General features: G+C 60.0%; 104 protein-coding genes and 1 riboswitch (2 of these 105 running past the window's edge). Of the genes, 49 read left to right on the forward strand and 55 right to left on the reverse strand.

The genetic code is table 11. The annotated features are described in order from the left end of the window. The 4 genes in view from ACQY1L_RS18755 to ACQY1L_RS18770 are tightly spaced (at most 12 nt apart) and all read left to right on the forward strand, a layout consistent with a single transcriptional unit that may run on beyond the window. On the forward strand, window positions 1–1,435 hold the 3' portion of the coding sequence (locus tag ACQY1L_RS18755) for an HAD-IIB family hydrolase (protein ID WP_430245508.1). It extends 632 nt beyond the left edge of the window; 1,435 of the gene's 2,067 nt are visible here — the last part of the coding sequence; its start codon lies beyond the left edge, outside the window; its stop codon occupies window positions 1,433–1,435. Continuing rightward, window positions 1,417–2,283, forward strand: coding sequence for a galactosyltransferase-related protein (locus ACQY1L_RS18760; protein WP_430245510.1), 867 nt, complete (start codon window positions 1,417–1,419; stop codon window positions 2,281–2,283). The genes ACQY1L_RS18755 and ACQY1L_RS18760 overlap by 19 nt, the downstream gene beginning before the upstream one ends. 12 nt (window positions 2,284–2,295) lie before the next feature. Further along, window positions 2,296–3,432: a glycosyltransferase gene (locus ACQY1L_RS18765; protein WP_209899180.1), complete on the forward strand. Its 1,137-nt coding sequence runs from the start codon at window positions 2,296–2,298 to the stop codon at window positions 3,430–3,432. A 2-nt stretch (window positions 3,433–3,434) separates the two neighbouring features. Next, window positions 3,435–4,082: a hypothetical protein gene (locus ACQY1L_RS18770; protein ID WP_430245512.1), complete on the forward strand. Its 648-nt coding sequence runs from the start codon at window positions 3,435–3,437 to the stop codon at window positions 4,080–4,082. A 49-nt stretch (window positions 4,083–4,131) separates the two neighbouring features. Here the strand turns inward: ACQY1L_RS18770 and ACQY1L_RS18775 are convergent, their stop codons facing one another. From ACQY1L_RS18775 to ACQY1L_RS18785, 3 genes are all read right to left on the reverse strand, one after another. Beyond that, a complete protein-coding gene (locus ACQY1L_RS18775) occupies window positions 4,132–5,928 on the reverse strand; it encodes a PAS domain-containing protein (RefSeq protein WP_430245514.1) in 1,797 nt (598 codons plus the stop codon). 137 nt (window positions 5,929–6,065) lie between these two features. After that, window positions 6,066–6,473, reverse strand: a complete 408-nt coding sequence (locus ACQY1L_RS18780) for a response regulator (RefSeq protein ID WP_430245516.1) — start codon at window positions 6,471–6,473, stop codon at window positions 6,066–6,068. A gap of 13 nt (window positions 6,474–6,486) precedes the next feature. Then, complete coding sequence (locus ACQY1L_RS18785) at window positions 6,487–7,596, reverse strand: PAS domain-containing protein (protein ID WP_192078508.1); 1,110 nt, start codon at window positions 7,594–7,596, stop codon at window positions 6,487–6,489. Window positions 7,597–7,973: 377 nt separating this feature from the next. Here ACQY1L_RS18785 and ACQY1L_RS18790 point away from each other — a divergent pair, with 377 nt between their 5' ends. Both ACQY1L_RS18790 and ACQY1L_RS18795 read left to right on the forward strand, forming a co-directional pair. Further along, window positions 7,974–8,276 (forward strand): hypothetical protein, encoded by a 303-nt coding sequence (locus ACQY1L_RS18790; protein ID WP_430245518.1) that lies wholly within the window; start codon window positions 7,974–7,976, stop codon window positions 8,274–8,276. 465 nt (window positions 8,277–8,741) lie between these two features. Then, window positions 8,742–9,563 (forward strand): DUF1206 domain-containing protein, encoded by an 822-nt coding sequence (locus ACQY1L_RS18795; RefSeq protein ID WP_062459479.1) that lies wholly within the window; start codon window positions 8,742–8,744, stop codon window positions 9,561–9,563. A gap of 157 nt (window positions 9,564–9,720) precedes the next feature. Here ACQY1L_RS18795 and ACQY1L_RS18800 read toward each other — a convergent pair whose 3' ends face one another. Together ACQY1L_RS18800 and ACQY1L_RS18805 are read right to left on the reverse strand one after the other, a co-directional pair. Continuing rightward, window positions 9,721–11,814 (reverse strand): catalase, encoded by a 2,094-nt coding sequence (locus tag ACQY1L_RS18800; RefSeq protein WP_192078506.1) that lies wholly within the window; start codon window positions 11,812–11,814, stop codon window positions 9,721–9,723. A 247-nt stretch (window positions 11,815–12,061) separates the two neighbouring features. After that, the gene (locus tag ACQY1L_RS18805; protein ID WP_430245521.1) at window positions 12,062–12,346 is read right to left on the reverse strand and encodes a hypothetical protein; all 285 of its coding nucleotides are present in this window, start codon (window positions 12,344–12,346) and stop codon (window positions 12,062–12,064) included. Window positions 12,347–12,566: 220 nt separating this feature from the next. Here ACQY1L_RS18805 and ACQY1L_RS18810 point away from each other — a divergent pair, with 220 nt between their 5' ends. From ACQY1L_RS18810 to ACQY1L_RS18830, 5 genes are all read left to right on the forward strand, one after another. Beyond that, entirely contained in the window at window positions 12,567–13,766 is a 1,200-nt protein-coding gene (locus ACQY1L_RS18810) for an efflux RND transporter periplasmic adaptor subunit (RefSeq protein ID WP_113111521.1), read from the forward strand. Between the two features lie 12 nt (window positions 13,767–13,778). Beyond that, complete coding sequence (locus ACQY1L_RS18815; RefSeq protein ID WP_209899193.1) at window positions 13,779–16,913, forward strand: efflux RND transporter permease subunit; 3,135 nt, start codon at window positions 13,779–13,781, stop codon at window positions 16,911–16,913. Between the two features lie 26 nt (window positions 16,914–16,939). Next, window positions 16,940–17,551, forward strand: coding sequence for a TetR family transcriptional regulator (locus ACQY1L_RS18820; RefSeq protein WP_062459490.1), 612 nt, complete (start codon window positions 16,940–16,942; stop codon window positions 17,549–17,551). Between the two features lie 83 nt (window positions 17,552–17,634). Next, a complete protein-coding gene (locus ACQY1L_RS18825) occupies window positions 17,635–18,102 on the forward strand; it encodes an RNase H family protein (RefSeq protein ID WP_174197902.1) in 468 nt (155 codons plus the stop codon). A 189-nt stretch (window positions 18,103–18,291) separates the two neighbouring features. Further along, the gene (locus ACQY1L_RS18830; protein ID WP_430262107.1) at window positions 18,292–19,047 is read left to right on the forward strand and encodes an outer membrane protein; all 756 of its coding nucleotides are present in this window, start codon (window positions 18,292–18,294) and stop codon (window positions 19,045–19,047) included. A gap of 54 nt (window positions 19,048–19,101) precedes the next feature. On the opposite strand, the gene ACQY1L_RS18835 is transcribed toward ACQY1L_RS18830, so the two are convergent. The 5 genes from ACQY1L_RS18835 to ACQY1L_RS18855 all read right to left on the reverse strand — a co-directional run bounded on the left by ACQY1L_RS18835 (window position 19,102) and on the right by ACQY1L_RS18855 (window position 21,722). Continuing rightward, the gene (locus ACQY1L_RS18835) at window positions 19,102–19,239 is read right to left on the reverse strand and encodes a hypothetical protein (RefSeq protein ID WP_430245526.1); all 138 of its coding nucleotides are present in this window, start codon (window positions 19,237–19,239) and stop codon (window positions 19,102–19,104) included. A 184-nt stretch (window positions 19,240–19,423) separates the two neighbouring features. Further along, complete coding sequence (locus ACQY1L_RS18840; protein WP_156461776.1) at window positions 19,424–19,591, reverse strand: hypothetical protein; 168 nt, start codon at window positions 19,589–19,591, stop codon at window positions 19,424–19,426. 14 nt (window positions 19,592–19,605) lie between these two features. Then, entirely contained in the window at window positions 19,606–19,776 is a 171-nt protein-coding gene (locus tag ACQY1L_RS18845; RefSeq protein WP_156461775.1) for a hypothetical protein, read from the reverse strand. A 183-nt stretch (window positions 19,777–19,959) separates the two neighbouring features. Then, complete coding sequence (locus ACQY1L_RS18850; RefSeq protein ID WP_430245528.1) at window positions 19,960–21,036, reverse strand: catalase family protein; 1,077 nt, start codon at window positions 21,034–21,036, stop codon at window positions 19,960–19,962. Window positions 21,037–21,152: 116 nt separating this feature from the next. Continuing rightward, window positions 21,153–21,722 (reverse strand): type 1 glutamine amidotransferase domain-containing protein, encoded by a 570-nt coding sequence (locus ACQY1L_RS18855; RefSeq protein ID WP_062459496.1) that lies wholly within the window; start codon window positions 21,720–21,722, stop codon window positions 21,153–21,155. 498 nt (window positions 21,723–22,220) lie between these two features. Here ACQY1L_RS18855 and ACQY1L_RS18860 point away from each other — a divergent pair, with 498 nt between their 5' ends. Continuing rightward, window positions 22,221–23,918, forward strand: a complete 1,698-nt coding sequence (locus ACQY1L_RS18860; RefSeq protein ID WP_430262109.1) for an FAD/NAD(P)-binding protein — start codon at window positions 22,221–22,223, stop codon at window positions 23,916–23,918. A gap of 447 nt (window positions 23,919–24,365) precedes the next feature. Here the strand turns inward: ACQY1L_RS18860 and ACQY1L_RS18865 are convergent, their stop codons facing one another. From ACQY1L_RS18865 to ACQY1L_RS18880, 4 genes are all read right to left on the reverse strand, one after another. Continuing rightward, window positions 24,366–24,614 (reverse strand): hypothetical protein, encoded by a 249-nt coding sequence (locus ACQY1L_RS18865; RefSeq protein WP_430245532.1) that lies wholly within the window; start codon window positions 24,612–24,614, stop codon window positions 24,366–24,368. Window positions 24,615–24,662: 48 nt separating this feature from the next. Next, window positions 24,663–25,181, reverse strand: coding sequence for a YidB family protein (locus ACQY1L_RS18870; RefSeq protein WP_113111516.1), 519 nt, complete (start codon window positions 25,179–25,181; stop codon window positions 24,663–24,665). A 247-nt stretch (window positions 25,182–25,428) separates the two neighbouring features. Continuing rightward, window positions 25,429–25,866: a BA14K family protein gene (locus tag ACQY1L_RS18875; RefSeq protein WP_062459505.1), complete on the reverse strand. Its 438-nt coding sequence runs from the start codon at window positions 25,864–25,866 to the stop codon at window positions 25,429–25,431. 112 nt (window positions 25,867–25,978) lie between these two features. Continuing rightward, window positions 25,979–27,277 carry a Gfo/Idh/MocA family protein gene (locus tag ACQY1L_RS18880; RefSeq protein WP_430245534.1) on the reverse strand — a complete coding sequence of 433 codons (1,299 nt, stop codon included), beginning with the start codon at window positions 27,275–27,277 and terminating at the stop codon, window positions 25,979–25,981. A gap of 249 nt (window positions 27,278–27,526) precedes the next feature. On the opposite strand from ACQY1L_RS18880, the gene zwf reads away from it, so the two are divergent. The 11 genes from zwf to ACQY1L_RS18935 all read left to right on the forward strand — a co-directional run bounded on the left by zwf (window position 27,527) and on the right by ACQY1L_RS18935 (window position 41,457). Continuing rightward, window positions 27,527–29,038: a glucose-6-phosphate dehydrogenase gene (gene zwf / locus ACQY1L_RS18885; RefSeq protein WP_430245535.1), complete on the forward strand. Its 1,512-nt coding sequence runs from the start codon at window positions 27,527–27,529 to the stop codon at window positions 29,036–29,038. 349 nt (window positions 29,039–29,387) lie between these two features. Then, entirely contained in the window at window positions 29,388–30,359 is a 972-nt protein-coding gene (gene pip, locus ACQY1L_RS18890) for a prolyl aminopeptidase (protein WP_430245537.1), read from the forward strand. After that, entirely contained in the window at window positions 30,356–32,164 is a 1,809-nt protein-coding gene (locus ACQY1L_RS18895; RefSeq protein ID WP_430245539.1) for a S9 family peptidase, read from the forward strand. Before pip ends, ACQY1L_RS18895 begins: the two co-directional genes overlap by 4 nt. Window positions 32,165–32,190: 26 nt before the next feature. Continuing rightward, window positions 32,191–33,621: a M20 family metallopeptidase gene (locus ACQY1L_RS18900; RefSeq protein WP_430245542.1), complete on the forward strand. Its 1,431-nt coding sequence runs from the start codon at window positions 32,191–32,193 to the stop codon at window positions 33,619–33,621. Window positions 33,622–33,697: 76 nt separating this feature from the next. After that, entirely contained in the window at window positions 33,698–35,314 is a 1,617-nt protein-coding gene (locus ACQY1L_RS18905; protein WP_199864876.1) for an ABC transporter substrate-binding protein, read from the forward strand. Between the two features lie 20 nt (window positions 35,315–35,334). Continuing rightward, complete coding sequence (locus ACQY1L_RS18910; protein ID WP_430246078.1) at window positions 35,335–36,402, forward strand: ABC transporter permease; 1,068 nt, start codon at window positions 35,335–35,337, stop codon at window positions 36,400–36,402. 7 nt (window positions 36,403–36,409) lie between these two features. Further along, on the forward strand, window positions 36,410–37,354 hold the full coding sequence (gene nikC / locus ACQY1L_RS18915) for a nickel transporter permease (RefSeq protein WP_430245546.1): 945 nt from the start codon (window positions 36,410–36,412) through the stop codon (window positions 37,352–37,354). Next, window positions 37,347–38,213, forward strand: a complete 867-nt coding sequence (locus ACQY1L_RS18920) for an ABC transporter ATP-binding protein (RefSeq protein ID WP_062578130.1) — start codon at window positions 37,347–37,349, stop codon at window positions 38,211–38,213. The genes nikC and ACQY1L_RS18920 overlap by 8 nt, the downstream gene beginning before the upstream one ends. After that, complete coding sequence (locus ACQY1L_RS18925) at window positions 38,210–38,995, forward strand: ABC transporter ATP-binding protein (RefSeq protein ID WP_430245548.1); 786 nt, start codon at window positions 38,210–38,212, stop codon at window positions 38,993–38,995. The genes ACQY1L_RS18920 and ACQY1L_RS18925 overlap by 4 nt, the downstream gene beginning before the upstream one ends. Further along, a complete protein-coding gene (locus ACQY1L_RS18930) occupies window positions 38,992–40,002 on the forward strand; it encodes a serine hydrolase domain-containing protein (protein ID WP_430245550.1) in 1,011 nt (336 codons plus the stop codon). The genes ACQY1L_RS18925 and ACQY1L_RS18930 overlap by 4 nt, the downstream gene beginning before the upstream one ends. Window positions 40,003–40,098: 96 nt before the next feature. Further along, on the forward strand, window positions 40,099–41,457 hold the full coding sequence (locus tag ACQY1L_RS18935; protein WP_430245551.1) for an MmgE/PrpD family protein: 1,359 nt from the start codon (window positions 40,099–40,101) through the stop codon (window positions 41,455–41,457). A 6-nt stretch (window positions 41,458–41,463) separates the two neighbouring features. Here ACQY1L_RS18935 and ACQY1L_RS18940 read toward each other — a convergent pair whose 3' ends face one another. The 7 genes from ACQY1L_RS18940 to ACQY1L_RS18970 all read right to left on the reverse strand — a co-directional run bounded on the left by ACQY1L_RS18940 (window position 41,464) and on the right by ACQY1L_RS18970 (window position 48,661). Further along, a complete protein-coding gene (locus ACQY1L_RS18940) occupies window positions 41,464–42,393 on the reverse strand; it encodes a LysR family transcriptional regulator (RefSeq protein WP_062578122.1) in 930 nt (309 codons plus the stop codon). A 286-nt stretch (window positions 42,394–42,679) separates the two neighbouring features. Next, window positions 42,680–43,435, reverse strand: a complete 756-nt coding sequence (locus tag ACQY1L_RS18945) for an SDR family NAD(P)-dependent oxidoreductase (protein WP_430245553.1) — start codon at window positions 43,433–43,435, stop codon at window positions 42,680–42,682. Next, the gene (locus tag ACQY1L_RS18950) at window positions 43,428–44,312 is read right to left on the reverse strand and encodes a polysaccharide deacetylase family protein (RefSeq protein WP_430245555.1); all 885 of its coding nucleotides are present in this window, start codon (window positions 44,310–44,312) and stop codon (window positions 43,428–43,430) included. Before ACQY1L_RS18950 ends, ACQY1L_RS18945 begins: the two co-directional genes overlap by 8 nt. A 19-nt stretch (window positions 44,313–44,331) precedes the next feature. Beyond that, window positions 44,332–46,056, reverse strand: coding sequence for a dipeptide ABC transporter ATP-binding protein (locus ACQY1L_RS18955; protein WP_430245557.1), 1,725 nt, complete (start codon window positions 46,054–46,056; stop codon window positions 44,332–44,334). After that, window positions 46,053–46,928 carry an ABC transporter permease gene (locus ACQY1L_RS18960; protein ID WP_062459221.1) on the reverse strand — a complete coding sequence of 292 codons (876 nt, stop codon included), beginning with the start codon at window positions 46,926–46,928 and terminating at the stop codon, window positions 46,053–46,055. The genes ACQY1L_RS18955 and ACQY1L_RS18960 overlap by 4 nt, the downstream gene beginning before the upstream one ends. Next, window positions 46,928–47,899 (reverse strand): ABC transporter permease, encoded by a 972-nt coding sequence (locus tag ACQY1L_RS18965; protein WP_430245559.1) that lies wholly within the window; start codon window positions 47,897–47,899, stop codon window positions 46,928–46,930. Before ACQY1L_RS18965 ends, ACQY1L_RS18960 begins: the two co-directional genes overlap by 1 nt. Window positions 47,900–47,959: 60 nt before the next feature. Next, entirely contained in the window at window positions 47,960–48,661 is a 702-nt protein-coding gene (locus ACQY1L_RS18970) for a creatininase family protein (protein WP_092663160.1), read from the reverse strand. A gap of 207 nt (window positions 48,662–48,868) precedes the next feature. On the opposite strand from ACQY1L_RS18970, the gene ACQY1L_RS18975 reads away from it, so the two are divergent. The 3 genes from ACQY1L_RS18975 (at window position 48,869) to ACQY1L_RS18985 (ending at window position 52,046) form a co-directional block, all read left to right on the forward strand. Next, a complete protein-coding gene (locus ACQY1L_RS18975; RefSeq protein WP_244508848.1) occupies window positions 48,869–49,432 on the forward strand; it encodes a MarR family winged helix-turn-helix transcriptional regulator in 564 nt (187 codons plus the stop codon). Further along, window positions 49,429–51,021 carry an ABC transporter substrate-binding protein gene (locus tag ACQY1L_RS18980; RefSeq protein ID WP_430245562.1) on the forward strand — a complete coding sequence of 531 codons (1,593 nt, stop codon included), beginning with the start codon at window positions 49,429–49,431 and terminating at the stop codon, window positions 51,019–51,021. Before ACQY1L_RS18975 ends, ACQY1L_RS18980 begins: the two co-directional genes overlap by 4 nt. Before the next feature lie 77 nt (window positions 51,022–51,098). Beyond that, window positions 51,099–52,046, forward strand: a complete 948-nt coding sequence (locus ACQY1L_RS18985) for an isoaspartyl peptidase/L-asparaginase family protein (RefSeq protein WP_430245564.1) — start codon at window positions 51,099–51,101, stop codon at window positions 52,044–52,046. 47 nt (window positions 52,047–52,093) lie between these two features. On the opposite strand, the gene ACQY1L_RS18990 is transcribed toward ACQY1L_RS18985, so the two are convergent. The 11 genes from ACQY1L_RS18990 to ACQY1L_RS19040 all read right to left on the reverse strand — a co-directional run bounded on the left by ACQY1L_RS18990 (window position 52,094) and on the right by ACQY1L_RS19040 (window position 64,613). After that, window positions 52,094–52,948 (reverse strand): D-amino-acid transaminase, encoded by an 855-nt coding sequence (locus ACQY1L_RS18990; protein ID WP_430245566.1) that lies wholly within the window; start codon window positions 52,946–52,948, stop codon window positions 52,094–52,096. A 27-nt stretch (window positions 52,949–52,975) separates the two neighbouring features. Further along, a complete protein-coding gene (locus ACQY1L_RS18995) occupies window positions 52,976–53,890 on the reverse strand; it encodes a LysR family transcriptional regulator (protein WP_430245567.1) in 915 nt (304 codons plus the stop codon). Between the two features lie 5 nt (window positions 53,891–53,895). Next, entirely contained in the window at window positions 53,896–54,555 is a 660-nt protein-coding gene (locus tag ACQY1L_RS19000; protein WP_430245569.1) for an aspartate/glutamate racemase family protein, read from the reverse strand. Then, window positions 54,552–56,012 carry a dihydropyrimidinase gene (hydA, locus tag ACQY1L_RS19005; RefSeq protein WP_430245571.1) on the reverse strand — a complete coding sequence of 487 codons (1,461 nt, stop codon included), beginning with the start codon at window positions 56,010–56,012 and terminating at the stop codon, window positions 54,552–54,554. Before hydA ends, ACQY1L_RS19000 begins: the two co-directional genes overlap by 4 nt. Window positions 56,013–56,024: 12 nt before the next feature. Continuing rightward, window positions 56,025–56,951, reverse strand: a complete 927-nt coding sequence (locus tag ACQY1L_RS19010; RefSeq protein WP_430245573.1) for an N-carbamoyl-D-amino-acid hydrolase — start codon at window positions 56,949–56,951, stop codon at window positions 56,025–56,027. 22 nt (window positions 56,952–56,973) lie between these two features. After that, window positions 56,974–57,639, reverse strand: a complete 666-nt coding sequence (locus tag ACQY1L_RS19015; RefSeq protein WP_430245575.1) for an amino acid ABC transporter permease — start codon at window positions 57,637–57,639, stop codon at window positions 56,974–56,976. Window positions 57,640–57,648: 9 nt separating this feature from the next. Next, entirely contained in the window at window positions 57,649–58,323 is a 675-nt protein-coding gene (locus tag ACQY1L_RS19020; RefSeq protein ID WP_430245577.1) for an amino acid ABC transporter permease, read from the reverse strand. A 5-nt stretch (window positions 58,324–58,328) separates the two neighbouring features. Continuing rightward, window positions 58,329–59,072: an amino acid ABC transporter ATP-binding protein gene (locus ACQY1L_RS19025; RefSeq protein ID WP_430245580.1), complete on the reverse strand. Its 744-nt coding sequence runs from the start codon at window positions 59,070–59,072 to the stop codon at window positions 58,329–58,331. A gap of 146 nt (window positions 59,073–59,218) precedes the next feature. Further along, a complete protein-coding gene (locus ACQY1L_RS19030) occupies window positions 59,219–60,070 on the reverse strand; it encodes a transporter substrate-binding domain-containing protein (RefSeq protein ID WP_062459536.1) in 852 nt (283 codons plus the stop codon). Window positions 60,071–60,249: 179 nt separating this feature from the next. Beyond that, entirely contained in the window at window positions 60,250–61,305 is a 1,056-nt protein-coding gene (locus tag ACQY1L_RS19035; RefSeq protein WP_113166070.1) for a sensor histidine kinase, read from the reverse strand. Between the two features lie 305 nt (window positions 61,306–61,610). Next, window positions 61,611–64,613, reverse strand: a complete 3,003-nt coding sequence (locus ACQY1L_RS19040; protein WP_430245583.1) for a DEAD/DEAH box helicase — start codon at window positions 64,611–64,613, stop codon at window positions 61,611–61,613. 493 nt (window positions 64,614–65,106) lie between these two features. On the opposite strand from ACQY1L_RS19040, the gene ACQY1L_RS19045 reads away from it, so the two are divergent. The 3 genes from ACQY1L_RS19045 to ACQY1L_RS19055 all read left to right on the forward strand — a co-directional run bounded on the left by ACQY1L_RS19045 (window position 65,107) and on the right by ACQY1L_RS19055 (window position 67,720). Continuing rightward, window positions 65,107–65,511 carry a gamma-glutamylcyclotransferase family protein gene (locus ACQY1L_RS19045; RefSeq protein WP_062459546.1) on the forward strand — a complete coding sequence of 135 codons (405 nt, stop codon included), beginning with the start codon at window positions 65,107–65,109 and terminating at the stop codon, window positions 65,509–65,511. Window positions 65,512–65,535: 24 nt separating this feature from the next. Beyond that, on the forward strand, window positions 65,536–65,805 hold the full coding sequence (locus ACQY1L_RS19050; RefSeq protein ID WP_062459549.1) for a hypothetical protein: 270 nt from the start codon (window positions 65,536–65,538) through the stop codon (window positions 65,803–65,805). A 121-nt stretch (window positions 65,806–65,926) separates the two neighbouring features. Beyond that, a complete protein-coding gene (locus ACQY1L_RS19055; protein WP_430245585.1) occupies window positions 65,927–67,720 on the forward strand; it encodes a YbhB/YbcL family Raf kinase inhibitor-like protein in 1,794 nt (597 codons plus the stop codon). Window positions 67,721–67,794: 74 nt separating this feature from the next. On the opposite strand, the gene ACQY1L_RS19060 is transcribed toward ACQY1L_RS19055, so the two are convergent. Together ACQY1L_RS19060 and ACQY1L_RS19065 are read right to left on the reverse strand one after the other, a co-directional pair. Continuing rightward, window positions 67,795–68,232 carry a BLUF domain-containing protein gene (locus ACQY1L_RS19060; RefSeq protein ID WP_062459555.1) on the reverse strand — a complete coding sequence of 146 codons (438 nt, stop codon included), beginning with the start codon at window positions 68,230–68,232 and terminating at the stop codon, window positions 67,795–67,797. Window positions 68,233–68,245: 13 nt separating this feature from the next. Next, entirely contained in the window at window positions 68,246–69,862 is a 1,617-nt protein-coding gene (locus tag ACQY1L_RS19065; protein ID WP_430245588.1) for a putative bifunctional diguanylate cyclase/phosphodiesterase, read from the reverse strand. Between the two features lie 344 nt (window positions 69,863–70,206). Here ACQY1L_RS19065 and ACQY1L_RS19070 point away from each other — a divergent pair, with 344 nt between their 5' ends. Next, on the forward strand, window positions 70,207–72,024 hold the full coding sequence (locus ACQY1L_RS19070) for a methyl-accepting chemotaxis protein (RefSeq protein WP_430245590.1): 1,818 nt from the start codon (window positions 70,207–70,209) through the stop codon (window positions 72,022–72,024). A gap of 162 nt (window positions 72,025–72,186) precedes the next feature. Here the strand turns inward: ACQY1L_RS19070 and ACQY1L_RS19075 are convergent, their stop codons facing one another. Further along, window positions 72,187–72,942, reverse strand: coding sequence for a GntR family transcriptional regulator (locus tag ACQY1L_RS19075; protein ID WP_062578077.1), 756 nt, complete (start codon window positions 72,940–72,942; stop codon window positions 72,187–72,189). A 162-nt stretch (window positions 72,943–73,104) separates the two neighbouring features. Between ACQY1L_RS19075 and ACQY1L_RS19080 the strand changes: the two genes are divergently transcribed. The 6 genes from ACQY1L_RS19080 to ACQY1L_RS19105 are packed head-to-tail and all read left to right on the forward strand — an operon-like array spanning window position 73,105 to window position 80,681. Further along, window positions 73,105–74,370, forward strand: coding sequence for a M20 family metallopeptidase (locus tag ACQY1L_RS19080; RefSeq protein WP_430245592.1), 1,266 nt, complete (start codon window positions 73,105–73,107; stop codon window positions 74,368–74,370). 40 nt (window positions 74,371–74,410) lie between these two features. Beyond that, complete coding sequence (locus ACQY1L_RS19085) at window positions 74,411–75,961, forward strand: ABC transporter substrate-binding protein (RefSeq protein ID WP_174197668.1); 1,551 nt, start codon at window positions 74,411–74,413, stop codon at window positions 75,959–75,961. Between the two features lie 58 nt (window positions 75,962–76,019). Then, entirely contained in the window at window positions 76,020–76,967 is a 948-nt protein-coding gene (locus ACQY1L_RS19090; protein WP_092663122.1) for an ABC transporter permease, read from the forward strand. Next, window positions 76,960–77,784, forward strand: a complete 825-nt coding sequence (locus tag ACQY1L_RS19095; RefSeq protein WP_430245594.1) for an ABC transporter permease — start codon at window positions 76,960–76,962, stop codon at window positions 77,782–77,784. The genes ACQY1L_RS19090 and ACQY1L_RS19095 overlap by 8 nt, the downstream gene beginning before the upstream one ends. 10 nt (window positions 77,785–77,794) lie before the next feature. After that, a complete protein-coding gene (gene nikE / locus ACQY1L_RS19100) occupies window positions 77,795–79,438 on the forward strand; it encodes a nickel ABC transporter ATP-binding protein NikE (protein WP_430245596.1) in 1,644 nt (547 codons plus the stop codon). A 22-nt stretch (window positions 79,439–79,460) separates the two neighbouring features. Further along, window positions 79,461–80,681: a M20 family metallopeptidase gene (locus tag ACQY1L_RS19105; protein ID WP_430245598.1), complete on the forward strand. Its 1,221-nt coding sequence runs from the start codon at window positions 79,461–79,463 to the stop codon at window positions 80,679–80,681. A gap of 163 nt (window positions 80,682–80,844) precedes the next feature. Here ACQY1L_RS19105 and ACQY1L_RS19110 read toward each other — a convergent pair whose 3' ends face one another. From ACQY1L_RS19110 to ACQY1L_RS19145, 8 genes are read right to left on the reverse strand one after another with little or no spacing between them, the layout of a single operon-like run. Next, window positions 80,845–81,798: an aliphatic sulfonate ABC transporter substrate-binding protein gene (locus tag ACQY1L_RS19110; protein WP_430245600.1), complete on the reverse strand. Its 954-nt coding sequence runs from the start codon at window positions 81,796–81,798 to the stop codon at window positions 80,845–80,847. 33 nt (window positions 81,799–81,831) lie between these two features. After that, entirely contained in the window at window positions 81,832–82,536 is a 705-nt protein-coding gene (locus ACQY1L_RS19115) for an ABC transporter ATP-binding protein (protein WP_430245601.1), read from the reverse strand. Next, window positions 82,533–83,327 carry an ABC transporter permease subunit gene (locus ACQY1L_RS19120; RefSeq protein ID WP_430249783.1) on the reverse strand — a complete coding sequence of 265 codons (795 nt, stop codon included), beginning with the start codon at window positions 83,325–83,327 and terminating at the stop codon, window positions 82,533–82,535. The genes ACQY1L_RS19115 and ACQY1L_RS19120 overlap by 4 nt, the downstream gene beginning before the upstream one ends. Then, window positions 83,324–84,124 (reverse strand): bifunctional hydroxymethylpyrimidine kinase/phosphomethylpyrimidine kinase, encoded by an 801-nt coding sequence (gene thiD / locus ACQY1L_RS19125; RefSeq protein ID WP_113111491.1) that lies wholly within the window; start codon window positions 84,122–84,124, stop codon window positions 83,324–83,326. Before thiD ends, ACQY1L_RS19120 begins: the two co-directional genes overlap by 4 nt. Then, on the reverse strand, window positions 84,121–84,780 hold the full coding sequence (gene thiE / locus ACQY1L_RS19130) for a thiamine phosphate synthase (protein ID WP_430245604.1): 660 nt from the start codon (window positions 84,778–84,780) through the stop codon (window positions 84,121–84,123). The genes thiD and thiE overlap by 4 nt, the downstream gene beginning before the upstream one ends. Continuing rightward, window positions 84,770–85,510, reverse strand: coding sequence for a hydroxyethylthiazole kinase (locus ACQY1L_RS19135; protein WP_430245607.1), 741 nt, complete (start codon window positions 85,508–85,510; stop codon window positions 84,770–84,772). The genes thiE and ACQY1L_RS19135 overlap by 11 nt, the downstream gene beginning before the upstream one ends. Next, window positions 85,510–86,454 (reverse strand): ABC transporter substrate-binding protein, encoded by a 945-nt coding sequence (locus ACQY1L_RS19140; RefSeq protein ID WP_430245609.1) that lies wholly within the window; start codon window positions 86,452–86,454, stop codon window positions 85,510–85,512. The genes ACQY1L_RS19135 and ACQY1L_RS19140 overlap by 1 nt, the downstream gene beginning before the upstream one ends. A gap of 16 nt (window positions 86,455–86,470) precedes the next feature. Continuing rightward, complete coding sequence (locus ACQY1L_RS19145) at window positions 86,471–87,235, reverse strand: ABC transporter permease (protein WP_430245611.1); 765 nt, start codon at window positions 87,233–87,235, stop codon at window positions 86,471–86,473. A 133-nt stretch (window positions 87,236–87,368) separates the two neighbouring features. Further along, window positions 87,369–87,471, reverse strand: a riboswitch (TPP riboswitch). Window positions 87,472–87,631: 160 nt separating this feature from the next. On the opposite strand from ACQY1L_RS19145, the gene ACQY1L_RS19150 reads away from it, so the two are divergent. After that, window positions 87,632–87,877, forward strand: a complete 246-nt coding sequence (locus ACQY1L_RS19150) for a DUF2934 domain-containing protein (protein ID WP_062459613.1) — start codon at window positions 87,632–87,634, stop codon at window positions 87,875–87,877. 106 nt (window positions 87,878–87,983) lie between these two features. Here ACQY1L_RS19150 and ACQY1L_RS19155 read toward each other — a convergent pair whose 3' ends face one another. From ACQY1L_RS19155 to ACQY1L_RS19190, 8 genes are all read right to left on the reverse strand, one after another. Next, a complete protein-coding gene (locus ACQY1L_RS19155; RefSeq protein WP_430245613.1) occupies window positions 87,984–90,527 on the reverse strand; it encodes an EAL domain-containing protein in 2,544 nt (847 codons plus the stop codon). Between the two features lie 232 nt (window positions 90,528–90,759). Then, window positions 90,760–91,344, reverse strand: coding sequence for an SCO family protein (locus tag ACQY1L_RS19160; protein WP_430245615.1), 585 nt, complete (start codon window positions 91,342–91,344; stop codon window positions 90,760–90,762). After that, window positions 91,344–91,841 (reverse strand): copper chaperone PCu(A)C, encoded by a 498-nt coding sequence (locus tag ACQY1L_RS19165; protein ID WP_430245617.1) that lies wholly within the window; start codon window positions 91,839–91,841, stop codon window positions 91,344–91,346. Before ACQY1L_RS19165 ends, ACQY1L_RS19160 begins: the two co-directional genes overlap by 1 nt. Window positions 91,842–91,884: 43 nt before the next feature. Then, window positions 91,885–92,280 (reverse strand): hypothetical protein, encoded by a 396-nt coding sequence (locus tag ACQY1L_RS19170; protein ID WP_430262112.1) that lies wholly within the window; start codon window positions 92,278–92,280, stop codon window positions 91,885–91,887. Between the two features lie 144 nt (window positions 92,281–92,424). Continuing rightward, window positions 92,425–93,489, reverse strand: coding sequence for an ABC transporter ATP-binding protein (locus tag ACQY1L_RS19175; protein ID WP_062459626.1), 1,065 nt, complete (start codon window positions 93,487–93,489; stop codon window positions 92,425–92,427). A gap of 17 nt (window positions 93,490–93,506) precedes the next feature. After that, the gene (locus tag ACQY1L_RS19180; RefSeq protein ID WP_062578048.1) at window positions 93,507–94,355 is read right to left on the reverse strand and encodes a carbohydrate ABC transporter permease; all 849 of its coding nucleotides are present in this window, start codon (window positions 94,353–94,355) and stop codon (window positions 93,507–93,509) included. Beyond that, window positions 94,348–95,247, reverse strand: coding sequence for a carbohydrate ABC transporter permease (locus ACQY1L_RS19185; RefSeq protein WP_092663466.1), 900 nt, complete (start codon window positions 95,245–95,247; stop codon window positions 94,348–94,350). Before ACQY1L_RS19185 ends, ACQY1L_RS19180 begins: the two co-directional genes overlap by 8 nt. 112 nt (window positions 95,248–95,359) lie before the next feature. Continuing rightward, window positions 95,360–96,667, reverse strand: a complete 1,308-nt coding sequence (locus tag ACQY1L_RS19190) for an ABC transporter substrate-binding protein (RefSeq protein WP_430245621.1) — start codon at window positions 96,665–96,667, stop codon at window positions 95,360–95,362. 206 nt (window positions 96,668–96,873) lie between these two features. Here ACQY1L_RS19190 and ACQY1L_RS19195 point away from each other — a divergent pair, with 206 nt between their 5' ends. The 11 genes from ACQY1L_RS19195 to ACQY1L_RS19245 all read left to right on the forward strand — a co-directional run bounded on the left by ACQY1L_RS19195 (window position 96,874) and on the right by ACQY1L_RS19245 (window position 108,134). Beyond that, a complete protein-coding gene (locus ACQY1L_RS19195) occupies window positions 96,874–98,079 on the forward strand; it encodes an ROK family protein (RefSeq protein WP_430245623.1) in 1,206 nt (401 codons plus the stop codon). A gap of 39 nt (window positions 98,080–98,118) precedes the next feature. After that, window positions 98,119–99,219 carry a Gfo/Idh/MocA family protein gene (locus ACQY1L_RS19200; RefSeq protein WP_184655397.1) on the forward strand — a complete coding sequence of 367 codons (1,101 nt, stop codon included), beginning with the start codon at window positions 98,119–98,121 and terminating at the stop codon, window positions 99,217–99,219. 22 nt (window positions 99,220–99,241) lie between these two features. Next, the gene (locus tag ACQY1L_RS19205) at window positions 99,242–99,883 is read left to right on the forward strand and encodes a ThuA domain-containing protein (protein WP_062459644.1); all 642 of its coding nucleotides are present in this window, start codon (window positions 99,242–99,244) and stop codon (window positions 99,881–99,883) included. Window positions 99,884–99,936: 53 nt separating this feature from the next. Beyond that, window positions 99,937–101,088, forward strand: a complete 1,152-nt coding sequence (locus ACQY1L_RS19210) for a mandelate racemase/muconate lactonizing enzyme family protein (protein WP_430245625.1) — start codon at window positions 99,937–99,939, stop codon at window positions 101,086–101,088. A gap of 148 nt (window positions 101,089–101,236) precedes the next feature. Further along, window positions 101,237–101,548, forward strand: coding sequence for a PepSY domain-containing protein (locus ACQY1L_RS19215; protein ID WP_430245627.1), 312 nt, complete (start codon window positions 101,237–101,239; stop codon window positions 101,546–101,548). Window positions 101,549–101,594: 46 nt separating this feature from the next. Beyond that, the gene (locus tag ACQY1L_RS19220; RefSeq protein ID WP_092663077.1) at window positions 101,595–102,206 is read left to right on the forward strand and encodes a general stress protein; all 612 of its coding nucleotides are present in this window, start codon (window positions 101,595–101,597) and stop codon (window positions 102,204–102,206) included. A 174-nt stretch (window positions 102,207–102,380) separates the two neighbouring features. Beyond that, window positions 102,381–103,175 carry an exodeoxyribonuclease III gene (xth, locus tag ACQY1L_RS19225; RefSeq protein ID WP_430245629.1) on the forward strand — a complete coding sequence of 265 codons (795 nt, stop codon included), beginning with the start codon at window positions 102,381–102,383 and terminating at the stop codon, window positions 103,173–103,175. Then, a complete protein-coding gene (locus ACQY1L_RS19230) occupies window positions 103,175–103,384 on the forward strand; it encodes a hypothetical protein (protein WP_113165411.1) in 210 nt (69 codons plus the stop codon). The genes xth and ACQY1L_RS19230 overlap by 1 nt, the downstream gene beginning before the upstream one ends. Before the next feature lie 95 nt (window positions 103,385–103,479). Next, complete coding sequence (locus ACQY1L_RS19235; RefSeq protein ID WP_062459663.1) at window positions 103,480–104,373, forward strand: NAD-dependent epimerase/dehydratase family protein; 894 nt, start codon at window positions 103,480–103,482, stop codon at window positions 104,371–104,373. A 214-nt stretch (window positions 104,374–104,587) separates the two neighbouring features. Further along, window positions 104,588–106,120 carry an acyl-CoA carboxylase subunit beta gene (locus ACQY1L_RS19240; protein WP_062459666.1) on the forward strand — a complete coding sequence of 511 codons (1,533 nt, stop codon included), beginning with the start codon at window positions 104,588–104,590 and terminating at the stop codon, window positions 106,118–106,120. Window positions 106,121–106,130: 10 nt separating this feature from the next. After that, window positions 106,131–108,134: an acetyl-CoA carboxylase biotin carboxylase subunit gene (locus ACQY1L_RS19245; RefSeq protein WP_430245632.1), complete on the forward strand. Its 2,004-nt coding sequence runs from the start codon at window positions 106,131–106,133 to the stop codon at window positions 108,132–108,134. Between the two features lie 56 nt (window positions 108,135–108,190). On the opposite strand, the gene ACQY1L_RS19250 is transcribed toward ACQY1L_RS19245, so the two are convergent. From ACQY1L_RS19250 to ACQY1L_RS19265, 4 genes are read right to left on the reverse strand one after another with little or no spacing between them, the layout of a single operon-like run. Beyond that, window positions 108,191–109,081 carry a lytic transglycosylase domain-containing protein gene (locus ACQY1L_RS19250; protein WP_062578028.1) on the reverse strand — a complete coding sequence of 297 codons (891 nt, stop codon included), beginning with the start codon at window positions 109,079–109,081 and terminating at the stop codon, window positions 108,191–108,193. A gap of 55 nt (window positions 109,082–109,136) precedes the next feature. Then, the gene (locus ACQY1L_RS19255; RefSeq protein ID WP_062578026.1) at window positions 109,137–109,679 is read right to left on the reverse strand and encodes a metallophosphoesterase family protein; all 543 of its coding nucleotides are present in this window, start codon (window positions 109,677–109,679) and stop codon (window positions 109,137–109,139) included. 58 nt (window positions 109,680–109,737) lie between these two features. Continuing rightward, on the reverse strand, window positions 109,738–112,902 hold the full coding sequence (locus ACQY1L_RS19260; RefSeq protein WP_430245635.1) for an efflux RND transporter permease subunit: 3,165 nt from the start codon (window positions 112,900–112,902) through the stop codon (window positions 109,738–109,740). Continuing rightward, window positions 112,899–114,098 (reverse strand): efflux RND transporter periplasmic adaptor subunit, encoded by a 1,200-nt coding sequence (locus ACQY1L_RS19265; RefSeq protein ID WP_210311827.1) that lies wholly within the window; start codon window positions 114,096–114,098, stop codon window positions 112,899–112,901. Before ACQY1L_RS19265 ends, ACQY1L_RS19260 begins: the two co-directional genes overlap by 4 nt. A gap of 587 nt (window positions 114,099–114,685) precedes the next feature. On the opposite strand from ACQY1L_RS19265, the gene recQ reads away from it, so the two are divergent. Further along, window positions 114,686–115,343, forward strand: the start of a protein-coding gene (gene recQ / locus ACQY1L_RS19270; RefSeq protein WP_430245973.1) for a DNA helicase RecQ. It continues 1,157 nt past the right edge of the window; only the first 658 of its 1,815 coding nucleotides appear in the window; the start codon lies at window positions 114,686–114,688; its stop codon lies off the right edge, out of view.

Below are 115,343 nucleotides of genomic sequence, written 5' to 3' on the forward strand. Positions count from 1 at the left end.
TGCTTTTCAGGGCGCCCAGTCATCGGAAACTGTCGAGGTCCAGCTTTCCCGTTTTCTCGCTGAACCGGAAAAGCCTGTCTTGCTTGCCATCGCGCGCCCGGTCACCAAGAAGAACCTGATCGGGCTTGTACGGGCCTATGGAAAGTCGCCAGCGCTCCAGGAAGCTGCAAACCTTGTGATCCTCGCCGGCAACCGCTGCGAAATCGACGAGCTCGAACCGGATCTCGCGGACAACCTGCGCGAAATCCTTCATCTCGTCGATACATACGATCTGTACGGCAAGATCGCCTATCCGAAGATGCATCGACCGGATCTGGTGCCAGCCTATTATGCCTATGCTCGCGATCGCGGTGGCATTTTCGTCAATCCGGCACTCAACGAACCGTTCGGATTGACGCTCCTGGAAGCCTCGGCCGTTGGTCTGCCTTTGATCGCGACAGACAGCGGCGGCCCCAATGATATCGTCGAGACCTGCGGCAACGGTGTCTTGATAGACCCGCGCGACGAGGACGGTCTTGCTTCCGCCGCGCTGAAAATCCTGGGCTGCTCGGAAACGTGGCAGACTTACTCCAAGGCCGGCGAACGTGCTGTCGCCTGTTATGACTGGGCACGACATACCGAACGGTATCACGGCCTGCTCTCGGAGCTGATCGACAAGCCCGCAGCCAAGACGGAAAAGCCCTCGCAGCTACTGATCAGCGACATCGACAACACTCTGGTGGGATCGGTTCCGCATCTTCATGCCTTTGGCAATTGGCGGCGACAGCAGAGTGGATTGTCTTTCGGGGTCGCGACCGGTCGTTCCTTCCACAGCGCCATGGCCATTCTCGAACAGGAGGATGTGCCAAGGCCGGAAGTCATGATCACCTCGGTCGGATCCGAGATCTATCACCTGAGCGAGAACGGCGTCTCCTACGAGTATGACCGGCATTGGGCCGAGCGCATCGCCGAGAACTGGGACCGAAGCGGCATCGAGAGAGTTCTGCGCAAGGCAGGCTTCCTCACCCCGCAGGCGTCACTCGAACAGCGCGATTTCAAGCTCAGCTATTTCAGTGACGGCTCGAGCGGCGTCGTGGCACGCATCAAGGAACTGCTGGAAAAGGCAGGTTTGCGCGCGTCGGTGATCCACAGCCATCGACGGTACCTCGACGTCCTGCCGCTCAAGGCATCGAAGGGTACGGCCGTTGACTACGTCCGTCGTGGTGCTGGACTGTCTGAAAACATGGTGTTCGTCGCCGGCGATTCCGGCAACGATATCGAGATGCTTCAGGCCATCCCGCAGTCGATCATCGTCGCCAACTACTCGGATGGACTGGCCACGCTTCCTGCACTCAGCCATTCCTATATCGCCTCAGAAACCCATGCGGCAGGCATAATCGAAGGTGTTCTCCACTTCCGCAGACAGGCGGAGGCTGAATGTCTCTCAGTGTCCTGACCCTGGTTCGTGGCCGCGAGCGACATCTCGCCAACCTGATGCGCAGCCTTGGGGAGCAGTCGTGCCTTCCGACGGAACTCGTGATCGCCTGGATGCAGCCGGAGCCTTTCGAGGATCTGCCGAGCCTGCCGTTTCCGGTCAAGCACGTGTTCGTCGAGGGAGAGGACTTGCCGCTTGCTAAGGCGCGGAACGCGGCGGCAAACGCGGCGTCGGGGGACACACTCATGTTTCTCGATGTTGACTGCATCGCGTCGCCAACGGTTGTTGAATCCTACTCTGCCGCCTTGAACGAGCATGACGGGATCTGTCTGAGCGAAGTTCTGTATCTGCCTGCCGAAGTGACCGACTTCCGGGGAGACTACGGTGTGCTCGACGAGCTCGGCAAACCGCATGTCTCCAAGCCTCGGTTTCCTGAATTCGGCCGTGTCGAGCAGGAACCGGATGGCGGCCAGCTTTGGGGCCTGTCCTTCGCGCTGCGAAAACGCACGTGGCAAGCGATCGGCGGTATGGATGAGCGCTTCGTCGGTTATGGCGGGGAAGAAACCGACTTCGCCGCATCGGCAGAGCAGGCCGGAGTGAAGACCTACCGGGTGGGTGGCGCGCGCGTCTACCACCAGCATCACCCGGTCCTCATACCGCCTCTGCACAACTTCGACCCGATCCTTCGCAATGCCCGCCTCTTTCAGGAAAAGCATGGCCGCTGGTGCATGGGCTACTGGCTTGGCCAGTTCCGCGCGGCGGGGCTGATCCGATGGGAGGAGGTTGGCGATGCGCTGGACGTCCTGCGCTTTCCGGACCCGACTGAAATTGAGGCCGCGCGACAGCCCGGTACCGTTCTGTATTCATAGGAATCATCGAGTATGAAAAAGCCAATCGCGTTTTTCGCCCATCATCAGGGCCGCGGACATGCCAACCGTATTATGGCCATTGCCGAGCATTTCAGCCAGGACAGGCAGGTCTCTGTTCTGACGGCCGGGCCGGACTATTTCGAGTCCGTAAGCTCAAGCGTCGAGGTCGTCGCGCTGCCGAACATGATCGGCGAAACGGTCCCGACCGCGCGGCTGTTCGATGAGCCTACACCATCGGTCATGCACTGCGTTCCCTTGGGCCTGCCGTCGATGCGGAAAACGATGCGCACCATCGTCGAGCATCTCGACGACCGCGATATTGGTCTGTTTGTCGTGGACGTGTCGTCGGAGATCGGAATGTTGGGTCGGATCTGCTCCACCCCAACAGTTCAGATGCGCCTCCACGGCGACCGCAACGACGTCGGTCATATCGGATCCTACGAAGCGATGGTCGGCATTCTGGCGCCGTTCGACGAGCGTATGGAGCAGCAGGACTATCCGCGCCATCTTCGCGACAAGACGTTCTATACGGGTGGTCTTTGCACCACCCGCGATCAGGTTCTGTCCCGTGCAGAGGCACGCCAGAGACTTGGGCTGCCCTCGGATCAGAAGATCGTGCTGGTCATGACAGGTGGCGGCGGCAGCGGCACGCCCTATGCGCCGCTGACGATTGCCGCACGGGCCGTCCCGGATGCGCTGTGGCTCGTCGCCGGTCCTGTTCTGCGGGAAGGCCATGAGACGGATTTCCCCAATTTGAAGGAACTCGGCTGGGTCGACAACGTCACGGACCATATCGCAGCGGCCGATATCGTTGTGGCCTCCGCTGGCGACAACACGGTTCATGAGATTGCGCGTGCGGCCCGGAAATTCGTGGTGATGCCCGAATGGCGGTATTTTTCCGAACAGCATCGCAAGGCATCCGAGCTCGTCCGACTTGGCGCAGCGGTTTCCGCTCCATACTGGCCGGGAGATTACGAGGGATGGCGGGGGCTTCTGCAGCGTGCCGAAGAGCTCGACACGGAAGCACTTGCAACTCTGCACGAGCCGGCCGCTGCGGCCAGGGCCGCAAACTGGCTGGAAGAGCTCTGCGACCAGCTCTGGATGGGTGGTGCGCAGCGTATTGCAAGCCCGTTGCTCAAGGTCGTCTGATCATGGTCACGTTGACGACCGTCCTGCGCTCCGGGGGGCGCTACGAGCCGATCTGGGTGGAACGCCTTGCCCGCGGGGCGAGGCGGCATATTGCCGGCCTTGATCGCATCGTCTGTGTCACGGATTTCAATGAGGCAATGGACGGTGTCGAGACCGTCAAATTTCGCCATGACTGGCCGAAGTGGTGGTCGAAATTCGAGGCTTTCCGTCCCGAGCTCTCCGACGATGTCAACATACTCTGCGACCTGGACACGATCTTCATGTCCTCGGCCAGCGAGCTTGCATCAAAAGGCGATGCCGTTGTGATGGAGGATCATTTCCTGAAGTCTCGAGCGTCGACCGCGTTGATGCGCTGGAACAAAGACGATTTCTCGTTTCTGTACGAGCGGTTCAAACGCGATCCGGATCACTGGATTGCGCCGGGCAGTTGCGGTGCCGTTCCCAACTCCGTGCACGGCGACCAGGTCGTGGTCGACCATTTCCTACGCGACCAGCAACCGTTCCCGGGCTTCATCCAAAACGAGTATCCTGATCTACTCGATTTCTACGATCCGGTTCGCAAGAACAGCGGACCGGTACTGATCTTCATTGGGGATTCCAAGCCCGACAACGCGACGGCCGACGTCAAGGACGCATGGCTGAACAGCTAGCACAGTTGGGAAGTGCTAACTGCTGCCGATAGCAATTGGATGCTTCACCTCAGACTGTGAGCACGGCCCCGATTTGAGCCATTGACGCATCCATCTTCAGCACAAGTCCTGTGGGATTATATGCGACATCAACAGATCCCATCGAGCCCAGGCTCGACTTGATCAGTTTTGATCCGAAACCCTTGTGCTCTGGAACGGCGACTATGGGTCCGTCCACTTCGATCCAACTAAACTGAAGCCTGTTCTCGCCACCCTGTGGCACGACAGACCACTCGATATCGATATGGCCAACCTCGTTGGAAAGCGCACCGTATTTGACGGCGTTGGTCATCAGCTCGTGCAGTACAAGGCCGAAGGACATGGCAGCCTGGGGTCCGAGCATGACGGTCGTCCCACGAACCTTGATGCGGTCGCTATCCTGCATCCCGATATTGCAGACAGTGTTGGCCACCACATCGCGCAATTCTGCTCCGCGCCAATCCTCTTGCGTCAGCATGTCATGCGCTTTGGAAAGAGCGGAGAGGCGCGACTGGATCTTGTCGCGCGCATCGTCCACCGTCTGGGCGTTGCGCAAAGACTGGGTGGTGATGGCCTGCACCACGGCAAGCGTGTTTTTGACCCGGTGCGCGAGTTCGTGCATCAGCAGCTTTTGCGTTTCTTCGGCCTGCTTACGCTCGGTTATTTCGACAGATGCACCCGAAAAACGCACGGGCTCGCCGGAAGAGTCGCGGATGAGACGGCCCTTTGCGTGGACCCAGCGAACACCGCCACCTGGCTGGATGATGCGGTATTCGTTATCGAAGGTCGACTGTCCTTCGAACAACCGCCCCAGTTCCGCTTCGAACGCTGGCATGTCGTCGGGATGGAAATTCCGGGTGTATTCCTCAAGCGGCGCGCCAGCGGCTGCGCGACCCGGTTCTACCGTATAGATCTCGGCGAAGTTGGGGTCGGCATAGATCAGGTTCGTCTTCAGATCCCAATCCCAGATGCCGACCATTGTCGATGCGCCGAGAGCAAGCTGCAGGCGCTCTTCGCTTCGTGAAAGCTTGTCCTGCATGGATTTGAGCTCGGTGATATCGAGCGATACGCCGCACATCGCGACGGCCTGCCCCCGGTCATCGTGGACGAGCTGGCCACGCGCGAGCACCCAGGCCACAACACCGTCGGGACGGATGACGCGGTACTGGACATCGTAGTCCGAGCTTCCTGCCAGGGTTTCCTCCACCGCGGCTTGCATGCGGGGCAAGTCGTCGGGATGGATAGCGCTCTGCAGATCGTCATAGCTGAGGGACTGGTCCATGTGACGACCGAAGTTTTCCCGGCACACGTCAGAGGTCTGGAGTGCCATCGTCGCGAGGTCGAGCTCCCAATACCCGAGGCTTCCAGCCTCGAGAGTTTCCTTCATCCGGCGCTCGGAGCGAATGGCTGCCTGTTCCGCCTTTTTCGTTCCTGTGATGTCGCGGGAGATGGACAGGATCCGATCGGGCTTGCCGTCTCCTCCAAGGATTGGGGAAACTTTCACTTCCCACCACCGCGAGTTTCCTTTGGCCGTTTCCGCCGTCCCGACAAAGCTACAGCTCCGTCCGGAGCGCGCAGCCTCAAGCGCTTCGCGCGCTGCCGCGTTCCCGTCGTCTTTCCAGAAATCAGGCCACGGACAGTTGCGGATGGCTTCGAAATCGTCGATTTCCATGACGCGCATGCCGCCAGCGCTCATGAACGTAATGTTGCCGGCGAGGTCGATAACCTTGATACAGTCGTCGCTCGCGGACAGGATTTCCGCCATGAGAGCAACGTCCATCGTGTTTGCCAATGCGACTTCGTGCGGTCGCTGGGATACCGTGTTCATTGTGTATCCGATCGCAAGCGTATGGATATCCGTGTCGAAGTCATTGTCGGCCGTTTCTGAACTGCGAGTGCAAGGTAGCCGCGAGACGGCAGTGGGCGAATGTTGCGGGGAGTTCCCGGTAGTTCAATCAGTCTGCGTTACGGTGCAGGCGGCGCGACGATAATGCTGGGTGGAACAATCAACCCGATGTCGCCGCGCAGAAGTCGCGCGATGTATTCGAGAGCATTCTTCAAGCCGTTCATCGTATACGGCTTCTCGATTACACCGATTGCACCCACGAAATCTTCCGGAATGCGCTTCAGGTTTCCTGTGATGAATACGTACGGGATCCCCCGGTCGGCAAGGTGCCGCCCGACCTCGAGTCCGGTCGGGCCATCGGTCAGATGCACATCGACAAAGGCAAATTCCGGTATCTGGCCTTCCAGAATGGCCAGCGCCTTTTTCCGGTTCATGGCCTGACCGATTACAGAATGGCCCGCCGCCTCGACTTCTTCTTCGAGCTCAAGCGCCAGAAGGGCCTCGTCTTCAACGATCATGATTTTCAAGCTATGCTCCATATCAGCTATCTAGCGGCAAGATGATGCGAACAGTGGTTCGCCGACCCTCTACCTCACGTTCGATCTCGGCCTCGACCTGACGGCAGCACGTCTCCAGCATCAGCCGTCCGAATTCGTTATCCTCTTCGTCGACGTCAACCGGATCGGCCGTATCGCGGACTTCGATGATGAAATGCCCGTTTGGACGATTGACCACGAGGTGGATCTCTCCACCGCCCACGCTCAATCCGCGTCGGACCGCATCGCCAATGAGTTCATTGACGATCAGAGACAGTGGGGAGGCCTTGGCGGCGGGCACAAGAACCGGTGACAGATCCATGGTGATCCGGATATCGTCGCGCCCGAGCGATCCCACAAGGTCGACAACGTGATCGCGGGCAAAGTCGGCGACATCGAAGCGACCGACGTCGTTCGACATGAAGAGCTTGCGTTGCACCGTGCTGAGGGCCTCGACACGGTTGAGAACCGACAAAAGCGTATGCCGGACCGTTTCGTCCCGTGTTTTCCTGGCCTTGAGTTTCACGATCGAAGCGATGGTCAGCAGGTTGTTCTTGACGCGGTGGTCGACCTCGTGTACGAGGGTCGTCTTTGCATCGAGGGCCTGGGTGAGTTCTGCTGTTCGGGCAGCGACCTCCGCCTCGGCTCTCCGACGCGCCGAAGCGGACTGCATCTCCAACGTCTTGTCATCTGTGAAATCAAGCTGCGACGCGAAGTAGTAGAGCGGATCGCCCTGATCGTCGAACACAGGGCTGATGAAAAGAGCGTTCCAGAACGTCGAGCCGTCTTTCCGGTGGTTGACGATATCGATCGCGATCGACCTCTGATCCCTGATTGCTTCCCTTATCTTCTGAACTGACGCTGGGTCGGTCTCGGGTCCTTGCAGGAAACGACAGTTGCGTCCCACCAGTTCGTCCGCCGGATATCCGGTCAGGTCACTAAAGGCCTTGTTGGAAAAGATGATCGGATTGTCGTACTGGCGCGGATCCGTGATGATCATCGGCATCCGGGTTGCTTTGAATGCTGCGGAGAAGGGATCCTTGGAAGAATGCTCTGCAAGAAGCTTGTCCCCGGCGTCCTGTGCCCCCCTTTTCGCCGAGATCGAGTCGTTCATGAGCATGCCTAATTTACAATTTTCTTTCCAACGCGTGCTCTTGGCTAAATGTTCCGCGCGGTAAAGCCACACGACGGTTTGGGTGCTTTGTGTCACGCGGCCGCTTCAGACGCCGCATCTAAACAGCGCACAGATCTTGATCGTCGTGCAGGATATCACCGGGACAACACCAAAGACCGATGCAGTGGGAAACAAGCACTCGGCTGACAACCATCTCATATGATCGGTTCGCGCCGATATCCCTGAGCGCCTCTCGCTTGCTGATCGTGCGCTTTTCAGTAAGTGTAAATAACTGTAAATAAACGTAAATGTCAGATCCCTGATAGGAACCGCAACGAGCTTTTGCTGTTGTTCGCTTGCTATCAAACGAGCTGACATTGAAATACTCTGCATACCTCGCGACAGGATTGGTCGGCATACTCGTGCTGACCGGGATCTCCACTGCCAATGCCCAGATGATGGGGGCGAAGCCGCTTTCCAGGGGTGACGTTCAGCTTGTCCAGAAGCAACAGGGCAAACAGCATATGCTCAAGGGCCACCGCGGTATGAAGGAACGCCGTCAGGGCTACCGGCGCCACAGCGACGGATACTGGTACCCGCCCGCAGCATTCGCGTCTGAGGCTCCAAAGAAAAAACCAGGCCGATCCAACAACGCTCCGTCACCGGTCAGAAAATTCTAGGAGAGAACGCGACTCATGGGCACTCATCCTCGAGCCGTCAACGAGGTAGTGCCGCGTATTGTGCATAGCTGCACTGCAACATGCCGCCTTCCTACATTCGGATAAATGGAATATCCAGTCTTCCAACGAAGCAATGCACCTCCTCCCGCAGAGCTTCGTGTTCCAGGCGACCCACTCCTCCCAATGGGCGTCTGGCAGAACAGCGGCACTCCTCCTCCCAGCCGTTGTTCGATCTTTTCGAAAAGCCTGCCGCACCTCCTCCCGCGGCAGGCTTTTTCGTTTTGGGCGAGCCATAAGGCGCGCTCGACCGGCCTGCGCTTTGGCGCTGCAGCTTGCGCTTTGTGGCAAACAGGGATGTGAACGAAGGCGATGCGGTTCTTCTTTGAGGTTCACCTGTAGTTTTCGACAACCTTATGCCGTACCGAGCGTTTCGATCCTTTACCGACGTCGTCCAGGGAGAAGCGCGTGCCGCAGGAATTTCGTTTTGAGATGCTAGCTAAGTTCGGCTATGCCGCGCGAGGTGTCGTTTTTCTTCTGGTTGCGGCGTTGGCGCTGTTTTCGAGCTTCGGCGGCGGTCGTCCCGAAAGCAAGTCGGCCATATCGTCGTTGCTGGATCAACCGTTCGGCAAGGTGTGGGTCGGGATAATCGGCATCGGGCTTTTCTGTTTTGTGGCCTGGCGGCTTGCCCAGGCTCTGGCCGACAGTGACGGACATGGCAGCGATGCCAAAGGAATGGTCATTCGAGCAAGCCTTCTCGGCAGCGCCGTGACCTATGTCGGTCTCGGGATCTACGCAATCGGGCTTTCGGTCTTTTCGGGCGGCGGAGGCGGTGGTTCTGGAGAGAAGGGCCTGGCGACATGGATCATGTCCCAACCTTTCGGCTCCTACCTCGCCATCATCGCCGGCATTGGACTGTTCGCAGGAGGTGTCGTTACCATGATAAAGGGCCTGACGCGGAAATTCGAGAAGTATATCAGCATCCCGAGCAACGCCAGCTGGCTCACTTATGTCTGTGTATACGGTCTCGTCGCCCGCGGTGTCGTCTTTGCCGTTGTCGGCATCCTGTTTGCCTATGCCGGCTTCAAGGTCGATCCTGATCAAGCTGGCGGCATGGCTGACGCGATGGACTGGTTGAGCGAGCTGCCGGGCGGTGCGACCATCTTCATCGTCATCGCAGCCGGGCTCGCAGCGTTCGGTATCTATAACCTTGTCGCCGCAAGATACCGGACAGTCCGTGGCCCCTCCATGGCAGACGTCAAGCGCACTGTCAGCCGGCCCTTCAACTAGCCGATCGGGACCGTTGACTGGGATCCTGAACTCAGCTGGTCATCGAAATCGCGACCATCATAAACGCGTGAGGGGGTGGGAACGGTCCGTTCCCACCCCCTCATTTGCTATATCCGGCATGCCACGAAAGCAGTGACACGCAGGGCTATTTATTGCGTTAGGCGAGCATGCGCACCTTGGGTTCGCGATCCCAGTACCGCTTTGCAGCGGCCTTCAGGAAGCCGTCCATCCCGACAACACCGTCATCGGTTTCGACGCCGGCTTTCTGCAGCAGTGGCTGGGCCTCGTTCGTATGGCCGATAGCCTTGAGGTGGCCGAACGCATCCATCACCCACTGGACCGCTGCTGCTTCTCGGGTCAGCATGTCGCTGCCTTCCTTCGAGAGGAGAACCGCGACCGCGTCGAAGAGCTGTGACGGCGAACCGGCGAGCTGACCATCGGCTTTCGTTACGTTGCCGTCGGAAAGTTTTGCCTTTCCGATCTTAGGCGCAACGACGAATGCGGTGGCGCCAGCCTGGCTGATGGCGTTCTTCAGATCACTCAATGCCTTCGCATCGGTGCCATCAGCAATAAGGATGCCGATCTTTCGACCCTTGACCGTCTCGACCATGTTCTTCTGGATCGACAGGGCTGGCGACGGATCGAGATCGACCGGTTCCCGTGCAGCCGGATTGGCAGCCGGAAGGTCGATTCCAAGACCATCGGCGACCCGCTGCGCCAACTCCTCGTCAACGTTCAGAAGATTGCCAAGAACGCGCGGCGGAACGTGATCGAACTCGACCTTGGAAAGCTCGAACACGAAAGACGACGCGATATGCGCCTGCTCGGACGCTGTCTGAGACTTCCAGAACATCCGTGCCTGGCTGTAATGGTCGGCAAAAAGCTCGGCGCGGACCCGCAGCTTGTCGCCCTGTTCCTGATCACCTGTCGCCCGTTCGAACGACCGGAAGCCAGTTGCGGGACACTCGCGAGGGCCGCCTTCTTCTCCAGCCATTGAGAGGCTGTTGGGTTCGTAATTGGCACGACCCTTCGGAACGCTCATCTGCATCATGCCGTCACGCTGGAAGTTCTGCATGGGGCACTTCGGCGCGTTGATCGGCAGCTGATGGAAATTGGCCGTGCCGAGACGCGATTTCTGGGTATCCAGATAGGAGAACAACCGGCCTTGCAAAAGCGGATCGTTGGAGAAGTCGATTCCCGGGACGACGTTCGACGGCAGGAAAGCCACCTGTTCCGTTTCGGCGAAGAAGTTATCGGGGTTGCGATCAAGCACAAGCCGACCGACGATCTTGACCGGCAAAATCTCTTCCGGGATGATCTTGGTGGAGTCGAGCACGTCGTAGGGGAGCTTGCTTGCGAATTCCTCGTCGAAAAGCTGAACGCCGAGCTCCCATTCCGGAAAATCACCACTGTCGATGGCTTCCCAGAGATCGCGACGGTGGTAGTCGTTGTCGGCGGCCTGAAGCTTGAGCGCCTCATCCCAGATCGTCGACTGAACGCCGAGCTTCGGCTTCCAGTGGAACTTCACGAAGGTCGACTTGCCCTCTTCGTTGACGAAGCGGAACGTATGAATGCCAAAGCCCTGCATCATGCGCAGCGAGCGCGGAATGCCACGGTCCGACATGGCCCATAGAAGCATATGGGTGGTCTCAGGCATCAGCGACGCGAAATCCCAGAAGGTACCGTGCGCGCTGCCGGCCTGCGGATAGGCGCGGTCAGCTTCCATTTTCACCGAGTGAATGAGATCGGGAAACTTGATTGCATCCTGGATAAAGAAGACCGGAATGTTGTTGCCGACCAGATCCCAGTTGCCTTCCTGCGTGTAGAATTTGACGGCGAAGCCGCGAACGTCGCGAGGGGTATCGACAGAGCCAGCGCCGCCTGCAACGGTCGAGAAGCGGACGAAAACCGGAACCTTGTCCCCTACACGCTGAAACACGTCGGCTTTTGTCACGTCACTGAGGGATTCCGTGAGCTCGAAGTAACCGTGTGCGGCAGAGCCTCTGGCATGCACGATGCGCTCAGGGATGCGTTCGTGGTCGAAATGAAAGATTTTCTCGCGGAGAACGAAGTCCTCAAGCAGGCTCGGACCGCGATTGCCGGATTTCAGACTGTTCTGATTGTCGGAGATCCGAACGCCGTGGTTTGTCGTCAGGTGGGCCTGAGCAGGATGCGAGCCATCGGACGGAACATGCTGGTGGGTCTCGCCGCCTTCACCGCGGTCCGTATCATATGTCGTCGGGTCAGCCATTGGATGGTCCTTTGCTCGAATTCAATCCAGCAACAGATATGCCCGCGCGACGCTGCGGCAAGCGCCCGTCGGAGAGATTATCCAAGGGATTGCTTTCAAAGCTGCAGGTCAGGCACCGGCGTTGGCTGTGGGCAGAGCTCCCGAGAGTGGTCAGTAAAGGTGTCTCGTAGTCCGCTGTGCCTGCATTCGTGTCCGGACCGGCGTTCAAGGAGGCGCTGCGGTGAGGCCAGTCGGCTGGGAGAGATGCCTAACCCGCGCAAAACTTTCCCGATTGCTCTCGTAGCAAAGCAAGCCCTTGCTCTGTCACGAGGTTCATCCTCGGGTTGCCGCGGCGCCCCGCGAACAGGTCCGGATACTGGGATGACGTGACAAGTCTCACTTCCGTTCGCGGCAGCTTCTGCAGGTGAACACTTGCACCCTTACGCGCAATATCGACGCCCAGCGCACGAAGCGCGTCAGGTGCCGCGATCCAAAGAGTGCCGCTGATGTTCAGCATCCGAATGGTGTGTCCATGGCAGGTAACGGTGTTCATTGCCCGTCCTCAGCCGTCGCGACGTCAGCCAGGCCGTCGCTCGAAATCGCAACGACGACGGCTTTCGCCGGAGAAACAGGTGTATCTTCAACCGCTCCGAAAAATCCTGACAGCATCCGTAAATCCTTCGTGAACCACCGATTATGTGCATTGCACAAAACTAGACGGCGGTTATATACGTGCCCGACTGTATGTAAACTATCCTTGTGCGGAGCACTCGATGCCTAAGGCGTTGCGATCTATCCTGACCATTACCTGCCTCCTCGCCCTCGTCGGGTGCCAGAAGGAAGAAGCCGCAGCACCTCCGGCGCCGCCGCCATCGCCCGTTGGAGTGGTGACGGTACAGCCCGAGACCTTGCCGATCACCAGCGATCTGCCCGGACGTATCGCTCCGACCCGTCTCGCCGAGGTGCGCCCGCGTATCTCCGGGATTATCGTCGAGCGCGTCTTCGAACAGGGCTCCATCGTCAAGGCGGGCGACGTGCTTTACCGCATCGACCCGGCACCGTTCCAGGTTCAGGTCGACAGCGCACAGGCCACGCTTCGGAGTGCGCAGGCAGCGCAGATGCAGGCTCGCCAGACCGCCGATCGTCAGACCCAGCTCAGCAAATCGAACGTCGCCACTCGCCAGGACCTCGATACCGCGATCTCTGCACTGGCGCAGGCGGACGCTCAAGTCGCCGTCGCCCAGGCCGGCCTTGCCCAGGCCGAGCTCAGCCTGCAATACGCCAATGTCACGGCACCAATCAGCGGCCGCATCGGCCGTGCGCTGATCACGGAAGGCGCCCTGGTCAGCTCGACTGGCTCTGAAAACCTCGCGACCATCCAGCAGCTCGACCCGATCTATGCGGACTTCACCCAGCCGGCCGCCGATCTGATCCGCCTGCGCAAGGCGCTGCAGGACGGCAAGCTGATGACGGGACCGAACGAGGCGAACGCCTATCTCATGCTCGACGACGGCACCAAATACCCGGAAACGGGCCGTTTGCTGTTTTCGGAAGCAGCGGTCGATGAAACCACTGGGCAGGTGACCCTGCGCGGTGAATTCCCCAATACCAATGGGGATCTCCTCCCGGGCATGTATGTCCGCGTGCAGATCGAGGAAGGTCTGGAGCGCGACGCCTTCGCCGTGCCGCAGCAGGCCCTGCAGCGCGATTCCGGCGGCCAGGCGAGCGTGCTCGTGGTCGGCGCCGAAGACAAGGTCGAGCAGCGCCGCGTCACCGTCGGTCGTGCGCTTGGCGAACGCTGGGTCATCTCGCAGGGCCTCAAGGCCGGCGACCGCGTGATTGCGGAGGGGTTCCAGAAGACGGCTCCCGGCGCCACCGTTAAGCCTGAGCCCTGGTCCGCGGACAAGCCGGCGACGGAGCAGTCGGCGCAAGGCGACGCCAATGCGGCTCCTGCAGAGCCGGCGAAGAAGTAAGGACCAGGTTACATGGCAAGTTTCTTCATCGACCGGCCGATCTTCGCCTGGGTCGTCGCAATCTTCATCATGCTCGCAGGCGTGCTGACAATTCCGATGCTGCCGATCGCGCAGTATCCGAATGTCGCGCCGCCGCAGATCACCGTCTCCACCAACTATCCCGGCGCTTCGCCAGACGATATCTACCAAGGCGTGACGCGTCCGATCGAAGAAGAACTGAACGGCGTTCCCGGGCTGATCTATTTCGAATCGACGTCTGAATCGTCGGGCCGCGTGTCCATCAACGTCACCTTCGCACCCGGTACGAATATCGGCGAAGCGCAGGTCGAGGTGCAGAACCGCATCGCCCGCGCCGAACCCCGCCTGCCGGGCGCCGTCACATCGCAGGGCGTGCGCGTCGAGCAGGCAGGCACATCGTTCCTCATGGTCGTGTCGCTGACCTCCACGGACGGCAATACTGACGTCATTGGTCTCGGCGACTATCTGAACCGCAACGTGCTTGGCGAGATCCGCCGCGTGCCCGGCGTCGGCAGTGCTCAGTTGTTCGCCACCCAGCGCTCCATGCGGATCTGGATGGATCCCGACAAGATGGTCGGCCTCAAGCTGACGGCCTCCGATGTTACGGCTGCGATCAGCGCCCAGAACGCGCAGGTCGCCGCCGGTCGTATCGGCGCGACGCCGAACCCGATCGGCCAGCAGATTTCCGCAACCATCAACGTCCAGGGCCAGCTGACCAATCCCGAAGCGTTCGGAGCGATCGTTTTGCGTGCCAATCCCGATGGTTCGTCGGTGCGGTTGCGCGATGTCGCCCGCATCGAGGTCGGCGGCGAAAGCTACAACTTCTCCAGCCGCCTCAACGGCAAGCCAAGCGCTGCCATCGGCGTCCAGCTGTCGCCAACCGCCAATGCACTCGATACGGCGAAAGGCGTGCGTGCGGTCATGACAGAGCTGCAGCAGTATTTCCCGTCCGGCATCGAATACGAGATCCCGTACGATACCAGCCCGTTCGTGGAAGTCTCGATCGAGAAGGTCATCCATACGCTGATCGAGGCGATGATCCTCGTCTTCGTGGTGATGTACGTCTTCCTTCAGAACATCCGCTACACGCTGATCCCGACACTGGTCGTCCCGGTGGCGCTGCTTGGCACCTGTGCGGTGATGTATGTCTCCGGCTTCTCCATCAATGTGCTCACCATGTTTGCGATGGTGCTCGCGATCGGCATTCTCGTCGACGACGCCATCGTCGTCGTCGAAAACGTCGAGCGCATCATGGCGCAGGAAAAGCTGTCGCCGAAGGAAGCGACCCGCAAGGCGATGGGCCAGATTTCGGGCGCCATCATCGGCATCACGCTCGTCCTGAGTGCGGTGTTCATCCCGATGGCCTTCTTCCCCGGTGCGGTCGGCATCATCTATCAGCAGTTCTCGCTGACCATGGTGGTCTCGATCCTGTTCTCGGGTTTCCTTGCCCTGTCGCTCACGCCCGCACTGTGCGGTTCGTTCCTCAAGCCGATCAAAGGCGATCACCACGAGAAAAAGGGCGTCTTCGGCATTTTCAACCGCGGTTTCGACAAGGCTTCGCATGGCTATTCCCGCACGGTCGGTGGCATCATCAAGCGATCCGGTCGCTTCATGGTCATCTACGTCGCGCTTCTCGTCGGCCTCGGCTGGGCCTATCTGCAGCTGCCTAGCTCGTTCCTGCCCAACGAAGACCAAGGCTTCCTGATCGTCGACGTTCAGGCACCGGCCGAGGCAAGCACCGACCGCACCACCGAGGTCGTCGCGCAGATCGAAAAGATCGCGCTCAGTGAAAAGGCCGTCGAGCGCATTATCGCCATCAACGGCTATTCCTTCTCCGGCAGCGGCCAGAATGCCGCGCTCGCCTTCATCACCCTGAAGGACTGGTCGGATCGCGGTCCCGAGGATTCGGCTGATGCGATCGCAAAGAGGATCAACGGCCAGATCTTCGGCATCCGCGATGCGATCGCGTTCTCGCTGTCGCCGCCGCCGATCCAGGGTCTCGGCAACTCGTCCGGCTTTACCTTCCGATTGCAGGATCGTGCCGGCAACGGCCAGACGGCACTTGGCGCGGCGCGCGACCAGTTGATGGCCGCAATTGCCAAGAGCCCGGTTCTCGCAGGCGTTCGCATCGAAGGCATGCCGGATGCGGCGCAGGTGAACCTCCTCATCGACCGTGAGAAAGCCAACACGTTCGGCGTCACATTCGGCGACATCAACTCGACGATCACCGCAAACCTCGGCTCGTCCTATGTGAACGACTTCCCGAATGCGGGACGCATGCAGCGCGTGCAGGTTCAGGCCGACGGCAAGCAGCGCATGAAGACAGAAGACCTGCTGCGGCTCAACGTCCGCAACGCCAATGGCGGCATGGTGCCGATGGCCTCATTCGCGTCGGTCGAATGGGTCCGGGGCCCGTCGCAGGTTGTTGGCTATAACGGCTACCCGTCGATCCGCATCGCTGGCCAGGCAGCACCGGGCTTCTCCTCCGGTGACGCCATCACCGAGATGGAACGGCTTGCCGGCGAACTGCCGAACGGTTTCGGTTACGAATGGACCGGCCAGTCGCTGCAGGAAATCCAGTCGGGGTCGCAGGCACCCGCCCTGATCGCGCTCAGCGTGCTCTTCGTGTTCCTGCTGCTGGCAGCCTTGTACGAAAGCTGGTCGATCCCGATCTCGGTCATGCTCGTCGTGCCGCTCGGGGTCATCGGTTCGGTTGCGGCCGTCATGCTTCGGGGAATGTCGAATGACGTCTACTTCCTCGTGGGTCTGATCGCCATTATCGGTCTGTCGGCGAAGAACGCCATTCTGATCATCGAGTTCGCCAAGGACCTCCGCGCCGAAGGCCGCTCCACGTTTGATGCGACGGTCGAGGCAGCGCATCTGCGCTTCCGCCCGATCCTGATGACGTCGCTTGCGTTCACCCTCGGCGTCGTTCCGATGGCAATTGCCACCGGTGCCAGTGCTGCCAGTCAGAATGCGATCGGCACCGGCGTGCTCGGCGGGATGATCTCGGCGACCTTGCTGGCCATCTTCTTCGTTCCCGTGTTCTTCGTCTTCGTGATGAAAGTCTTCCGCGTGAAGGAGCCGAACCACGAAGCAGAAAAGGCAGCTCCCAAAGCGGCGGAGTAGGGGAGAGCGGGAAGAGGAGGACAAGGATGAGACGAACGAAAGCCGAAGCGGCCGAGACGCGCTGTGCCGTCCTGACCGCAGCCGAGCAGCTTTTTTTCGAGAAAGGCGTCGCCAACAGTACTCTGGACGAAATCGCGGCTGCCGCTGGTGTCACACGTGGAGCGGTCTACTGGCACTTTGCCAGCAAGAGCGACCTGTTCCTCCAACTCTACAACGCGGCGCAGCTTCCCCGGGTCGACATGAGCGACGCTGCCGGCTCGGGTTGCGAGGATACTGATCCGATCTCGGCGGTGGAAACCATTGCTCTCGACTGGTTTGGGATGCTCGCAAGCGACGTCCAGCGTCAGCGGCTCCTCACGATCCTTCTGAGAACGAACTTCGAACATGAGTTCGAACCTGTCCTGCAGGAGATGGACGCCCTCAGCGCTGAGCACACGAAAAACATGGAGCGCATCTTTGCCAAGGCTGAAGACAAGGGACAGCTGTCACCCTTGTGGACTCCTGCCGCGTGCAGCCGCGCCGTGCACTGGCAGATGAAGGGTATCTGTTGGGAGTGGCTGCTGTTTGGCCGGAAGTTCGACCTCGTCATCCTGGGCGGAGACAGCGTCCGAAAGCTGTTCGCGACCTTCAGGCGCTGATCGTGATGGATGGGGAGAAATCGGCAGGCTCGGTCAAGCAAGTGGACATTGTCGCCGGATCTGTCGATGCTATGCTTTCCCCGATGACCGATATCTTCCAGGTCTATACCGACGGCTCGTTCGACGCCGCTTCCCGATCTGGGGGCTGGGCGATCGTCGCTTTCAAAGGCGACGTGCAGATCCATGTCGCCTCGGGGACGACCATCGGCAGCTCGAACAATACGTTCGAGGTGCTGTCTGTCATGCGGGCGGCGTCTTGGCTTGAAGCCGAAGCGACGGGAATGGCTGCGGTGATCTGGACCGATTCCGCCCATGTCGTCGAAGGGTGTCGTCGATGGCGGTTCATCTGGCGCGGCAACGGCTGGAAGCGGGTAAGATCAAACCCGCACGAACGTCGTCGGCCAATCCCGGATGCAGATGTCTGGCGCGAACTGGACGCTTTCCTCGAGCGCAACCCGCTTGTCACAATTCAATTGTGCAAAGGGCATTCCGGAATCTCCGGAAATGAACAGGCCGATGCGGCAGCGAGATCAGCCTTGGGTCTGGGATAAGGCACGTTGCCGGCTCCCAAGCGCAAAAGACCTGCTGAACTTGACAGAAGTCATGTGGCGGACTTGCAACTGTGATTGTGCAGTCGCTACTGCAAGATCATCTTTATTAGCTCTTTCCGTTAGCAAACAGCGCGACTCTGATAGTGGATTGAATCACCGATCAGGCATCGGACCACTAAAGGATATGTCATGAACACTCTCTCAAAAGCCCTGGCCACCGTTCTCCTCGCCTCGGCAATCGCAGTCCCGGTGTCTGCCGCAGATCTCGCGCCCATGGAAACTCCGCTTGCCGCACCGGCGACGTCTGGTTTTTACTTTGGTTCGCTGAGCTCCGTAAACTTCCTTGACGATACAGGCTTTGATTTCGGCGCCGCGTCGGTGTCCACCGAGTATGACGTCGGCTACTACAGCGCACTGCGCGCCGGCTATAACTTCGGATCGATGGGCTTCGTTTCGCCGCGCCTCGAGCTTGAACTTGGTTATGGCAGCGCGTCTGTCGACGAACACAGCGTTTCCGGATTTGGCGGCGTTAGTGGTATCGACTCCTACGGCGACGCTCGCTCGTTCCAGGGCTATGTCAATGGCTATCTCGATATCCCGCTTGCAGCTGAAGGCGCAGTCAGCGCGATCACGCCTTACGTCGGCGGCGGTGCAGGTTTCATGAACCTGGAACTGCGCAAGCAGGGCGTCAGCGGAACCGGTACCGGCACGCTGATGGATGATGCCGACACCCAGTTCGCCTACCACCTTGATGCCGGCGTTGGCATCAATCTGCAGGCTATCGGTCTGTTCACGAACACGTCGCTGTTCGACAACACGACGTTCGATATCGGGTATCGTTTCACAGCTGCCGACGATTTCAACTTCGAGGCCCGCGACGGATCCACGTCGAGCACCGACTTCCGCAGCCATGCTGTGACATTCGGCCTGCGTCGCCAGTTTTGATCTGAGGGTCTGGCCGGTTTCGCGACCGGCCAGACCTATTCTGCTTGAGACGTTTCAGATCTCGCCCTCGGGCTTTTCGCCCTTGGCGTCTTCAAGGCCTTTTTCGGCCTTCTTCAGCAAATCCTCACGGTCCTTGTCGGCATTCTCGCTCGTGCGATCCGCATCGCTTCCGGTCCTTTTGTCGTCACTCATTTTATTCTCCTTCTGGTCAGAGATTCACGATGGCCAGATGGTCCAGAACATAATTCCGACCACCACGATGAACGACAGTGGCAGCGCCAGGAACCGCAGCATGCCAGTGCCTGTGTTGTCCCGGCCCAGCCAGGCGAACCACCAGTCCGGGCCTTGATTTCCGCTCTGTGACATCAGCGCCCTTTCACTTGGTTGTGCCGTATCCGGGCGTAGCCGTTTTCTCCGAGGCGTCTTTGCGTTCCTGCTCCGGAGTACGCGTCGTGTCGACGCTTTCCTTGAAGCGCTGGTGCCCATCATTTTCGATCAGCGTTTTGTCGGCGTCCTCGGTAACCGGTGGGTTCTTCACGGTCATTCCTTCCAGTCCTGTCACGACGAGCTCATGAGCCCGTAGATGACGATTGCGATATACAGGCTGAAGGCGCCGAGCACGTATATGCCAAGCACGACGATCACTCCGCGCCCTAACAGTCCCTTCTTCTTTCGGACTTCAGGCGGGTCTCTCATTTTGTCGATACTGGGTTCATCTTCGGGCTTCATCGCATTTCCTTTCATTCAAGGAGGCGAACAGTCCGCGAGCCGCATAGTTCCGGCCGTTTCGAGGCGCAGCGGAATGTGAGGACAATCCGTGCGGCCTATCCACCAGTGCCGTCTTCTTTTGAAATTTAAACGTAAATTTCGGCGAGACGTCGATCTCGCCGAAATCCGGTGTTTGACCTGCGGTTATTGCTGCGGTTCGTGGAACGGACAGCCGTTGAACTTGGCTCTGAAATCGGCAGAGTGGCGGTAGGTTTCGTTACGTGCCCGGTTGATGCCGCCGAGAGGCTGGTGATCTGCAAGGCCGGTCCAGACGCTGAACCGCATTTCCTCGTCGACCTTCTGCACCTTGGCGTCGCTCCAGCTATCCTGCGGAGCGGCGCTCAAAGTGGCAACGGTCACGAACGGAGCTTCGTCTTCCTTCCATTCTACGGTCGGGTCCTCGATCGGTTGCGCTTCGATATCGCGACAGAGCTGGACCTGGAATTCCCAAAGGCCTCGCGTTTCCTGCATTTCCGCCTGTACCGTCTCACGGATGGCGTTCTCGCGGACGCTGGCATCGATTTCGGTTCCGGTGCGCTTGGTCAGATCCGGTGAGATCGGCTTCACGCGGAACTTCGCGACGTAGTCACCATAGCGGAACGGCGTGACACTGAAATAGGTCTCGCCGAGCGGATCGACATTCGGCGCGCCGCCGAGCGACTGAATGGTGGGGCTCGTCACGCCGACGGCTTCGAGGCCCTTGTTGACGGTCTGAAGCACGCTGGACATCACGGTCTTTGTGCCTTCCAGCTTGTCCGTGGTCTTGGCAAGGAGCTTGAGGCTGGAGAGAAATTTCTTCGGATCCGGCGTCTGGAAGATCGGGCCGTTGACCATCACGAAGTCCTGGTTATTGCCGTCCGCGCCAGGCAGGCGAGTACCCTCGACGCCGACAACCTTGATCGCCAACCCGCGTGGAAGAGCGACAGCGTCGGGCAAGATGTCGCCTGCGTTTGTGGAAAGACGCATGTAGACCGGATGTTCGCCCGGTTTGGCAAACAGACCTTGCGCGAACTCGGGCGGCAGCCCGTCCTTGACGGTCATTGTACCCTCAAGAATGCCGTGTGCTTTGGCGTGCACGGACCGAACGGCATGGCCGTAATCCTCGGCAGTCTTTTCAAGAATGATGTCGAACTGATCGATTAGACCCGAGATCGTCTCGCGCTCATCAGGTTTGACTGTTTCGAGGTCTGAGGAATAACGGACGGGCGTGGCTGCAATCATCTGGCGCTCCTTCAAAATCGAAAAACGCCAGAATAGTGCTCCTGGTTCCAGCGCAAGCTAATATCCTCGCCGGCTGAGGATGCGGCCCATCGGGGAGCCGCATCCTGAGTAGTCACTCAGGCGCTACGGGCCTGCTGTGGGTGTTTGCCCTCTTCGAATTCCTCGACGATCTTCGCACAGAAAGCCGGCAAATCCTTCGGGGTGCGGCTCGTCACGAGCCCCTTGTCGACAACAACTTCCTTGTCGACCCAGATGCCACCAGCGTTCTCAATGTCCTTGCGAACTGTCGGATACGATGTCACCGTCCGGCCATTCAGGACGTCTGCTTCGACGAGAAGCCACGGTGCGTGACAGATGACGCCCACGGGTTTTGCCTGCTGGAAGAATGCGTGCACGAAGGCGATCGTCGCCTTGTCGGCTCTCAGCTTGTCGGCGCCCACGCATCCGCCCGGAATGACGAGGCCGTCGAACTCGTCAGCCGAGACATCACTGACCGTCTTGTCAACGGTATAGCTGCTCCCGGCGTCGAGGTCGTTGTTGTTCGTCTGGGCCTCGCCGCTTTCAAGGCCGATGACAGTGACCGTGGCACCGGCTGCCTCGACCGCGTCTTTCGGCTGCTTGAACTCGGGCTCTTCAGTGCCGCGCGGAGCGATAAGAATGGCGATTTTTTTGCCTTGAAGGGTCATCGTGTTTCCTCACTTTTCTTGATGTGGAGGAGCGTTAATGACGGTTGGCATGAAAAGTTTCATCCAGCCGAACACTTCGACTTGTCACCTTGCTCTGCCGCCAGTCGAAGTTTCCGGAGGCGCTCGCTTTTTTCCTCCCGACGTCGCCGTTCGTCATCTGCAGTCTCGCGCGCAACGGCATTGGTGTGCTCGAAGGCGGCCGCGCGTTCGCCCATGGTCAGCGTTCTCCTGATCCTTGAAACCATCGTATCCATCTCTGTGATTGCTTCCCCGATACATGGGACTCGTTGAGCGCCCCATCAACATGTTGCGCCTGTACGGTAGCGGACCGACACGACACGAAGGCACGCGGGACATCGCAGATCGCGGAGGAATCCCCATATCAGCAAGGTGAAACCCGGCTCGTTGCTGTTTGCTCAGTCTGGACAGATGGGGAACATCTTTCGATGTCGGTTGTTCTCTCAATGTGCGCCGCTTTCCGCGGGGCAGGAGATTTAGATGCGTAAACGCGTAGCCATTATTGGATCGGGTCCGACAGCCATATTCGCACTGCAGGACCTCGTGAAATGCAGCGCCTCCCTGGATATCGCAATTTTCGAGCGAACCGACGTCGCCGGCAAGGGAACACCCTACCAGCGGGGCATCAACGACCTCGCGATGCTGTCGAATATACCGAGCATCGAGGTGCCGGCTCTGCCGGTGATGCTCCACGACTGGCTGGCACTCCAGTCCGACGAGTACCTGAACGAGATCGGTGTTGCTCGCTCGGAAATCACAGACCGTGCATTCTATCCGCGTGTCGTGGTTGGCGATTATTTCAGATCTCAGTTCGACGCGATCATCGACGCATCGCGGGCCTCCAGGCATACGATCGACGTGTTTGAGAACGCAGCCGTTGACGACGTTCAGCCTGTCGGTGATCATTTCAAATTGTGCCTGAGCCCTGAACACGGCGGCGCAGAGGCGCTGTTCGATTACGTCGTCATTGCGACAGGACATAGCTTTCCGTCCGAACCTGAGACGTCGCCCGGCTTCTTTGAGGCGCCATGGCCCGCAACCGCATTGCAGAGCATCCCGAGCGGCAAGATCGGAATTTTGGGGACTTCGCTGAGTGCGATCGATGCCGTCATGACGGTCGCGACCAAGTTCGGTGAATTCACCAAAAGCAAGGGTGGCGAACTGAAGTACTCCGTCAACGCGGACGGCCGGGCTCTTGATATCGTGATGATGTCGCGCAAGGGTCTTCTTCCCGAAGCCGATTTCTATTTTCCGATCCCCTATCTTGAGCCGAAGATCTGCACGCAGCAGGCGGTCGATGACCGCATCGCGCTTGGCAGCAGCGGACTGCTCGATGACATTTTCGAGCTGTTTCGCCAGGAACTTGCTGTTGCCGATCCGGACTATTCCAAGGCCATCGGTCTAGACGGCTTGACCGTCGACACGTTCGCCGTTGCGTATTACGGGGTTCGCGACAAAGAAGACCCTTTCGAGTGGGCGGCGTCCAACCTTGCCGAAGCCAAGCGGAACTATGCCCAGAAGCATACTGTTCCGTGGCGCTACGCCATTCTCATTACCCATGAGATCATCGAGACGGCGGTTGGCTTTATGAACGCTGACGACCTTTGCCGGTTCAACCGGAACTTCAAGAGCATTTTCGCCGACGACTATGCGACCGTTCCGCACCTGTCGATCGAGCGACTACTTGCGCTTCATCGGAGCGGTTGTCTTGGTATCGTTGCCCTTGGCGATGACTCGGAGATCGTGAAAGAAGGTCTTGAACGGGGCGCTACCGTCGAAATCGGCGGTACCACCATGCGCTTCGATACGTTTATCGACGCCACGGGCCAGAAAACTCTGTCGGCGACCGACCTGCCATTCCCATCCCTTATCGAACGAGGGCTGATATCCGAGGCAAAGACGATGACAGCCATTGGCAATCACCGCCGTACGGGCGGGATTGACGTGGACGACCAGTGCCGACCGCTGATCGCGGGCGTGCGACCGGTGAGGCGACTGTACGTTCCGGCTGTCTCATATCTTCTCCACAAACGTCCGTTCATCCAGGGCATCACAAGTGCTGCCGAACTCGGACAGATCGTTGCAGCATCCATCATTGCCGAGGTGACAAGACCGGTCCGCAGCCGCCGCGTCAGGTCATCCGCTCGTGCACAGGCGCCGGCTGAGATCGCAGCGTAGGATCTGCGTGCTGGTGAGCGTTGGTCGACTGAAGTGATAATCCCGCCTCTCGAGTCGGGATTTCAATGCCTGCTCACCTCGACCATAACGCGGTTCTCGCTGACGGTGTGGGGTTTTTGATTATGCCAACTGAAACCACTCTACCTATACGGCAGCGGAGAGGCACGCCTACAACCTTTAGCGATGACGAACCGAAGCATCATAGCAGCACGATCGAGCCGACCGGCGTCAGCGTGGCCGGCAATCTCTCGGCTGTGACCCGGACCTGCGGATCACGAGCAGCAGGGCTCCCCTGAGATGCGTGTCGGACGAGAAACCTTCAGGACTGACCGAAGGGGAACGCAACGAAGCCTCTGTCTCATCCTGAGAGCAGAGGCTTGTTTCTTGAGATGGAAGTCGGATCGTCGAAGAAAACCAGGCCCTCAAACGCTGAGCTTATTCTCTGCTTCAACCCGCCGTGGCGTTTCGAATGGCATCGATGACAGTTGCGAGAACGTTTTGACCTTCGTCGGTAATCTTCGCTCTTTTTCCGTCGATGCGGATGAGGCCGCCGTCTTCGAGTTCTGCCTGGCCCTTCGAGCTTGCGTGATGACCAGCACCATCGTCCAGAACGACTTCCTTTACGGGGTCACCGCTGAGGAGTTGATGATAGGCCGCAAACACCAGGATGGAACGCGCATCGTCTGAAAGTTTCATAGGGATCTACCGTTTTGCTTGAGGATGAAGGGATGGTGCCCCTTCCAATCACACTGTCGATGTTGGGTCGTCTGCGGGGACCTTGCCATCCGGGGTCAGCTCATCGACCGCGCGGGGAAGATCCTTGCTCAGCCGCGCAAGTATCTCATCTCGCGACAGTCCTGTTTTCGCTGCCAGTTCATCGAGAACTTCGGGTCCGATCGCTTCGGCAAGCTGATCCCCATCGATATCCTCGTTGGATCCGGGCTTGACCCAAGATTCGGCCTTCTGACCATATCCGTTCTGCTGGAAGGTTTTCAGGAGGTCACCCAGACCACCACTCAAGACACCGCCGGACGCAAGTCCTCCCAGAATTCCGCCAAGGCCGCCTGCTTCCTTGCCGCCCGTAAGCTTGCCGAGCAGATCCTCAAGACCACTTGTCTGCCGGGGACTGTTCTCCGGAGCGGTGTTCGCTCCAGCCGATTGGGTCTTGTTCACGCCCCGTAGGAGCTCCGCGATTTTGTCCCTGTTCTGAAATCCAGCAACGGCGAGTACGCCGAGCAGTGCTTTCAATTGACCGCTTGCCATGGTGTTCTCCTCGATTTCGCAGCCATAGCCGGGATGGCGTTAAGGCTTCATGCAAAGCAAACGACCAGTCGGCTGCGAGGTTCCTGCACGGGAACCCGTTGGCCGAACATTTGCTGCGGGGGGAGGGTTAGGGATAACTTCTAAGGTGAGGTGAGGTGACGCGGCCACCAATCCACTGGTGTGGTCCAAAAAACGAAAAACCCCGCCATTGCTGGCGGGGTCAGTCATTTACGCACCGGTGAAGATGTTAGCGGCAAACCCGGCGTGGGCCCGAGTTCGGCTGGTAGGTGTTGTCCGAAGCGCGGTACGAGCGGTAACGCGCTGCGCAGCTGCTGCTGCCGTTGCGGTTCTGCGAAGCGATCGCACCACCGATGAGGGCACCTGCAGCCAATCCGCCGATGATGGCGCCGGTGTTGTTGCGACGACGGTTGTCGTAGCGACGGTCATGGCGGCGGTGGTTGCTGTAACGGTTGCGGCGATCATAGCGGTCACGACGATCATAGCGATTGTTGTATCGACGCTCGCCACGGGGGACGTAACGGCGGTTGTCGTTGCGGTACTGAACCTGCTGGACGTCAGCCGCCGGTGCAGCCGCGGTAATCGCTGCCTTCGGCATGGCCTGCGCGGGCACGTATCCGGTAAACGCGGTCATGATCGAAATGATTATAATTGCGAGCTTTTTCATCTGTCTCTTTCATTGTTGTAAAACGGAGATAGGGCGAATCTCCCGTATGGGTAGAGCGCTGGTTGAACTTGTGAACACGTCCACGACACAAGCGCTTGCGCAAACACCGGCGTCAGAGTTCGACCGCAGCTGGTGGTCCGCGGAAGGCGTCGAGTCGGTCTGGGGCATGGAGCCTCACGGGCGCTCCCGATCGCGCTGACTCGTAGATTGCTTCCATCACAACATGATCCTGCACACCTTCCTCGCCGGGCGTTCGTGGCTTGCGGTCCTCGATGATGCAGGTCGCCATGTGGTCGATCTCGGCTGCGAACTGGTTGTTGAGCGCGATCTCGACCTTCTTCTGCACGGACTTTTCGCCGTCCAGTTCGGTGACAGTCAGGCTCTGGCCGTCGTATTTGTAGGCGTTCGCCATATCCACGGTGGCCTTTTCGAAATTGAGGCGCTGATGCTTGTCGTCTCGCGCGCCATAGCTGGTGAAGCAGTTGGCGATGAAATTGGATGGGAAGCGCAAGGTGAACGAGACCGTTTCCTCGACCTCGGCATAGCGAGGGTCACCTTCGGGGCTGTATTGCGTCGCCATGACTTCGACCGGTTCCTCACCTGTGAGGAAGCGTGCGGTGTTCAGGCAGTAAAGCCCAATGTCAGGGAGTGATCCGCCACCGGCAAGAGCCTTCTTGTGCCGCCATTGCTCGGCACCGTTTTCGGCAACCGTCTGAACGTTGATCGCGGACATGCCGACAAGGCGGCCATAGGCTTTGCTGCGGACTTTTTCGGCGAGGTAGAGATTGGCGGCTTCGTACTGGATGCGGTAGGCCACCATCAGCTTGACGTTCTGCTCTTCGCAAACCTTGACCATTTCCTGCCCGTCCGCCGAGCTGATCGACATGGGCTTCTCGCAAAGGACATGCTTGCCTGCCCGCGCTGCCCGTTCGACATATTCGCGATGCATGCTGTTGGGCAGAACGATGTAGACGGCCTTGATGTCGGGATTGGCCTTGATGGCATCGAAACTCTCGTAATCGTAACAGGCATCCTCAGCGATGCCGTATTGCCGGGCGACGGCCGATAGCTTCTCCGGCGTTCCGGACACGAGTGCCACGAGTTTCGATTTTTTCGTTTCGCCAAAGGCGGGAAGTATTTCTTCGAGGCTGAGACGACCGAGAGCTACGACCGCAAAGCCGACCCTATCTTCCGGAGGAAGCGGCGCTGACGGGTTTCCGCTCGGGGTCTCATCGGGCCCGCGCCATTCCGGGAACTTGACCTTGCCGTCCTCGACCATGCCGGTGTCCACCTGCGTCGGTGCGGGGTAGCTCTGAGCGCCGGCAACCGTCGTGGACAACACCACCCCCGTTGCGCCTGCGGCTCCAAGTTTCAGAAGATTGCGTCTGTTGAAAGCGCTTGCCTGATCCATGCCGGTCTCCAAATTGCTCGCCGCCTCACAAACAACGCCGTTTCGCCGATGTTCCTTTGCATTTTGCGTTTGTCGGATGCGGAAGGTGGCTTGGGTATGCGGGTCCGGTGTGAGTATTCGTCGGCGCGTGGATGCCAAGTCGTCGCGGCGCCGACCCTTCTCGCAACTCGCCTCTATTTCCCTTTCGAGAATTGCTGGTTGCACCGAGAAGCCTATATCCCCGTGAGGACCTCATGGAAGGAGCTATGCGTGATCCCGAAAAAAGCACCGCCCGTTACTCTCGTCATCTTCGGCGCCACCGGCGACCTGACGCGTCGCCTGCTCATTCCGGCGATCATCAACCTGACACGCAGCGGCCTGGTCGGAGACGATCTCGCTATCCTCGGCGTCGGGATCGATGAAGGCGACGACGAATTTCTGCGCGGTCGGCTCGATGAGTTCCTCACCCATCTCAGCCCAGACGGCGAAGAGCCTACCCGCAAAGACGACGCCTGGTTCAGTCTGCGATCCCGCATTTCCTATATGAGCGGCGATTTCACCAGGGATGATATCTATCAGGCGATTGAAACGCGGCTTGGATCGTCGGCAAATGCTGCTTTCTACCTCGCCGTCCCGCCCGTTCTGTTCGGACCGATCGTCGAGAAGCTGGCAGTACATGGCCTGATGCAGGAAACCGAGACATGCTTCCGGCGCGTCGCGATCGAGAAACCCTTCGGGACCGATCTCGCCTCGGCGAAGGCTCTCAATACCCGTATATTGTCGAATGTCGAGGAAACCCAGGTCTACCGGCTGGATCATTTTCTCGGCAAGGAGACTGTGCAGAACCTGATGACGGCCCGTTTTGCCAACATGATCATCGAGGGCCTGTGGAGCAACACCTATATCGACCATGTTCAGATCACGGCGGCGGAGGTTGTCGATGTCGGCAGTCGCGGCAAGTTCTACGATGCGACAGGTGCTCTCCGCGACATGGTTCCGAACCACCTGTTCCAGTTGCTGGCCATGATCGCGATGGAACCGCCGAACAGTTTCGATGCCGAGGCTATTAGAAACGAGAAGGGCAAGGTGCTGAAAGCGCTGCGTGTCTATTCGGCTGAAGAGGCTGCCGCAAACAGCGTGCGCGGCGCCTATGGTTCGGGCGATCTCGGCGGCAAGTCGTTGTCAGCCTACCGGGACACCAAGGATGTCGCGCCCGACAGTCGGACCGAAACCTATGTGGCCCTCAAGCTTTATGCCGACACCTGGCGCTGGGCCGGTGTACCGTTCTACTTGAGGACGGGTAAGGCTTTGACCGCCCGCGACACTGAAATCGTCATCACGTTCAACAAGGTCCCATTTGCCCAGTTTCGCGAAACGGACGTGACGCGTCGTCTGCCGCCCAACCGGCTCGTCATCCAGGTTCAGCCGGATGAAGGGATGAGCATGGAAATCTCGATCAAACGCCCCGGCCAATCCGTCGAGACAGTGCCGGTGACACTGGATTTCCGCTATTCCGACAGGTTCGACATCGGCAACACGACGGGCTACGAATCCCTGATCTACGACCTGTTCATCGGCGATCAGGCGCTGTTTCAACGCGCCGACAGCATCGAATCCGGATGGGCTGCCGTCCAGCCTTTCCTGGACGCCTGGGCAGAAGACGGCTCGGTTCCAGAACCCTACGCCCCCGGCAGCATGGGCCCAGCCTCAGCCGATGACCTTATCCGCAAAGACGGTCGTGAGTGGCATGAACTCGGGGTGGTGCTGCATCAGAGGAAGTGAAGCGGTGATTTTGTGTGAAGACCGTCGGTGTCTCGAAGCCCGACTGGTTTTTGTTTTCCACAGGTCTTCGAAATTTTTCGAAGTTATCAAATGCCGTGCGCGATGAACCCATCCTGTTGATACGATGAGTGGCGGGTAGCGGCCGAGGCAGCCACAACGGGACCAATTCCGTTAGTGCTCGCAGTTGAAGGACACCTTCTCACGAAGCTTACGCGGTCAAACTATTCCGCTATGGAATGGCCCATCACCAATTTTCATTGGACGTGTCTGCCACTCCGCGACATCATGATTAAATCTTATACATGCATAAAATTTATGCATATTCGACGTTGTCGTGGTGCTTATCGAAATGCCTCAAAGCCAACAGCCCCTTACCTATCTCGTGCAAGCTGACGAAATGCACGTCCTGCATGTCGAGGAATTCGGGAGCAAAGACGGTGTTCCGGTCGTCATCCTGCATGGAGGGCCAGGTGCCGGCATCTCGCCACAGCAGATCAAGACATTCGATGCCTCTGCGTTCCGCATCATCACCTTCGATCAGCGGGGCGCAGGGAAATCTACCCCTCATGCCGAGCTTACCGCAAACACGACCGATGCGCTGATCGAAGATATTGAGGGTGTCCGCACGGCGCTCGGTATCGAACGGTGGGTGGTCGCCGGCGGTTCCTGGGGCAGCTGCCTGGCACTTGCCTATGGACAGGCGTATCCGCAACGGTGCCTCGGCTTTCGCCTGCACGGAATTTTCCTGGCCGGCCCGGACGATATCGAGTGGTGGTTTAACGGTGTCCGCTCGATCTTTCCCGAGGAATGGGAGGAGTTCGCGGACTTCATTCCGGAAAACGAACGCGGTGACCTGCAATCGGCATACCACCGCCGCCTGACGAGCGGAAACCCGCAGGTAGAAGCCGCCGCCGCACTGAGCCTCCGCGGCTTTTCAGCGAAGACGCAGACGTTCCTGCCGGATCCTGCCCATGTCGCCGCGCTAATGGATCCCAAGGCGGCCCTCGCCGTCGCCCGCATCTTCACCCACTACTGCGTCAACGGTGCGTTTCTGAAGCCGGGGCAGCTGCTCGTCGATATCGACCGCATCCGGCATCTTCCCTGCCAGATCGTGCATGGCCGCTACGACACGGTGACGCCGATGCTTTCAGCGTGGCGGCTGCATCGAGCCTGGCCCGAAGCCGGCTTCACCATCGTTACGGAAGCCAACCACCAGTCGACCAAAGGCCCGCTTTTCGACGAGCTCAAGGCCGCATCCGAGAGGCTGTCGCACCAGCTGGCCGACAACCGAGACCTCAATCTGGAGCATAACCATCGATGACGAGAACGATCGACGCATCCGCGATCCTGCCATTCATCGGGATCGGCTCCGTCAAATCGCCGGCGGTATCACCTGATGGGCAGTGGCTTGCATACCTATCGGACGCCACCGGGTTTCACCAGATCTGGATCCGTCCATTTGCGGGAGGGCAGGCACGTCAGCTGACTGAAATGCCGGAACCCATCGGGGCTTTTGCCTTCAACCCGAAGGGACCGCAAATCCTCTTCACAATGGATTGTGGCGGCGATGAGCGTCATCAGCTCTGGCTGCTCACGGACCTGACGGCAGAGCCTGTTGCGCTGACATCCGCCACGACCGTGGTGCATCTTTGGGGAGCCTGGTCGCCTGAGGGAACGCGTATTGCGTATACTTCCAACGCTCGTTCACCCTATGACATGGACGTCCACGTCACCGACATCGCGAGCCGCGAAACGAAGGTTGTCCATGTCGGCAGTGGCATGCGAGAAGTTCTTGCGTTTATGCCGGATGGCCAGTCGCTCCTGGTGCGAGAATCGCTGCGCTCCGGCAATGACCAGGACATCTATCGTCTAGATATGGCCACCGGTTCTCTTGCGCCACTGATGCCTCATGACGGCAAGGCGCGCTATCTTTCCGCCCGGCTTTTTAAGGATGGCACCGGTGGTTTGACGATCAGCGATCAGAATCGCGACTTCATGGCCATCTCGAGGTTTTCGGCCGAAGGCGGCGAGACCACGCCTGTGCTGGAGTTCTCAGGCTGCGATATCGAGGCGATGGCGCTGTCTCCCGGTCAGGACCGCATCGCTTTCCTAGTCAGCGAGGATGGCTGGAGCCGGATCGGCATCGCAGATCGCGATGGTGGCAATTCAATCCGTTTCGACCACCAACCCAGCGGCGTCATTACCTCTGTCGCCTTTACGCCAGATGGTCAGTCGCTCGTCTTCCCCCTGGAAAGTGCGTCGAAGCCCTCATCTCTCTGGAAGGTCGACCTCGCGACTGGCCAGTTCGAACAACTCGTCGCGCCACATACGAACGGCTTCGATGGCGGCGACTTTGTCGAACCGGTTGTCGAGCGCTTTGAGAGCTTCGATGGTCGCTTGATCCCGGCATGCGTCTACGTTCCGGCATCGCCGCCTCCGTTGCTGGGATACCCCGTGCTGTTCATCGTGCATGGCGGCCCGGAAATGCAGTGGCGTCCGGATTTTCGCGCCGACGTGCAGTTCTTGCTGAGCCAGGGCGTCATGGTCGTTGCGCCAAACGTTCGCGGCAGCACCGGTTATGGCCGCTCCTTCCATCAACTCGACGATCGCGAAAACCGGATGGATACCGTGTCCGATCTGCGGGCGATCAGGCTGGCGATCGGTGCCCGTGACGACGTCGATGACGATCGCATCGGCGTGTTCGGCCGCTCCTATGGCGGGTTCATGGTCCTTTCGGCGTTGACGGAAGATCCGGACCTCTGGTCGCTCGGCGTGGATTTTTACGGCGTCGGAAACTTCCTCACCCATCTGCGCGCAACCGGCCCCTGGGGACGGCAGCAGCGGGTTGCCGAGTATGGTGATCCGGCTGTCATGCGCGAAGCACTGGAGCGGTTCTCGCCGATCAACCGCATCGACCGCATGAAGGCACCCTTACTGATCGTCCATGCCAACCGCGATCCGCGCGTCCCGATGGGCCAAAGCGAAGACGTCTATTCCTGCCTGAGCGGCCTCGGACATGACTGCGACTATCGGCGGATCGACCATGAAGGGCATGGTTTCGCCCGGCTGGAGAACCGCCGCACCGTGTTTTCCGCGTTTGCCCGTTTTCTACAAAAACACCTTTAACAGCAGCCTTCTTGGAGAGTTTTGATATGCAGAACAGCGAGCCGATCTGGGATCTCGTCGACGAACACAAGGCGGAATTCGAAGCGCTCAGCGACCGCGTCTGGGGAATGCCTGAAATCGCCTATACCGAATATGCGTCTGTTGCCGAGCACGCAGCCATGCTGCGCGAGCAGGGATTCCGGGTCACCGAGAATGTCGCTGGCATTCCGACGGCCGTGATGGGCGAAGCGGGGGAGGGTGGACCGATCATCGCCATCCTCGGCGAATACGATGCGCTTCCGGGCCTCAGCCAGGAAGCAGGGATCGCCGAGCCGAAACCCCTGCCGGGTAACGGTCACGGCCATGGCTGCGGTCACAATCTCCTCGGCTCTGCCGCCATGCTTGCCGCGACGGCGATCAAGGATTGGCTGGAGAAATCCGGCACGCCGGGCCGTGTCCGGTATTACGGCTGCCCGGCTGAAGAAGGTGGTGCGGCAAAGTCCTTCATGGCACGCGAAGGTGCTTTCGATGGCGTCGACGCGGCGATCACCTGGCACCCGAGTGCCTTCACCGAAGTCGCCCGCGCGCAGTCGCTTGCCAATACGCGCATGGATTTCCGCTTTACCGGCCGCGCCTCGCACGCCGCCGCAGCACCTCACCTCGGCCGATCGGCGCTCGATGCCGTCGAACTGATGAATGTCGGCGTCAACTACCTGCGCGAACACGTGCCGGAATCCAGCCGTATCCACTATGCCATGCTCGATTCCGGCGGCATCGCGCCGAACGTCGTGCAGGCGAAGTCAGCCGTGCGTTACGCCATCCGGTCCCGTGACCTCAAGGGCATGCTCGACCTCAACGAACGCGTGAAGCGCGTGGCACATGGTGCGGCGATGATGACCGACACGACGGTCGAAATCTCCATCATGAGCGCGGTCTCCAATCTGCTCGGCAACCGGCCGCTGGAAGAGGCGATGCAGCGCATTCTCGAACGGCTTGGCCCTGTGCCTTTCGACGCCGCCGACAAGGCGTTTGCCGCTGAAATCCAGGCGACGTTGAGCGATGATGATATCGACAACGCCTATCTGCGCACCGGCCTGCCGCGCCGCGAGGAAACGCCGCTTTGTGATTTCATCGTGCCGCTCGATGTCCAAGGCGAGCCGATGATCGGTTCTACCGATGTCGGCGATGTCAGCTGGATCATGCCGACCGTCCAAGCCCATACGGCGACGATTGCCATCGGCACGCCGGGTCATTCCTGGCAGGTGACGGCGCAGGGCAAGACGCCGGCCGCGCACAAGGGCATGACCCATGCCGCCAAGATGATGGCCGGCACGGCGATCGATCTTCTGGAAGACGCGGAACTGCTGGCAGCCGCCAAGGCCGACCATCAGGCGCGCCTGGGCAAGACGGCATACGTCTGCCCGATCCCGGAAGACGTCAATCCGCCGCTTCAGCCACGCCCGAAAGAGGCTGCCTGAGATCCAACTGCCGGGGGCGGAAAAGCCCTCGGCCTGAAATCAGCGTTCAAGATTCAAAAACAGGGGAACTGAAAGCATGATGACGAAACACTTTGCCAAGCATAAGAGGGCGATTGCCGCCACTGCCGCTGCATTGCTCACCTCGATTGCTCTGCCTGCCCACGCTGCGACGCCGGCTTCGGCACTTGTCATGGCATGGAATGTCGATGCGATCAGCACTTTCGATCCGGCTCAGGTCGGCGAGGTCGTCACCAACGAGCTTCTGCAGAACACGTGCGACTCGCTTGTCGACTTCGATCCCAAGGATGAATCCAAGGTCATGCCGCTGCTTGCGAAAAGCTGGGACGTGTCTGAGGATCGCAAGCAGATCACCTTCCACCTCAATGAAGGCATGAAGTTCCCGAGCGGCGAAGCCGCCACTGCGAAGGAGCTCGCCTGGTCAATGCAGCGCGTCGTGATGCTGGGTTACGGCAACGCCGCGACGCTGACCGAATACGGCTTCACCAAGGACACGGTGAAGGACCGTATCGTTGCCAAGGATGACAACACGCTTGTCCTGACGCTCGACAACCCCTATCCGACCAACCTCATCCTGCAGGCGATCGGTGCGAACCGCGTTTCGGCGCTGCTGGATCAGGCGACGCTGACCAAGAACGAAGTCAACGGCGATTTCGGCAACAAGTATCTTGCCACCAACACCGCCTGCGTCGGGCCTTACAAACTCGTGCAATGGAATGCCGGTGAATCTATCGTACTCCAAGCCAACGACGATTATTACGGCAAGGCGGCCAAGCTCAAGCGCGTGCTCATTCGCCACGTCGCCGAGCCGGGCACCCAGCGCCTGCTGCTCCAGAAGGGTGACGTCGATATCGCCCGTGACCTGTCGCCGGACGATCTGGCCGATCTCGACGGCAAGCCCGGCCTGAAGGTCGAACGTGTCCTGAAGCCGCAGCTGTTTTTCTGGACTTTCAATGCGCTCGATCCGGTTTTCAAGGACGAGAAGGTGCGCCTCGCGATGCGGTACCTGATCGACTATGACGGCCTTGGCAAGTCGGTGATGAAATATCTCGGCGTGCCGCGTGCAAGCTTTGCACAGCTCGGCGCCACCGGTGCGCTCGATGCCGAACAAGGCCAGCCCTTCAAGCTCGATATCGAAAAGGCCAAGGCGCTTCTGACTGAAGCCGGCTATCCCAATGGCTTCGAGGCAAACGTGCTGATCGGCACGCTGCCGCACTCGGCGCCGATCGCGCAGAGCATCCAGCAGAACGCCTCCAAGGTCGGGGTTAAACTGAACCTTGAGCGCATGGCCAATTCTCAGTTGTTTGCCCGTATTCGTGGCCGCGAATTCCAGACTGGAATGCTCGCCTGGCAGACCAGTGTACCGGATGCGCACGGCAACGCCTCGCGCCTGATCTACAATCCGGACAACCGCCCGGAAGCCAAGCTGACGCAGATTCCGGCCTGGCGCTCAGCCTACCAGAACGAAGACTTCAACAAGCGGATCAAGGAGGCGCTTCTCGAAGGCGATCCGGAAAAGCGCAACCAGATCTACTACCAGCTGCAGAAGGACACGATGCAGCAGGGGCCGTCGGCGATCATGTTCCAGATGTATAACATCCTCGGCATCAGCGATAAGGTTCAGAACTGGACCTGGAACGGTTTCCGCGTCTACTACGATATGGCCTCCAAGTAAGGCGGGCCACCATGGCGGACATCACCCACTCGGTTCCCCGCAGCGATGCGGGGAACGGTACGAAGCCCAATCCGGTTCTCGTCGTGCTCAGCATTCTGGGAAAGACGCTGCTGCCGGTCTTCGTCACCCTTTTCGGCCTCGCGGCTCTGACATTTTTCATCGGCAGAATGCTGCCGATCGATCCGGTTGCCTCCATCCTCGGCGATAACGCCACGCAGGAGGCTTATGAGAAGATGTCGGCGGCGCTCGGCATGGACAAACCGCTCTGGTATCAGTTCGGGGTCTATCTCAAGGGCATCGTGGTCCTCGATTTCGGCGACGCGCTGACCACGGGTAAGCCCGTGATCGACGATATCGCACGCGTCTTCCCGGCAACGATCGAGCTTGCCACGCTGTCGATCATCCTCGGGACAGGCCTCGGGATCCCGGCTGGTGTCCTGTCTGCCATGTACCGCAATTCCTGGCTCGACAACGTCATCCGCTTCACCGGTCTGATCGGTTACTCAGCACCGAACTTCTGGCTCGGCCTTATGGGATTGGTGCTGTTTTACGCCACGCTCGGCTGGATTGGTGGGCCGGGTCGTATCGATTTCATCTACGAATTCGATATCGAGCCGATAACGGGCTTCTACCTGATCGACACGGCACTCGTTGGCAATTGGGAAGTGTTTCGCAATGTCTTCGGCCACATCATCCTGCCGGCTTCGATCCTCGGCTTTGGCGCGCTTGCCTATATCAGCCGCATGACGCGCAGCTTCATGATCGAGCAGCTCAGCCAAGAATATATCGTCACCGCGCGTGTCAAAGGCCTTTCCTGGGCGAGAACCGTCTGGATCCATGCCTTCCGCAATGTCGCGGTTCAGGTCATGACCGTCGTTGCGCTCTCCTACGCCTTCCTGCTCGAGGGTGCGGTGCTGACGGAAACGGTGTTCGCCTGGCCAGGCTTCGGCCGCTACCTCACCAACGCACTTCTCGTCGGTGATATGAATGCCGTGGTTGGTTGCTCGCTTCTCGTCGGTGTCATCTTCGTGACGCTCAACCTGATTTGCGATCTTCTCTATCGCGTCTTCGACCCCAGAACCCGCTGAGGCCGCCATGACTGACAAAGCCATCACCCCTTCGACCGCGCTGCCCGCCAATGCCCGAACGGGACTTGGCGCCTGGCTGCGCGCACCGGTTCCGACCTCGCCCTCGCATGCCCGCATGCAGCAACTGTGGCTGCAATGGCGGCGGTTGCGCGCCAACGGTTCCGCCCTGTTCGGATTGTGCGTTATCGTCTTCCTGCTGATCGCAGCGACGTTTGCACCGCTTCTCGCAACGCACGACATTTACGATCAGAACCTCGCGGGACGCTTGCTCGCTCCATCCGCGCAGCATTGGCTGGGAACGGACGAACTCGGCCGCGACGTCTACAGCCGGCTTTTGTTCGGCGCCCGCATCACCCTCTATATCGCGCTTTTGACCACTGTCATCGTCGCACCAATCGGGCTTATCGTCGGCACCACCGCGGGCTATCTCGGCGGATGGGTGGATACGGTCCTGATGCGCATCGTCGATGTGTTTCTCGCTTTCCCCAACCTCATCCTCGCACTTGCCTTCGTCGCGGCGCTTGGTCCAGGCATCGAGAATGCGATCATCGCCATCTCGCTTGCCTCATGGCCGCCGATTGCCCGCCTTGCCCGCGCCGAAACGCTAACCGTTCGGCACTCGGATTATATCGCCGCCGTACGCCTTCAGGGCGCGTCCAGTCTCCGCATCATCTTCAGCCATATCATGCCGATGTGCATTCCTTCGGTTGTGGTGCGCGTCACCCTCAACATGGCCGCGATCATCCTGACGGCCGCGGGCCTCGGCTTTCTCGGTCTCGGCGCCCAGCCACCGAGCCCGGAATGGGGCACGATGCTGTCATCCGGCCGCGAATTCGTGATGACCAGCTGGTGGATCGCCGCCATTCCCGGCACCGCCATCCTCATCACCAGCCTTGCCTTCAACCTGTTGGGCGATGGCCTGCGCGACGTATTGGATCCCCGCAATGGATAAGCCGCTGATCGACGTCAAGGATCTGACGATCCGCTTCGAGACCCCGCAACGCAGCTTCGATGCGGTGCGCGGGCTGTCCTTCACCATCGGCCGTGAAAAGGTCGGCATCGTCGGCGAGTCCGGATCCGGCAAGTCGCAGACCGGTCGCGCCCTTCTGAAGCTGACGCCCAAGGTTGCTAAGATCACCGCCAGTCATATGCGCTTCAAGGATACCGATCTGCTTGCAGCCAGCGAAAGGGACATGCGAAAGATCCGTGGCAACCGCATTTCGATGATCCTGCAGGACCCGAAATATTCGCTGAACCCGTTGATGCGCATCGGCCAGCAGATCGTCGAAGCCTATCGCCTTCATCACAATTCCCCGAGAGCGGAAGCGAAGGCCAAGGCGCTTGCCATGCTCGAATCCGTGCAGATCCGGGATCCGGAACGCGTCTTCAAGCTCTATCCGCATGAAGTGTCCGGCGGCATGGGCCAGCGCGTCATGATTGCCATGATGCTGATCCCCGAGCCGGACCTGATCATCGCCGACGAACCGACCTCCGCCCTCGACGTCACGGTGCGCCGTCAGGTGCTTACCATTCTCGATGAACTGGTGACACGCCGCGGTACCGGGCTGATGTTCATCAGCCACGACCTCAATCTCGTGGCAGATTTCTGCGATCGCGTCCTCGTCATGTATGCCGGTCGCATCATGGAAGACCTGCCGGCGAAGGACCTGCACAAGGCGCAGCATCCCTACACGCAGGCCCTGCTCAAGAGCCTGCCGCGGCTCGATGTAGAAGCCGACGAACTGACGGTGCCGGTGCGAGATCCCGACTGGCTCGACGGTCCTGTTTATCGCAACGGAGTTTTGGCATGATCGCAGCAAGACCCCTTATCGAGGCGATCGGTCTCTCCATCAGCTTCGGCCCGCACCATGCGCGCAGCCGCGTTGTCGACGACGTGTCGTTCCGGATCGCAAAAGGCGACGCCTATGGCCTGATCGGTGAGTCCGGCTGCGGCAAGTCGACCATTCTGAGGGCATTGTCGGGCCTCAACAGCGATTACCACGGCGCTTTGACGCTTGCCGATCGCGAGCTGCCGAAAAAGCGCAGCAAGGATTTCTTCCGCCGCGCCCAGATGGTTTTTCAGGATCCCTATGGCTCGCTGCATCCGCGCAAGATCGTAGAGAAGGTTTTGTCGGAACCGTTGCGCATCCATGGCTTCGATCGCCAGTCCGAACGCATCGCTGAGACGCTCGATGCCGTTGGGCTTGGTGCGTCCTTCCGGTATCGCTATCCACACGAACTTTCGGGTGGCCAGCGCCAGCGTGTGGCGATCGCGCGGGCGCTGATCGTCGAACCGGACATCCTGCTGCTCGATGAACCGACTTCCGCGCTCGACGTATCGGTGCAGGCGGAAATCCTCAATCTCCTGAAGCGTCTGCGGACGGAGCGAAACCTTACCTATCTGATGGTCAGCCACGACCTCGCCGTCATCGCTCATATCTGCGAGCGCGCCGGCATGATGTACAAGGGGCGTATCCTCGAGGAGCTGACGTCGCAGCAGATCCGGCAGTCCGAAGCGAAGGAAGACTATACGCGGGAGTTCCTTCAGGCGAGTGTCGAGGCCGTTGCCCGCTCTCCGGAGGTGGCGGCATGAGCGCTGCCCCATCCGTTGCCAATCCCGGAAGAGACTGGGAATGGCACGGGAGCGAGACCGAGGCTGGAGTTGACGGCAACGGTCTCGACGCGCTGCGTGCCTTTGCGGCGACCCAGGCGACCGACATGCTTCTCGTTGTCAGGCAGGGTAAGGTGGTGCTGTCGCTCGGTGAACCGGATCGAAAATTCCTCTGCCATTCGATGCGCAAGAGCTTTCTCGCAGCCCTGATCGGCTTTGAGGTCGAGGAGGGGCGGATCGATCTTTCTGCGACGCTCGAACATCTCGGCATCAACGATCGCGAAGGGCTGAGCGACATAGAAAGGCAGGCAACGGTCTATGACCTCCTGACGGCACGCTCCGGCATCTATCACCCTGCCGGATACGAGACGCCCTGGATGCGGCGCATCAAGGAACCTCGCCACTCGCACGCGCCGGGCACGTTCTGGTGCTACAACAATTGGGATTTCAACGCCCTCGGCACGATCTTCGAGACGTTGACGGGCGAAACCGTGCATCAGGCATTCGCGCGACGGATCGCTGGACCGATCGGCATGCAGGATTTCACCCATGCAGGCGATGAGCCGGATGGCTGGCACGAGAGCTTCGATATCAGCGAGCACCGGGCCTATCCGTTTCGCATGTCGAGCAGAGATCTCGCACGCTTCGGGCAGCTGTTTCTGCAGCGGGGCCTCTGGAGCGGTACCTCGGTTCTGCCCTCCGGTTGGGCACAGCAATGCGTTATGCCCTATTCGCATGCCGGCACGCATGGTGGTTATGGCTATATGTGGTGGCTGGAGCGGGAAGGCGTCTTCCTGCCGAGCGTTGTGACGCCGAGAGGGAGTTATGCGGCAATGGGTGCCGGCGGGCATTATTGCATCGTCATCCCGGCACTCGACATGGTGGTCGTCCATCGCGTCGACACCGAAATCCAAGGGCGTGAGGTCACGCGTTTCGGCATGGGGAAATTGTTGCGTTTGCTCCTCGCGGCCATGAACGATACGTCCTGATATCCTCCCCACACCGCCCCAAGATACCTCGTCCTGAAACGCGCTCCTCGGCGCGGCAAGGACTGCTTTTTCATTTTCAGCAACGGGCCTTCGAACATGACCGTCATCGAAACCATAGCGAACTGGTGCTGGGCACCACCGACCAGCAGCGATACGGCCCGCCGTCTGGCGCGAGAAGCGATCGCCGATACCGTTGCCTGCCTTTACGCTGGTCGCAACGACATGAGCACGCGTGCCGTTGCCAGCGCGTTCGGCCGGCAAGCAGACGGAGAGGCAGCGCTCGTCACCGGTGGGCGGCAGTCGCCATCCGTCGCGGCTTTGGTCAATGGGACAGCGGCACACGCACTCGATTACGACGACAACTTCCGCCCGGGCATGAGCCACGCGTCGGCAGTCATCTTGCCGGCACTGCTGGCGGTTGCTAATCGCGCGAGCGCGAGTGGCCGCATGCTGGTGGATGCCTATCTCGTTGCACTACAGGCGCAGGCATTCGTGGGGAGCGGTGTCGCAGGTTCCCACTACACCGCCGGATGGCACGGGACCTCGACAGTCGGCAGTATCGGCACGGCTGCCGGCGTCGCGACGCTGCTGGGGCTCGATGCCGGCGGCATCGCCCGGTCCCTGTCGCTTGGCGCCAGCATGGCGTCTGGCACAAAGGGCCAGTTCGGCACGCCGGTCAAACCGTTCCACGCGGGCATGGCGGCCCGTAATGCCGTGGAGGCGGCGTTGCTCGCGGCGCAGGGACTACGCGGCCGCCTCGATATTCTTGAAGGCGAGCAGGGCTTCCTCGAAATGTTCGGTGGTATCGGTCCCGTCGGCTACGACATCGATCATATCGCCCAGACTCGGGCGCACACGATCCAAACGATAGGCGTGATGCCGAAAATGCACCCATGCTGCGGTTCCACCCACATGATCGTCGATGCAGCCCTCGACCTGATGCAGATGGAGCAATTCGATATCGACGCGATCGTCTCGGCCGAATGCCATGTCGGAATCGCAAACTATCGAAACCTTGCCTATCCGGAGCCGAGGGACGAGATGCAGGCGCGGTTTTCCATGCAGTATTGCCTAACCCTCGCGCTTCGCAGGAAGACGCTTGTCCTGTCGGATTTCACGCCTGCCGCGATCGAGAGTTTTGCAAGCGATCCGCTGCTAACGAAGATCTCCATGACACATTACAGCGCTGAGGAAGAGGCTGCCGCCAAATCCAATCTGCCGCACAGGCTGACAATAACGCTTTCTGATGGAAGGATTCTGGAAACGCAACGCGCAGCGGCCCGCGGCGGCCTCGCCAATCCTTTCCAGGATGATGCGCGTCGCGCAAAGATCAGCAATTGCCTCGATGATATGGAGGATGTCGAGCTCATCCAGACCAAGCTGAACCAGTTGGACGACCAACCCGACCTGCATTTCCTGGATGTGCTTTTCGATGGCCGTGCCGCTGCTGCTTGAGGCAGTTTACGGCAGGGCAACCCGGTCGGCGAGCATGCCGACCTCTTCCGCACGGCTCCAGAACCGGCCGACGCTTTTGCATCTCAGCCGGAAGGAGCGGTAGAGCCTAATCTCCACGATCATGTCATAGGCGGAGTCGGCAGCTCTCACGAGTTGCTTGTTCTTGAGCTCGTTGACGGCAAGGCTTTCGGGTATCCACGCAACCCCGTGGCCCGCGACGGCCATTGCTTTCAGGGCAGCAGACATGGCGTTCTCGTAAACGGTGTTGAGCTGGAAAGGTGCTCTTTCAAAGATCGCTTGTGGCAGTGCCTGCGCGAAGAAGGAACTATCCCGGTAGCTGAGATAATTCACCGGCGCCCCGCCGATCGTGAGTGGGTGGATCGGCTGCCCTGCCTCGTCCGGGGCGGAAATGGCAATCACGCGTTCCGAGCCCAGCGTCAGATAGGGGTGCTCCGCGAGATCGCGGATCGCCGGCACGCTTTCATGCGCATAGGTCAGAAGGAAATCGCATTCGTTGCGGAGCAGCTTGGAGACATTTCCGGAAAATGAGGAATAGGCTTCCGAAAACCGCGTCCGGAACGGCTCCCCCAGTGCCTCGACCTTCTCCATCCAGAGCGGGAAGAATGTTAGGACCAGAGTACTCATCGTTGCGAAGGAAATTACTTCTTCAGGAGCGCTGTGAGTTCGCAGCGTATCCTCGCGCAGCGAGGAAATTGTATCGACTGCCTTGCGAGCCCGCGGCAGAAAGCTTTCGCCGGCCGGTGTAAGCCGCACCGGATAGGTCGAGCGATCGACCAGCGTCAGTCCCGCCCATTGCTCAAGCTGCATGATGCGGCGGCTGAGGGCTGACTGTGTGATATTCCTGTCCTTGGCTGCGGCCGTAAAGTTCAAGAAATGGCCGAGAGACAGGAAGTCCTCTAACCATCTGACTTCCATAGAAAACCTCTGTATTGCTTTCGAAACAAACCATTACACGGCGCCTCGCGACCGGCAAGCGGTTACATTCGGCGATCAAGGCCACCTCCGCTATCTGCTGTGTCGATCAAGTGCTGACAGGTTGACAGTTGATTGAAGGTAGACGCCGTCATTCGATGTTCGATGCGATAGCGGAACTTTAAGGGCCTCTGCCCAGCTTTTTGCAGGGCGGATGATGGTCGATCCTGCGACCAGAAACAATCACCACCCTACTGGCCAGTCGAGCCGCCGCTACGCGGTGTCTACCTCACCGTACCCACTGCATCCCGTCGATCTGGATGTCTTGTCCGGTGAGGAAGTTCGGCTCCGATGTCGCGAGGAAGGTGACCACGCTTGCCACATCCTGTGGCGTGCCGACGCGCTTCATAGCAATGCCGGCGGCGAGTTGGGCTTCTCGGGCGTCGATCATGGCGTTCGAGCGTTCCGTCTTGATCACACCCGGGCAGATGGCGTTGACGACGATTTCGGGGGCGAGTTCCTTGGCGAGCGCCCGGGTCATGCCGAGAATACCGGCCTTGGCTGATGTATAGGCGAATTTGCTGACAGCGCTGGTCACGCCACCGGTATGGGCGTTCATCGACGACATATTGATGATCCGGCCGCCGCCGTTGCGGCGCATAAGGGGTACGGTCGGCTGGATATAGTTGAAGGCACCCTTGAGATTGATATCGATCGTGGTGTCGAACTCGTCTTCGGTGATCTCCTCGATGCCCTTTGGCATCGGCTTTCCAGCATTGTTGAACAGCACGTCGATACGGCCCCAGTGCGCATCGACTTCGGCGACGATCTCAGCGGCGCGTCGGTGGTCGCGCACGTCGGCGACGAAGGTCAGTGCCTGGCGGCCGAGATCGGCAATTTCGCCGGCGGTGCGAGCCAGATCGTCCTCGATCAGGTCGACTAGCACGATATCGAAACCGTGCTTTGCCAGATCCAGCGCGCAGGCGCGACCGATGCCGCGTCCGCCACCGGTGACGAGAGCCACTTTGCGTGTCGTGTCAGCCATCGGCATTCTCCTTGGCAAAGCGGGCAATGTCGGCATGGGTGCCGAACCATACGTCGTCGTGCTGCTTGATGTGCCGGATCAGCTCTTCGAGGATGAAGATGCGCGAGCGGTAACCGGAGACATGCGGATGCATGGTCAGGAGAAACAGGCCGCCTTCCTGGTAGGCACGGTCGAATTCACGCTTGAAGATGTCGAGAACGGCCGGCGGCGGCGTGTAGGGGCGGTGGGCGCTAAACCGGTTCATGTTGAAATAGACGGCATCATCGCGGATCCACTCGACTGGCAGCTCGACCATGCCGGTAGGTACGCCATTCTCGACCAGCTCATAGGGATCGTCGTCGGCCATCAAGGATGAATCGTAGAGTAGACCCAGTTCGCGTTCGATCTCCAGCGTCACGGCGGAAAAATCCCAGGACGGCGTGCGCATGCCGACGGCACGTATGCCGGTGATCTTTTCCAGCGTGTCGGCGGCGCGCAAATGCAGTTCGCGTTCCTTCTCCGGCGGGACCTTGGTGTTCACCTCGTGGATCCAGCCATGCAGGCCGATCTCGTGGCCCTCGGCGATGACTCGTTTCTGCTCGTCCGGATGAAGGAGGGCTGCAACGGCCGGCACGAAGAATGTGGCGGGCACGTCGGCAGCCTTCAGCGTTTCCAAGATGCGCGGTACACCGCGGCGATTGCCATATTGGCCCCATGACAGGCGACCGATGGATTCGCCGCCGTCACGCAATTCGTTGGTCTCATGGTCACTATCGAAAGAGAGTGCGACGGCGCAGCGGGCGCCATTCTTCCAGGTCTTCGGCTTCAGCGAACGGCCGGCCCGCACCTTGTCGACCTTGCCGCGCCAGGTCGCTTCGTCCCATTCCCAGGGTTCCATATCCCGTCCTCCGTTTAAGTCATTCGGCTGCCTGCGGCAGCACCGGTACGGCCGCCAGCAGTCGCTGCGTGTAGGCATGCTGCGGATCGGCATAGATTGCGCCGGCGTCGCCCTCCTCGACGATGCGGCCCTGGTACATGATGGCAACGCGGTCGCAGAGGTGGCGCACCACCGACAGGTCGTGGCTGATGAAGACCAGCGACAGGTCGAGTTCGGCGCGAAGGCGGATCAGAAGGTTGATGATCTGCGCCTGGATCGACACGTCCAGCGAGGCGACCGGCTCGTCGCAGACGATCACGTCCGGCTGCATGGCGAGCGCTCGGGCAATGGCGATGCGTTGTCGCTGGCCGCCGGAAAACTGGTGCGGAAAGCGGTTGGAAAAGCTCGGATCGAGACCGACGGCCGCCAGCCATTGCCCGACATAAAGCGCCGCTTCGGCACGGCTTACCAGCCGGTGGGCAAGCGGCCCCTCGGCGATGATGTCGCCGATGCGCATGCGGCCGTTGAGCGAGGCAAACGGATCCTGGAAGATCGTCTGGATGCGGGTCGTGATCTTTTTTGGCGCGCGGCCGGTGCTCATGACGGGCTGGCCGTTCAAGCGGATCGTGCCCGATGTCGGCACGGTGATGCCGGCTGCCATACGACCGAGCGTCGATTTACCGGATCCGGATTCGCCGACGAGGCCCAGAACTTCGCCACGCTTGACCGTCAGCGAGACACCGGCGACGGCGTGGACGACATTGAGCGGCTGTGACAGACCGGACTTGATCGCGAGGTTCCTGAACAACCCGGCCGGCTTTTCGAAGCGTTTCACGACATCGTCGATGACCAGATAGGGACTTCCGAGGGGCGGCAGGTTGGCGGTTGCCGATTTGCGCGGCGGTGGTGCCGCGTCTGCGATACCGCTGCCGCGCAACAGAAGTTCGCCGGGTTTGGCGCGCGAGGGCAGGGCGTCGAGCAGCGCGCGCGTATAGTCGTGCTGCGGTTTCGTCAGCACGCCGAGTGCCGGGCCGATCTCGACGATGTTGCCGGATTTCATGACCGCGACGCGGTCGGCGATCGAGGAAACGATAGCCAGGTCGTGGCTGATCCAGATCAGCGCCGTGCCGAGCTCGGAGACAAGCTCCTTCATTTCGGCGAGGATTTCCGCCTGGATCGACACGTCAAGTGCCGTCGTCGGTTCGTCGCAGATGATCAGTTTCGGTCGGTGCAGAAGTGCTATTGCAATCGCCACACGCTGGCGCATGCCGCCGGAAAATTGATGTGGGAAGAAATCCACCTTGCGTTCCGGATCGCTGATGCGAACTTGGCGCAGCGCCTTGATCGCGCGCTCACGGGCATCGGCGCTGCCGATGTTCTCTTGGGCTTCCAGCGCGAGCTTGATCTGCGTGCCGATGCTCAGCACCGGGTTGAGTGTCATCATAGGGTCCTGGAAGACCATCGAAATGGTCTTGCCGCGGATGGCGCGCAGCTCATGGGATGGCAGGCCCACCAGTTCGCGGCCTTCGAGTTTGATCGATCCCTCGACGATGCGGCCTGGTTCGTCGATCAGGCCGATGATGGAAAAGCCGGTGATCGATTTGCCCGAGCCGGATTCGCCGACGAGCCCCAGCACTTCTCCCGGCGCGATGGAGAAGGAGACTCCATCGACAGCCTTGACCTCGCCGCGTCCGCTCGGGAACCAGGTCTTGAGGTTGGTGACTTCGAGAAGCGGCGTCGCCGGTGTTGTCACTGGATCGGTCATCGGCGGAGCCTCGGGTTGAGCTGGTCGCGGATCTGGTCGCCGACGAGGTTGAGTGAGACGATGAAGATGATCAGCGCCAGGCCGGGATAGATCGAGATCCAGTAACGACCAGAGAGCAGATACTGGAAACCGTTGGCAATCAGCATGCCGAGCGACGGCTCGGTCGGCGGAAGGCCTACGCCGAGGAAGGACAGCGTTGCTTCAAGCGAAATCGCGCTGGCGATCTGCACGGTGGCGACCACGATCAGTGGTGGCAGCGAGTTGGGCAGGATATGCCGCAGCACCACACGCCAGGGTGACAGCGGGATGGACAGCGCCGCCTCGACATAATCCTTCTGCCGTTCGGCCGCCGCCGCACCATGGGCGGTCCGGGCAAAATAGGCGTATTGGGCAAAGATCAGCGCGAGGATCAGCTGGTAGCGACCCTGGCCGAGAATGGCGGCGATGACGAAGGCGAGCAGAATGGCCGGGAACGACAGCTGCAGGTCGACGATGCGCATGACAAGGCTTTCGAAGCGACCGCCGATATAAGCGGCGGCACAGCCGACCACGGCACCGATGACGAACGCGGTGCCGCTGGCGATGATGCCCATCTGCAGCGAGATCCGCAGTCCGTAGATGATGGCGGACAGAAGGTCGCGGCCTTGCGAGTCCGTTCCAAGCCAGTGGGTGTAGCCGCCGGTCCCGACATAGCCCGGCGGGCGCCGTGCGTCTCGCAGCACCAGATGCGCGAGGTCGTAAGGATCCTGAGGCGTCACCAGCGGCGCAATCAGGGCGATGAACACGATGACAAACACGAACACCGCAGCGCCGGTGGCGACCTTGTTGCGGCGGAATTCATTGAGAAAACGGGAGAGTGGAGTGTCGCGCATCAGGCACGCCCCTTTCTCAAGCGTGGATCGAGCAGCGCATAGGTGAGATCGACCACGAAATTGATGACAATGAACAGGAGGGCGACAAACATCAGGTAGGCGACCATGACCGGACGATCGAGCGAGGTGATGCTGTCGATGATCAGCTTGCCGAGGCCGGGCCAGGAAAAGATCGTTTCGGTGACGACGGCAAACGCAAGCGTCGAGCCGAGTTCGAGGCCGAACACGGTGACCAGCGGAATGGAGATCAGCCGCAGCACATGCCGGCTCAGCAGCGTGAACTCCGAAAGCCCGGCAGCGCGGGCGAATTTCACCGTGTCGCTCAGCATCAGTTCGCGAGTGCCGGCGCGGGCAAGACGGATCATCAGCGAGAACTTGAACAGTGAGAGGTTCAACGCCGGCAAGATCATGTGGGAAAGGCCATCACCGGTCAGGAAACTGAAGTCGACGCCGAACAGGCTGGCGGTCTCGCCGCGTCCGCCGGCCGGCATGCAGCCGCATTGCACGGCAAACACCATGATCAGCATCAGGCCGAACCAGAAGGTGGGGACGGAAAAGCCGAGGATGGAAAGTGCCATGATGGCACGCGAGATCGGGTTGTGCGGCTTGTATCCGGCATACATGCCGATCGGAATGCCGACGAGGCTGGCAAACAGCACGGCGGCCAGCGTCAGTTCGAGCGTTGCAGGCAGCCGGGTCAAGATCAGTTCGCTGACCGGCATGTTGTAGACAAAGGAGCGGCCGAAATCGCCGTGCAGGATACGCCCGACAAAGGTGAAATACTGCTGCCACAGCGGCTGGTCGAGACCGTATTGAGCGATGACGGCGGCGCGGATGTCTTGCGTCGCGTCCGGCGAGATCAGCACGTCGATCGGGTTGCCGACAGCATAGACGCCGCAGAATACCAGTGCCGACATGGCAAGGACCACGATCAGCGCCTGCCACAGCCTTTGCAGGATGAAACCAAACATTCGTTCCCTGTTCTCCCGTCTCGTGCGGGGTTCGAAAATGCGTCGTGCGTCAGGCGGCGGTCAGTGCCAGTCGCCTTCCAGCAGCGCGCGGGTTTCGGAAACGGCGACCTCCCAGATCGCAGCCATGTCTTCATCGGGGCGTTGGTAGAGACCGTGATAATTGCCGTCGCCGAGCAGTTCACGCTTCTGCGCAGCGCCGACGCGTGCAAGCGCTGCGTAGTCGATCTGTGGCTTGGCAGTCGTCGGCTGACGCGCGTCGGTGGTGCGCGTCCAGGGGAAATTCTCCATCCATGACGCGTGCGATGCGGCGGGGTCGGTCTGCTGCACCTTGGCGAGCGTCTGGGGCGCCCGCCACCAGTCGTGGAATTTGACCGATGCGTCGGGGTGGGCATTCAGCCATTCGGAAATCACCACCGTTGCCGGCGTGTTGCCGCCATGTCCGTTGACGATCAGGATACGCCTGAAACCGGAGCGGTAGATGCTGTCGAGCAGATCTTCGATGACGCCAATATAGGTGGCGAGCGATAGCGTCAGCGTTCCCGGAAACGTTGCGAACGAGGAGGCAAGGCCATAAGGCACGACCGGAAAGACCGGGATGCCGAGCGGCTCGGCAGCATCGACCGAGACCTTTTCAGCCAGGATCATATCGGTCGCGAGACTGAGATAGGCGTGCTGCTCGACGCTGCCGATCGGTAAAATACAGCGATCATCTTTTGCGACGCGCTCCTCAACCTGCATCCAGTTCATGTCGGCAATCTTCAATTCGCTACCCTCGTTCTCAAACTTCGTGCAACTGCGCAAAGAACGTTCTGTTTTTCGCACGGACGCACAATATTTGTGCTTTCCGATGCTTTGTGTCGCATGAAGCAAAGTTCCATACGGGACTAAAAAAAGAAATTGACAGCCATTTAAACGATCGTCAAGTTCCATACGGGACTAAACCTCACGAAGCTCGAAAGCGACCGAAGAGTGCGACAGACGCGTGGACCGACACTGGAGACTCTGCTGCGAGAGGGCGGAAAAGCCGCCGCCGGCACGCATGGCGTCGAGGATCTGGTGTCCGTGAAACTCTGGCGGAACCCGTGCTGGTTGTCGTTCCGGTTCAACTTTCTGGCGCTGCAGTTCAACGAGCCGATCTACCGACTGATCGAAAAGGAACACGGCCTGGCGCGGCCGGAATTCGTCGTCATCTATTCGCTCGGCCTGTCCGACGGACTGACGGCGAGCGCGATCTGCAATTCCTCGGGCTTTCCGAAGAACACGATCAGCCGGGCGATCCAGAAGCTGATCGACAAGAACATCGTCCGTCGCGAAATCGACCAGGCGGACCTGAGAAGTTTTGTCCTCTACATCACCGAGGAGGGCAGACGCATCGTCGATCAGGCCATGCAGCCGATGGTGGAGCGCGAGATGGCCATGATCTCGTCGCTGACGCCGGCCGAACAGCTGATGTTGTCGGAACTGCTCGCCAAGGTCGTCGTCGATTCACCCAACTGGCCACCAATGACAACAATAGAGGAGAACGAAGAATGACGGCTTCCAAGACATTCCGCACCATCGTGCTCGCCACCGGCTTGCTCGGCGGCGTTTCGGGCGCTGCCCTTGCTGCCGACCTCACCATCGGCGTGCGCGCCGGTCCGCTGTCGATCGATCCCGATTTTACCGCCGCCGGCACTCACGCCGAGGCGATGAAGCACATCTACGACTCGCTGATCAAGTCGGGCAACAATCTGGAACTCGAGCCGGGCCTTGCCACCAGCTGGACCGCGATCGACGACACGACCTGGGAATTCAAGCTGCGCCCGAACGTCAAATTCCATGACGGTTCGGACTTCACCGCCGAGGACGTCAAGTTCTCGATCGAGCGTATTCCGAAAGTCGCCGGCCCGAACCCGACAACCATCTACGTCCGCCGCGTCAAGGGCGTAGAAATCGTCGATCCGCTGACGATCCGCGTCAAGACCGACGGACCGGCGCCAACCCTGCCCAACGATTTCATCCGTCTGTTCGTGGTGTCGCACATCGCTGCCAAGGATTATTCCGACAGCGCGGAAAAGGCCTCGGAAGGTTTCAATTCCGGCAAGGCCGCGATCGGGACCGGTCCTTACAAGTTCGTGTCCTGGACGCCGAAGGAGCAGCTGGTTCTTCAGAGCTTCGACGGTTACTGGGGCGGCAAGGAGCCGTGGGACAAGGTGATCCGCAAGGAGCTTCCCAACGACGCCGCCCGCGTTGCACAGCTGAAGGCCGGCCAGGTCGATCTGATCGCCCGTATTCCCGCATCCGACGTGCCGACGCTGGAAACGGATTCAAAGCTGACGATCGTTCGCCAGGACAGCGTCTACCTGTTCAACATGGCTTTCGACTTCCGCGAAAAGTCGCCGCAGGTGAGCGCCAAGAACGGTTCGCCGCTGCCGAAGAACCCCTTCATCGATCCCCGTGTGCGTGAAGCCTTCGATCTTGCGATCGATCGCGAAACCATCACCGAAATCGCCATGGAGGGCATGGGTGCCGTCCAGACGCAGTTGGTGACCCCGAATATCTTCGGCTACAATCCCGACATCAAGCCTACGCCCTACGATGTCGACAAGGCAAAGAAGCTGCTTGCCGACGCCGGTTATCCCGATGGTTTCAAGGTGACGTTTTCCTTCACCAACGACCGCCTTCCGGGAGACAAGGACACCGGCACGACGATCGCCCAGATGCTGACCGCGATCGGCATCCAGGTGGAAGCCAATGCACAGCCGGGCGCCGTCTATTTCCCGGCCAACACGCGCGGCGATTATTCGCTGACCATGTCCGGCTGGGGCACGCTGACGGGTGAGGCGAACTACACGCTGTCATCGCTGGTCCATACCAACGATCCGACCAAGAAGCTCGGCGCCTTCAACATCCGCGGTTACTCCAACCCTGAGATGGACAAGCTGATCGAGGCGGCCGGTGTCGAGATGGATGCAGGCAAGCGCGAACAGTACCTGAAGGACGCCAACGCGCTCGTCGCTGCCGATCGCCCCAATCTGTCGATCGCTTCGATCGTATCCGCTTGGGGCATGAAGAAGACCATCACCATCGTGCCGCGTTCGGACGAAGACACACTGGCCATGAACATCAGGCCTGCGAAATAGCCTCCACGCCAACCGGAGGTAAACTTGGCCGGGCAGTTCTGCTGCCCGGCTTTTTTATTCATGGGAAGGAGAAGATCATGGGCAAGATTGCACTGGCGATCCATGGCGGCTGCGGCGTGATGGCAAAGCTCGGCCTCAGCGAAGCGGAATGGGAAGCGGCGCGCGTCGATCTCGGTCATGCGTTAAAAGCCGGATGGGCGGTGCTGAACACCGGCGGCTCGGCGCTTGATGCCGTGCAGGCGTCGGTCGTGGTGCTGGAAGACAGCCCGCATTTCAATGCCGGCTATGGCGCAGCCCTCAATGCCGCCGGCGAGCACGAACTCGACGCCTCGATCATGGACGGCGCGACGCTCGAAGCAGGCGCCGTGACGCTGGTGCGGCGCATCCGCAATCCCGTCAAGGCGGCGCGGCGGGTAATGGAAAAGGGCGAAGCCGTGCTGATGGGCGGCCACGCGGCCGACGAGTTCGCGAAGGTCGAGGGGCTGGACGTCGTTGAACCCAATTATTTCACCACCGAGAAACGCGTGAAAGCGCTGGCTGCGATGAAGGCGCATGCGGCGGCCGGCACGGCTGCAGCGGCGAGCGAATCCGAAAAGCACGGCACGGTGGGTGCCGTCGCGCTTGATAGTGCCGGACATCTAGCGGCCGCAACCTCCACCGGCGGCTACAACAACAAGCCTGTCGGTCGTATCGGCGATACCCCGATCGTCGGCGCCGGCACCTATGCCCGCGACGGTCTCTGCGCTGTGTCGGGCACCGGCAAGGGCGAGTTCTTCATCCGCTATGCCGTCGGCCATGAAGTCGCAAGCCGCATCGGCTATCTCGACGAGACGGTGGAGCAGGCGGCGTCGAAGGTGATCATGGAAGACTTGAAGCCGCACGCTATCGGTGCCGGACTTGTGGCCGTCGGAGCCGACGGAACGATCGCCACACCTTACAACACCGACGGCATGTTTCGCGGCTGGGTCACGCCTGACGGCGAATTCTTCGTCGCTACCCACGACGTGGTGTTCAGGATCTCCTGACGCGACGAAGAGGTTGCTGAGGCCGCTGTACGGCGGCCTCGCGGCGCTCAGATCGCGCTGGCGATCTTGTCGGCGATGTAGAGTTCGCGCAGCTTGAGCGTCAGAGCCCCCGGCTTGCCGTCGCCCACAGGTGCGCCGTCGATACGCGTGACGGGCATTACGAAGTTGGTGGCCGAGGTGATGAAGGCTTCCGCGGCATTCATCGCTTCATCGGGCGTGAAGGCGCGCTCGTCATAGGGAATGCCGGCTTTCTCCGCGAGATCAAGCACGCTTGCGCGCGTGATGCCGTGCAGGATTGCGTTCGACAGCGGGCGGGTGATCAGCCTGCCACTCTTGTCGATGATATGGGCGGTCGCCGAGCTTGCCTCCGTGACGAAGCCGTCCTCTACAAGCCAGGCGTCATCGGCGCCTTTGTCCATCGCCTGCACTTTGGCCATCGATGGATAGAGCAACTGCACCGTCTTGATATCGCGGCGCTCCCAGCGCCAGTCGGGCAGCAGAGCGACGGACAGGCCGGTCGCTAGCTTGGGGTTTTCGATCACAGATTTTGCCTGGGTAAAGAGAACCAGCGTCGGCAAAGGATCCTTCGGGAAGGCGAAGTCGCGATCGGCGGGGCCGCGCGACAGCTGGAGGTAGATCAGGCCTTCCTTGAGTGCATTGCGGCGGATGATCTCGCGATGAACCTCCAGAAGTTCGCTGGCCGAAATCGGCAGGTCCAGACCCAGTTCCCCGATCGAGCGCTTCAGGCGGGAGGCATGGCCCTCGTATTCGAGAAGCTTGCCGTCAATGACGCCGGTCACTTCGTAGATGGCGTCTGCGAATAGAAAGCCGCGGTCAAAGACGGAGACCTTTGCATCGGCTTCGGGCAGCCATTCGCCATTCAAATAAACGATACGGGACAAGACAATCTCCTTCAGTATGTCGGGAATTCAAAACACATCGCCGGCGGCTCGCTTGAGTTCGGCGATGAAACCGTGCAGCAGGCGCGAGCGCGGTATGCCCTTGCGGGTAATCAGGACGGCCGCGACTTCGCGGGGTGGCTGGAAGGGCAGTTGCACCAACCCCTGCAATGACTGGTGGGCTGCACTATAGGGATCGACAACCGCTGCCCCGACGCCAGCTCCGGCCAGAACCGCAGCCGTTGCGCAATAGCGCACCTCGACCCGCGGCTCGTAATCGATGCCCTCGCGATCGAAGGCATCGCGCAGCATCTGGCCCATGCGCGATTCCGCTTCGAGGCCGATAAAACCGTGTTCGGACAAATCACTGACCGTCACCTCCTGCCGACTAGCGACCGGGTGGTCCTTCGGCACGAGCGCGACCATATGGGTGCGCGACAGGATCTCTACGTTCACAGACGGATGCCGTTCCAGCGCGATCGCAAGACCGACGTCGGCGGCGCCGCTTTGCACAGCTTCGATGACGTGTTCGAGCCGGCGAACATCGTAGGCGACAGACACATCCGGACGGTCCTTCAGGAACCGTGCGAGCGCCACCGGTGCGACCGTATTGCCAAGCGGCGGCGTCGACATGACGCGCAGCCGTCCCGATTTGCCGTGCCTGATGGAGCGGGCGCGGGCGGAAAAGCTGCGCAACATGCTGAAGACGGGACGCACCTCTTCGAACAGAAGCGTGGCTTCCTCGGTCGGCTCAAGCCGCCGGTGCAGGCGCTCGAACAGCGTTATCCCGAGCTGGTTTTCCAGCTGGCGGATGCCGTTCGAAACGGCGGGCTGGGAAATGCCCAGCTGCTCGGCTGCCTCCACGGTCGTTTCGCAGCGCATCATGGCCCCGAAGATTTCAAGGAGGCGCAGCGAGATATCCGGTTTCTGCTCGGTTTCGGTCATGGCGTTCAGGTGAGGACTGCGCCAAGCGCCATCGCGACGGCGGCCTGGGTCGGATCGATCACGCGCACGCCGAGCTCCTCTTCCAGTCTGCGGCGGTGGCCGGACATGCCGGCACAGCCAAGCACGATCGCACCGGCGCCCATCTGGCGCAATTTCGAACCGGCTTTCACGAGCGCCGCGTAGCTTTCCTCCCCGTGGCCGCTGTCGGCGACGCTGATCGCGCCTTCAAGCGCGACCTCGCCGGCAAGCCTGCCATCGACGCCGAGGCGGCGAAGGTTGCGCATGTGACGGGGGATCGAACCTTCGGCGACTGCGATGACGCCGAAGAGATCCGCAAGCGCCAGCGCGCTCAGCACGCCCGCATCCTGGATGCCGTAGACCGGCTTTTTGGTGATCGACCGGGCAAGGTCCAGCCCGGGCTGCGAATAGCAGGCGAGCACATAGGCTGATGCATCCGGTCGGGTTTCTATCAGGTCGGCGGTGCGCAGTGACGCTTCATCCACATGGCGCTGGCTGACGACGCCGGGCGGACCCTCATCGATCGTGACGCATTCGATGACGGGACCACCCGGAAACTGCATCGGGGAGAGCGCCACGCGCAGGCCTTCGGTGACGCTTTCCGAACTGTTCGGGTTGATGACGAGGATCGGGCCGACTTTTCTCATGGGGCGATCTCCACGCCGAAGTTCTGCGCCGGATCGAATTCCTTGGCGCGGTAGCCGGGCTTGCCCGTCAGGTCGACAGGGCTGCGGGCAATGAAACGGCCACGACCACGGTCCGCCTTCAACTCGCCGTTCTCGACGATGACATCACCGCGGTTCATGGTGAGGACTGGCCAGCCTTCGATCTCCATGCCCTCAAACGGTGTGTAGTCCATGTTGTCGTGCTGACCGGCAAGCGTTGCCTTGCGGCGGGCTTCCGGGTCCCAGATGCAGATATCGGCTTCGTAGCCGGGTGCGATCGATCCCTTTTTAGCCATGCCGAATGTCTTGGCCGCATTGGTGCTTGAGAGTGCAACGAACTGCTGCAGCGTGATGCGGCCTTTAGCGACGCCCTCCGAAAACAGATAGGGCAGGCGCATGGCGATGCCGGGCATGCCGTTGGAGATCTTCGGGTAGTGCGCATCGGCACCATTCGCAAATTTTCCGCTGGCATCGAAACGGTAGGGCGCGTGGTCGGAGGAGACGCTTTCGAACGTGCCTGACTGCACATGTCGCCAGAGCGCTTCCTGCGTTGCCGCGTCGCGGAGCGGTGGAGAGCAGATGAATTTCGCCCCTTCCATGCCGGGCCGGTCGAGATCATCACGGGTCAGCGCCAGATATTGCGGGCATGTTTCGGCAAACAGTTTCGTGCCGGCGAGCTTTTCGCGCTGGACGATGGCAGCGCCGCCAGCCGTTGAGACGTGGACGATGAAGAGTGCTGCATCGACCAGCTTTGCCAGCGAGACGGCCCGGTTGATCGCTTCTTCCTCCGCAAGCTCCGGACGGCTGATCGCGTGGTATTTTGGCGCGGTCAGCCCGGCCGCCGCGAGCCGCTTGTTCATCCACTTCACCATGTCGTTGTTTTCGGCATGGACCATGGTGAGCGCGCCGTGGGTTTTGGCAATCGTCAGGATATCGAGCATGCCACCGTCGCCAATATTCATCAGGTCGTAGGTCATGAAAACCTTGAACGACGTGATGCCCCGCGCAAACACGCCCGGCAGCTCTGCAAGGACATCAGCCGAAGGGTCGGAAATGATCAGGTGGTAGGAATAGTCGAGCACCGAGTGCGGCGCGGCACGGCTGTCATAGGTGGAAATGACATCGGCAATGGACTGGCCGCGATGCTGAGCCGCGAACGGGATGAACGACGAATTGCCACCGAAGGCGGCAGAGACCGAACCGGAATAGTAGTCGTCCGCGGTCATCACGCCCGCGGAGCTTTCCTGGGCGATATGGGCATGCGCCTCTATGCCGCCGGGAACGACCAGCTTTCCGCCGGCATCGATCCGGCGGCTACCTCCAGCGATCTTCTCGCCGATCGCCGCAATTCGACCGTCGGTGATGCCGATATCGCCATCGAATATGTCGGATGCGGTGACGATGCGACCGCCATGGATGACCGTATCAAACGCTGTCATGTCGGTCTTTCCTTACACTTCGATGATCACGCCGGTCTGGCTCGTCAGACGGCCGTAATGCTCGATACGACGATGGCGCTCGAAATCAAAGATCGTCTTCTTGCCGAAGTCGCATTTGGAGAAGTCGCATTCGGCGATGATGAGTTCGTCCTCCTCGGTCACGGCGCGGGCAAGAACGAAACCGTCAGGATCGACGATGATCGAGCCGCCCATCAGCGGGTGGCCGTCCTCGTTGCCCGCCTTGGCGACCCCGACGACATAGGTCGAATTCTGGTAGGCTCCAGACTGCATGGAAAGGTCGGAATGGAAAAGCCGCTTCTCCAAACCTTCGGCGCTCATCTGGCTGTTCACGGACGGCGTGTTGTAGCCGATCGTCACCAGTTCGACGCCCTGCAGGCCGAGGCAACGGAAGGTTTCCGGCCAGCGGCGGTCGTTGCAGATCGCCATGCCCATGATGACGCCTTCGTTTCGCCAGACGTTGAAGCCGAGGTCGCCGGGTTCAAAATAACGCTTTTCGAGATGCTGGAAGGCACGTTCGGTATCGTATTCGGAATGACCGGGAAGATGCACCTTGCGATACTTGCCGACGATATTGGCCTGCCGGTCAGTGACGACGGAGGTGTTGTAATAGTGTCCGTCCGGCGTCTTCTCGCCGTAGCCGAAGGTGATGGCGATGTTGAGTTCTCTGGCGCGGTCGAAAAGCGGCTGCGTGGCGGCGTTCGGCATTTCCGTCTCGAACCAGAAATCGACCTCGGCCTGGTCCTCCATATACCAGCGGGGGAAGAAGGTCGTGAGCGCCAGCTCCGGGTAGACGACCATGTCGGCGCCCTTGGATGCGGCTTCGTCAAGAAGCGCAATCATGCGGATGACGACGCTTTCGCGGCTGTCGGCTTTCTGGATGGCGCCGAGCTGGGCACCTGCGATCTTCATTATGGTCATCGGAGTTTCCTTTCGAAAGCGATCAGGCGGCCAGGCGCCGCTGGAAATGACTGACGAGGCGCACCAGCGGCCACAGCAGCACGAGATAGATGAGAGCCGCCAGCACCAGCGGCGAGGCATTGTAGGTGACAGAGCGCGCCATGCCGGCATTGTAGAGAAGCTCGGACAGCGAGATGACGGAGGCAAGCGAGGTGAGCTTGACGACTTCCACGGTGTTGGAGAGCAGGTCCGGCAGCACGTTGCGGATGGCCTGCGGCAGGACGACATGGGCAAGCGTCTGCACCGGGCTGAGGCCAGTCGACTGGGCAGCTTCCCACTGTCCCTTGGCAACCGAGATCAGACCCGCGCGATAGACCTCCGCATAATAGGAGGAGTTGTTGAGCAGGAATGCGATGACGACGGCGTAGAACGGCGAGATGTTGATCCCGGCGAAGGGCAGGCCGGCATAGATGAAGATGAGCAGCACCAGCGGCGGCAGGGCGCGGAAAAGATCGGTATAGGCGGTCGAGATCCAGCACAGCCAGCGGCGCTCGCTCATATTGCCGAGTGCTACGAACAGGCCGCCGATCAGGCCCAGCAGAATGACGGCGCTGCACAGCTTGAGCGTCATCCAGAGGCCGGACATCATCAACGGCAACGACTGGCGCATGATGTCGAGATTGAAGAACTGGTCGATGAAAATATCCATGTCAGCCTCCTATCGCTTCTTCCAGGCGGTCCGGCTTTCCAGCCAGCGGGCGAAGACCACCATCGGCAGGAAAATCACCAGATAGGCGGCGACCGACATGGTGAGCGGCGTGGCACTGCCGGAAAAACTCTGCGCCGTCGTGGCGCTCGACAGGATTTCCGACACGCCGATGGCTGAGCCGAGCGCGGTCATCTTGGTGATGGCGAGCACGCGGTTGACGAGCGGCGGAATGGCGAGACGGACGGCCTGGGGCAGCGCGACATAGGCAAGCGTGCGGGTAAAACCGAGCCCGGTTGCGATGCCGGCCTCCCATTGGCCTTTCTCGACGGACGAAAAGCCCGCCCAGAATATCTCTTCGGCAAAAGCTGGAAGGGTCGCCGCCAGAACGAGGAACAGAACCATTGGTCCGGACAGCTGGATGCCGATCGACGGGAACCCGAAATAGAGGATCAGGATGACGACCAGAGGCGGCAGTGCGCGAAAGATGTCGGCATAGCAGATGATGAAGAAATTGAGCGTCTTGACGCCATAGCTGCGCAGGCAGGCGAGCGCGAGGCCGGCCAGGATGCCAGCCACGATCACCGCCGAGGCAATCTGCAGGGTGACCCAGATTCCGGCAATGATGTCGGGCGTATATTTCGCCATCACCACCGGGTTGAAGAAGGTTTCGAGGAACCGGTCCATCGCCGTTACCCGGAAACGCGCGAAAGGAATGCGCGGGTGCGATCGGCCTTCGGGTTGCCGAATAGCTCGTCCGGCGTGCCTTCTTCGACGACGACACCGCCATCCATGAAGACAACCCGGTCCGCGGTCTCGCGGGCAAAGCCCATCTCGTGGCTGACGACGACCATCGTCATGCCCTTGGATTTCAGGTCCTTCATCACCTTGAGGACGGAACCGACCAGTTCGGGATCAAGCGCTGAGGTGGGCTCGTCGAACAGCATGACTTTCGGGTCGAGCGCCAGCGAGCGGGCGATCGCCACGCGCTGCTGCTGGCCCCCGGACAGTTCACCGGGATAGGCGTCGGCCTTGTGCGCCAGGCCAACCTGTTCGAGCATGTCCATCGCCCGCGCATCGGCCTCTTCCTTGGCGCGCTTCAGCGCCTTGCGCTGGGCGAGCGTGACATTCTTGAGGACACTCATATGCGGGTAGAGGTGAAAACCCTGGAACACCATGCCGATCTGCAGCCGCATACGGTCGAGATCGCGGCGGGTACCGGCCATGATGTTGCGGCCATTGACGATGATATCGCCCGATGTTGGCTCCTCTAGACGGTTACAACAGCGCAGCATCGTGCTTTTACCGGAACCGGATGGACCGATGACGAACACGAGTTCGCCCTCGGCGACCCTCAGGTCGATCTTCTTGAGGACGGTGGTGGACCCGAAGCGCTTTTCCAGCGCGACGACTTCGAGCATTGGGCGATTGGCCATTGTGGGACCTCCGGCAGGCACGATGCGGGCAGATTGCCGGCCAACCGCTATCTCCGATGGGAGAGACGATTGGCGGCCGGCTGCCGCATCCTGTCTGATCAAGGGGGAGGGCAGGCGACTGACGCGCCTGCCCGTGCTGCAGATCGTTACTTCAGGTTATCGCAGGAGGCTTTGTGGTCATCATCCTTGTAACCATCGAAGCCTGGCGTCCCGAAACCCTTGGTCGGGGTGACGATCGTCGTGCCAGCTTCTGGCGTGACGCCGAACCATTTGACCGAAAGCTTCGCCATCGAGCCGTCGAGCTTCAGGCATTCCATCGCACGATCGACGAGATCGCGGTTCTGCTCGTCTCCCTTGCGAAAGGAAAGGGCCCAGACGAGGCCGGTTTCGTATTCGAAGGAGAGTTTCAGGCGCGGGTTCTTCTTGACCGCCCATGCAGCGGCAGTATTGCCGGCAAGGTTGGCATCGGCGCGTCCCGCAATGACGGCTGCCACGGCGTCGGTATTGGTGCCGTAGCTTTCGACCTTCCAGCCGAATTCCTTTTCCTTCTCCCGCAGGAAGCTGTCATAGGCAGACCCCTTGTTGACGGCGATCGTCTTGCCCTTGAAGTCTTCCAGCGTCTTGTATTCAGGCGCATTGGCCGGCACGACGAAGCCGAAATTGGTGTCCATGAAGCCTTCGGTAAAGAGAAGGTTCGCGGCACGCTCCTTGTTCACGGTGACGGGCGCTACCAGGAAGTCATAGGTGCCGGCCTGAAGTGCTGGGATGAGGCCGGAGAACTGCGCTCCGGTCAGATCGACTTTCTTGCCCAACCGTTCACCGATCAGGTTTGCCATATCGACGTTGAAACCCTCGATCTTGCCATCGAGGGTGGGCATGGCGTGCGGCGCGAAGGTCGCGTCGATCGCGGTCTTGATCGTGTCTCCGAGGGAGTAGGCTGGCGTGCAGGCAAGCAGAGTAGCTAAGCCGACAAAGCCGGCCCTGATAGATGGTTTCATCGATGTTCTCCTACTGGCGGCTCCAGGCCTTTGCGGCCCTTGTTGACGCCAGTGTTCCACCGAACCTGCTGCGCTGCAATATAATTGATTATTATAATCGAACTAGAATTATATGATTGTCGAATAGTGATTGGGTCGATCGTCGTCGTTGTCGCAACCGGCCAATGGCGCATATTGCGTCAGCTCTGAAGAGGCTGAGGCTCTTTCGGAAGAAGTTCGCCTTCGATGCGGTAGTGCAAACCATCCGTGCGGTAGTCCACGTTGGCTACGCCGTTGAAATAGGTCGGCACAACGCGCTCCATCAGGCGGGAGCCAAAGCCGCGCCGCGTCGGTTCGCTCACGGCCGGCCCCTTGCTTTCGATCCATGTGAAGGCAAAGCCGTTTTCGCCGGGCGCCGTCCAGCGGATCTCGACCTTGCCGTCGGCCGTACTGAGCGCGCCATATTTGGTGGCATTTGTCGCAAGTTCATGGATTGCCAGTGCCAAACCCATGGAAGGTTGTGCTTCGAGCACCATCGGAGGCCCGAAGATATCGAAGCGGTCGGCGCTGTCCTGGTGCGGTTCGACGGATGTCCGTACAATCGTCTCGACATCTGCTGCGGACCAGTTCGTTGCCGTCAGCGTATCCTGTGCCCGGGCAAGTGCGTCGATGCGGGCCGACGCCATTTCACCGGCAAGCTTCACGTCTGTCGCATTGCGCAGGCTCTGGGATACGACGGCTTGAACCATCGCCAGCGTGTTCTTCATTCGGTGGGACAATTCGCGCTGCAACACACGCTGTTGGCGCTCCCGTTCCTTTTGCTCGGCAAGAAGGCGCTGCTGTTCGCGCACCAGATCTTCGCTGCGCAGACGTTCTTCCTGAAGATCATCAACCGCCTTGTGCATGACCTGGATCAGCAGAATGTCCACGATGACCACGCACGCGTAGAAGGTCAAAGCCACGAGGACCGACCCGTTGATCTCGAACATCGCAAACGGCGGTATAAACCAGTACCAGGCAGCCACGCCACAGGCCACGGCGCAAACGGCCCCGGGCCAGACGCCCGCCAGAAACGTCGTCAGGATTACCGCGGGGAAGAAGGTCAGATACGGGAAGCCCGGCGGCAGGAGATGGTCGCATAGAAACCGCGCGTAGAGCGCAAGCCCGAACGCTGCAACCGCCACTCCCCAGCGCTTTCCCGGGGAAGCGCGGACGTGGTCGCTCATCTCGAACAATTGCATACGTAAGGGCTTCATTCCAAGTGGGTTCCCGCGGCGTTGCTTGTTCTTGGCTTGTTCGGGGTGTTCCGTCAATCAGCAACTAGAAAGGTACGTAATGTCCGACGGGATAAGGGACAAGTTTGGCAACACCGGTGAAAGCACGGCGTATGCGGACAACAAACGTGACGAGCACGTTGAGGCATCAGAGGCGCGATATGCGGGGACAGGAGGCGCTCCGCGAGACTGACAGATCGTCAGCCGCCGACGCGGGGTTCTGACAAAAATTCGCGGGCCCACAGTACGGGCCCGCGCTATCGTCGATCAAGTCAAACCGTAAAGCCTCAAGGCCTTCGCGCCGCCAGAATGAGTCGCTCGAAGAACTTCAGCTGCTCGTCGCAGGTCTGGGCGACCGTCTCAAATATCAGCCGGTCTTCCCGCCGGATTGCCGCAATCTTCTTCGTCAGGGCCGAAATCACCCTTGCCGGCATCTTGGCAATGGTCATCGCAATCGCCTTCGGTCCGGCTTCGAGTTTGGCGATACCGAGATGGCCTGCTGCAAGCTGCAGCCTGGTTGTGCGCAACAACAGCAGCGTCTCCTGCGGCAATTCGCCGAAGCGATCCTCGAACTCTTCTTCCAGATCATTCACGTCGCGCTGTGAGGATGCCCGCAGAAGTCTGGCATAGAGATTGAGCCTGACAGCCGGATCCGGCACGTAATCCGCCGGTATCGTGCCCGCGACGTCGAGATGCAGGATTGCGCGCTTTCTGGTGGCCGAAAGTCGTTTTCCCAGTTTCGCGACTGCACGCGCGAGGAGCTTCTGGTAAAGGCCAATACCGATGACCTTCATATGCCCAGCCTGATCCTCGCCGGCGATGTCGCCCCCGCCGCGCAAATCGAGATCGCGCAGACTGATCGCAAGCCCGGCGCCCAGGCGGTCGTTCTCTACGAGTGTCAAAAGCCGCAAGCGCGTTTCCTCGGGCAGTTCTGCACCTTCTTCCGTCAGAAGCGTGGTCATGCCCTGCGCGCCTCCACGGCCGACCCGTCCACGCAACTGGTGCAGCTGGGCCAAACCGAACCGCTCCGCATTCCAGATGAACATCGTATTGGCGCGCGGCACATCGAGGCCGTTTTCAATAATGTTGGTGGCGAGAAGGACATCGCCATCGCCGTCCGCGAAACCGACGATCGCTTCGTCGATCGTCGCCGCCGGCATCTTGCCGTGCGCGACCTTAACCGCGAGCTCGGGAACAATCTTGCGCAGGATCGCCTCGACGGCTTCGATATCCTCGATGCGCGGCACCACGACGAAGCTTTGTCCGCCCCGGCGGTATTCTCGCATCAATCCGGTGCGCATCGATGCGTTGTCGAATGCTGCAAGCGATGTGCGAACGGGTCGGCGCCGGGCGGGCGGAGTCGTCAGCAGGCTGACCTCCTGAACTCCGACCATTGCCGACTGCAAGGTGCGTGGGATAGGTGTTGCCGACATGGCGAGCGTGTGGAGGGTCGGCGCGAGCGCGCTCATGGCCCGTTTGTCCTTGAGCCCGAACCGATGTTCCTCATCCACGATCAAAAGCCCGAGATGCGCAAAGCCCACGTCTTTTGCAAGGATCGCATGGGTCGCGACGATAACGTCGATTTCACCCTCGGCCAACGCCGCCTTGACCTGCTTCGCCTCGCTTGGCTTGACGAGCCGTGACAACATTCCGACAGAGATGCCTGTTCCTTCGAAGCGTCGCTTGAAGGTGGCGAAATGCTGACGTGTGAGAACAGTCGTTGGGGCGATGACGACCACCTGACCGCCCGCAAGTGCTACCGCTGCTGCGGCGCGCAGTGCAATCTCTGTCTTGCCGAAGCCGACATCGCCGCAGACAAGGCGGTTCATGGCACGCCCGGACGCGAGATCGGAAAGCGTGGCCTTGATGGCTTCGGCCTGATCTGGTGTTTCGGCGAAAGGGAACCGTCGGGTGAAGGCTGAAAATTCGGCGCGGGGAGGAATGAACGTCTCGGCCGGCGAGGCCTGCCTGTGCTTTGCGATGGTCGAAAAATGACGCGCCGTCGATTTGATGTCCGCGACAATCTTCTCGTGCTTCTTTTGCCAGGCGTCGGTGTGAAGACGATCGAGCGAGACCGCCTCGGGTTCGGAACCGTAGCGCCACAGCTTTCCGAATTCTTCCATCGGAACAAGCACGGAAGCACCTTCGCGATATTCCAGACGGGCAGCGCCACGCGCGACACCTGCAACGGCGATGCTCTCCAGATCTTTTAAAATGCCAATGCCGTGATCTTCGTGGACGACGACGTCGCCGATCCGAAGATCTGGTTCGCCAAGAAAGGAAGTTGCACTTGAAACATGTCGGTGTTCGTCGCCCGCGGCGATCACAGCAACATTTTGCGCGACGTCGAGGAACCCGTGATCGAGGGCGCAGGCGAGCTTCAAAAGCGCGCCGGATTCGGCGTCCATCACCTGCGTCCAGCTGTCGACGAACCGAGGCGATACGCCAGTTGCTTTCGCGACACGGCGGCAAAGCGCCTCTGATGCCTTGCCATGCCCGGAAATTACAACCTTCATTCCATCGCCCAGGCGTTCCTGTGCAAATTTGACCAGTGCCTTGCGCGGGTCCGCATCAGACGCCCCGGAAGGCAGTTCACCCCCTTGTTCGAGATCCAGTGCGCTGGTCTGCACGCCGGTGAAGCGCTGTTCCCACTCCTCGCTGTCAAGATAGAACGAGCAAGGAGAGGATGTTCCGGTCTTACCGAATTCCGTGCGGGACTGGCGGGCGTCGTCGATGATTTCCAGATTCCGTACGACCCGGTCTGCTGCGCCCGGAGCCGCAGTCAAAGCGGCATTGCCGAGGATATCGAAAACCGTCACCATGTCCGGGTAGAGGCGGGAAAGCTGGCGCTCCATCGTCTCAGATTTTGGAGCAGGGGCTACCGCAATGACGTCTGCGAGTATGGCTTCGGATGCCGGACCGAAGCTCAACCGTTCAAGGTAGCTCTCGGTTCGCTGCGAGACGCGGTCAAATCCACGCAATTCGGTCACGTGATCGTCTTCCGACAGGACGATGCGCATTGGGCCCGGGGCGCCGGCGGGATAGATGTCGATCATCCCGTCGCGCACCGCCAGTTCGCCGGGATCGTCGGCAACGCCCTCTTCCACATAGCCTGATCGTCTGACGAAATTCAGGAATGCCTCGCGATCGAATGGCTGGCCGACCACCAGTTCGATCTGGCCATCTGCGATGACCCCCGCCGGCGGAATGCGCTGCAGCGTCGCGTCGATCGATGTCAGCAGCAGTCGCGGCGTGTCGCTTGGCCTGGTCCATATCCGCAATGCGTCCATGCGTCGACCCATGCAGTGCCGCGAGGGCGGAACCCGATCATAGGGAAGGCAGTCCCAAGGCGGCAGAACAATGAATTGGACCGAGGGAAAGAGCGCTGCCATGGCATCCGCTGTTTTTTGCGCAGCATTTTCGCTCAATGCCACATAGCAGAGCGAACGACCGGAGCTCCGGAGCGATGCCTCAAGCCGGGTTGCCACCAAACCCGGCGGTAGTTTCAGATGCGGGGTCTGTTCCGATGCGGGGAGGGGAGAGGGGGCGTTTTCATTTCGGGACTCAACGATACTCACATGAACCTGCCATTCTCGCGTCAGCAATTTTATCAGGCTGCAAGAACTTAGTTTGTCGCGCCCTGTTCCCTTCGAACTTTGAGTTTTCTCTTCACGCGGTCAGGCCGCCATGACGGTGAGAGATCAGCGACCGGATGCCGCGTTGCCGTGCACGGAACAGGTCGATGACGAGCGGGTTATTCGACCTCACGGATAGGAGAACCATGTGAAAGTGTTCATTTACGGCACCCTGAAAAGAGGCTTTGCGCTTCACGATAAGGGGCTTGGGAATTCGGAATATATCGGGGATGTAGTGACGGTCGAGCCCTACCCCCTGTTGATAGCAGCACCATTCTACGGGCCGATGATGCTCGAACAACCGGGAACCGGTTTGCAGGTGACAGGGGAGTTGTTTGAAGTCCCTGAAAACGATCTGCCGGTTCTGGATAAGCTGGAAGACGTTGGTGAAGAGGGAAGTTTCCGGGCAATGCTCAAGGTTCAGGCATCGGGTGGCGGTCTCGTTCATGATGCCCTTGTCTTTCTGAAAGACGAGAACTGGCTCGACCCCATCCATTCCGGTTTCCTGTCCGCCTATAACGACCGCAGATTTATCCCGCCATGGGACCGGTAACGACAAGACAAGAGGGACGTCACGATGCGCTACGAGGCAAAGCCCGGCGATGTCAGCCTATTCGAAAATGAAAAAGCCGGCCACGAGCGCGCACCGGACCACCGCGGCTATTTCATCGCTCACAGAGATATCAAGGCCGGAGAAAAGATCGAAATGGTGCTGTGGGCCGGAAGGCCGAACAGTTCGCGCTCCTTTGGTGGCAGACTATCCGACGACCAGAAGGGGAGCGCGTCGGCGGTTCCCGATCCGGTTGATCTGTTTGGCAACCCTTTGCCAAAGCCACCGAAAGGATGACACTGCGCACTCGTTCGATTTGACGTCTCAAACCACGGCGGTGCTCTCGCTCCGCGTCTCGGTGGAGGAACTATGGCTCCGGTTGATGGTTACGGGGCGAGTCAACGAGAGAGATACAGTGATGAAATTTGGACTTCTTGGCGTCGCGTCGGTCGCGACCGCGGTATTCTTGAGCAGCGCAGCCTATGCACAGCAGGGCGATGGAACCGAAGTCCAGATCACGACCAACGTGTTCAAGCCGAACAAGATTCCGGCAACCGCGGAACGGATCGCCACCTTGAAGGCGCCGGAAGGTTTCACCGTTGAGCCTTTCGCCCAGGGTCTCGGAAACAGCCGCATCATCGCCGTGTCGGATAAGGGCTATATCTATGTCAGCCGCCGCGAGGAAGGCGACGTGCTGCTGCTGAAGGACGAGAACGGCGACGGCAAGGCCGACGGCGCACCGGTGAAAGTGGCAGCGCGTGCGCAGGCCCACGGTCTGGCAATCAAGGATAACAGGCTGTACCTCGTCACGGTCAAAGAGGTGTTCGTCGCGGACATCAAGGACGACGGCACGCTCGGGCCACTTGAAATGATCATTGGCGATCTGCCGGATTCCGGACAGCATCCCAACCGCGTCATGGAGTTCGGTCCTGATGGCATGCTCTACATCAGCGTCGGTTCCACCTGTAACGCCTGCAACGAAAGCAATGCCGAAAACGCAACGGTGCTCCGGACGACCCCTGATGGCAAGAGCCGCACCATCTTCGCGTCCGGCCTTCGCAACACGATCGGCTACGACTGGAACCGCGAGACCGGTGAACTTTGGGGGCTCGACCATGGCATCGATCTCCTCGGTGATGAGGTGCAGGCAGAAGAGCTCAACCTCATCGAACAGGGAAAGCAATATGGCTGGCCGCATGTTTACGGAGCAGGCGACATCTATCCGCAGTCGACACCGGTCGGCGGGGTGACCAAGAAGGAGTGGAAGGCGCAGAGCGATCCGATGAAACTCGGCTACACGGCACACGCAGCCCCCATGCAGATGAAATTCTACAGCGGAACGTCGTTTCCGGCCGAGTTCTCGGGCGATGCGTTTGCAACCATGCGCGGATCCTGGAATCGTAACCCGGCATCCGGATACGAGATTGTTCGCATTCACTTCGAAAATGGCAAGCCGAAATCCTTCGAACCTTTCGTCACCGGCTTCCTCAGCGATGGTGGCAAGACGCATTTTGCACGACCGGTCGGACTGGCCGTCGCCAAGGATGGCGCCTTGCTGATGGCCGACGATGCAAACGGTGTCATCTACAGGGTGGCTTACACCGGCGACGCGCAAAAGGCACAAGCGCAGCCCGCTGCGCCCGTTGAACCTATGAAGGCGCAGGCCGCCAAAGGTATCGATGTGCCACTGGCCATGGATCGCCCGGAGACCAAGACGGAAGGCAGCGTATCCGTCTCGTCCTCGTCTTTCGACAACGACGAACTCATGCCGCAGCGTCATAGCGAATATGCCGAGAGTGTCTCACCTGCGATCAGCTGGAAGGCCGTCCCGAAGGCCGCGTCCTACGCGATCATCGTAGAGGATCCAGGCTCCTCACCAACCAAGCCGTTTGTTCACTGGCTGGCGTGGAATATCCCGGCAACGGTGACGTCCCTGCCGGAAGGGTTGCAGGAACAGCTCCGCCTCGTCGAACCGGAAGGCGTCCTTCAAGGCCGCAACACATCCGGCAGTCACGGCTATTTCGGACCAAAGCCGCCGGCCGGCGACCCGGCGCATCACTATCACTTCCAGGTTCTTGCGCTTGACGAGATGCTGGCTCTTCCCCCGACATCCGACCGGGATGCTCTTCTCGCCGCAGTGGCCGGTCATGTGATCGGCAAGGGTGAGATCGTGGGTCGCTACCAGCAGAAGGTCGATCCTGCGAAGAAGTAAGGCTTCGTCCGATCACGCCCCGATACAACGCTCAGCAGTAGACGATGTTTTTATAGGAGGAGGCCGTACTGGAATCAGGCGGCCTCTTCTTCGATTGCGAGGTCTCGCAACAGGGTATGGATCTGCTCGCCGCTCAGCCGGGACGGATCGAAACCGCTTGACGAGCCGACGTCGGCGAAGCGCTTTGCGTGGGCTTCGGATGTCCCGATAAAACCCATTGCCCAGTTCGGGAAATACCGATGGCTGATCGGGTCCACGGCCAGCAGCGAAACTTCGCCGTGGCGTTCGTCCTGCTGGATGCGCTCGAATGCGGCTTCCACCCGCTCGAGCGGACCTTCCAGAACCTGGGCGAAGCAGCCCGCGTTGAACAGAAGCGCCCCGGTGATCTCGTCACGCAGATTGTTCACCCGACTTTTCGCCAGGATCTCGTCGACGTTTGAGCTAAACGCCGCGCCATCGTCGCCGATCTGGTTGCGGCTGTAGTAGACCAGGCGATACAAGCTGTTATCCATTATCAGTTCCCCTTTATAAAATGTGTTGTGCCAGGAACGCCGGAATCTGATCCGTGCCCATCGGCCGTCCCGTCAGATAGCCCTGCACATGGGTGCAGCGTTCGCCACGAATGCGCGCCAACTGTTCCGCCGTCTCGACGCCTTCAGCCGTGATCGACATCCCGAGGCTCGTCCCGAGACTTGCGATTGATCGCAGGATCGCCTCGCTGTCTGCGTCGTCACAGGCAACAAACGAGCGATCGATCTTCAGTTTGTTGAACGGAAACTTCTGCAGGTAGCTCAAGGACGAATAGCCAGTGCCGAAATCGTCCATGGAGATTCTGACGCCAAGCGCGCGCATGGCATTCAGCGTCTGGATGACGTTATCCGTGTCATCGAGCAGGGCGCCCTCGGTAATTTCGATTTCCAAACGATGGGCTGGCAATCCCGAGTGCCTTAGCGCCGATGCGACCGTTTCCAGCAGTGTGTCCGCCTTGAACTGAAGCGGCGAGACGTTGACGGCGACAATCATATCATTCGGCCAGGACATTGCCTCCAGGCAGGCTGTACGCAAAACCCATTCGCCGATCTTGACGATCAGGCCGTTTTCCTCCGCAAGCGAGATAAAGGAAAGAGGCGGGATGTTGCCTTTGACGGGATGTTCCCACCGGAGCAGGGCCTCGAAGCCATCCACCCGTTTGGTCGAGACATCGAGGAACGGCTGATAGTTCAGCTTGAACTGCTTCAGGGCCAGCGCGCGGCGGAGATCGATCTCCATTTCCCGACGTCCGAGGAGTAGAGCGTCCATCCCGCTTTCGAACATGCGGTAACGTCCACGCCCGGCCTTCTTTGCCTCATAGAGAGCAAGATCACCGTTGCGGAGCAGGTCGTCTGGCTGGAGCGCATCAGCGCCAAAGGCGACGCCGACGCTTGCGCCGATATTGATTGTGTGACCGTTCAGAACATAGGTGCGGCCGACAAGGTCCACGATCCGCGAAGCGAGTTTTTCGGCCGCAGCAAGATCATCGACATCATGCTGGAGGATCACGAACTCGTCCCCGCCAAGACGCGCAACGACATCGCTTTTGCGGCACGCGGCCTTGAGGCGGTCGGCCACCTTTTTCAAAAGAAGGTCGCCTGTTGCATGTCCCAGCGTGTCGTTGACTATCTTGAAGCGGTCAAGATCGAGGCAGTGGACGGCGATCGATGAAGATTTAGAACCGTTGCTCAAAGCAGACGACAGGTGCGACAGCAAGGCGTTCCGCTTGGCAAGGCCCGTCAGTTCGTCGACATCGGTCTTGATGGCGATGCCCTGGTTCTGCGATGCAGGTCGCAGGTCAACGAGATACTGCCCGTCGTCGAAAGAGACGAACGCGGCATCGAAGCTCTCACCGCTATGGATGGACGTGACTGAAACCGGGGCGCAGCTGGTGTCGGGCAGGTCTGTGACCAGGCCAGTAAAAAGCGCGTGGACAGCGCCCCCGGGAAATGCGCCGAATGAGACTTCGCTCGCCTTGTTGGCGTAGACGACGAGACCATCGGATCCGACAACCAAGACCGGGCGCGGCAACATCTCTAGTATTTTCTCGGTGTTGAGAAGCTGAAACGGATGAGGTTCCAATGTGTGGAGGATAGACGTCACAGCGTTCATGGTTGGTTACCGTTCGGAGTTGACCGAGAGGTAATCCGCAAACGTTTCTAGGCAATGGATGCCAAGCCCCGGGACATGACTGTTTGTCGAGAGAGGGTTATCGATTGCTAAAGATGGACTGATGGCGGCAGGAAGGGCACGCCGCGCAGGATGCTCGCCTCTACTTCCGGCAAACTGAACGTGAGACTACCCAACATAGATTAGGTAATAGGAATATACTATTGAGCAACGCTTAAATGTATTTTTACAAAGGCTTATTCTTGTTTTTTGCCAAGTCTTAATTACTAATTTAACAATTGTTTGCGATGAAGGTTGACCAATCACCTGTATTGCAAGGCTTCGTAATGTTCGATTTTTTCGGCGCAAACTCTAATCAAATTCTTTCGGCCTTAGACCTGTCCTTCGCGATCATCGAGTTCGATACCGAAGGACGCATATTGCGAGCCAATACAAACTTCTGCGATCTGATGGGATACAGCGAGCAGGAGATTATCGGTCAGCATCACCGGATTTTTGTCGACGGAGATTACGCTGCAACGCCTGAATACAAAGCCTTCTGGAGCAAGCTTAAGGGCGGCACGTTCGAGTGCAGCGAATTCAAGCGCATTGCGAAAAACGGCCAGGAAATCTGGATCCGCGGCAATTACAATCCGGTAAAGAATGCCAGCGGCAAGGTGTTGAAGATCATCAAGTTTGCCAACGACATCAGCGAAACAAAGATGAATGGGCTCGACAGCGCGGCCAAACTTTCAGCTGTTTCCCGCGCGCAGGCAACCATCGAATTCACGCCCGAGGGTGAAATCCTTACCGCCAACGACAACTTCCTGTCGGCGCTCGGATATTCCTTGAACGAGATCGTGGGTAAGCATCACCGGATCTTTATGGACCCGACCGAAGCGGCATCCCCGCAATACACGCAGTTGTGGGAGCGCCTTCGCGGCGGCGAATATGTTGCCGACGAGTTCCGCCGCATCAGCAAGGACGGCCGTAGCGTTTACATCCAGGCTTCCTACAACCCCGTTTTCGATCCCAGTGGCAAGGTCATCAAGGTCGCCAAGTTTGCCACCGATGTTACCGGCCGGGTCGAGAACGTCGAGCGCCTCGCGGAAGGTCTGACGCGTTTCGCCGATGGTGACCTTTCGCAGCAAATTGCAAAGCCGTTTATTCCATCACTGGAGCGCCTGCGGACCGACTTCAATGCCGCGTCGCAGAAGCTGAAGCAGGCCATGGTGATGGTTGCCGAAAACGCGAAGGCTATTTCGGCCGGTTCCAATGAGGTTCGCACATCGGCGGACGATCTGGCGAAGCGGACCGAACAGCAAGCCGCATCTGTCGAGCAGACCGCAGCAGCCCTGGAAGAGATCACCACGACCGTGAAGGATTCCAGCCGACGCGCCGAGGAAGCCGGCCAACTGGTTGCCCGCACGAAGGAGCATGCCAACCATTCCGGTGACGTGGTGCGTGAAGCGATTGGTGCCATGGACCAGATCGAAGCGTCGTCGAAGGCAATCTCGAACATCATCGGCGTGATCGACGAAATCGCCTTCCAGACAAACCTGTTGGCGCTGAACGCCGGTGTTGAAGCGGCGCGCGCAGGGGAGGCCGGAAAAGGCTTTGCCGTCGTTGCTCAGGAAGTGCGTGAACTCGCGCAGCGCTCTGCGACAGCGGCCAAGGAAATCAAGACACTCATCACGGCCTCCAGCACGCATGTCGGAAACGGCGTCTCGCTTGTCACGAAGGCAGGCGCCGCCCTTCGCGAGATCGCAACCCATGTCGAAGGTATCAACGGCGACATCACCGCGATCGTCGAAACCTCACGCGAACAGTCCACCGCGCTGACCGAAATCAACCGTGCGATCAACACGGTCGATCAGGGCACACAGCAGAACGCCGCGATGGTCGAGCAGCAGACAGCTGCGAGCCATGAAATGGCAAGGGAAGCGGCCGCGCTGTTCCAGTTGCTCGAACAGTTCAATTTCGACACCGATCGGGCCCCGGGCCAGACACTGCAGAAGCGCAATCCGATCGCCCATCGCCCCGTCCCTTCAAGACCGGTCGCACAGCCCATTTCGGATCGCCCGGTAGCCGTCGCAATGCCGCGCAAGATCGCTAACGCCTCGTCTTCCGCTGCCCTGGCGGTTGCGGACTGGGAAGAATTCTGAGTTAACAATAGGCTCCAAGCCGTTGAAAATAGGCTGTTACCGCCGCGAGCCTGTATCACGCTCGCGGCGGTTTCGCCATCTCGTTTTGGTTTGCTAGACGTTGCGCTAATGTAGCAAAGCTCATCGCGTCAGATGCTTCAGCGTTGAAGCTTGATCGCGCGCTTACTGTATCTCGTTGACGTAGCGGTGGTCCGCAGTCGTCGCCCGGTGCGCAGAGATGAGCACCGGCACGGCCATCTGGTCGTAGGCCACTTCGTCGATCGTCATGACTGCGGCTGGAAGCGTCAGGTTCAGCCAGCGTGCATCATCCTCCGATGCCAGGTCCGCGCCGATCTGTTCACGGATCGCCGAAATCCGGATCCCGTAGTTTTCCAGGAGATGCAGATAGAAGAGCGGCGGGATGTCCTCCTGCTTCTGCGGAAAGCCGGGGACGCGCTCGCGCGGCAGCGTCAACGTTTCGTGCATGATTGGCCGGGCGTCGATATAGCGGACGCGGTGGAAATGCACGATCGGCCGGCCCGTTTCAATCTGCAGCTTCGCCGCTGTTTCGTCCGAAGCCTCGCCGAATTCCAGCGACGTGACCTTCGTAACGGATTTGCTCAGCGAGCCGTCCAGCCCGTGAAGACGAAAATACTGGAAGAACAGGCGCAATCCGTGCTGCGGTTTGCGTCCGGTCACGACGGTCCCGGTCTTGCGGCGTCGGCTCAAAAGTCCGTCGTTGGTGAGATCCATCAGCGCGCGTCGAATCGTTCCGACAGCAACGCCATAGGTTTGCGCCAGGGCAATCTCGCTCGGCAGCACGGAGCCGGGCTCCAGGGCGCCGATCATGATCGCCTCGGTGATCTGTCGTTTCACGACCTCATAGAGAGGCAGAGACAGGTCGCTCAGTCGGGCGGCATTTGCTGAATTATCAGGCAATGAATTGCCTCTTCTTTGGAGTTGACACGTGATGCCGATCTACGCTGTATTACTATATAGTTTATATTAATGAGCCGAGTTGTGAAGGCTGCCGGAATGCGGAGGACGACCGAGATGAGCCTACAGCAACCAGGCACCACTTCTGAGCCCCTGACGTCTGCCATGGCAGCGATTGACCGCGATGTCGAGATGGCCGTGCAGGATCTTGCACGGATGGTTGCGGTCGACACCACCTTTCCGCCGGGCGAAGGCTATGGCGCGTTTGCCGATTTGATGACCGAGTTGCTGATGCCGCTCGGCTTCGAATTCGAGCGTGTGACGGTGCCTCACGACCTCTGGTATGTCGAGGGCGGACCGGCGTCGGGCGAACGCATCAATCTCGTTGCGAGGCGCGAAACGGACCTGCCTGTCTGCGGTCTCTACTATCATGTCGATACGGTGCCTGTCGCTCCCGGCTGGAGCCGCGATCCGCTGAAGCTGACGGTCGAAGGCGATGACCTTTTCGGGCTTGGTGCCGCCGACATGAAGGGCACAATCGCTGCGACGCTTCTGGCGCTTCGGGCGGCACGCGAATGCGGCGTTTCTCTCGCTTACGATCCGATGCTGCTCCTGTGTACGGATGAAGAAGGCGGTCTCTATCCCGGCATCCGCTATCTCGCGGAACAGGGCATGCTCAAGGGGCATATCCTCAATTTCAACGGAACGGCCGCACCACGCATCTGGGCGGGCTGCTTCGGCATCTTCAACCTGCAGGTCACGATTACCGGCCATGCGGTCCATGCCGGCGAGGGCAATCGCACCGGCGCGGGTGTGAATGCCATCGAGGGGGCGCTGCCGGTTCTGAACGCGCTCGCAGCCTTAAAACCCGAAGTGGCAAAGCGCGCATCCAAGCTCGCGCCGCCGCCGCATGCAACCGGGCCGCTGCGGCCACAGCTGACCATATCCGCCGTCAACGGCGGCACAGCGGGCGGGCAGGTTCCGGCCGAGGTAAAGATCCTCGTCAGCCGTCGATATGCCCCGGAGGAAAGCTATGAGGACGCACGCGCCGAGATCGAAGCGACGATCCGAAATTGCATCGAAGGGACAGAGCTCGGGCTAAAAGTCGATCTTGTCGGTCATCTGATCCCGACCGACGATCCCGATGGCCCGCACTGGCCGCGCTGGCAACAGGCGCTTTCGCTCGGCTTCGGATACGAGCCGAACGATTTTCAGAAATGGGGCGCCGCCAGCTGTTCGGACTTCGGCTATGTCCAGAAGGCCGGCTTTGGCCCTGAAGTATTGCTCGGTGGCCTCGGCCGCCCGGAAAGCTGCATCCACAGCCCGGAAGAGCACACGACCCGACAGGACATCATCGCACTCGCAAAAAGCATTCTCGCCTATCTCGCGGCGGATTTCGCTGCCGAGGCCATGCCCGAAAGTCGCATATAACCATACCAAGCAGCATCGAAGCATAAAGGGAACGATAAACATGCTGGAAATGAAACGCCGCTTCTTCCTGGCCGGCACCGCCGCCATTCTCGCAACGCCATCGCTGGGCTCTGCCCAGGCCGCAGCACCGGCCAAGGGCGGTACGCTGAAAATCTCCGTCGACCAGGCCGTCAGCGTCATCCACCCGCTTCTGACCCGCGTCAACCCGGAATACCTGGTGACCGAGCTGCTCTACAGCAACCTCACCCGTCTCAAGGTCGACATGTCGGTCGAGCCGGATCTGGCCGAAAGCTGGACACCGAACGAGGCGCTGACCGAGTGGACGTTCAAGCTTCGCACCGGCGTCACTTTCCACGATGGCTCGCCCTTCACGGCCAAGGACGTCGTCGCAACCTTCAAGGCAATCCTTGATCCGGCAACAGCATCTCCCGGCCGTAACAATGTCGGTCCGATCGCCGATATCGTTGCCGTCGACGACGCAACCGTCATGTTCAAGCTGACCGGCGCCTATGCCGACCTTCCCGTTTCCATGGCCTATACAAGCGCCCGCATCATTCCGGCTTCGATCGCCACCGGCGACCTGAAGAGCCTGTCGACCAAAGCCGTCGGTACGGGTCCGTTCAAGCTGGTCTCCTATGAGCCCGATCGCCTGATCGTCGTCGAGCGCAACGAGAAATATTACGACCCGGCTCGTCCTTATCTTGACCGCGTCGAAGTGCAGGTCTTCCCGGACATTTCCGCTGAAGGTTCCGCGATGATGTCTGGCGATGTCGACATCGTCTCCACCATCCAGCCGACCGAATATCTGCGCCTCGACGGCAGCGATGGCGTCGACGTGCTGCGCACGCCGTCCGGCCAGTTCTGCAACATCAACTTCGGTTGCGATACGGCGCCCTTCAACGATCCGCGCGTTCGCCGCGCCATCGCACTGACCGTCGATCGTGAGGCAATGGTCGGTTTCGTCACCGAAGGTTTCGGAACACAGGGTAACGACACGCCGCTCAACGGCTCCTACCAGTTCTTCAAGGGCGTCAAGCAGCGCGAGCAGAACATCGAGGAAGCCAAGAAGCTGCTTGCAGAAGCCGGGTTCCCGAACGGTTTTGAAGCCACCCTTGTCGCCTCCGACCGCCCCGCTGTTCGCACGCAGCTTGCCGTCGCGCTGAAGGAAATGGCCAAGGAAGTCGGCATCACCATCAACGTGCAGACGATGCCGCATGCGACCTACCTCGAGCAGGTGTGGAAGAAGGGCTCGTTCTACGTCGGTTTCTACAACATGCAGCCCACCCCTGACGGCATCTTCAAGCTGCTCTACACGTCGGATGCCTCCTGGAACGAGACGCGCTGGAACAACAAGGCCTTCGATGCCCTGGTCAACGAAGCGCGCGGAACGATCGACACCGACAAGCGGACCGAGCTCTACACCAAGGCGCAAGAGATCATGAACGAGGAGGTTCCCTCGATCATTCCGTCCTTCTTCGACGTCCTCTCGGCTAAGCGCAGCTGGGTTTCAGGTTACGAAGCGCATCCGCGCGCATCCGTGTTCCGTCTCGACTATGTCTCGCTGACAGCAGACGCACCGAAGCGCGGCTGATCTTAAAACCTGCCGGACGCCGCCAGGCGTCCGGCTCTCTTGTCAGAGGAACACGACCCTGTCCCCGAATTACATAGCCAAGCGGCTGGTGATGATCGTCTACACGCTGTTCGTCGTGTCGCTGATCGTCTTTGCCATAACCCAGGTCCTGCCGGCCGATGCGGCCGTCATGATGTTGGGCGAAAACGCGACCCAGGAAGCGCTCGACGCGCTGCGTGCGACCATGGGCCTGAACGCGCCGATCTGGCAGCAGTATCTGACCTGGCTGTGGCATGTGGTTCAGGGTGATCTCGGAACATCTCTGCGCACCGGCCAACCGGTGGGTCCGGTCATGTTCGAAGCGCTCGGTCGTTCGCTGCTTCTGGCCTTCCTGTCGATCGGCCTGATGCTGGTTCTCGCGATCCCGCTCGGCATTATCGCCGCCATCCGCCGCGGCAAGGTCGCCGACATGGTGGTGAGCCTGATCTCCTATGCGGGCGTCGCACTTCCGGAATTCGTGACGGCAACTGTCGCCGTGCTGTTCTTCGCCGACTGGCTGAAGTGGCTGCCGCCGACCGGTTACGTGCCGCTGACCGAGGACTTTTCCCGCGGGATCGCCCATCTCGTCCTGCCCGTCTGCGTCATCTCGATCATCCTAATTGCCCATGTTTCGCGCATGGTTCGGTCCGAACTGGTGGACGTGCTGCATACCGACTATATCCGCGCCGCCCGGCTGAAGGGCATTTCCCGTGGACAGGTTCTGCGCCGCCATGCGCTGCGCAACGCGCTTCTTCCCACCATCACCATTGTCGCGCTCGATGTCGGTTATCTTCTGGGCGGCGTCATCGTCGTGGAAGAGATCTTTGCCATTCCGGGCATCGGACGCCAGCTGATCGTCGCCATCCAGGCCCGCGACTTGCCGGCGATCCAGGCCGGCGTACTGATCATGGCTGCCACCTATTCGATCGTCAATTTCATCGCCGACATCCTCTATGCCTGGCTCGACAAGAGGATCCAGTATGATTGATTTCACGAAACGTCTGTTGAAGACGCCGCAGGGCGCGATCGGAATTTTCCTCGTCGTGTTCGTGCTGCTAGTCGTCGTCTTCGGTCCTATGGTCGCGCCGCACGATCCGGAAAAGTTGTCACCTCTTGCACGCTATAAAGGTCCGAGCCTCACCTACTGGCTCGGCACCGACCAGTATGGTCGCGATATTTTCAGCCGGCTTCTGATCGGAGCGCGTGCCACCGTCGTCATGGCGGTTCTCGCCACCATCGTCGGCACCCTGATCGGGGCGCTGATCGGAACCGCCTCCGCCTTTCTCGGCGGTCGTGCGGACGAGTTGATCATGCGCACCATCGATGCCGTCATGTCGATACCGAGCCTGCTGTTTGCCCTTCTGGTGGTCAACCTTCTCGGCTCCAGCACCGTCAATGCGCTGGTCGCCGTCGCCATCGCTTTTGCGCCGGGCATGGCCCGCATCACCCGCAGCGTTGCGCTGTCGGTGCGAAAGCAGGACTACGTCAACGCGGCCGTCGCACGGGGCGAAAGTGCCGGCTACATCATCCGCCGCGAAATGCTGCCGAACGTGATTGCACCGATCATCGTCGAGATGACCATTCGCGTGTCCTTCGCGGTGATGCTGTTTGCGACCTTAAGCTTTCTCGGTCTCGGCGCCCAGCCACCGGCTGCCGAATGGGGACTGATGGTATCGGAAGCGCGCCGCTACATGCATCTTTCCGCTGGCATCCTGATCTGGCCGAGCGTGGCGATCGCGATCGTCGCCGTCGGTTTCAACCTCCTGGGCGACGGTCTCCGCGATGCCCTCAATCCGCGGGCCTGAGGTGAAAATCATGACCACTACCGAACACCCTTCGCCCGATACCCCAGTTCTCACAATCGAGAACTATTCGCTGGATTACGAGACCACCAACGGCCCGTTTCACGCGCTGAAGAACATCGACCTTGCCATCCACCGCGGCGAGATCCTTGGCCTCGTCGGAGAATCCGGATCGGGCAAGACGTCGCTTGCATGGTCGATCATGCGCTACCTGCCCAAGAACGCCCGCGAGCCCGGCGGACGTATCTTGCTGGGCTCAGACAATCTGCTGGAAAAGGCGGAGCGCGAAATGGAAACGTTTCGCGGACGGCATATCAGCATGGTGTTCCAGGATCCAAGCACATCGCTCAATCCGACCCTCTCGCTCGGCAAACAACTGGCCGAGGTTCTCGTGCGCCACCGCGGCCTGTCCTGGCAGCAGGCATGGACGGAAGGAGAGGCGCGGCTTGCCCATGTCGGCCTGAAGACGCCAGCGCAGATGATGCACCGCATGCCGCATGAGGCATCCGGTGGCGAAAAGCAGCGCGTCGTCATCGCCTCGGCGTTTGCCTGCAATCCCGAATGCATCATCTTCGACGAGCCGACCACCGCACTCGACGTCATCACCTCGCGACAGATCCTCGATCTCTTCGTCGAGCTGCAGGCCGAAACCGGCGTCGCCTCGCTCTACATCTCGCACGACCTTGCGCTGGTTGCCCGCACCGCCGGCCGCGTCGCGGTCATCAAGCGCGGCGAGATCGTCGAGCAGGGAACGGTGCGTGACATCTTCACCAATCCGCAACAGGACTATACCCGCGAGCTGATCAACGCGGTTCCCGATCCGGCCCGCCGGCTAGTCGCGGATGAAGTCGCTCCGGCGGACAAGCCGCTGGTCGAGGTCGAGAATGTCAGCGTCCATTTCGGTCGAAAGCCGTTTCTTTCAGCCCTCACCGGCAGGAAGACCGAGCGCGTGACCGGCAACAATGCGATCAGCCTCAGCATCAGTCCGGGAGAAATCCTCGGCATTGTCGGTGAATCCGGCTCGGGTAAATCGACGCTCGCCAAGGCCATGACCGGCCTCAATCGGTTCGAGGGCAAGATCCGGTTCGAAGGACGCGAAATCCGCAATCTCGGCGATATGGACAATGCCTATCGCAAGGACGTGCAGATCATTTTCCAGCACCCGGATGCCTCGCTCAATCCGCGTCAGAAGATATTCGAGATCCTTTCGCGGCCGCTGAAACTGTTCGGCGATGCCAGCGATCTTGAGCGACAGGTCGGCGACATGCTGGAGCAAGTGCGCCTGCCGCGCACCCACGCACACCGCTATCCGCATCAGCTTTCGGGCGGCGAAAAGCAGCGCGTGGCGATTGCCCGTGCCTTCGCCTCCAAACCGAAGCTGGTCATCTGCGACGAAATCACCTCTGCGCTCGACGTCTCGGTGCAGGCCTCCGTCGTCGAGCTGCTGCTGGAGCTGCAGAAGGCCAGCGGTACCGCATACCTCTTCATCACCCACGATCTCAACCTGATCCGCCAGATCGCCCACCGGATCGCCGTCATGTATCGCGGCGATCTGATCGAGGTGGTGAAGGCGTCCGAGATCGATAGTCCCGACCGGGCGGAATACACCCGCCGCCTGATCGAGGCGGTGCCGCGCGCCGCCGCTCAATACCAGTAATACCGCATCAAGGAGCATGACAATGGACCCGAAATCCCTCGTGGATCGGATCGACGAAAAGGCCTGCCTCGATTTTCTGTCGAAGATGGTTCAGCACAAGAGCCATTCGGAGACGGAGGGCGAGAAGGTTCTGGCGCGCTGGATGGCGGCTGAGCTTGCAAAGATCGGCGTCGAAGCCGAGCTGCAGCCCTTCGACGACGGTCGGCGGTTCAACACGATCGGTCGCCTGAAAGGCCAAGGCGGCGGCAAGAGCCTGCTATTCAACGGCCATCTCGATACCAATCCGGTCACCGAGGGCTGGACCGTCGACCCCTATGCCGGTCTCGTCGACGACAAATTCATCTACGGTATCGGCGTTTCCAACATGAAGGCCGGCGATGCCGCCTATTTCTGCGCGGTGAAGACGCTGCTTGAAGCGGGCGTCAAGCTCAAGGGCGACGTGATCCTGACCTTCGTCGTCGGCGAATTGCAGGGCGGCGTCGGGACACTTGCGGCGATCAAAAGCGGCGTGAAGGCCGACTATTTCATCAACAGCGAACCGAGCGACCTCGTTGCCGTCACCATGCATGCGGCAGCACTGAGCTATGTCATCGAGCTGACCGGCGACACCCGCCACCTGTCGAAGCGCGAGGAATCCGTCGACGCGATTGCCGCCGCCTGCGATATCATCCCGCGCATCAATGCGATGACCTTCAGCGGTGCCAGAAGCGATGTCCACCGCTCGATCAACCGCGGCCATGTGGGCGTCGTCCACGGCGCGCTCGGTCGCGACCTCGAGGAATGGCGTCCGCCGCAGGTGGCCGACTTCGTTCGCCTCAAAGGGTCGTGCCGTTATGCACCGGGCCAGACGCAGGAAGGCGTTCTCGCCGATCTGGCCGATGAGTTGCGGGCACTCGAAGGCCGTTTCCCGGGCCTGAAGGCGAAGCTCGTCCCCGAGATGATCGAAGGCCGCCCTCTGATGCCGCCCTTCGAGGTTTCGCCGGATAGCCGCATCGTCAAATCGATCAATGCGGCCTATGAGGCTGTCCGAGGGGAGAAGCAGCCGACCGGCGCGATCACGCCGACGCGTTTCTACGGCACAGATGCCGGCCATCTCTACCACGAGCTTGGCATGGAAGGCATCGTCTGCGGCCCGGGTGGTCGCTACAACACCATGCCGGACGAGCGCGTCGACATCGTCGATTTCCTCGACATGATCCGCGTCTACATGCTGACCATCCTCGATATTTGCGAAGTGGCCTGAGACCTGTTCCCGGGCGTATCGATCGCAATATCGCTTTCGCTTGGGAGGCCATCTTTCAATCTGACACGGACTTTCGATGCGTGGCTGCATCGCGCAGGGGGCAGTACGATTTTGCCGGCAATCGACCCCGAGCGACGCAGAGGCCGGGCGAGCCAGTCGAGACTTACTTCAGCTCGACGACGCCGTCAGCGATATCGGGCACAGCCGGAATGATACCGCTTGTTACGTACCACTCAGCCACGGCATTGATCTGCTTCACGTCCGTTTCGGAAACGCCTGTCGTCGGCACCGCATTGTTTTCGCCGATCTTCGCCCCGAGTTCCGCCGGTACGTTCATTTCCTTCGCCCAGATCGCCCCGGCCTCCGGCTTGTTGGCGACTGCCCAGGCGTTTTCCGCTTTGATGACATCGAAGACGAGCTGCAGCTGATCGGCCTTGTCCTTGGCGAATTCGCGGCTCGCGACAAGAACGACAGCGTTGTCGGACCTGATGGCGGCGCCATCGGCGATGACCGTGCCGTCATAGGCCTTTTCCGCGATGGTCAGGAACGGATCCCAGGTCGCCCAGGCGTCAACATGGCCTTGGCTGAAGCTTGGGCCACTGTCGCTGGGGCTGAGATAGACGCGTTCGACGCTCGTCTGATCAATCCAGTTCGTCTCCAGTCCGCGCATCAGCAGATATTCCCCCGTTCCCCCGCGGTTCACGGCCACCTTCTTGCCCGCGAGGTCCCTGATGGTGGCGATGCCGGAACCCTTCGTCGCCACGATGCCCTCAGAGCCTGGCGCCATCTTCTGATAGGCAAAGATTACCAGCGGGATTTTTGCGGAAAGGGCTGCAATCGCCGATGTCGAGCTGCCGGCCGTGATATCGATGCTGCCGGCGTTGAGCGCTTCGAAAGCGGGTGCCGCCGCCGGGAAGGGGCCGGCCCACTCGACCTTGATGCCCTTTTCGGACAGCGCCTTTTCCAGCGTGCCCCGCGACTTGGCGAGCGTGATGTCGTTGGGTCCCCGCAACCAGCCGATCCGCACCACCGGATCGGCTGCCTGCACAGAGGGGGCGAACACGGCTGCGGCAGCGACGAGGGTGACAGCGGCAAGGAGAATACGCTTGGTGATCATGGCTTAGTCCGATCTGCTATTTGGGTACGGAAGTCAGTCTTGCGTGGGAAGGACGCCGAGCTCCTCCAGAAGCGCCGCTTCGATACGGCCTGTTCTGGGGTCGTCGCGGCGGCGGGGGCGGTCGATATCGACCTTGATTTCGAGCACTAAACGTCCCTGGTCGAGCACCAGGATACGGTCGGCAAGGGCGACGGCTTCCCAGACATCATGGGTGACGAGCAGCACGGCCGGGCAATGCTTGCGCCACAACGCGAGGACGAGCTCATGCATTCGCAACCGGGTCAGCGCGTCGAGGGAGGCAAACGGTTCGTCCAGCAGCAGCAGTTGAGGTTCGCGGACCAGCGCCCGCGCAAGCGCCGATCGCTGCGCCTCGCCGCCCGACAGCGTCAGCGGCCAGGCATCGAGCCGGTGCGACAGGCCGACTTCCTCCAGTGCCTGGGTCGCCAGCGCTCGCGCATCCGGGTGGAGCAGACCGAGCGCGACGTTGTCGATGACGCTTTTCCACGGCAGCAGGCGCGGTTCCTGGAAAACCACTGAACGGCGGGTGGTCAGCTGAAGCTTTTCGGCTGGAGAGGTATCGAGCCCTGCCAGAATGCGCAGCAGCGTGGTTTTTCCGGAACCACTGCGGCCGAGCAGGGCGACGAATTCGCCGGGCGCCATGGCGAGGTCGATGCCGTCGAGAACGGCCGCGCCGCCAAACGAGCGGGTGAGTTGCCTGATGTCGACGAGGGGGATCAACCGAACACCACCGGACGCCAGCGCAGCGCATAAGCCTCGATCATGCGTACGAGACCATCGGTCAGCAGGCCTAAGATGGCGTAGACTAGAAGGCAGACGACGATGACATCTGTCTGCATAAAGTCGCGGGCATAGGAAATCGTGTATCCGATACCACTGGAGGCATTGATCTGTTCGCCGACGACGAGGCTGAGCCAGGCGACGCTGAGGCCGTATCGGACGCCCACGAGCAGCGAGGGCAGGGCGCCAGGAATGACGATATGGCGAATGATGCTTGTCGTGCCGAGGTCCATCATCTGCCCCGCCTCGATCAGCTTCCTGTCAATGCCGCGAATGCCGCCATAAAGGGTGAGATAGATCGGAAAGATGGCGCCGAAGGCGACGAGCCCGATCTTCGGCATCTCGCCGATTCCGAACCAGAGGATGAACAGCGGCAGAAGACCCAGGAACGGCATGGCCTTCAGCATCTGGATCGGTGGGTCGATGATCGTTTCTCCAAGACGCGACAGACCGGAGATCAGCGCCAGAACAATCCCGGCGACGAGCGCTATCGAAAAGCCGGCAAGCACCCGCAGGGACGATACGATCAGACCGCTGATCAGTTCGCCGGACGCGATGAGGCGTCCGGCCGTTGCGATGATGTTGCTCGGTCCGGCAAGAATGCGCGGCGACAGCAGTCCCGTCATGCTGGCGATCTGCCAGATGACGAGGAGGGCAACCGGCGAGGCCAGTCGCGACGCGAATTGCGTCATGCGTCCGGCCCTCGCAGGCCCCGCGATTCCCAAGCTCATGCCGGCCACCACCTGTGGAAGTGGTGGACCGGACCATGCCCGCCGCCGATCGAAAGGGCTTTTCCGGCGATGAGAGCGTCCTGGAGGTACGTCTTCGCCGCTCCCACGGCCTCGTGCAGCGTCAGGCCGCGGGCGAGGCCGGCGGTGATGGCTGCGGCAAGCGTGCAGCCCGTGCCATGGTCGTTTTTCGTATCGACACGGGGGGCCGAGAACTCCGTCACGCCTGACTGGTCGAAGAGGAGATCGATGCTGTCGCGGCCGGTTCCATGCCCTCCCTTGATCAGCACGGCGCTGGCCCCGGCGTTCAGGATCACCTCCGCCTGACGGATCATATCCGACCGCGTTTCGGCAACGGGCATGCCGGTCAGCAGTGCAGCTTCAGGCAGGTTCGGCGTCACGATCGTCGCTTTCGGAACGAGGCTGGCAATCAGGGCGGAGATTGCATCCTTGCGCAGCAGCCGGTCTCCAGAGGTCGCGACCATGACGGGATCGAGGACGACGGGACCGCGATAGTCCGCCAGACCCTCGGCAACCGCGAGGATTGTTTCGCAGCGGGACACCATGCCGATCTTGATCGCATGCACCCCGATATCGGCAAGCACTGCGCGCATCTGCTCCCGGATCATTGTCGGCGAGATGTCCTCGACGGCGCTTACGCCCCGCGTGTTCTGGGCGGTCACCGCCGTGATGACGCTGGTGGCGAAGACGTCGAGGGCGGAGAATGTCTTGATATCGGCCTGAATGCCGGCGCCGCCACCGCTGTCGGAACCGGCAATCGTCATGGCAACTGATGTCATTGCTTACCCTCGCTCAAGGCATCATCGACAAGGCGCCGAAAACTGCGGCAGGCGTCTGCAGGGTCCGGTGCCCGGAAGATTGCCGAAATGACCGCGACACCGTCAGCACCGGCGTCGATGACGCTTCGCACCTGCTCCAGCCCGATGCCCGCGATGGCGCCGACCGGGAGGGTCGGATCTAGTTGTCGCAACCGCTCCCGCAGATCCCGAAAGCCCTCAAAGCCGACCGGAGGATCGGGGTTCTGTTTCGACAGGGTCTCGAACACTCCGCCGACACAGGCATAGCTGGCCTGCGCTCGTCCGGCGCGTTCCGCATCGGCACGTGTCTTGACGGTGAGACCGATGATGGCGTCGGGGCCGAGCAGCCGCCGTGCAGTCCCCGCATCCATGTCGTCAGCACCCAGATGCACGCCGTCAGCGCCTGAAGCGAGCGCCACATCGACACGGTCGTTGACCACCAGCGGCACGCCGGTGCCTTCGAGGGCAGCCTTGATGCTTATCGCCATGTCGATCATCTGCCGGGTGGAGGCGGTCTTGTCGCGGTACTGGATCAGCGTCGCGCCGTTTCGAGCGGCGATTGCTGCGAGATCCACGAGATCGCCGATATCGGAAAGACCGGCATCGACGATCGGGTTCAGTCGGTAGTCAAGTTTCATGGTCGATCCTTCCGTGCAAACTGAGCTCTTCGGCCGTGAGCGCTGACAGCGCATCCAGGAAAGCAACGGCGAAACTGCCGGGGCCGCGCGCGTGCTCGGCGGCCTGTTCGGCTGCAACACCGGTCGTCGCCAAGGCCGCAGCGGCCGCAGCCAGTGCATCCGGTTCGATGGCAAGAAAGGCAGCGATGATGCCGCCTGAAAGGCACCCGGTCCCGGTGACATCCGCCATCCATCTATGGCCGTTGCGGACAGTGACGGTGCGTGTGCCATCGGTCAGCCGGTCGTGAGCACCGGTCTCGATTGTCAGTTTTTCGCCTATGTCTCCGAACAGCGCCATCTCTGCGCTATTGCCGCGAAGGGCCGTCGGCCCGCGGGCGATCAATGTCTTTGCAAACTCAAGCCGGACCGGGGAATAATCGCTATGCACGGGATCGAGGATCCATGGTTTCCCCTGATCAATTGCAACATCGACGGCCAGGTCGATGACCTTGCGACGGTCTGCATCCAGTGTACCGAGATTGACGACGAGGACATCCGCTTTCGAGACGAAACCGACGATTTCATCCGGGGAGGAGCTCATCGACGGAATGGCGCCGATCGCGGTGAGACCATCGGCGACGAATTTCTGCACCACCGTGTTCATCAGACAATGGACGCGTGGGCGCCGGGCCCGCACACGTGCCAGGCGATCGCCGGCCTGTTGCGGCGTCGGGGAATTGTTCATTGTCATCACCGGATTTCGATCGCTAGATCTTCGACCGGCGGCGCCTGCGGAATGAGGCCGCTCGCGGCCATGAACTCACCGAAGCGCTGGTAGCGACCCCGATCCAGCGCTGCAGGCCGTTTGGCGAAACGCGGCAGCGTGTCGGTGAACGCCTGACGATTGAGCGGGTCGTCGAGGTTGGGATAGGTCTTGATGAACAGTTTCCAGGCATCATCGGGGTGATTGGTCAGGAAGATTGCAGCCTTCTCGACGGCTTCGAGAAAGCGGGGCAGGCGAGGATCTGTCGCCAGCCCGTCGCGCGTGATGAAGATCAGCTCGTCATAAACGGGGACGCCGTGTTCTTCCGGAAAGAAGGAACGGCCCTCGTGCCCTTCGATCCGCATCTGCGTCAGTTCGAAGTTTCTGAAGCCGCCGAGCGTGGCGTCGACCTTGCCGCCGATCAGCGATGGCGAGAGGGCGAAATTGACGTTGATCAGTTCGACCTCGGTAAGTGCAACGCCTTCTCCCTCGAGCATGCGCTTCAGCATCGCGTCTTCGAAACCCGTGACGGAAAAGCCGACCTTCTTGCCGCGCAGGTCCTTGAGGCTCTTGATCGGGCCATCGGCGAGAACCGTCACCGTATTCAAGGGCGTTTCGACGAGGGTACCGATTCGCTTGAGCGGCAGGCCGGCTGCACGATCGAGATAGAGGTTCGGTTGGTAGTGGATGCCGATATCGGCCTGGCCGGCGGCAACGAGGCGAGGCACCGTCGACGGGTCGGCGGGAGGCACCAGCTCGACATCGAGGCCGGCGTCTTCGAAATAGCCGTTCTGGGCGGCAATCACGAGCGGCGCATGGTCCGGGTTCACGAACCATTCAAGCATGACGGTGAGCTTTTCTGCCGCCTGGGTGGCGGACGCAGTCATGCTCACGGATAGGGCAATGGCAAAGGCCAGAAACATGCGTTTCATGGGTGGTCGTCTCTCCTCACGATGATAACTGTGTCTGTGGTTCGGTCTCGATTGCCCAATGGGGGCGTCCCTTTACGAGACGGTCGAAACCGAGGCGCAGCGCGACGCTGGTCAGGGCCAGGATGGTCATGGCTGCGAACACGGTGTCGGTCTGCATGCGGGCGTTCGCCTGAACCATGACGAAGCCGAGCCCGGCTGAAGCCCCGACCCATTCGCCGATCACGGCACCCAGCGGCGCGAGCGGCACGGCGACGCGCAGACCGGACACGAGCGCCGGCAGCGCAAGCGGTGTTCTGAGCCTCACAAGGATCTGCCAGGGCGTCGCTCTTGTCAGCGCGGCGGCTTCCAGGATCGCCGGTTCCGTCCGCCTCAGGCCATCTGCGAAGGCGGAGGCGACCGGGAAGAAGATGACGAGCGTCGTCATCATCACTTTCGACGCCATGCCGAAACCGAGCCAGAGCACCAGGATGGGTGCCAGCACGAAGACCGGAAAGGTCTGCAGGATAAGAATGATCGGCCAGACAAGCCTGCCGGTGCGCGGGAATGCCACAACGAGAAACGCGACCGCCGCACCGAAGATGCTGCCGGCGACGAGACCTGCAAAAATCTCGGTGATGGTGACAGCGGTATGATGAGCGAGGAAGCTGCTCTGACGCACCAATGCCTGCACCACCGCGAGCGGTGACGGCAAAAAATAGTGTGGCGGCGAAAAGACCTGAACGGCTATCTGCCAGCCTACCAGCAGCAGAAAAAGCCCGAGGGCTGCGAACCGGGATTGCATGTCAGTGCCGCGGCGTGAAACCGTCGAACCGCATTCGTCCTATTCGGGAATTTCTCGAGAGCGTAAGCATGGCTGATCTCCTGACCTTGACATCATGGAGATCCAGGCGAGCGGAGAATAAGAAAGAGGTGCGGTATTGCGCCGTTTCCGTTCCTACGCCGGTATGACCCGGATCAGGTTCAAGGGTCCGGCTCACCGCCATCTCAGCACCGTTCGATGCTCCCCTCGGAATGACGCTAAGGTTGGACAAAGAAACGGCCTTTGTCAATCGCTTGCGATCGCTGTCCGGCAGAGCCTGCGCGGCGAGCTGACAAAAATTTTATTGTATGTCATCCGCCTCCCGGAAACCCGGGGCCCGTCCGCTGGTTATGTCTTCGCAACTTAGGAGGAGCAACCATGACCGATAGAGAACAGGAACAGCGCGAACGGGCCTACAGACTGTGGGAGGAAGAAGGCCGTCCTGAAGGGTCCCATGACGATCACTGGAAGCGTTCCGAGCATCCAGCCGACATGTCGGATCAGGAAAGCGACGATGTAACCAAGGTCAACCAGCAGGCTGATGCCGCGTTTGGTGGAGAGAACGATGCAGCGGCCGACGATGCCGCCACAATCCGGCCTCCGTCGTCAGTCGCGCCGGACTGACGACGACCAGCGGCAGTCTGGATAGGTATCAGACCTGCCCTGCACGAAAGGGCTTGGCACAACACCTCGAAATATCGGCTGCCGATAGTTCGGCCGTCGACACACTTCAGCCGTCGCGAACACCGTTCGTCCGGTCCACTTTATGCGTCGTCGGGGGATCGAGAACCTGACCGAAACACACGACGGCCACCCGTTTTCCGGTGGCTTTCGCCAGATACATATAGTCGTCAGCGCGTTTGACATAAGTTTGCGGCGTGTCTTCGGCCTTTAGGAACGTAACGCCGACCGCGGCACCCGTGAATGTCACCTGGCCATCGATGGGGATCGGCTTGAACACCCTTTCCATCGTTTCCTGAATATGGGTCTGCATATCGCCCGCAAACTTGCGATCCATGTCGAGAAGAATAGCAAACTCGTCTCCTCCGACCCTGGCGATGAAATCCGTCGCTCGGAAACTTTCGCGAAGTCTCGCCGAGATCGTTCGCAGGACTTCGTCGCCTGCGGAATGCCCCAGACTGTCGTTGACGATCTTGAAGCCGTTGAGATCGATGTAGGCGATGGCGAGCTTTCTGTCATTGAGCAGGTTGCGGGCAACCTCTCCGGCAACAACCTCATCAAAACAGGCTCGGTTTGGGAGTCCTGACAGGGCATCGGTCTGCGCGGAGGTTTTCAGAGCGCTTTCGATAGCGCGCTGCTGCCTGACACGGGCAGACACATCGACAATGACCTCCACATCGAATGAAACGCCATCGACGATCGTGCGTTGCGCAGAAATCAGGGTTGGGATGATCGTACCATCCGAATGAGCAATCTCAACATCTTCGAGCTCGTAGGCGCCGTCCTCGCGCAACAGCCGGTGCCGTCTGTCGCGGGCGGGATTGTCGATCGCGGCACCCTCGGAAATCAGCTTCTTTCCGTTGATCTCGTCCCATTTCAGGCCGGTGAGCTTCAGATAGGCATCGTTGACTTTGACGTAGCTCGAGGTTTTCGTGTCGCTCGTCGTGATGGCCATGGCAATGGGCGCGGACTCAAACATCCTCATCAGCATCGAGATCAAGTGTTGCGTCGGCAGGACATCAGCCTGGTCCGGATCATGCCAGACATGAGGAGCCTTCACGGATACTTTCCCGTCCAGCGGGACCTCCGTGGGCACGATCTCGGTGATGGTGCCGTACCATTTCACGATCTTGCCGGTCGCATCGCGATGAGGCTTTGCTCGACTGACCATCCATCGCCAGCTGTCGTCGTGCAGACGCATGCGAAACCTGGTTTCAAAGGGGTCGCCGGATGGCAGCCATCCAAGCCATTCCCGTCGAACCCGCAAACTGTCGTCCGGATGCATCCGACCGTACCAGTCCGCGATCCGGTCACGCATCCTGGACATCGTCGGGTCTGGCGTTGGCCCCATGAAATTGACAATGCCTTCGGCATCGCTCGACCAGGGAATGTTGGGGCTGAGTTCGATCGACCATCGTGCGTGGTCTTCCGTCTCGGTCAGCGCCTTTTCCATCGACTTGTGACCGGTAACATCGATCGCCGTGACCGAAATGCCGATCGGCTCGCCGGCGTCGTCATCGACCCGCTGGTTCACCACGAGGAGAATGTTCTCACTTCCGGGCGGACGATATTCGTCCACAATCAAAGGCTCGCCCGCAAGGACTCGCTGAAGATCTTTGGTGACCCGGCGCGCCTCTCGTGCCGGCATGAAACTGTGAACGGTGAGCCCGATCATCTGCTCGGGCGTTAATCCCAGCATTGCAGCGAACCGATTGTTTACACTGACATGGCGCAAGTCTGAATCGAGAAAGCAGAGACCGACCGGTGCCGCCTCATAGAGCGTTTCCAGTTGATGGACCCGCTGGAACAGCGAGCCGGTTCCGCGGCGTTCCGTGAGTGGCTTCTGCTTGCTGACAGCGAGAAGCCGTTCTGTCGCATCACCGTCGACAGGTCTGCCAAACAGCCACCCCTGTCCAACGTCGCAACCAAGACGCTTCAGCATTTCTGCTTGTTCTTCGGTTTCAACGCCTTCGGCAACAACCGTCATGCCAAGGCTTTGCCCCAGCCCAATGACCGAGGCGACGATTTTCCGGCTGCCGCTGTCATGCTGCATGGAGCGCACGAAGCTTGTGTCGATCTTCAGTTTGTCGAAGGGGAACGCGTGAAGCCGCGTCAGGCTGGCAAAGCCGGTCCCGAAGTCGTCGAGGGAGATGCCCATGCCGGCAGACTTGAGCGATGCAATGTTTTCCCGGACGACTGTATCGTCATCGAGCAGTGCGCTTTCCGTCATTTCGATATGGATCCGGTTCATCGGAAACCCGGTTTCCGAGATTATCGAAGCCAGAAAGTGGAAGAGGTCTGGGTCCTGAAACTGCGTCGGCGACAGGTTGATCGCGAGGACAAAGTCTCCCCTCCAGCTTGCAGCTTTGCGACAGGCATCCTGGACGATCTTTTGCGTCAAAGCGCCAATCAGATTGCTGGTTTCTGCGAACGGAATGAAATCTGAAGGTGCGATGGCACCTGCTTCAGAATCGGTCCAACGCGCAAGAACCTCAAAGCCGATGATCGCACCGCTCTGCAGATCGACAAGCGGCTGAAATGCCGGCCAGATCGCATCGGTTGAGAGGGCTTCGGAAAGTCGTCGCTTCGACAAAATGCTGTCCTTGGCGGACGCGGGTCCTTTCGTCAAAACCTGCTGTGCAGATTTCCGATTTGCCGGACCGATTTGTCGACCAGAGATCATGGCACTTTCCACACTTGCGGAAAAGCAATGTCAGAGACCGCTTAAGAATAGATTAGCATGGCTTAATTTAAGAACCGATGCGTATCTGTCGGCACCTACGTTGGTTCGATGGCCGCCATGAGCTATGACTCCGCTCGTGAGACTACAGGAGCGCGCTGCGGATCTTGCTGATGGCGACGTCGGGATCCGAGCCATAGGGAATGAGCCCCTTCAACCGGCCATCCGCACCGATCAGGAACAGATCCATCGTGTGGCTCATGGAATAACCGCCACTCTTGTTCGGCTTCTTTTCCGCAAATGCGCGCCATCCGGCGACCACCCGCCGGATCTCTTCAGGCGTTCCGGTCACCCCCGTGATCCGGTCGGAAAACGCGGTGACATAGCCGTTCATAATGTCAGGAGTGTCCCGTTCCGGATCGACCGTGAACAGGTAGCTTTTGATCGGCAGGCCATCTTCACCCAGTTCCTTGAGGTATCCAGCAACTTCATAAAGCGTCGTCGGGCAGGCTTCCGGGCAATGCGTGTAGCCGAAATAGACCAGTGACGGGTTGCCCTTGAAGATCGACTGATCGATTGCTTCTCCCCGATCGTTGATCAGAGAAAACGCGGTATTGAATGTGGTGTTTCTTGGCTCATCCTTGAACGTGAAGAAGAGGATTCCGACGAGGACAGTGATGAAAATTGCCGAGATCGTTGTGGCAACCAGCATGAACGGGTTCTTCGTCATCAGTCGTGACCTCCGTGTGCGGCATGAGGCTTCTGCGCGCCGGCAAACGGTCCGACGGCAAACTCGACCTCGATCGGCCCGGCCTTTTCGAAGATCAGCGTGACCGCCAGCGTCTCGCCCTCCTTGAAAGGTCTAGAGACATTCGTGAACATGAGATGATAGCCACCGGGTTCCAGCTTGACGGTAGACTTGGCCGGCACGGGGATGCCCTTGTCCAGTTCCCGCATTTCCATCACGGCGCCGGTCATCTTCATCTCGTGGATCTGGACTTCTTCGGCACGATCCGACTTTGCTCCGACAAGCCGATCGGCCGCGCCGGCGTTGTTGATCGTCAGGTAACCCCCTCCGACCTTTGCCACCGGCAGCATGGCGCGGGAATAGGCGGATTCGATCGTGATATCGCCGGTCCCGGGTGCATGCATGTGCTGGGAAGATGCGGTGCTGGGCAGCATCAATGCCACGGCCGCTACAAGAAATTTCGCTCGGATTGTCGACATGGGTATTCGCCTTTGACGTAGCAGAATTGGTTTTGCTTTCTCATCAGCTACGAACAGGAGGCCCTCTGGCCGAGGTGCCAGTCAGCAGGACGAACCGAGGAGGGCTCTCGTCGGTTCCGGAATGGGCGTGAACGATCTCGCGCAGGATCGGCGCACCCAACGTATCTGTCGGCAGTGGCAGTATTGATGCCGTCACATGCCGGCAGCCGTCGCAGGAGATCTTGCTTTCACCTTTATGGTGCTGCGTTTTCCCGGCTTTTGAGGGAAGGCAAAGAACAGGCAGACTTCCGTCCGGGAGGATGTAGGACGCAATCGCGATGGTCTCGATCGAGCGCGCATTGGCGGTCGGATGGGAATTGGCAAATCCGAGCAACAGAAACGCAAGGCTGCAGAGAATGCGCAACCCTACCTGTCTAATCTGCCCAAAACGCCGGATCATCTCGCCTATCAGCTCATCGTGCAGCCCAAGCTCATAATGAGTTACGGCAACCCATGCAATGAGTTGCAACCACAAGGACATTGTGACGCAGGTGAGCCGAGCGGGCAGACGACCCTCCCGATCACGTGCAGCGCTGAATCGGCGTTAGAGGCTCACGCCGCTTTCCCGGTCGAAGACGTAGACAAGGTTTTTGTCGATGCCGGCGCGAAACTGAGTCCCGTGTCGGACAGGATGATCTCCGTCGACGATCGCTGTCATCTGCTGACCGGCAAATTCGAACAGGACGTGTGTTTGCGCGCCCGTGGGTTCGACGAGCAGCGTTTCGCCACCGATATTGTCGCCACCGGCCGTCAGGTGTTCCGGGCGGAGCCCAAGCTTGACGCTCTGGCCGCGACGGACCTTGCGCAGCGGCGAAATGTCGATTGCGGATCCTTCCGCCAGACGAACGACCGGCCTGTCGTTTTCGCCGTCGATCGTGCCGTCGAGAAGGTTCATCGCGGGTGAGCCGATGAAGCCCGCGACGAAGAGGTTGGCGGGTGTCCGGTAGAGCTCCATCGGCGTGCCGACCTGCTCGATGCGGCCGGCGTTGAGAACGACGATCCGGTCGGCAAGGGTCATCGCCTCGATCTGGTCATGCGTCACGTAGATGGACGTCGTGCCGACCTTCTGGTGCAACGCCTTGATCTCGGTGCGCATCTGGACGCGAAGTTTGGCGTCGAGGTTGGAGAGGGGCTCGTCGAACAGAAACACGGCTGGATCGCGCACGATCGCCCGTCCCATCGCGACGCGCTGTCGTTGCCCGCCGGAAAGCTGGCTGGGCTTGCGGTCCAGAAGATCTTCGAGCGCCAGCATGCGGGCTGCTTCTCCGACGCGGGTGGCGATGTCAGGCTTGGTGACACCGGCAAGCTTGAGGTTGAAGCCCATGTTCTCGCCGACCGTCATGTGCGGGTAGAGTGCGTAGGACTGGAACACCATGGCAATGTTGCGTTCCCGCGGCGTCATGGCATTGACCACCGTGCCGCCGATCGTGACTTCGCCGTCGCTGATGTCTTCAAGCCCCGCGATCATGCGCAGCAGCGTCGACTTTCCGCAGCCCGACGGCCCAACCAGGGCGATGAATTCGCCGTCATCGACCGACAGCGAGATATCGTGGACCACCTGGAGCGCGCCGTAGCTCTTGCGAACGTTTGTAAGGCCAACCGATGCCATGATGCTAATCCTTCAATTCAAGACTTTACGGCGCCGGCGGTGAGGCCTGCGATGATGTGTTTCTGGGCCAGGAAGAAGACGATGATCGTCGGCAGGATGGTGAGCGTGATAAAGGCAAGCACCAGTTGCCAGTCGGTGCCGAACTCGCCGCGATAGACCATGATGCCGAGAGGCCACGGATATTTGCTTTCGGTATTCAGCATGATCAGCGGCAGGATGTAGCTGTTCCAGCTGCTAACGAAGGTGACGATGCCGACCGTGGCAACGATCGGCCGCGATAGCGGCAGCGATATGTACCAGAAAAAGCGGATATAGCCGCAGCCATCGACAAAGGCCGCCTGGAACAGCTCTTCCGGCAGGTTGCGGAAATAGTTGCGGAACAGAAGGATGCTCATACCGAGCCCGAATGCGACCTGCGGCAGGATCACGCCCCAATAGGAGTCGAGCAGGCCAAGATCGCGAATACGGATGAACAGCGGGAGAATTGCCGTTGCTGCCGGAAACATCAGCCCGATCAGAAAGTAGTTGAGCAACTGGTTTGAGCCGAAGAAGCGGATATGCGCAAAGCAGAAGGCCGCCATCGACGAGACGACCAATGTGAGGAACACGGTGACACCGGCGATGATCAGCGAGTTCATCATCTGGCGCCAGTAGCGCTCGCCGAACAGGATATCGATGTAGTTGGACCAGACCCATTCGCTGGGCAGCCCGAACGGATTGAGCCGGAGGTCGCCAAGCGTCTTGAAGCCGCCTAGCGCCGTCGTGACCAGCGGAACCAGCACGACGGCAGCGACCAGCGACAGCGAAACATAGACATAGAGGCGCGTGGCCGTGGACACGCGGACTGTGGACGATGTGTCAGTCATTGCGCATGAATATCCTTTTGTAACCGAAGGCGATCGTTACACAAATGACGAACAGGACGACGCCGACGGCGCTTCCCAATCCGACCTGCATGCGCGTGACGCCGTAGGTGTAGAGAAAGGTGACCATGGTCTGTGTCGAGTTCGACGGACCGCCGCCGGTCAGCGGCATGATCAGGTCGAACAGCTGCAGCGATCCGATGATGGCAAAGAAGACGGAGAGACGCACGGTCGACCCGAGCAAGGGCAGGGTGACGTAGCGGAATTTCTGCCAGCCAGTGGCACCGTCGATTTCGGCCGCTTCCATGACGCTCTTGTCGATCGACTGGAGGCCGGCGATGAACAGCATCATGTGGAAGCCGAAATATTTCCAGATGACGACGGCCAGTACCGCGTAGATCGCAAGATCCCTGTCGGCCAGAACATAGGGTGTCGCGACGCCGAGAAAGCCGGCGATTGCGGCGAACAATCCGTAGTCGCCGTCATAGACGAAGCGCCAGATGAGGCCGGCGGCCACATCGGCTAGAACATAAGGTAGAAAGAAGATCAGCCGGAATGCGACGACGCCCCTGATTTTCTTGCCGAGCATCACAGCGAGCCAGATTGCCAGCGGCACCTGCAGCAGCAGGGACACGACGATGATCAGGCCATTGTTGATCAAAGCCGTCGAAAAGGCGGCGTTGTTGAACAGCACCTCGAAATTGCGAACGCCCACAAATTCGGTCGGCGTGCCGTAGCCGTTCCAGCGATAGAAACTGTACCACGCGGCTTCGCCCATGGGCAGGATCACAAAGAGCGTGAACAGAAGCAGGGCAGGCGGCAGGAAGATGATCAGCGCCGGCAATCGGCCACGCGCGGTCGGGCTTTTGTAGCGGACCTTTTCCGGCACACCCATGACGGAGGCGCCGCTGATCTTCGCGGTCATGTTGTTCATCCGGTTTATCCTTGTCGCACCAATTCAGAAGTGCCGTTGCCGATGACGGCGCTGCCGCCACCGGCTTGTCGGCTTACTCCAGTTCGGTCGCGTCCTGGATTGCCTGCGCTCCCTCTTCGGCGGTCATCTGCCCGGCGAGAATTTCGACCGAGACATCATTGACGACGCGGCCAACCGATGGACCGAGATCCTGGTCGAAGAAGTTCTGGTGCCAGGTGGATGCGGCGAGCTGGTCGGCAGATCCCCGCATCAGCGGGTTCTTCAAGCCTTCCTCGGCATCGACAGCCGCAGGAATGATCATCCCTTCGGAGGCCATCTGCCGCTCCATCTCCTGACTGGTCAGGAAGCGGAGGAAATCGACAGCCGCCGGCGAAGCGTTCTTGCTGACGCCCCAGCCGTTGAGCCCGCCCAGCGTATCGGTGGCTTTGCCGGCGCCGCCTTCGACAATCGGGAACCCGAAGCGGCCGATGTTGTCGGCAGCAAGCCCCTTGCCGTCGCCGGCATTCTTGCGCTGGTTTGGCTCGGTATTTTCAAAGCCGAGAAGCATTGCAGCCCGTCCATCGCCGAACGCACCGAGCGTCTGCGGCCAGTTGGCGCCAAGATAGCCGTTCTGGAAAGGCTGAAGCTTCCCGAGCTCTGCCAGTTGCTCGCCGGCCTTGATCACCGCAGGGTGCATGAAGCCTTCGCCTTCTTTATTCTTGGCGGCTTCGAACACTGCTTCGCCGCCATTGCGCATGACGAGGAAGCTCCAGTAGAAATGCAGCGGCCACTTATCACCACCGCCGCCCGCAATCGGTGCGATGCCGGCACCTTTCAACGTCTTGACCGCTCCCAGGAAGTCGTCCCAGGTCTTGATGTCTTCGGCCTTGACGCCTGCCTTGGCGAACAACTCCTTGTTGTAGAAGAAGCTGACGGTCCCCATGCGGTACGGGACGGCATAGATCTTGTCATCGAATGTCAGACCGGCGACGGCGGCTGGCTTGTAGGTCTTGGCCCATTCGCCGCCGTTTGCGTTCATGGCCTCTGTCAGGTCCATCAGGGCGCCCGTCTGGGACTGCTGACGAAGAACGCCGCCACCCCAGCTGTAGAAGAAGTCAGGCGCCGCGTCAGACTGCAGAAGCGTCGGCAACTTGGCCTTGAACGCTTCGTTTTCCAGAAACTGCAGCTGGATATCAACATCCGGATGCTGGGTTTCATATTTCTTGGCGATGTCTTCCCACGTCTTGATATAGGCGGGGACAGTTTCGACGTGCATCCATTTGACGACGGTCTGCGCAGCAGTTGCCGTATGGGTCCCGAAAAGCGTCGAAAGTGCTGTGGCTGCGGCGAGCGCAGTGATCCGAACGCCCGTATAGGACGTTGCCTTATGGTGATAGGTCATTCTTCCTCCTCCAAAGGGAAACAACCATCCTCAATTTTTCCCTTATGCGGATTAATTCAAACGACATTTGCATCATTGTCAACCGCGCTCGCTGAAGTTTTGCTCACATTGGCTTGACAAGAGGCGGTTCGTCGACGCTATTTAATTCGTGATCCGACATAAATATCGGAATCAAACGTCATAGCGATACGGGCATCCGGCTTTCCATGAAGACTGCAGATCCAGAATTGATGCGGGCGATCAATCGTTTCACGGTGCTGGACAAGATCCGCAGGCGCGGCCCGATTTCCCGGGTCGAGATCAGCGAACGTTCGCAGCTGTCGACCACGACCGTTTCGGCTATCACTGCCTCTCTGCTCGACGACGGACTGATCCTGACGAGGCACGAGGGCGATATCAGAAATACGGCGGCACGGGGCAGGCCGCGGGTGATGCTGGAGCTCAACCCGGATGCGGCACGCGTCGTCGGCGCCAAGATCGCCAATAACCGCCTCGTTTTCGCGCTGACGAATTTCTGCGGCGAGGTTCTGTCGCAGCTCACCATCCCTGTCCGCGTCGACAGGCTGCCGATCGGTGTGATCAGCGATCTCGTCGAAGACGGCGTGCGGCGGTGCATCGTCGATGCCGGGATTTCGCTGAGCGACATCGACACAGTGTGCCTGGGCCTGCCGGGCGTTGTCGAACATCGCACCGGAAAGGTGCGCTCCAGCCCGATCTTTCGCGAGACGGATATCAATTTTGCCGAGGAGATGACGAGCCGGCTTGGCCTACCGACGATCGTCGAAAGCGATGCGCACGCGATCGCCTTGTCGCACCACTGGTTCGGTCAGGCCCGGGATCTCGACGATTTCGTCATCGTCTCGCTGGAGCAGACATTGGGCCTTGCACTTCTTCACAACGGCCAGGTGTTCCGTGGCGCTGGTGGTCTCAGTCATAATCTCGGCGATCTGGTGCTCGGGGCGACATCCGAGGAGACGCTCAGGCTTTCGGCGATTGCGGGCGAGACAGCCATTTTCGGTGAGCAGCAAATGGTCGGTCATTTCGCCGAAGCCGTCAGGCTTGGGCGCGGCATGGCGCATGCACAAGCGCTGATCGCCACCGAGAACAACCCATTGTCGGGCGCTGCCGTAAGGGCCGGCGAAGCGGTCGGCTTGGCGATTGCCAACATCGTCACACTCTTCGGTCCGCCCCGCGTCATCATCGTCGGCTCGACGCTGGGCCTTGGCGCGGTGTTTACCGACAGCCTGCAGCAATCCTATTCCCGCGCGATCCCGAGCTCGATCAGCGAAGTCGCCGAACTGGTTTTCGACCAGTCGACCGATGAAGCCTGGGCGCAGGGAGCGGCGGTCGTCGCTCTGCGGGAGCTTTACGAGTCGCCCTGGGGAACGACAGGTCCCGCTTCGAGCCTCTAGCGCAGGCGAACCACATATTTGCAACTTTGGGAGGAGACTATGCAAAAACTCGGCATCGGCATCATCGGATGCGGCAACATATCGTCAGCCTATCTGAAAGCGATGGCGTCTTTCCCGGTCCTCGACATCCGCGGCATCGCCGACCTCAATCACGGTCTGGCGGAGCAGCGCGCCGGAGAATTCAACCTTTCGGCCAAGAGCATCGATGAGTTGCTCGGCGATCCGGAGATCCAGCTGATCGTCAACCTAACCGTGCCCAAGGCGCATGTGGAGGTCGGTCTTCGCGCCCTTGCTCATGGCAAGCATACCTATTCCGAAAAGCCGCTCGGGATTACCTTTGCGGAAGGCAAGAAGCTGGCAGAGACCGCGAAGACGACTGGTCTTCGGATCGGCGCGGCACCCGATACGTTCCTCGGCGGCTCGCACCAGACGGCGCGGTCGATCATCGATACGGGCGTGCTGGGAACGCCGGTTGGCGGAACCGCCACCTTCATGTGCCCCGGCCACGAACGTTGGCATCCAAACCCGGATTTCTACTATGAGGCCGGCGGCGGCCCGATGCTCGATATGGGGCCTTACTACATCACCGACCTCGTCAACCTTCTGGGTCCGGTTGCCAAAGTCGCGGGCTTTGCGGTCACTCCGCGCAACGAGCGCACGATCACCAGCGAACCTCGCAACGGCCAGAAGATCCCGGTGCATATTCCCACGCATGTTTCGAGCGTCATGGCGTTTGAAAACGGAGCCGTGGTGCAGATCAGCATGAGCTTCGACGTCGCGGGTCACAAGCATGTGCCGCTCGAGGTCTACGGTACCGAGGGAACGCTGATTGTCCCCGATCCGAACCACTTCGGCGGCGACATTCAGCTGCTGAAGAAAGGCGGCAGCTTCGAGCTGCAGCCGACGACGGAACCCTATGCGGATGGCAATTACCGGTCGCTCGGCGTTGCGGACATGGCTCATGCCATCCTGTCCGACCGCCCGCATCGGGCAAGCGGCGACCTGGCTCTGCATGTCCTTGAGGTCATGGAAGCCTTCGGCACCGCGGCGGACAAGGGGCAGACCGTTGACATCACTACCAAGCCCGAGCGGCCGGCACCGCTTTCGCAATCCTTGATAGACGGGCAGATCGCCCGCTGACACCACACTGGAGGAGACTGATATGCGCGAAGCTTTGATCGTATGGGGTGGCTGGAGCGGGCATGAACCGCAGGAATGCGCTCATGTCATAAGGGACATTCTTCAGGAAGATGGTTTCAAGGTCTATCTTGAAAACACGACGGAAGCGTTTGCAGATCCTTCCATTCACGACCTGTCCCTGATTGTGCCGATCATGACCATGTCGAAGATCGAGAAGGAAGAGGCGAAAAACCTCGCGTCTGCCGTCGAAAACGGCGTCGGCATCGCCGGTTACCACGGTGGCGCCGGTGACGCGTTTCGCGAATGCGTCGAATACCAGTTCATCATTGGCGGCCAGTGGGTGGCCCACCCCGGCAACATCATCGACTACACCGTCAATGTGACCCGCCCGGACGACGAGTTGATGCAGGGCATCAGTGATTTCCCATACACGTCCGAGCAATACTACATGCACGTGGACCCTTCGAACGAGGTGCTTGCGACGACCACGTTCAATGGCGATCACGCCTACTGGATCGACGGCGTTGTCATGCCTGTCGTCTGGAAGCGCAAATACGGCAAAGGGCGCGTCTTCTATTCGTCGCTTGGCCATGTGGCGAAGGAATTCGACGTGCCGCAGATGAAGACGATCTTCAGACGTGGTGCAAACTGGGCGGCGCGCTGATGGTTGCCTGACGCTCAGTCCACCCGATCTCCGACAAGCATGGCTCGGCTCTCATGAAAATCTCGGCGATAAAGCCCTATGTCACCAAACTCGGTGTTCGCAACCAACTGCTTCTCAAGGTGGAAACGGAGGAGGGGATTTATGGTTGGGGCGAGTCGGGCCTGTCATATCGAGAGAAGGCGGTTCTCGGGGCGATCGATCACTACAGCCGGTTTCTGATCGGTCGGGATCCGATGCAGTGCGGCGCCCTGTGGCAGGAGATGTATCGAAGCCAGTATTTCGAGGGCGGACGGGTGTTGACGGCCGCGATCTCTGCCCTCGACATCGCCTTTCACGATATCAAGGGTAAGGCTCTCGGAGTGCCCGTGTACCAATTGCTCGGAGGCCGGCAGCGCGAGCGGGTGCCGGCCTTCGCAACGACCTCTGCCGAACCGGGACCTGAGATGGTGGAGCAGGCGCTGCTCCTGAAGGACCAGGGCTGGCGGTGCATCCGGATGATCGCCACCGGCCAGGAAAACAGCGATCGTTTCGAACCACGCGAGTCGATCGCGACGACAGCCGAATGGGTCACCCGCGTGCGCGAGGCCGTGGGCAATGAGATTACGCTCGGCGTCGAGTACCATCATCGCCTCAGCGTCGCCGAGGCCGCCTCGTTTTGTCAAAAGCTGCCGCGGGGCACTCTGGATTTCATCGAGGAACCGATCCGCGACGAGACGCCCGGTGCCTACGAAGCACTGCGCAGAATGACGGAGATACCGTTTGCCATCGGCGAGGAGTTTTCGTCGAAATGGCAATTCCTTCCCTATGTCGAACGTGACCTCCTGCAGTTCTGCCGTATCGACATCTGCAATGTCGGCGGTTTCACCGAAGCGATGAAGATTGCCGGTTGGTGCGAGGCGCATTACGTCGACCTCATGCCGCATGCGCCGCTTGGCGCCGTATGCACGGCGGCCTCCGTCCACCTTGCTGCAGCTGTCGCCAACTTCGCTTGGCTGGAATGCCGTAACTCACCGACAGAGCAGCTGGGTTTCGGTGACCCCGCAACCTACCCGAAACAGATAGGGATGGACGGAGCCTTCTACCGCGTGCCGGACGAGCCGGGTCTCGGTGTCGAGGTCAATGAATCGCTTCTACAGGCGTCGAGCTTCGAATACAGCGAGCCGCCGCACCTGCGCCGCGATGACGGCTCTTTCACCAACTGGTGAGAGCGGGACCAACCGTGTTCGTATCGTGGGTGAACGCGGAAGCGCGTCCTTGCTTGATCCGCCGTGCCTAATCTCAACGGAACAAAATCCGGCTCCGCGGGTTGTCCTCCGCGCATTCGAAAGTGAATGCAGAACTTGGAGGAACACCATGAAAAAACTTAGCTTTGGCCTCGCTGCAGTCCTTCTTTCGGCATCCGCCGTTCTGGCTCAGACAGAGCCTAAGACGACCGAGACACCCGCGGTGAGCACCTCCGGCGAAACAAATCCGGCCGCACCGGTTGCTGGCAAGAACAGCTTCACAGAGGCGCAGGCAAAATCGAGAATCGAAGAAGCCGGTTACGCGGAAGTCTCCGGTCTCAAGCTGGACGACCAGGGCATCTGGCGCGCCATGGGTACCAAGGACGGCAAGCACGGCAACGTGGCGCTGGACTTCCAGGGCAATGTGGTGATGGCGAAGTAAGCCTGATCGTCCCAACAACAATAACGAATACGAAGAGGAAATTCCCATGCGTACCATTACTGGACTTTACGACAGCTACGATGACGCCCGCGCCGCGGTGAAGGCTCTCGAAGATGCTGGCGTGTCATCCGACGACATCAGCATCGTGTCGCACAAGAACGGCAAAGAAGATATCGAAGGCCAGGGCAGCAACGCTGCTGAAGGCGCGGGCACAGGCGCTGGCATCGGTGCCGTCGCTGGTGGCGCCGGTGGTCTTCTGGCCGGTCTCGGAATGCTCGCAATCCCAGGCGTTGGCCCGGTTGTAGCAGCTGGTTGGCTTGCAGCAACGGCAGCCGGTGCTGTCGCTGGCGCAGTGGCCGGTGGCGCAGCAGGCGGCATCGTCGGTGCCATGATCGAATCCGGTGTGTCGGAGAAGGACGCCCACCTTTATGCCGAAGGCGTACGCCGCGGCGGTTCGCTGGTCGTCGCCAAGGTCGATGACGACAAGGCAGTGGCTTCGGAAGCGATCCTGACCCGTTCGCGTTCTGTCGATCTCAACGAGCGTCGTACAGCCTACACCAATGATGGCTGGTCGCAGTTCGACGACAACGCTGATCCTTACACACAGGACCAGATCGATGCCGAGCGCGGTCGCTACCGCACCAACACTCCGATCTGATCCATATTCTGAAAGGGCGGTCTTCATGGCCGCCCTTTCTCTATGCCGGGCAACTGCCGGCGAATCCGCAAGGCGGCATCGATCTGTCAACTTGTGCTTTGTCAAAACCAACACGCAGCACCGCAAATTTTGGCTGGGCCGCGAACTCGATAGTCGCACTCGGGTACAATTCGCGTGAAAATAGCCAGCTACAACGTCAACGGCATCAACGGGCGGATCGATATCCTCCTCCAGTGGCTGGAGGAATCGCAGCCTGATGTCGTGTGTCTGCAGGAGCTCAAAGCGCCTGATCAAAAGTTTCCCATCAAAGCCATTGAAGCAGCCGGTTACGGCGCCGTGTGGCACGGGCAGAAATCCTGGAATGGCGTGGCGATTCTAGCGCGCGGCGAAGAGCCGTTGCTGACTCGAAAGGGCCTCCCTGGCGATCCTGACGATGTCCAAAGCCGATATATCGAAGCCCTTGTGAACGGTATCCTCATCGGCAACGTCTATCTTCCGAATGGTAATCCTTCACCCGGCCCGAAATTCGATTACAAGCTCGCGTGGCTGTCGCGACTGCAGGACTATGCCGCCGAGCTGATAGAATTAGACGTTCCGGTCATCATCGCTGGTGATTACAACATCATACCGACCGAACTCGACGTCTATAAGCCTGAGCGATGGGCAGATGATGCGTTGTTCCGGGCCGAAGTTCGCGATGCATTCAGGAAGCTTCTCGCGCAGGGCTGGACGGATGCCATTCGCAGGTTACATGCCGACGAGCGCATCTACACCTTCTGGGACTACATCCGGAATGCGTATGGGCGAAACGCAGGACTTCGCCTCGACCATTTCCTGTTGAGCCCAGGTCTCGCAGACGACCTCTCGCGAGCCGAGGTCGACATGCATGTTCGGGGCTGGGCCCACACGAGCGACCATGCACCTGTATGGATAGAGTTGTTAGACGATCTTAAAAAAGGAGCTGAGTGATGGAAGGCCATTGGACAAACGAACTTCGCCAGAAGGTTGAGGCACTCGTCGACGAATACGTTGCAGCTGGAGCATCCCAGAGCGATGTGCTCGATGTCGTAGCAAAGACAGGGGTCGATCTGCGGCTTCCGAAAACCGATGAGCCTGATCGCGCCAGCGACAAGGCTGTTGTCGAGGAACCCGCCAACGATTGGCCGGCTGCGACGTAAGGCTGCGCGGAGGGGCGTGACGATCACGTTGCCGCGGACTACCATGACCGCCCGGCATGGCGGTTATGGCTCACATATGGGAAGGGAACAGAAACATGACAAAGCGGATCGTTTTCACTGGCGGCACCGGAAAAGCCGGCAAGCATGCGGTATCGTATCTTCTGGCGAAGGGATACTCGGTCCTGAATGTCGATCTGAAACCGCTCGATATGCCCGGCGTGAATACGCTGATCACGGATATCACCGACAGCGGCCAGGTCTTCAATGCGTTGACGACGCATTTCGGATTCTCCGGCTTCGAAGACGGCGCACCACCATCGGCACCCGATGCGGTCGTCCATTTCGCAGCCGTTCCACGCGTGCTGATCGAGCCTGATAACAAAACATTCGAAGCCAATGTCATGGGCACCTATAACGTGCTGGAAGCCGCCATGAAGCTCGGCGTACGCAAAGTCGTGATTGCTTCAAGCGAGACGACCTACGGCGTCTGCTTTGCCGAAGGTGACAAGAATTTCCACGCGTTTCCGCTGGAAGAAGATTACGACAGCGATCCGATGGACAGCTACGGATTGTCGAAAGTCGTCAACGAAAAAACCGCTCGCGCCTTTGCCATGCGCTACGGAGCCGACGTCTATGCTCTGCGCATCGGAAACGTGATCGAGCCTGACGAATACGACAATTTCGCAGATTTCCTTGAACAGCCTATGTCGCGAAAACGCAATGCGTGGAGCTACATCGACGCGCGCGACCTTGGTCAGATCGTCCATCTCTGCCTGGAGAAAGACGGGCTTGGCTATCAGGTCTTCAACGCAGTCAACGACACGATCACCGCCGAGCTGCCAACCGCCGAATTCCTCGCAAAATATTGTCCGGATACGCCGGTCTGGCGCGAGATGGGTCGGGATGAAGCGCCGCTCTCGAACCGCAAGGCCCGCGAAGTTTTAGGCTTCCGCGAAGAGCATCCCTGGCGGCGATATATGCTTCGCTGAGCTGCCAGATTGTCCGCTTCCGCAAGGGCGGGGGAGCTTGAAATGGATGCGGACGTCAGCCTATCGGAGGGGCTGGCGTCATCTCCGGCAAGCGGTTAGCAATAGTTCTAGACGAAGCCGCAGCTTCATCTTTGATCGCGAAGGCATAAGGCGCGCCGCTGTCGCATCAGCCTTAGCTGGGGCACGGGGACGAGGGGATGGGAGACGACAACGCATGCTGCAGATAATCGAACAGCTGGAACAACGCAGGGCTGAGGCGCGTCTTGGAGGGGGACAAAGACGGATCGACGCCCAGCACGCGAAGGGCAAGCTGACGGCGCGCGAGCGGATAGAGGTCCTGCTGGACGAGGGCTCCTTCGAGGAGTTCGACATGTATGTCACCCATCGCTGCACGGATTTCGGCATGGAGACACAGAAGGTGGCCGGCGACGGTGTCGTGACCGGCTGGGGCACCATCAACGGGCGCCAGGTCTATGTCTTCAGCCAGGATTTCACAGTGCTCGGCGGGTCTCTGTCCGAAACCCATGCCCAGAAGATCTGCAAGATCATGGATATGGCGGTGAAGGTCGGGGCGCCCGTCATAGGCCTCAACGATTCCGGCGGGGCTCGCATTCAGGAAGGTGTTGCGTCCTTGGGCGGCTATGCGGAGGTGTTTCGACGCAATGCCGAGGTTTCCGGCGTCATCCCGCAGATCTCGGTGATCATGGGACCATGCGCCGGCGGCGCCGTCTATTCGCCTGCCATGACCGACTTCATCTTCATGGTGCGTGACACGTCCTATATGTTCGTGACGGGCCCGGACGTGGTGAAGACCGTGACGAACGAGATCGTGACAGCCGAAGAACTGGGGGGCGCCACGACCCATACCCAGAAATCCTCGGTCGCGGATGCCGCCTTCGAAAACGACGTGGAAGCGCTGGAAGCGGTCAGACAGCTGTTCGACTTTCTGCCTCTCAACAATCGCCAGAAGCCCCCGGTTCGCCCTGTCCATGACGACCCGTCGCGGCTGGAGATGCGGCTCGATACGCTGATCCCAGACAGCGCGGCCAAGCCCTATGACATGAAGGAACTGATCACGGCACTTGCCGATGAAGGCGACTTCTTCGAGATCCAGGAAGCCTTTGCGAAAAACATCATCACCGGTTTCATTCGCATGGAGGGACAGACGATCGGCATCGTTGCCAACCAGCCGATGGTGCTGGCCGGCTGCCTCGATATCGACTCGTCGCGCAAGGCGGCGCGGTTTGTGCGGTTCTGCGATGCGTTTTCCATTCCGCTGCTGACGCTGGTCGATGTGCCGGGCTTCCTTCCGGGCACGGCGCAGGAATATGGCGGCGTCATCAAGCACGGCGCAAAGCTGCTGTTTGCCTATTCGCAGGCCACCGTGCCGATGGTGACGCTGATAACCCGCAAGGCATATGGGGGCGCGTATGACGTGATGGCGTCCAAGCATATCGGCGCCGATATCAACTATGCCTGGCCGACGGCTGAAATCGCCGTTATGGGCGCTAAAGGTGCGACCGAGATCCTGTATAGGTCGGAGCTTGACGATCCGGACAAGATCGCAGCCCGCACCCGGGAATACGAGGAGCGGTTCGCCAACCCGTTTATCGCGGCAGAGCGTGGCTTTATCGACGATGTGATCATGCCGCATTCGTCGCGCCGTCGTATCGCAAGGGCATTTGCCTCGTTGCGCGACAAGCAGGTGCAGACCCATTGGAAAAAGCACGACACAATCCCGCTGTGAGGCTCCAAGCATGATCAAGAAAATCCTGATCGCCAATCGCGGCGAAATTGCCTGCCGGGTCATCCGGACCGCCAAGCGGATGGGTATCGCAACCGTCGCCGTCTACTCGGACGCCGATCGTGATGCGCTGCATGTGAGGATGGCGGATGAGGCGGTTCATATCGGTCCAGCACCTTCCGACCAGTCCTATATCGTCATCGACCGTATTCTCGATGCCGTCGCGAAAACAGGCGCAGATGCCGTCCACCCTGGATACGGGTTTCTGTCGGAAAACGCCCTGTTCGCAGCAGCGCTCGAGAAAGCCGGCATCATCTTCGTCGGTCCGCCGGTCAGGGCGATCGAAGCGATGGGCGACAAGATCACGTCCAAGAAGATCGCCGCCGAAGCGGGCGTTTCGACCGTGCCGGGTCACATGGATCTCATTGCGGATGCCGATGAGGCCGTAAAGATTTCCTCCTCGATCGGCTATCCGGTCATGATCAAGGCGTCTGCCGGCGGTGGCGGCAAGGGCATGCGGATCGCCTGGAACGATGCCGAAGCCCGGGAAGGTTTCCAGTCATCCAAAAACGAGGCGAAGTCTTCCTTTGGCGACGATCGCATCTTCATCGAAAAATTCGTGACGCAACCGCGTCACATCGAGATCCAGGTACTCGGCGACCAGCACGGGACCACGCTCTATCTCGGGGAGCGCGAATGCTCGATCCAGAGGCGAAACCAGAAGGTTATCGAGGAAGCGCCGTCTCCCTTCCTCGATGAGCAGACCCGGAAAGCGATGGGCGAGCAGGCCGTCTTGCTCGCAAAGGCCGTTGGTTATTTCTCCGCGGGCACAGTCGAATGCATCGTCGACGGCAACAGGAAATTCTACTTCCTCGAAATGAACACCCGGCTGCAGGTCGAGCATCCTGTGACGGAGCTAATTACCGGCGTCGATCTCGTCGAACAGATGATCCGGATCGCGGCCGGTGAAAAGCTGGCCCTCAGCCAGGACGACGTGAAGCTTGAAGGCTGGGCGATCGAAAGCCGGCTCTATGCCGAAGATCCCTATCGCAATTTCCTGCCGTCGATCGGCAGGCTCAGCCGCTACCGTCCACCGGTCGAGGGCGTCAAGCACGATGGCACGATCGTGCGCAACGATACCGGCGTCTTCGAGGGTGGCGAGATTTCGATGTACTACGACCCGATGGTCGCCAAGCTCTGCACCTGGGCGAAAGACAGGACGGCTGCGATCGATGCGATGGCGACAGCGCTCGACGGTTTTGAGGTCGAGGGCATCGGCCACAACCTACCCTTCCTCTCGGCGGTCATGAGCCAGGAGCGTTTCCGCTCCGGCAACTTGACGACGGCCTATATCGCCGAGGAGTTTCCCGATGGCTTTTCCGGTGTGCATCCCGATGCGGATGCGTTGCGGACGCTGGCAGTGATTGCGGCGTTTGCGCATCAGATGATCAGGCAGCGGGCGCTGCAGATCTCAGGAACGCTTGCGACCGCTGGCCGCGTGACGGCCAAGGACTGGATCGTGGCACTGGCAGACGCTGAGGAAACGGTCACGATCGAGACCGGATCGGCAGAAAGCGCCGTCGTATTTGCAGATGGCAGTCGCTTCGCGATCTCTTCGGACTGGCTGCCCGGCAAGCGACTTGCCAGTTTTACCATCGGTGACAGAGTTGCCGAAGTGAAAATCGATCTGATCGGATCGGCCATCCGGCTACGTTGGCGCGGTATGGATGTCAGGGCGCGGGTGCGTTCACCGCGTGTTGCGCAGCTTGCACGCCTGATGCCGGTCAAGGTCCCGCCGGATATGTCGCGAATGCTGCTCTGCCCGATGCCCGGTGTCATCACCTCGGTCACGGTCGGCGTGGGCGATCAGGTCGAAGCAGGTCAGACGCTGGCGACTGTCGAGGCGATGAAGATGGAAAATGTCCTGAAGGCGGAACGTCGTGGCGTGGTAAAGCGGGTGACAGCCGTACCCGGCCAGAGCCTCGCGGTCGATGAACTGATCATGGAGTTCGAGTAAGGTTTGCCGACGATCTCTCATAATCGGTGCCGACGCCGCACTCGGGACACAGAGTTTCAGCGGTTCTTGAGAACCGTGCAGGAAACGCCGTGGGCTTTGATTTCATTGCAAAGCTTGACTGCAGCGGCCCGGCTTTCCTCACCGATGCGGGCTGCGTATCGCGGACGACGACCGAAATTTCCGCCGCGCTGGCGCACGATAAGTGCGCGTTCGGCATTAAGCGGCGAGGGCAGTTTCGCAGCCGAGGCGGCAAACAGCCGGCCGGCAACGCCAGGGTTATAATGCGCGGCGAGCTGGACACCCCAGGGCGCCCAGTCGGCTGACGCGCCGAGAACCGGATCGTTGATGCGACGCGTGTCCGCCAGCGCGACGCAGGCGTCCTTGAACGGTTTTTGAGGGTCCAGATCGGGTGCGGCAACCGCCGGAGCATTGTCTCTCCAGACTTCCGCGGGATAGCCTGTAATCGCGAAGACGTAGTCCCGCGTCTCCATCGGCAGGCTTCCCGAGGTGAGGAACCTCTGCAGCCGTGCTTCGCCGGCATTGTAAGCGGCCGCCGAGAGACCGAAATTGCCGAACTTACCTCTCATTTCAGCGAGATATGTCGCGGAGGCATCAAGCGCTTCGAGAACGTTGAAGCTGTTGTTCAAACCGCGTAGACGGGCCGTATCCGGCATGAATTGCGCGATGCCCTGCGCGCCTTTCGGGCTGACTGCTTCAGGCCGAAAAAGGCTCTCGCGCCATATCAGGCGGGCGAAAAAGGCGGGCGGGATCTTCTGTTCTGTCGCGAAATGTTCAATTGCGTGACAGAGATCGACGTTGAACGTCTCCTTGGCGATGCAGAGCGCCTCGTCGCCGTCGCGCCGCTCGTAGAGGCACTCCGTCTCTTTGGTTGGTTCCGGAAGTGAGGTCTCGGCAGCGACAGGGTCGGCAAAGGCAGCCGCGACCATCAAAGCGCCAGCGCCCAGAAGTTGGAATTCCCTCTTCAACAAAAACCGCTCTCTTCTATCCGCTTGCATGTCCGCCGCCCAGTGTCACGACAGAGGCGATCTTTGGCGCAGCCTTCTTCTTGACGACATCCTCCAGCGTTACCGGCCGAAGCCCCTGCGCATCGACGCCAACATCAAACTGCCGTGGCAGCGGTTTGAGCCGGCCATGCGAGTGGCCGTGGAGGTTGATCGATTTCTTGCCCATCTTGTTCCAGGTGCGAAACGCGTAGTGGCAGAGGATCAGATGGACATCGTCGATATGAAGCTCATGATAGTGCTGCACGGACGTCCAGCCACTGGCCGACGTCGTGGTCTCCGGGTCGTTATTGCCGATGATCAGGTGTTTGCGGCCGTTGAGCTTCGCCAGTAGCCCATCGCAATCGCCACCGCGTACCGACATGAAATCGCCGAGATGCCAGACATCGTCGTCAGCGCCGACTATATCATTCCAGTATTGAATGAGTGCCTCGTCGTGCGCGACCATGTCCGGGAACGGTCGCCGGTCGATGCGCAACACGCGGGGATCGCCAAAATGAGTGTCGCTGGTGAAGTAGATCATGAGGTTTTAACCGGACCGCGCGAAAAAAACAGCAACATCTATAACGGACATGCTGGTGCTATGCGGTCTCTGTCTTGGCCTCCAGATTTTCTGCCTTAGCTTTGCGACCGCTGAAGATGCGCCGTACGAGCACGAAAAACAGCGGGACGTAAAGCGTTGCAAGGATCGTCGCCGTGATCATGCCGCCGATGACCGCCGTACCGATCGCGATGCGGCTCTGTGCACCCGCGCCGGACGAAATTGCAAGCGGCAAAACGCCGAAGATGAAGGCAAGACTGGTCATCAGGATCGGTCTTAGCCGCAGGCGGGCGGCTTCCATGGCCGAATCGTAAGCGCTCTTGCCGGCCCGTTCCGCCTGTTCCGCGAACTCGACGATCAGGATCGCATTCTTTGCGGAAAGGCCCATCGTGGTCAGAAGGCCGATCTGGAAGTAAACGTCGTTCTCCAGTCCGCGCAACGTGACAGCACAGACCGCTCCGATGATGCCAAGCGGGATGATGAGCATGACCGAGAACGGGATCGACCAGCTTTCGTAAAGTGCTGCAAGACATAAGAAGATGACGAGAAGCGACAGCCCGTAGAGGATGGGCGCTTGTCCGGCGGACAGTCTTTCCTGGTACGAGAGACTGCTCCAGGCCACCGACGTCCCCGGCAGGTCCGCGGCCAGTTCCGTCATACGGTCCATTGCCTGACCGGAGCTTAGGCCCGGTCCCGCTTGTCCCTGGATTTCATAGGACTGCAACCCGTTGAACCGCGTCAGCGTTGTCGGCGCCTGGGACCAGCTCGTCTTGGCAAACGAAGAGAAAGGTGCCATTTCGCCGCTTGCCGTGCGCACATACCAGCCGTCGAGATCCTCGACAGCGCCGCGGTGGGCGGCATCACCCTGGACGTAGACCCGCTTCACGCGCCCACGGTCCACAAAATCGTTGACATAGACGCCACCCCAGGCTGCGCTCAGGGTTGCATCGACATCGGACTGCTGGATCCCGAGTGCGCCGACCTTTTCGTCGTCTATGTCGATCTGTACCGTCGGGACGTCTTCAAGTCCGCTCGGACGTACGCGCGCAAGTGTCGGATCCGCCGTCGCCGCAGCGAGAAGCTGGTCGCGCCGCTGCTTGAACTCCGTCAGGCTGAGATCGCCATTGTTCAAAAGTTGCATGGTGAAGCCGTTGGACTGACCCAGTCCCTGCACCGATGGCGGTGTCAGCGCAAAGAACTGGGCGTCGCGCAAGGAGCGCCCGAGCGCGGCTGTGGCACGCGCCACAATCGAGGCGGCCGCGTTCTCTTCGCCCACTCGTTCGTCCCATGGCTTGAACTGCACAAAACCCTGACCGACGTTCTGGCCGGAACCGCTGAAACGGAAACCCGAAATCGTAAACAGGCCAGCAATATTCGCCTGCTCCGGTCCGAGGAAGTGGTCTTCGATCGCGGCTGCCGTCTCGACCGTGCGAACGCGTGTTGCGCCGGGCGGAAGCGTGTACTGAACCACGCCGTAACCCTGATCCTCAACCGGAAGAAAGCCGCCGGGAAGTTGGAGGAAGAGAAACACGACGGCGCCGACCAGCGCACAAAAGGCGATGATCGAAAGCCAGATCCTGCGGATGGCGATATTGACGGCCGCGAGATATGTCTTTTGAACCCAGCCGTAACCACGGTCGAACATCGTCCCAAATCGCCGGATCAGACCACCAGTGCGCTTCGGCGCATTCTCTTTGACGCGTGGTTTCATGAGGGTTGCGGTCAGGGCCGGCGTCAGCACCAGCGCCACCACGACCGACAGAACCATTGCGGAGATAACAGTGACCGAGAACTGCCGGTAAATGACACCGGTTGAGCCGCCGAAGAATGCCATCGGAACAAACACCGCCGACAGGACCAGCGCGATCGCAATCAACGCCGTCTGGATTTCACCCATCGAGCGAAGCGTCGCGTCTCGGGGGCTTAAGTCCGGCTCCTCCTCCATGACACGTTCGACATTCTCGACGACGACGATCGCGTCATCGACCAGAAGACCGATCGAAAGGACCAGTCCGAATAGGGTGAGCGTGTTGATCGAATATCCGAACAGTGCGAGCACGCCGAAGGTGCCGAGCACGACGACCGGGACGGCAAGTGCTGGAATAAGCGTCGCGCGCCAGCTGCGCAGGAAGACGAACATGACGATGACGACAAGAACGATCGCCTCGATCAGCGTTTTCACCACTTCCTCGATCGAAAGCCGGATGAACTCGGTGGAGTCACGAGGGTAGGTGACGCGGTAGCCATCCGGCATGTTTGCCGCTTCGCCATCGATAGCCGCTTTCACCAGCTCGGCCGTTTCAAGCGCGTCCGCGCCGGGGGCAAGCTGAACGGCGATGCCGGATGCCGGATGACGGTTGAAACGGGTGAAGCGCGTATAGCTTTCCTGTCCGAGTTCGACGCGGGCGACATCCGCCAAGGTGACACGTGCGCCACTTTCGTCCGTGCGGATGACGATCCGCTGGAACTCCTCCGGTGTCGTCAGGCGCGAACGGGCGGTCACGATCGCATTCAGCATCTGCGTGTCGGGGGAGGGTTGGGCGCCGATCTGGCCGGCCGCAACCTGCGTATTCTGCGCCTCGATCGCGGTGATGACGTCCGACGGCATCATCCCGTATGAAAACAAACGACCCGGGTCGAGCCAGACCCGCATCGCGTATTGCGAGCCGAAAAGGTTGGTATCGCCGACGCCGGGAAGGCGACCGATCCGCTCCTGGAGATTGGCGGCAATGTAGTCCGAAATATCGGAATCCTTCGCCTTATCGGTTTCATCGTAAACTGCGGCGACAAGCAAAAAGTCACTGTTGGACTTCGTAACGGTGAGACCTTGCTGCTGCACCTGCTGGGGCAGGCGAGAGAGAGCCTGCTGCACTCTGTTTTGAACCTGAACCTGCGCGATATCAGGATCGGTCCCCTTGTCGAATGTTACCGCGATCGTGACCTGGCCTTCGGCGCTGGAGGTCGACGTGAAGTAGATGAGGCCGTCGATGCCGGTAAGCTGCTGCTCGATCACCTGTGTCACGCTGGTTTCAAGCGTTGCAGCTGAAGCCCCAGTGTAATTGGCGCGGATGTTCACCTGCGGCGGCGCGATATCCGGATACTGCTCGACCGGAAGCGTCAGGATGGAGCCGATACCACCCAACATGATCACGATCGCGATCACCCAGGCAAAGATTGGACGATCGACAAAGATACGGCTGATCATAGCGCGGGGACCGCCTTGTTCTCTGTTGCTTCTGCGGTCTGCTTCTTACCCAAGTCAACAATCTTGACCTTGTCGTCGGGTTTGACCTTGGAGACGCCTTCAACGATGACCCGGTCTCCGGGAGCAAGGCCTTCCGTCACAAGCCAGCGATTGCCGACAGCCTGAGCGACCTGTAGCGCACGCCGCTGGACGGTATCTCCCTCGCCGACCACGAGCGCGCTTGCCTCTCCCGTCGGGCTCCTCGTCACGCTCTGCTGCGGCACGAGGATCGCGTCCTTCGCTTGAGTCTGTGAGAGAACTGCGCGGACATACATGCCTGGCAGCAGGATGGCGTCGGGGTTCGGAAACTCGGCGCGAAGTGTGACAGATCCGGTCGACGGATTGACGGTGACATCGGTAAACTGGAGTTTGCCCGGAAGCGGATATTCCTGACCGTCTTCCAGTTTCAAACGCACCTCGGCCGTGTCCTTGGACAATTCGCTCGAGGCCATCGCATCTCGCAGCTTCAGAAGCGCGGTCGAGGATTGCTGAATATCGACGAAGATTGGGTCGAGGCGCTGGATGGTCGCCAAGGCCTGCGTCTGCTGAGCCGATACGAGCGCACCTGTCGTCACCAGCGAACGGCCGATCCTGCCGCTGATCGGCGCGGTCACCTTGCTGTAGCGCAGGTTGATCTCCGCGGTCTGGAGCTTCGCATTGTTCTGTGCGACGGCCGCAGTGGCAGACCGGAGCGCTGCAGTGGCATCCGTAAACGCCTGCTCGCTAACCGCTCCCTTTTGGGCCAGGGGCTTTAAACGTTCGAATTCGATCCGCGCGTTGTCTTCGCCGGCCTTGGCACTTTCGAGATTGGCGCGTGCCTCCGCAACCGAGGCTTCGAACAGGCTTGCATCGATCTGGTAGAGCGTGTCTCCCTTCTTGACGAAAGCACCTTCGGTAAACGAGCGAGCCTCGATGATCCCTGACACCTGGGGCCTGACCTCAGAAGTCTCGAACGGGGAGGTGCGACCTGCAAGCTCGTTCACGAGCGGCACGTCTTCTGTCATCGCCGTCACAATCCCAACTTCCGTTGGCTGGCGCGGTGGCTTTGCTTCCTCCTCGGCCTGCAGATTGCAGCCGGCAAGTGCAACGGCACAGCCGATGGCTGCGAGCCGCGGCAGCAACCCCATCTTCGGGTAGGAGAACTGTGTGGGGATCATCGTAATTTGGCCTGTTCCGTCGCTGCCGAGATGAGTTGCTCGGCAGGTAACGCGGAAGGCGGCAAATCGTACGGTGGTGTTTCATCACGATGTTGCGATGCAATCGCGAGCCGGGCATTTTGTTTCGGAGAGGCCTGAGAAAGCTGGCCCATGAGAGCCGGCTTGTCCGCAGTTTTTGCAAACGGTTTCAGAGTAGCTATATGGTGACTGCTTCGACCAGAATATGATAGATATTCTCTATGACCGTCTGGCAATCCGTTTTGAACGGTGCCGACAGGTTTTTAGAATGTTCCTAAAGTGTTCAAATTATCGGTATCTAATATTATCGTTTGCTAATTTTGCAACGCGGTCGCGATCCCGCTGCCCCCTTAAATCTAGGGGTGTGCCGATTGACATTTTCTATCAGGTCATTTGTTTCGTGCCTCAATGTCATTCGGGCACGAACCGCTTGATGGATAGTGGCGATATCTGCGTCGGCGGGCTTTGCAAAGGTCGTGCCGTGTGAGATGGCTCGCGAGCAAGGATGGAGGCGGAACGAGCTCATGCAAGCGAAATCAACCAGCCAAGATGATGAACGCAAAAGCGGTATGCAGGCGGATCCGGTCGGGGTTTTGCAGAAGGTTTACGGCTACCCTTCCTTTCGCGGCGACCAGGAGGCTGTCGTTCGCCATGTTGTTTCGGGCGGAGACGCGGTTGTGCTGTTTCCGACGGGCGCAGGAAAATCCCTGTGCTTTCAGATCCCGGCTCTCTGCCGCGACGGCGTCGGCATCGTTGTTTCGCCGCTGATTGCGCTGATGCGCGATCAGGTCGAAGCGTTGAAGCAGATCGGAGTCCGTGCCGCTTCGATCAACTCCTCCATGCCGCGGGAAACGTTCGGCGAGGTCAAACGCGCGCTCGCGGCCGGCACGCTCGACATGCTGTACGTGACCCCCGAGAGGATCGTGACATCAGGGTTTCGCGAGTTGATCGGAGACGCCAAGGTCGCGCTGTTTGCAATCGATGAAGCGCATTGCGTCTCGCAATGGGGGCATGATTTTCGCCCGGAGTATCGGCAGCTCGGTGAACTCGCCGACCTTTACCCGGGCGTGCCGCGTATGGCGCTGACCGCGACCGCCGACCCGCATACGCGGGAAGATCTCATCGACAGGCTCACCCTGCGCAATGCCCGGGTCTTCAACGCATCGTTCGATCGCCCGAACATTGCCTACGAGATCGTCGAGCGGGATCAGCCGCGCCAGCAGTTGC

It is taken from the genome of Neorhizobium sp. DAR64862/K0K3 (assembly GCF_050500185.1).
Taxonomy (GTDB): domain Bacteria; phylum Pseudomonadota; class Alphaproteobacteria; order Rhizobiales; family Rhizobiaceae; genus Neorhizobium; species Neorhizobium soli.

Coding starts and splice junctions, on each gene's coding strand:
- ACQY1L_RS18760 (WP_430245510.1), top strand. CDS start 1,417: ATGTCTCTCAGTGTCCTGACCCTGGTTCGTGGCCGCGAGCGACATCTC.
- ACQY1L_RS18765 (WP_209899180.1), top strand. CDS start 2,296: ATGAAAAAGCCAATCGCGTTTTTCGCCCATCATCAGGGCCGCGGACAT.
- ACQY1L_RS18770 (WP_430245512.1), top strand. CDS start 3,435: ATGGTCACGTTGACGACCGTCCTGCGCTCCGGGGGGCGCTACGAGCCG.
- ACQY1L_RS18775 (WP_430245514.1), bottom strand. CDS start 5,928: ATGAACACGGTATCCCAGCGACCGCACGAAGTCGCATTGGCAAACACG.
- ACQY1L_RS18785 (WP_192078508.1), bottom strand. CDS start 7,596: ATGAACGACTCGATCTCGGCGAAAAGGGGGGCACAGGACGCCGGGGAC.
- ACQY1L_RS18800 (WP_192078506.1), bottom strand. CDS start 11,814: ATGGCTGACCCGACGACATATGATACGGACCGCGGTGAAGGCGGCGAG.
- ACQY1L_RS18805 (WP_430245521.1), bottom strand. CDS start 12,346: ATGAACACCGTTACCTGCCATGGACACACCATTCGGATGCTGAACATC.
- ACQY1L_RS18810 (WP_113111521.1), top strand. CDS start 12,567: ATGCCTAAGGCGTTGCGATCTATCCTGACCATTACCTGCCTCCTCGCC.
- ACQY1L_RS18815 (WP_209899193.1), top strand. CDS start 13,779: ATGGCAAGTTTCTTCATCGACCGGCCGATCTTCGCCTGGGTCGTCGCA.
- ACQY1L_RS18820 (WP_062459490.1), top strand. CDS start 16,940: ATGAGACGAACGAAAGCCGAAGCGGCCGAGACGCGCTGTGCCGTCCTG.
- ACQY1L_RS18825 (WP_174197902.1), top strand. CDS start 17,635: ATGACCGATATCTTCCAGGTCTATACCGACGGCTCGTTCGACGCCGCT.
- ACQY1L_RS18830 (WP_430262107.1), top strand. CDS start 18,292: ATGAACACTCTCTCAAAAGCCCTGGCCACCGTTCTCCTCGCCTCGGCA.
- ACQY1L_RS18835 (WP_430245526.1), bottom strand. CDS start 19,239: ATGAGTGACGACAAAAGGACCGGAAGCGATGCGGATCGCACGAGCGAG.
- ACQY1L_RS18840 (WP_156461776.1), bottom strand. CDS start 19,591: ATGACCGTGAAGAACCCACCGGTTACCGAGGACGCCGACAAAACGCTG.
- ACQY1L_RS18845 (WP_156461775.1), bottom strand. CDS start 19,776: ATGAAGCCCGAAGATGAACCCAGTATCGACAAAATGAGAGACCCGCCT.
- ACQY1L_RS18850 (WP_430245528.1), bottom strand. CDS start 21,036: ATGATTGCAGCCACGCCCGTCCGTTATTCCTCAGACCTCGAAACAGTC.
- ACQY1L_RS18855 (WP_062459496.1), bottom strand. CDS start 21,722: ATGACCCTTCAAGGCAAAAAAATCGCCATTCTTATCGCTCCGCGCGGC.
- ACQY1L_RS18860 (WP_430262109.1), top strand. CDS start 22,221: ATGCGTAAACGCGTAGCCATTATTGGATCGGGTCCGACAGCCATATTC.
- ACQY1L_RS18865 (WP_430245532.1), bottom strand. CDS start 24,614: ATGAAACTTTCAGACGATGCGCGTTCCATCCTGGTGTTTGCGGCCTAT.
- ACQY1L_RS18870 (WP_113111516.1), bottom strand. CDS start 25,181: ATGGCAAGCGGTCAATTGAAAGCACTGCTCGGCGTACTCGCCGTTGCT.
- ACQY1L_RS18875 (WP_062459505.1), bottom strand. CDS start 25,866: ATGAAAAAGCTCGCAATTATAATCATTTCGATCATGACCGCGTTTACC.
- ACQY1L_RS18880 (WP_430245534.1), bottom strand. CDS start 27,277: ATGGATCAGGCAAGCGCTTTCAACAGACGCAATCTTCTGAAACTTGGA.
- pip (WP_430245537.1), top strand. CDS start 29,388: ATGCCTCAAAGCCAACAGCCCCTTACCTATCTCGTGCAAGCTGACGAA.
- ACQY1L_RS18895 (WP_430245539.1), top strand. CDS start 30,356: ATGACGAGAACGATCGACGCATCCGCGATCCTGCCATTCATCGGGATC.
- ACQY1L_RS18900 (WP_430245542.1), top strand. CDS start 32,191: ATGCAGAACAGCGAGCCGATCTGGGATCTCGTCGACGAACACAAGGCG.
- ACQY1L_RS18905 (WP_199864876.1), top strand. CDS start 33,698: ATGATGACGAAACACTTTGCCAAGCATAAGAGGGCGATTGCCGCCACT.
- nikC (WP_430245546.1), top strand. CDS start 36,410: ATGACTGACAAAGCCATCACCCCTTCGACCGCGCTGCCCGCCAATGCC.
- ACQY1L_RS18920 (WP_062578130.1), top strand. CDS start 37,347: ATGGATAAGCCGCTGATCGACGTCAAGGATCTGACGATCCGCTTCGAG.
- ACQY1L_RS18925 (WP_430245548.1), top strand. CDS start 38,210: ATGATCGCAGCAAGACCCCTTATCGAGGCGATCGGTCTCTCCATCAGC.
- ACQY1L_RS18930 (WP_430245550.1), top strand. CDS start 38,992: ATGAGCGCTGCCCCATCCGTTGCCAATCCCGGAAGAGACTGGGAATGG.
- ACQY1L_RS18935 (WP_430245551.1), top strand. CDS start 40,099: ATGACCGTCATCGAAACCATAGCGAACTGGTGCTGGGCACCACCGACC.
- ACQY1L_RS18940 (WP_062578122.1), bottom strand. CDS start 42,393: ATGGAAGTCAGATGGTTAGAGGACTTCCTGTCTCTCGGCCATTTCTTG.
- ACQY1L_RS18945 (WP_430245553.1), bottom strand. CDS start 43,435: ATGGCTGACACGACACGCAAAGTGGCTCTCGTCACCGGTGGCGGACGC.
- ACQY1L_RS18950 (WP_430245555.1), bottom strand. CDS start 44,312: ATGGAACCCTGGGAATGGGACGAAGCGACCTGGCGCGGCAAGGTCGAC.
- ACQY1L_RS18955 (WP_430245557.1), bottom strand. CDS start 46,056: ATGACCGATCCAGTGACAACACCGGCGACGCCGCTTCTCGAAGTCACC.
- ACQY1L_RS18960 (WP_062459221.1), bottom strand. CDS start 46,928: ATGCGCGACACTCCACTCTCCCGTTTTCTCAATGAATTCCGCCGCAAC.
- ACQY1L_RS18965 (WP_430245559.1), bottom strand. CDS start 47,899: ATGTTTGGTTTCATCCTGCAAAGGCTGTGGCAGGCGCTGATCGTGGTC.
- ACQY1L_RS18980 (WP_430245562.1), top strand. CDS start 49,429: ATGACGGCTTCCAAGACATTCCGCACCATCGTGCTCGCCACCGGCTTG.
- ACQY1L_RS18985 (WP_430245564.1), top strand. CDS start 51,099: ATGGGCAAGATTGCACTGGCGATCCATGGCGGCTGCGGCGTGATGGCA.
- ACQY1L_RS18995 (WP_430245567.1), bottom strand. CDS start 53,890: ATGACCGAAACCGAGCAGAAACCGGATATCTCGCTGCGCCTCCTTGAA.
- ACQY1L_RS19000 (WP_430245569.1), bottom strand. CDS start 54,555: ATGAGAAAAGTCGGCCCGATCCTCGTCATCAACCCGAACAGTTCGGAA.
- hydA (WP_430245571.1), bottom strand. CDS start 56,012: ATGACAGCGTTTGATACGGTCATCCATGGCGGTCGCATCGTCACCGCA.
- ACQY1L_RS19010 (WP_430245573.1), bottom strand. CDS start 56,951: ATGACCATAATGAAGATCGCAGGTGCCCAGCTCGGCGCCATCCAGAAA.
- ACQY1L_RS19015 (WP_430245575.1), bottom strand. CDS start 57,639: ATGGATATTTTCATCGACCAGTTCTTCAATCTCGACATCATGCGCCAG.
- ACQY1L_RS19020 (WP_430245577.1), bottom strand. CDS start 58,323: ATGGACCGGTTCCTCGAAACCTTCTTCAACCCGGTGGTGATGGCGAAA.
- ACQY1L_RS19025 (WP_430245580.1), bottom strand. CDS start 59,072: ATGGCCAATCGCCCAATGCTCGAAGTCGTCGCGCTGGAAAAGCGCTTC.
- ACQY1L_RS19030 (WP_062459536.1), bottom strand. CDS start 60,070: ATGAAACCATCTATCAGGGCCGGCTTTGTCGGCTTAGCTACTCTGCTT.
- ACQY1L_RS19035 (WP_113166070.1), bottom strand. CDS start 61,305: ATGAAGCCCTTACGTATGCAATTGTTCGAGATGAGCGACCACGTCCGC.
- ACQY1L_RS19040 (WP_430245583.1), bottom strand. CDS start 64,613: ATGGACGCATTGCGGATATGGACCAGGCCAAGCGACACGCCGCGACTG.
- ACQY1L_RS19050 (WP_062459549.1), top strand. CDS start 65,536: ATGCGCTACGAGGCAAAGCCCGGCGATGTCAGCCTATTCGAAAATGAA.
- ACQY1L_RS19055 (WP_430245585.1), top strand. CDS start 65,927: ATGAAATTTGGACTTCTTGGCGTCGCGTCGGTCGCGACCGCGGTATTC.
- ACQY1L_RS19060 (WP_062459555.1), bottom strand. CDS start 68,232: ATGGATAACAGCTTGTATCGCCTGGTCTACTACAGCCGCAACCAGATC.
- ACQY1L_RS19065 (WP_430245588.1), bottom strand. CDS start 69,862: ATGAACGCTGTGACGTCTATCCTCCACACATTGGAACCTCATCCGTTT.
- ACQY1L_RS19070 (WP_430245590.1), top strand. CDS start 70,207: ATGTTCGATTTTTTCGGCGCAAACTCTAATCAAATTCTTTCGGCCTTA.
- ACQY1L_RS19080 (WP_430245592.1), top strand. CDS start 73,105: ATGGCAGCGATTGACCGCGATGTCGAGATGGCCGTGCAGGATCTTGCA.
- ACQY1L_RS19085 (WP_174197668.1), top strand. CDS start 74,411: ATGCTGGAAATGAAACGCCGCTTCTTCCTGGCCGGCACCGCCGCCATT.
- ACQY1L_RS19095 (WP_430245594.1), top strand. CDS start 76,960: ATGATTGATTTCACGAAACGTCTGTTGAAGACGCCGCAGGGCGCGATC.
- nikE (WP_430245596.1), top strand. CDS start 77,795: ATGACCACTACCGAACACCCTTCGCCCGATACCCCAGTTCTCACAATC.
- ACQY1L_RS19105 (WP_430245598.1), top strand. CDS start 79,461: ATGGACCCGAAATCCCTCGTGGATCGGATCGACGAAAAGGCCTGCCTC.
- ACQY1L_RS19110 (WP_430245600.1), bottom strand. CDS start 81,798: ATGATCACCAAGCGTATTCTCCTTGCCGCTGTCACCCTCGTCGCTGCC.
- ACQY1L_RS19120 (WP_430249783.1), bottom strand. CDS start 83,327: ATGAGCTTGGGAATCGCGGGGCCTGCGAGGGCCGGACGCATGACGCAA.
- thiD (WP_113111491.1), bottom strand. CDS start 84,124: ATGACATCAGTTGCCATGACGATTGCCGGTTCCGACAGCGGTGGCGGC.
- thiE (WP_430245604.1), bottom strand. CDS start 84,780: ATGAAACTTGACTACCGACTGAACCCGATCGTCGATGCCGGTCTTTCC.
- ACQY1L_RS19135 (WP_430245607.1), bottom strand. CDS start 85,510: ATGACAATGAACAATTCCCCGACGCCGCAACAGGCCGGCGATCGCCTG.
- ACQY1L_RS19140 (WP_430245609.1), bottom strand. CDS start 86,454: ATGAAACGCATGTTTCTGGCCTTTGCCATTGCCCTATCCGTGAGCATG.
- ACQY1L_RS19145 (WP_430245611.1), bottom strand. CDS start 87,235: ATGCAATCCCGGTTCGCAGCCCTCGGGCTTTTTCTGCTGCTGGTAGGC.
- ACQY1L_RS19150 (WP_062459613.1), top strand. CDS start 87,632: ATGACCGATAGAGAACAGGAACAGCGCGAACGGGCCTACAGACTGTGG.
- ACQY1L_RS19160 (WP_430245615.1), bottom strand. CDS start 91,344: ATGACGAAGAACCCGTTCATGCTGGTTGCCACAACGATCTCGGCAATT.
- ACQY1L_RS19165 (WP_430245617.1), bottom strand. CDS start 91,841: ATGTCGACAATCCGAGCGAAATTTCTTGTAGCGGCCGTGGCATTGATG.
- ACQY1L_RS19170 (WP_430262112.1), bottom strand. CDS start 92,280: ATGATCCGGCGTTTTGGGCAGATTAGACAGGTAGGGTTGCGCATTCTC.
- ACQY1L_RS19175 (WP_062459626.1), bottom strand. CDS start 93,489: ATGGCATCGGTTGGCCTTACAAACGTTCGCAAGAGCTACGGCGCGCTC.
- ACQY1L_RS19180 (WP_062578048.1), bottom strand. CDS start 94,355: ATGACTGACACATCGTCCACAGTCCGCGTGTCCACGGCCACGCGCCTC.
- ACQY1L_RS19185 (WP_092663466.1), bottom strand. CDS start 95,247: ATGGGTGTGCCGGAAAAGGTCCGCTACAAAAGCCCGACCGCGCGTGGC.
- ACQY1L_RS19190 (WP_430245621.1), bottom strand. CDS start 96,667: ATGACCTATCACCATAAGGCAACGTCCTATACGGGCGTTCGGATCACT.
- ACQY1L_RS19195 (WP_430245623.1), top strand. CDS start 96,874: ATGAAGACTGCAGATCCAGAATTGATGCGGGCGATCAATCGTTTCACG.
- ACQY1L_RS19200 (WP_184655397.1), top strand. CDS start 98,119: ATGCAAAAACTCGGCATCGGCATCATCGGATGCGGCAACATATCGTCA.
- ACQY1L_RS19205 (WP_062459644.1), top strand. CDS start 99,242: ATGCGCGAAGCTTTGATCGTATGGGGTGGCTGGAGCGGGCATGAACCG.
- ACQY1L_RS19210 (WP_430245625.1), top strand. CDS start 99,937: ATGAAAATCTCGGCGATAAAGCCCTATGTCACCAAACTCGGTGTTCGC.
- ACQY1L_RS19215 (WP_430245627.1), top strand. CDS start 101,237: ATGAAAAAACTTAGCTTTGGCCTCGCTGCAGTCCTTCTTTCGGCATCC.
- ACQY1L_RS19220 (WP_092663077.1), top strand. CDS start 101,595: ATGCGTACCATTACTGGACTTTACGACAGCTACGATGACGCCCGCGCC.
- ACQY1L_RS19230 (WP_113165411.1), top strand. CDS start 103,175: ATGGAAGGCCATTGGACAAACGAACTTCGCCAGAAGGTTGAGGCACTC.
- ACQY1L_RS19235 (WP_062459663.1), top strand. CDS start 103,480: ATGACAAAGCGGATCGTTTTCACTGGCGGCACCGGAAAAGCCGGCAAG.
- ACQY1L_RS19240 (WP_062459666.1), top strand. CDS start 104,588: ATGCTGCAGATAATCGAACAGCTGGAACAACGCAGGGCTGAGGCGCGT.
- ACQY1L_RS19245 (WP_430245632.1), top strand. CDS start 106,131: ATGATCAAGAAAATCCTGATCGCCAATCGCGGCGAAATTGCCTGCCGG.
- ACQY1L_RS19250 (WP_062578028.1), bottom strand. CDS start 109,081: ATGGTCGCGGCTGCCTTTGCCGACCCTGTCGCTGCCGAGACCTCACTT.
- ACQY1L_RS19255 (WP_062578026.1), bottom strand. CDS start 109,679: ATGATCTACTTCACCAGCGACACTCATTTTGGCGATCCCCGCGTGTTG.
- ACQY1L_RS19260 (WP_430245635.1), bottom strand. CDS start 112,902: ATGATCAGCCGTATCTTTGTCGATCGTCCAATCTTTGCCTGGGTGATC.
- ACQY1L_RS19265 (WP_210311827.1), bottom strand. CDS start 114,098: ATGATCCCCACACAGTTCTCCTACCCGAAGATGGGGTTGCTGCCGCGG.